Source organism: Kitasatospora aureofaciens (assembly GCF_019192735.1).
Lineage (GTDB): Bacteria > Actinomycetota > Actinomycetes > Streptomycetales > Streptomycetaceae > Kitasatospora > Kitasatospora aureofaciens_A.
Window position 1 is genome coordinate 1 of the sequence record NZ_JAHTKP010000013.1, and the last position, 112275, is coordinate 112275.

The following is a 112275-nucleotide window of genomic DNA, read 5'->3' on the forward strand; positions in this document are numbered from 1 at the left end:
GGCGGCTCCCGCGAGCTCGCGGGAGCCGCCGCTCCATGTGGGTCAGGCGGTGAAGTGGTCGAACTCGCCGGCCTTGGCGCCGCGGATCCAGGCGTGGAGCTTGGTGCGGGTGGTGGTGATGATGGTGGAGGGATCATCGGATTCGCGGATGTAGATGAGGTCGCCGTCTGTGGCGATCTCGACGCAGTTGGCGTTAGTGCCGCTGAAGCTCGACTTCTGCCAGGCGTACTGGCTCATGGCTACCTACCTTGGATCGTGTAGCGAACGTGCTGGATCAAGCCCGACGAGTCGCGAAATGCCGGCGACGGCGTGGGCTTGGTGGCGTCCAGCGGAGGTAGTGCCAGGTTCGTGAGCTGGTCGAACTTCCGCCGGAACACAGCCACTCCTTCAGGATCGCCCATGAAGAATGACCCGTGCGGGTGTTCTAGCAGCACGGTGTCCAGCCGGGGATGTTGACCTGCGACCAGCATGAACGGGGTATCGGTGTCCGCGTACACGGTGCAGTCGAATGGAAGGATCTGAAGCGTCACATGAGGCAGCTGCCCGACCTCGATGAGGTGGTTCAGCTGATCCCTCATCACTCTCGGCCCGCCGTAGTTCGTCCGCAGCGCTGCTTCGTGGATCACAACCCGGAGCGGTGGCGCGTTCTCAGGGTCCAGGACCTGCTGACGCTTGCGGCGGAACTCGACCTTCTTCTCGGCGTATTCGAGGATGATCTCGCTGTAGGCCTTGGTTTGGAGAAGACCTGGGATCAGGAAGGTCTCGTAGTTGTCCAGTGCCGTAGCGCTCGCCTCGGCCTCGGCAAGGTCGAGGGCAGTGGGCTTTACGAGGCCCCTGTAGCTCGTCCACCAGCCCTTTCCTGTGCTCTCGCTCATCGCGATCAGGGCGGCGCGGTAGTCCGGGTCGGTGACTCGGCAGGCGTTGAGCCAGATATGCAGGCGGTCAAGGTTGAGACTCAGTCGCCCGGCCTCGGTGTGGCTGACGGCAGGCCCCTTCATGCCCATCATCGCGCCGATCTCCGGTGCCGACACGCCTGCGGCATCGCGTAGACGGCGCAACTCCTCGCCGAAGCGGCGCTGTCGGTCGCTGACATCGGCCCTGAGTCCCACGTGCGTGCCTCCTTGCGAGGGCGGCTATATCTCTACTGGCAGTGTAGGTGAGATTACAGTTTGTGTTGCATCATTGGACCATCTCCGTTACGGTCGGATCACGCACCGTAGCTCCGGTGTGTCCCCTCCTCTACACCGCTGGGAGATTCCCCATGTGTAACCCCATGCTCAACTCCCCCTCCCTCACCGTGGCCCGCGAGGCGTTGCGCGAAACGATGGCGTGCGCCGGGTACGACTCCTCCGCCATCGGTGACGCCGAGCTCGCGCTCGTCGAGCTGATCGTGAACGCCTGGCGGCACGGTGCCACCGCCGCGCCCATGGTCCTCGTCGTCATTCTCGACGGCACGCTCCGCGTGACCGTCGCCGACCGCAGCTCCGCCCTCCCCGAACAGCGAAAGCCCAGCGGGCTCGCGGAGTTCGGGAGAGGGCTCCAGCTGGTCGAAGGCCTGACCGACCGCTGGGGCGCGGAGCCGCAGAAGCTCGGCAAGCGCGTCTGGTTCGAGTTGGACGGCGTCGCGTGAGCGCCCTCCACCCCATCCACCCCGCCGACCCGGCCATCCGCCACCTCGCCGGCCGGCAGATCACCGAGCTGATCGTCGAACTCCGGACCGAGGGCCGCGAGTTCGGCCTCCTCTGGCCCTCCGCCCAGCCCGGCGAGACCATCCTCAACGGCCGCGTCCTCGTCGCCATCGGCAACATCCCGGCCAGCACCGTGATCAACCTCCTCGCGCTCATCCGCGAGTACAAGCGCCACCGGAACCGACCGTGACGGGCATGCTGGTCCTCATCCTCCTCGCCGCCGCCGTCGGTGGTGTCTGCCAGGCCCGTTCCCGGCGGCTGCGGGACTGCCGCGACCGGGCATAGGTGCCAGACATGGCACGCGGGCCCCGGCCGATCGGCCGGGGCCCGCCCACGCAGTGATGAAGAGTCAGGCCTTGAAGAACTCCAGCAGGTCCGCGTTCAGCTCGTTCTTGTGGGTGATGAAGAGGCCGTGGCTCGCTGTCGGGTACTCCTTGTAGACGTTGTCGGGGATGAGCTGGGCCGTGCGGCGGGCGGTCACGTCGATGTTGGCCGAGGAGTCGGCGGCGCCGTGGATGATCAGGGTGGGGACGGTGATCTCGCGCAGGCCGGGACGGAAGTCGGTGCGGAACATCGACTGGAAGAGGTGCAGCGACGCCCACGGGGAGGCGGAGAGGCATTGGCCGATCATCCAGTCGATGGTGGCCGGCGAGACGTCGTTGCCGAGGTGGGTGGCGAACCAGACCTGGGCCTGGCGGGCGAACCACTGCGGACGGTCGCTGCGGAACGCGGCGGTGAACGCGTCCAGTGCTGCCTCCGGGGCGCCGCCCGGGTTGTCCTCGGTGCGTAGCAGGAAGGGGAGGGCGGCCGAGACGAAGGCGGCCCGGGAGACCCGCGACTCACCGTGGCGGGCCAGGTAGTGGGCGACCTCCGCGCCGCCCATGGAGTGGCCGACCAGGATGGCGTCGTGCAGGTCGAGGTGCTCGATCAGGGCGGCCAGGTCGTCGGCGGTGGTGTCCATGTCGTAGCCGGTGGACGGGCGGTCGGAGCGACCGTGGCCCCGGCGGTCGAGGGCTATGCAGCGGTAGCCCTGCTCGACGAAGAAGGGGATCTGGTACTCCCACATGTCCGCGTTGAGCGCCCAGCTGGCGACGAAGACGATGGGCCGGCCGGTGCCGTAGTCCTCGTAGGCGAGCCTGGCCCCGTCGTTGGTGTCGAAGAACGGCATGTCGTGGCTCCTGGTCGTGAGTGCTGGCGAGTGTTGACGGGCCGGGTGGTGCTCCCGTGGTCGGTGGTCACGAGTATGGGCCAGGAGCGGTGAGGTGCGAATCAGTCACCTATCAGTACTCTGAGGGGACTTGGCCGGTCGTTTCGGTCATGTCAATTCGTGCGAGTCGTTGTGCTATTCCATTGGGGCGTCAGTCGTTCCTACACTGAAGCCCCGCGCACGGGGGCTGCGGGAACCAGGTTGCCGACGGGCCCGGGGGAGGCGCGTGTGAACGACCGTGGCTGGGACGAGGACGACGCCCGGCCGTACTTCTTCCTCTCCTACGCCCACACGCCGAAGGCCGGCGCGCGGGGGGCGGGCGACCCGAACCACTGGGTGCGGCAGCTGTACCGCGACCTCTGCGAGGCCGTGCTGCAACTCACCACCGTGCGGGCCGGGATGCCGGTGGGGTTCATGGACGAGTCCATGCACCAGGGCGAGTTGTGGGCGGAGCGGCTGTCGGAGGAGCTGGCGACCTGCCGGGTGTTCGTCCCGCTGTACTCTCCGCGCTACTTCAACAGCGTGCCGTGCGGGCAGGAGTGGTACGCGTTCACCCGCCGGCCGGTGTACCCGGCGAACATCGATTCGGAGCGCACCAGCGGAATCGTGCCCGTCCTGTGGGCGCCGATGAGCCGCTACCGGCTGCCCGAGGTGGCCAGCGAACTGCAGTTCAACCACGCCGGGTTCGGGCCGGACTACGCCACCGAGGGCCTGTACGCGCTGATGAAGCTCACCTACTTCCGGTCCGCGTACGAGCTGGCCGTGCACCGGCTGGCGGCGCGGATCGTGCAGGTGGCGGAGGAGACGGTGATCCCGGTCGGGCGGCGGCTCGACTTCAACGGGCTGCCGAGCGCGTTCAACGTCACCGCGCCGACGAAGCAGCTGCGGATCTCCGTACTCTCCTACCATCAGGGCGAGTTGCCGGAGGACCGCAGCCCCGACTTCTACGGCGCCAAGCGTACCGACTGGCATCCGTACCGTCCGGCCGGCTCCCCGATCGCGCAGCACGCGGTGCGGCTGGCCCGGCAGTTGGGATTCCAGCCGACCGTGCACGAGTTCGACGACGAGGCCGAGGCGATCATCGGCGGCGAGGCCGCCGCACCCGGCCTGCTGCTCCTGGACCGGTGGGCGCTGCGCGACGAGCGGCGCCGCGAGCTGGTGCGGCGCTTCGACCGCGCGGACGCCACCTGGGTGAGCGTCCTGGAGCCGTGGAACCTGGACGACCCGGAGTGCGAGGACCAGGAGCGCGAACTCGGCGAGCTGAGCGACCGGACGCTGCGGATCACCCGCCGGGCGAGCCGGCCGAGCTTCCTCGGCGCGACCGGCGGATCGTCCGGACTGGCCACCCTGGACGAGTTCGACGACGCGCTGCCCCGGGCCGCGATGAAGGCCAAGTACGCCTTCGAGGGCCGGACCCGGGCCGAGCCGGAGGATCCGCCGCCACCGCGGCCCAGCCTGCGGGACGCGTTCCGGCGTGATTCGGGTTCGGATCCCTTCGACCGCGAGAACCACCTGGACCGCGAGAACCACCTGGACCGCGAGAACCACCTGGACCACGAGAACCACCTGGACCACGAGAACCACCTGGACCACGAGAACCGCCCCAACCACGAGAACCACCCAGACCGTGACGACCCCGACGACCCCGGCTACCGGATGGCGCCCGTGGGAGGACCCAGATGAGTGACAACACCACCAGGAACCTCCGCATCGGGGGCCTCACCGTCGCCGACCTGGCCGCCCAGCGCGAGGCCCGGCGCCAGGCGGAGGAGCAGGACCGCGAAGGCCGGATCATCACCTTCTACTCCTACAAGGGCGGCACCGGGCGCACCATGGCGCTCGCCAACACCGCCTGGATCCTGGCGGCCAACGGCTTTCGGGTGCTCACCGTGGACTGGGACCTGGAGGCGCCCGGCCTGGCCAAGTTCTTCCACCCCTTCCTGGACCCGGCCTCGCTCGCCGGCACCACCGGGATGATGGACCTGATCGCCGAGTACCGCGAGGAGGCGCTGCGCCCGGTCGAGCACGCGGAGGGCTGGCACCTCGACTTCGCCCGGGTGCACCCGCACGCGCTGTCGCTGTCCTGGCCGCTGTTCCCGCGCGGCGGCAGCCTGGACTTCCTGTCGGCCGGCCAGTTCAACCGGGACTACTCGGAGGCCGTCACCCACCTCGACTGGGACATCTTCTACGACCGGTTCGACGGCGGGCAGTTCTTCGACGCCCTCAAGGCCGACATGGCCAAGCGCTACGACTACGTGCTGATCGACTCCCGCACCGGCCTGTCCGACATCGCCGAGATCTGCACCGTCCAGATGCCCGACGACCTGGTGGTCTGCTTCACCCTGAGCGACCAGTCCATCGACGGCGCCTCCCGGATCGCCCAGCACATCCACGACCGCTACCGCGACCGCGGCATCCGCATCCTGCCCGTGCCGATGCGCATCGACGAGGGCGAGAAGGAGAAGGCCGACGCCGGCCGGGCGCTCGCCCGGGTCCGCTTCGACGGCCTGCCGGCCGGCCTCAACGGCGAGGAACTCGCCCAGTACTGGGGCTCGGTGGAGATCCCGTACCGGCCGTTCTACGCCTACGAGGAGATCCTCGCCACCTTCGGCGACCAGACCGGCACCCCCACCTCGATGCTCGCCGCCTGCGAGCGGCTGACCTCGGTGATCACCGAGGGCCGGATCACCGGGCTGCCGCCGGTCGACGAGGAGGTGCGGCTGCGCTACGTGGACGCGTTCACCCGCCGCCGCCCGTCCGTGCCCGCCGACCTCTACCTGTCCTACGTGCCCGAGGACCGGATGTGGGCGGACTGGATCGAGTCCGTGCTGACCCGGGCCGGCTTCCGGGTGCTGCCCCGGGACCTCAGCGCCGGCACCGACCCGCGCGAGGAGACCGAGCGCGGCATCGACGCCGCCTACCGGACGGTCGCCGTGCTCTCGCCCGCCTACCAGCGCTCGCCGCAGGCCCGGGCGCTGTGGGAGTCCGTGGTCAGCTCCGACCCGTCCGGCACCCGGCGCCAGCTCGTTCCGGTCCGGGTCGGCGACGTCCGGCTCACCGCGCCGTTCAGCAACCGCAACCCGGTCGACCTGGTCGGCCGCGACGAGGCGCAGTCCGTGCAGACCCTGCTGCGCGCGCTCGGCCGCGGCGACGTCGCGCTCGCCGAGCCCGCCAGCGGCGGGCCGCGCTTCCCCGGCAGCAAGCCGTCGGTGTGGGACGTGCCGCCGCGCAACCCCTCCTTCACCGGCCGCGCCGCCGTCCTGGAGCAGCTGCGCAACCAGCTGCGCGGCGGCATGGCGGCCGTGCTGCCCACCCCGCAGACGCTGTACGGGCTCGGCGGCGTCGGCAAGACCCAGGTCGCGCTGGAGTACGCGCACCGCTTCATGTCCGACTACGACCTGGTGTGGTGGATCGACGCCGAGCAGACCGAACTCGTCGCCCCGGCGCTCGCCGACCTCGCCCGGCGCCTCGGCCTGCGGGTCGGCGACTCCGTCACCGAGGCCGCCGAGGCCGCCCGCGAGGCGCTGCGCCGCGGTGTGCCCACCTCTCGCTGGCTGCTGATCTTCGACAACGCCGACGAGCCGGCCGAGATCCGTCGGTTCTTCCCCGGCGGCTCCGGCCACATCCTGGTCACCTCCCGCAACCAGGCCTGGAGCGGGCACGCCGAGGCGCTGGAGGTCGACGTCTTCACCCGCGGCGAGAGCGTCGAGCACCTGTGCCGGCGGGCCCGCGGACTGTCCCGCCCGGACGCCGACCGGGTCGCCGAGGCGGTCGGCGACCTGCCGCTCGCCGTCGAGGTCGCCGCCGCGTGGCTGGACACCACCGGCACCCCGGTCGAGACGTACGTCGCCCAGCTGCACGCCGAGGCCGCCCGCGCGCTGGCCGTCGCCCGCCCGGCCGACTACCCGACCCCGGTCGGCGCCACCTGGAACGTCTCGATCGGCCGGCTGCGCCAGCAGTCCCCGGCCGCCGTCCGGCTGCTCCAGCTGTGCGCGTTCTTCGCGCCCGAGCCGATCTCGATGAACCTGTTCTACAGCGACCAGATGATCCGGGCGCTGGTGAGGTACGACGCCGACCTCAGCGACAAGTTCATGCTGGGCAAGGTGATCCAGGCGATCGGCCGGTACGCGCTGGCCAAGGTGGACGCCGGCAGCAACAGCTTCCAGGTGCACCGGCTCGTCCAGGCGGTGATCCGGGCCGAGATGAGCGACGAGGAGCAGGAGGTCGCCGTCCACGAGGTGCACCGCATCCTCACCGGCGCCCGGCCCGTCCTCGGCGACACCGACGACCCGGCCAACTGGCCCGCCTTCGACGAGATCTGGCCGCACCTGTCGCCGTCCAAGGCGCACAACTGCGACGAGGCGGACACCCGGCAGCTGCTCATCGACCGCGTCCGCTACCTGTGGAAGCGCGGCGAACTCGACCGCGCCCGCGACCTCGGCCACGCGCTCGACACCGAGTGGACCCGCAAGCTCGGCGAGGGCGACCGGCAGACCCTGCTGCTGCGCTTCCAGCTCGCCAACGTCCTCCGCTCGCAGGGCAACTACGCCGAGGCACTGGCCCTGGACGAGGACACCCTGGAGCGTCAGCGGGAGCTGCTCGGCGAGCACCACGCGTACACCCTGATGACCGCAGGCTCGCTCGGCGCGGACCGCCGGGCGCTCGGCCGGTTCCAGGCGGCGCTCGAACTCGACCGCGAAATCCTGTCCCAGTTCCGCGAGTTGTTCGGCGATGACCACCCGCGCACGCTCGCCATGGCCAACAACCTGGCGATCGACTACCGGCTGGTCGGCGAGAGCGAACTCGCCCGCGAACTCGACCAGGAGACCCTCGACCGGCGCACCGCCGTGCTCGGCCCCAAGCACCCGTACACCCTCTCCACCAAGTCCAACCTCGCCCGCGACCTGCGCGAACTCGGCGACTACCAGGGCTCGGTGGAGCTCCTCCAGGAGGTCACCGCCGACCTCGGCGACGTGCTCGACCCCGACCTGCCGGAGAACCTGCGCAACGCCAAGTCGCTGGCCGTCTCGCTGCGCCGGATCGGCCAGCTCGCCGAGGCCCGCCGCATCACCAAGGAGACCTACGAGCGCTACCTGGAGCGCTACGGCGCCGACGCGCCCGACGCGCTCGCCTGTGCGCTCAACCTGGCCGCCGACCACAGCGCCTCGGGCGACAAGGAGACCGCCCGCGACCTGTGCGCCACCGTCTTCGAGGGCCACCGGCGGCTGTTCGGCGACGAGCACCCGTTCACCCTGGCCTGCGCCAACAACCTCGGCATCTACCTGCGCGGCAGCGGCGACGTCGAGGGCGCCATCGAACGCGGCCGGGCCACCGTCGACGGGCTGACCCGCTCGGTCGGTGCTGAGCACCCGTACACCCTCAACGCGGTGATCAACCTGGCCAACGCGTACGGGGAGGACGGCCAGATCCAGCGCGCCGAGGACCTGGGCCGCGCCGCCTACGCCGGCCTGTGCACCCGCTACACGCCCAGGCACCCCGACGCGGTCGCCTGCGAGGCCAACCTGGCGATCACCCTGCGGGCGGCCGGCCGGCACGCCCAGGCCGCCGAACTGCGGGCCCGGTCGATCGCCGAGCTGATCCGGCAGTTCGGCGAGGAGCACCCCAACACGATGTCGGCGCGCGGCTGGAAGCGGATCAACCGCGACCTCGAACCGCAGCCGGTCTAGCGGGCGGGGGCGGGTACGCTGCGGGCCTATGAGCGAGCAGCCCCCGCCCCCGGTCCTGGTCACCCGCCGTCTTGCGCCCGGGGTGATCGAACGGCTCACCGCACACCACGCCGTCACCTGCCACGACTCCGACCAGTCGATGCCCCGGCCGGAGCTGCTCGCCGCCGTGCGCGGCCGGCGGGCCGTCCTCACCACCCTGGGCGACCGGGTGGACGCCGAGTTCCTGGACGCGGCCGGCCCCGGGCTTCGGATCGTTGCCAACCACGCCGTCGGCCACCACAACATCGACCTCGCCGCCTGCGCCGAACGCGGTGTGCTGGTCAGCAACACCCCCGGCGTGCTCACCACCGCCACCGCCGACATGACCTGGGCGCTGCTGCTCGCCGCCACCCGCCGGCTCGGCGAGGGCGAGCGGCTGCTGCGCTCCGGGCGCCCGTGGGTGTGGGCGCCCAACCTCCTGCTCGGCCTGGAGTTGGCCGGCACCCCGCTCGGCATCCTCGGCATGGGCCGGATCGGGCAGGCGGTCGCCCGCCGGGCCCGGGCCTTCGACATGCCGGTCAGCTACCACAACCGCAGCGAGCTGCCGCCCGAGCAGGCCGACGGCGCCACCTGGAAGCCCCTGGACGAGCTGCTCGCCACCTCGACCGTGCTGGTCGTCACCTGCCCGCTCAGCGCCGCCACCCGGCACCTGCTGGACGCCCGGCGGCTGGCGCAGCTGCCGCGCGGGGCGGTGGTGGTCAGCATGACGGCGGGCGTGGTGGACGAGGAGGCGCTGGCGGCGGCGCTGGAGTCCGGCGCACTGTTCGCCGCGGCCGTCGACAACTTCGAGCACGAGCCGGCCGTCCCGTCCGCGCTGCTCGCCCAGGAGCGCGCCGTACTGGCTCCGCACCTCGGCAGCGCCACCGTCCGGACCCGGCAGGCGATGGGCGGCCTCGCGGTGGACAACATCCTGGCCGTGCTGGCGGGGAACGAGCCTGTGACGCCCGTGAAGCCTTAGCCGGCCGCCCACGCCAGGGCGGTGGTCAGCACCCGGAAGGCGCCGAAGTGCGCGGCGCCGGGCTGCAGGAAGAGCTCGGCGCCCGGGATGTGGTCGGCCAGCCAGCGGGAGTGGTCGACCGGGGAGAACTGGTCGTCCGCGCCGTGCCAGAGCCAGCTCGGCACCGCGATGTCCTCGACCTTGAAGCCCCAGTCGGCGGTGAACGCCAGCACGTCGTCGATCCAGCCGTCGGCGCCGTGCCGGAACGCCTCCCGGTAGTTGCTCTGCAGCATCCGCCGCAGCCCGCTGTCGGCCACCACCTCCCGGTCGGCGGGCGACAGTTCGGGCCGCAGCCCCTTCAGCAGCCGGACCGGGTCGCTCTTGATCTGCTGGGACCGGAACTCCATCGCGTCCGCGATCCGGTCGTGCCCGCGCTCGGCCTCCCGGTAGGCGCGGACGTTCGACGGGGTCATCCCGGCGTACCAGTCCAGGCCGGTCGCGTTCCGCGGCGCCAGACCGACGAGTACCGCCACCCGGGTGACCCGCTCCGGCAGCAGCGCCGCGCAGGCCAGCGCGTGCGGGCCGCCGCCCGAGCGGCCGAGCACCGCGAAGTCCCCCAGCCCGAGGTCGTCCGCGATGGTCCGCACGTCCGCCGCCGCCGCGCTCACCCGGCGCCCCGGCAGCCGGGTCGAATCGCCGTAGCCGGGCCGGTCGTACGAGATCAGCCGCACGCCCAGCCGGTACAGCACCGTGCTGCGCGGATGCGGGCCGACCCGGCTGCCGGGCATGCCGTGCAGCAGGAACACCGGACGGCCGCGCGGGTCGCCCAGGGACTCCACGGCGAGCGCGCGGCCGTCCGCCGACTTCACCATCCGTAACGACACGCGCGGCCTCCTCAGTGGTCCCGGATCAGTGCTCCCGGGTCAATGCTCCCGGTCGGTGGTGGTGCGGATCTCCCGGCGGGCCTGCCAGGTGGTGTGCTCGCGGGACACCGCGTCCTCGGCGTCCCGGGCCAGCCGGGCCCAGATCTCCTCGGCGTCGGCCGACTCCAGGTCCAGCGCGGTCAGTTGGTGCCGGATCAGCTCCAGCTCGTCGGCGGCCAGCCCGTACGCGGCGGCCAGCGGCGCGTACTGCCGCAGCTGCGCCCACGCGGTGACCGAGGCGGCCACCGCCGAGACCGTGCCGAGTGCGTCGTAGGTGAACGCGCCGAGCGCCCGCAGCACCGCCAGCACCAGCCCGAGTGCCGGGAGCACCACGCCCAGCACGCCCGTCCAGTGGCCGGCCCGGGCGCAGTAGCGGGACTTCGAGCGGTACCACTCCTGCTGCACCTGGATCCGCTCCCGCAGGTACACCTCGCGGCGCACGGCGAGCGGCTGCTCGCGCAGGCGGCGCATCGCCTCTGTGATCCCGGCGAGCTCCGTGCCTCTGCCCGGCCCGATCACCCGGCTGCCGCGGAATGCCCCCAGCACCCGGCCGAGCTGGAAGCGGTACAGGCCCTCGGCGTCCGGCAGGGTGCGCGGCGGCGGCCGGTAGGCGTCGGCCCGGACGGCGAACTTCCAGGCCAGCGTCTTGACGGACTCGGCGGCGGCCCGGCCCTCGTACCAGAGGCCCTGCGGGTTCTGCCGGCTGATCACCACGGCGAGGGCGATCGCGCCGAGGTAGGCGACGGCGGCCGGCCAGGCCCACGGCGCGCCGTCGGCGGATCCGGTCGCGGCGGCGACGGCGAGGAGGATCAGCTCCCAGGCGGAGAGGACGACCGAGCGGCGCTGGCCCTGCAGCGAGGCCGAATCGGCGGTCCAGAACAGCTCGGGCAGCAGATCGCGCTCCCGCACCCACCCGGTCCGCCCCGCACCCGACGCCATCTTCGGCCCCCACCCGTCGCTCCGGTCGCACCGCTCTCCTGCCCCGACGCGCTCCCGGGTACGCCTGCCGCCCGCCCGGGCCGCCCGCAATGGCCGGGAAGCCCCGGTGGTTGTCCGGCGGGCGGCCGGGCGGCGCTGACCGTCAGTACGTGTAGAAGATCCGCTCGGCGTTGTCGCTCATCTGCTTGATGTTCCACTCCGTCCCGCCCGGCACGTTGCCCGAGCGGAACAGCGGCGGGGCGTCGCCCGTGCCGGCCGCCGCCGCGTCGGCCAGGCGGCCGACCGCCGAGGCCACCACGGCCTGCATCAGCGCGCTGGTGACGATGGTGGAGACCGGGCCGAACGTGGTCTCGGCGGCCGGGTGGGTCAGCTCGCCGTCGCCGACCGCGATCTTGCTGTCCAGCACCACGTCGCAGTTGTCCTTCAGATACGTCCCGGACGGGTGCGCCGAGGGCACCTCGCCCGGGTAGGCGAGCGAGGTCACCCCGATCACCTTCAGGCCGCGGTCCCGGGCGTACCGGGCCAGCTCGACCGGCATGATCTGGCGGCCGGACAGCGAGATCACGAACAGCACGTCGCCCGCCGTCGCCGGGGTCAGGTCCAGGCTCGTGGTGGCCAGGCCGGAGACCCGCTCCAGCGCGCTGGCCAACGGCGCGGGCATCACCGTCACCCCGGCCATCCCGGGGACGTTCAGCAGGTTCACCGGGACCAGCCCGCCGGCCCGGTAGACCACGTCCTGGGCGGGCAGCGAGGAGTGCCCGGCGCCGAAGGCGAAGACCCGGCGGCCCTCGGCGATCGCCTCGGCGAGCAGCGCGGCGGCGGCCTCGATGGTGTCGGCCTCCTCCTCGCGGACCCGCTGGAGGTGGGCGATCGCGGCGTCGAAGTACCGGCCGACCAGGTCGTTCATCTGTTGCCTCCGCTCTCTGCCGGTGAGGGAGCCGGCCGGGTGGGACGGCCGGGGTGGTCCAGACCGCCAGTGGAGAAAGCTACGGCGAGCACCGTGGTACCTCGGCGGCACCGCTGTCAACAGGAACGAAAACCGGTATCGGAAGCACCTGCGCGGGCCCGGTTGTCGGCGCGGTACGTCAGAATTGGCGGTGAGGACACCGAGGAACGGAGCCAGCGGCGATGTCTGGGCTGATCGACACCACAGAGATGTACCTTCGCACCATCCTGGAGCTGGAGGAGGAGGGCATCACCCCGATGCGCGCCCGGATCGCCGAGCGCCTGGAGCAGAGCGGCCCCACGGTCAGCCAGACGGTCGGCCGGATGGAGCGCGACGGGCTGCTCCAGGTCGCCGGGGACCGTCACCTGGAGCTCACCGAGGAGGGCCGCCGGCTCGCGGTGCGCGTCATGCGCAAGCACCGCATCGCCGAGTGCCTGCTGGTCGACGTGATCGGCCTGGAGTGGGAGCAGGTGCACGAGGAGGCGTGCCGCTGGGAGCACGTGATGAGCGAGACGGTCGAGCGCAAGGTGCTCGCCATGCTCGGCCACCCGACCCAGTCCCCGTACGGCAACCCGATCCCGGGCCTGGACGAGCTGGGCGACGCCAAGGCCGAGGGCGAGGGCTTCGACGCCGCGCTCGTGCCGCTGGACTCGGTCAAGCCGGGCGAGGACGGCGCCAGCGTCATCGTCCGCCGGATCGGCGAGCCGATCCAGACCGACGAGGACCTGATGCGCACGCTGCGCCGGGCCGGGGTCCGGCCGGGCTCCACGGTCAAGGTGAGCACCGGCGTCGGCGGCGTCCTGGTGGGCACCGGCGAGAACGCGGCGGAGCTGGGCAAGGACATCGCGCAGCACGTCTTCGTCGCCCAGGCCTGAGCGGCAACCGAACGAAGAACAAGTGCGACGAGAAGGGCCCGCTGCTCCCCGTGCAGCGGGCCCTTTCGCCTCCCCGTCCCCTCCGGTTCCCCTCCGTCCCCCTCTTCCCTCCCGTCCCCTCCGCTCCCTCCCGGTTTCCCCTCCACCGCCCCGCCCGGCTTCCCCGTCCGAGCGTCCCTTCCGGCGTCCCCTCGCACCGCAATTCCTCCCCTCGGCCGATCTTGGTAATCCTTGAGCGCTGTCACTCGTACGAGGGGCTTTCACGGTTGAGCAGCGGGTATTTCCTGGCCTTATCCGCACATGCGTATGACGGGCCCTGTCTCCGGTGGGAGACAAGGCCCGTCACTCGTGCGCGTTGTGTCGCGCGGCGCGCGCCCTCACCCGATAGGCGTAGAGCGGCCGTTAGGGGGGGGCGGCGACTCCGCCTCAGCGCACAGCCGCCGCCGGCTGCGCGGGCTGGGGGTGGACCGCGGGAGCCTCGCGCCCGCACGCGTACGCCAGCGGGCTGATCAGCTCGGCGGCGTCCGGCAGCCAGCGGTTGAGCGCGGAGGGGGAGCGGGCCCACTGGGCGTACCCGGTGCTGCCGATCCGGGACGGCGGGGCGACCGTCCAGTCCCCCTCGCCGCGGGCGACCAGGTCGAGCCGGCCCGGCGGCCAGCCGAGCTTGCGGAGCATCTCCGGCAGCTTGGCCGCGACCCCGGGCAGGACCAGGAAGTGCAGCCGCCGGCCGACCCGTCCCGGCGAGGCGGGCAGGACCACGACCGGGCCGAGCTGCAGATCCATCCGCTCCATCCGGGCCAGCGCCAGGCACCCGGCCGTCTCCGGGACGTCCAGGACGTCGAAGGAACGGCCGGTGGGCAGCAGGATGGAGGCCTGCGGCCGCTCGGTCCACCAGCGCCGTACCGCCCCCGGCCCCGCGCTCGCCTTGCGGGCCCAGTCCGCGTCCAGCGGGTGGGCGCCGGGCAGCGGGCAGCGCGGGTCGCCGCAGGAGCAGCGGGCGGGGCCGTCGCCGTCGATCAGCCAGGCGCCCGGGGCGACCTCCCAGTGGCGGGATTCGGCGTAGCTGACGGCTTCGATGAGCAGCGGGGGCAGTCCGGCGTTCTTGCCCTGGTCGGGGGAGTCGGGGATGTCTTCCACGCGGTGCTCAACTACCGTGTGTGAGGCTGGTTACGGCCCGGCGGAAGCCGGTTGGGCGCATCATGGCAATGTCACCCGATCGGGTAGCTCAACCGAGTTGGAGCGGGCGGGGGCGGGCGCAGTGGGGGCGCACAGGAGCATTTCCCAGGGCGCGTGGGGGGTGCGGTTCGTCACCGTGGGTATCCCGCTGGCGTTGCTGATCGCTAACCTGGTGTCAGATTCCTTGGACGGTCGGACAGTCGGCAACAGATCAGCAGAATCGTCGCCCGCCGGCCGGGACCGGAGGGTGTGGGGAGGCGAAGCCCAATGGCCGCGAGACCACTCGTCGCACGACAGCCCAACGAGCGTCTGCAGCAACTGATCCAGGAGGCCAGCTGCTCCAACGCCGGCCTGGCCCGGAGAGTCAACCTCTGCGGCGCCGAGCACGGTCTGGACCTGCGCTACGACAAGACCTCCGTCGCCCGGTGGCTGCGCGGCCAGCAGCCGCGCGGCCAGGCGCCGGCCGTGATCGCCGAGGCCCTGGGGCGCAAGCTCGGCCGCGGCGTGTCGGTCGAGGAGATCGGCATGGCCGACGGCAAGAACCTCAGCTCCGGCATCGGGCTGCAGTTCGCGCCGACCCTGAACGGGGCGCTGGAGCAGGTCTGCGAGCTCTGGCGCAGCGACGTCGGCCGGCGGGACTTCCTGACCGGGGCGACGGTCGCCGCCTCCGCGCTGGTGGAGCCCAGCCGGGACTGGCTGATCACCCCGCCCGACCCGGTCGTGGCGCGCACCGGCGGCCCGCGGGTCGGCCCGACCGACGTGGCCGCGATCAAGGCGACCACGGCGATGCTGGTCGACCTGGACCACCGCTTCGGCAGCGGGCACGTCCGCCCGGTGGTCGTCCACTACCTCAACTCGGTGGTCTCCGGCCTGCTCGGCGGGGCGTACCGGGAGGAGACCGGGCGCCAACTCTTCGCCGCGGTGGCCCGGTTGACCGAACTGGCCGGCTACATGGCGGTGGACACCGGACAGCCCGGGCTGGCCCAGCGCTACTACATCCAGGCGCTCCGGCTGGCCCAGGCGGCGGACGACCGCGGCTACGGCGGCTACGTGCTGGCGGCCTCGATGAGCCACCTGGCGGCGACGCTCGGCAACCCGCGCGAGATCGCCCAACTCGCGCGCGCCGCCCAGGAGGGCGCCCGCACGGTGGCCACCCCGACGGCGATGGCGATGTTCTACGCCGCCGAGGCCCGCGGCCACGCCCTGCTCGGGGACGCCCGGTCCTGCGAGGCGGTGGCGGCCAAGGCGCTGCAGATGATGGAGAAGCGCCATCCGGAGGACGACCCGGACTGGATCGTCCACTTCGACGACGCCTACCTGGCGGACGAGCTGGCGCACTGCCACCGGGACCTCGAACAGGCCGGCCAGGCCGAGCACTACGCCCGCCGGGCGCTCGACCTGCACCCGCCGACCCGGGTCCGGCGGCGCGCCGTGGACCTCGTCCTGCTGGCCACGGCGCAGTTGCAGCAGCGCGACCTCGAGCGCGCCTGCGAGACGGGCGCGCAGGCGGTCCGGCTGCTGAGCGGGCTGCGGTCCAACCGGGGCGTCGAGTACCTGGACGAGTTCCGGCGCCGGCTGGAGCCGTTCCGGGAGCAGCGGGTGGTCCGCGAGTTCCACGCCCGGGCGGACGCGGAGGCCGCCTGATCACCGTCCGCATCACCTTCCGTCACGGCGCGTGTGGGGAGCGTGTGGGATGTCCCGCCCACGTGGTCACCGGGTTCGGCGAACCGGTAGCGTGGGCGCGACGTCCAAGGAACTGTGATGCTCCCAAGAACCGACGAGATGTGGTCCGCCGTCAGCGCGCGGTCGTGCACAGGTGAGGAATCGCGTTGAGCCAGCGCCGCTCGTACCCCAACTCGGGTGACTTCAACCTGGACGACCTGTTCCGCCCCGAGCCCGGCCAGCAGCAGGGCCAGCAGGCCCCGCAGGGCGGGCCGCAGGCCCACCCGGGCCAGCCGATGCCGCCGGTGGGGCAGCCGTCCGGGCAGCCGGAGTACCTCGGTGAGGGCGCGCACGCGCTGCCGACGCAGGCCATGCCCGCCCAGGGCGCCCCCTGGGGCACCGCCCCGCACCCGGGCGCGCCCCAGCCCGGTATGCCCCAGCCCGGTATGTCGCAGCCCGGCTATGGCGTCCCGCAGGCCGATCCGGCCCCGGAGACGCAGCACCTCCCGCCGTACCCGGCCGCCCAGCCCGGCTACCCGCAGCCCGGCCCTGCCTACCCGCCGCAGCCCGGCCCCGGCTACCAGGGCTACCCGCCGGCCGCGCAGCCGCAGCCGGTGGCCCCGGACTACTCCGGCCCCGAGTACCAGACCGCGGCCGTCCCGCTGCACGAGGGCCGCGGGAGCGGCCGCCCGTCCAACAAGCTGATCATCGGCGGGGTCGTGGCCGGCTGCGCGGCGGCCGGCATCCTGGTCGCCGTCCTGATGAGCAGCGACGACACCAAGAGCGGCAGCGACAAGAAGACCGCTCCGGTGGCCGCCACCAGCAGCGCCGCCCCCGGCCCGTCCAGCGCGAGCGGCTCGGCCTCCACCGTCGACCCGGAGGTCAAGGCGCAGGCCCAGCCGCTGTCGGACCTCCTCGGCACCGCGAGCGACAGCCGTTCGGCGGTGGTCGGCGCGGTCGGCTCGGTGCAGAAGTGCGACAAGCTGCCCGAGTCGCAGCAGGCGCTGACCGGGGCGGCCGGCAAGCGGCGCGAGCTGCAGACCAAGCTCGGCCAGCTGAAGACCGACAAGCTGCCCGGCGGCCCACAGCTGGTGGAGCAGCTCAACGCGGCCTGGACGGCCTCGGCGCAGGCGGACGACGAGTACGCGGCCTGGGCGTCGGACTCACAGGCCCCGGGCGCCTGTGGCAAGCAGGACAACCAGCACTACAAGAACGCCGTCGCGGCCAGCGGCACGGCGACCACCGCCAAGAAGCAGGCGGCCACCCTCTGGAACGCGATAGCCACCCAGGCCGGCCTGCCCTCCCGCAGCGACGGGGACCTGTAGCGATCCTGTGCAGAAGGGCGGGCCGGTCGCCGGCCCGCCCCTCCGCTTCACCCGTCAGGCGGGCGGCTTGCTCCCGGTGAGCACCCAGCGGACGTCCACGAACCCCGGTTGCTGCAGGGTCATCCGCCCGTCCTTCACCACCTGGTAGGTGACCCAGGTGTTCACCAGCCGCGGTGACTCGGTGCTGGGCAGCATGTTTGTGGTGCCCCAGTTCAACGGCGGCGTGAGGCCGACATCGATGCCCTCGCCGCTGTCCAGCAGCCCGGACACCGTCTTCGCGGTGACCTGCTTGCCGGCCGCGGTCAACTTGTCGGAGACCACGCGGAACACCTCGTACGAGACCCAGGTGGTCTGCACTCCGGGGTCGGAGACGTCGATGGTCCGGCCGCCGTCGGTGCGCACCACCGCGCGCAGCCCGTCCCAGGTCTTGGCCGACTCCGGTGGGTACCAGCTGGTGACGTACGCGCCGGCCAGCGGGCCGCCGTCGCCGCCGGTGGAGTCGACCACCGACTGCTGCACGCTGCCGATCACCGAGGCGATCTTCGTGTTCTTCGGCCCCAGCCGCCGGTAGGAGTCCAGCAGGTTGCCGGTCGGCTCGTTGCCGAGCGCGATGGTGAGGCAGTTGCCCGGGTCGTCCTTGCCGATCGCCTTGCGGACCACCCCGGAGTAGTCGCTGGACTTCTCGGGCGCCTTGACGTCGAGCATCTTGATCCCGGCCGGCTTGAGCGCGTTGGCCAGGTAGCCGAGCAGGTTGTCGCCGGCCGGGGTGTCCGGGCGGACCAGCGAGACGCTCTTGCAGCCGGCCTCGACCAGCTGGCGGCCGCTGCCGCCGATCAGCGCGGGCATGCCGCCGTCCACCGGGTAGGACAGCGGGCTGCTGAACTCCGGCTGGGAGATCCCGTAACCGCCGATCAGGGGGATGCCGGCGCGCTCCAGCACCGGCATGAAGTCGTCGCCGTACTGGCTGTACGATCCGATCACCGCGACGGCCTTGGCGTCCACCGCCTGCTGCGCGCAGGACTTGGCGCCCTCGGCGGTGTTGTGCTCGTTGCAGGTGAGCACCTTCAGCCGGCGTCCGTTCAACCCGCCCTTGAGGTTGACGTCCCGGCCGATCGCCTCGGCGAGCGCGGTCATGCCCGGCCGGTCGGCGGACCCGGTGCCGGCCGGGGCCCAGGTCATCACGGTGAGGTCGCCGGTGGTGGCGGAGGCGTCGGCCGGTCCGCCGCACGCGGAGGCCGAGAAGAGGGTGGGGAGCAGGGCCGCGGCGGTGGCGGCCGCGGCGATCGGGCGGCGGCGTCGGCGCGCGATCTGTTGCTGAGCCTGGTGCTGAGCCTGGAACGAGTCCCTTCGGCGGGTCATCGGTCTTCCCTCTCTGGGGCGCCCTTCGGCGCACCGGACCCAGCCAAGCCCGGGCGCCACAAGCCGAGAGGGCCGAAATGCGAATGGTCGGGAAACGGAAACCGAACTCCCGGTGAGTACGCGTGTAGATCGGGAGTGGAGCACGAACAGCCGGGGAACGTACGATCGTTCTTCATGTCCGCCAGCACAGATTCTTCGCACCGGTCTGCCCGAAACCCTTCTCGTCCGGGCCACCGCTCCAGCACCATGGGCGGCATGCCGCTCAATGACCTGCCCTGGTGGCGCTGGCGAGCCCGACTGCGCTCGGCGCTGCACATGCTGTCCGACCCCGGCTTCCAGCAGGAGACCTGGCTCACCGGCCGGGAGGGGTACGGCGACGTGACCGACGCCGTCTACCGGCTGGTCGAGGACACCTGGCTGGACCGCTGGTCGGCCGAGAAGTACGTGGGCACGATCTTCCGCGACCAGGCCGAGGCCGCCCTGGTGGACGTCGCCGTGCTGCGGGTGGTCAGCCTGCTGCACGAGGTCGGCGCGGACGCCCCGGCCTCCGCCTACCTCGGCCACTCCGGCTGGCCGGAGGCCGTCCGCGCCGCCCGCGAGGCGCACGTCGCGCTGGCGGTGAACGACGGGGACGACCCGGACGCCCCGCCCAAGTCGCTGGACGTCCTGCGCATCCTGACCTCGGTCTGAGCCGGGGGCCCGTCGCGGGGTCCGTCACCGGGTGAGCGCCGCCGTCCCGCAGTACGGGCACCGGGACGGCGGCTGTCCAGGATGTGACACGCTGGACCATCCAGGAACGCACGAGCACAGGACGGGACAACCCCACGTGGAACAGCAGTCGGCCAGCGCCCAGTACGTCCTCACGCTGTCCTGCCCCGACAAGCAGGGCATCGTCCACGCGGTCTCCAGCTACCTCTTCATGACCGGCTGCAACATCATCGACAGCCAGCAGTTCGGGGACGGGGAGAGCGGGCTGTTCTTCATGCGGGTGCACTTCTCCGCCGCCGAGCCGGTCAGCGCGGACAAGCTGCGGGCCAGCTTCGCCGCGATCGGCGCCTCGTTCGGGATGGAGTGGCAGATCCACCCGACCGAGGAGAAGATGCGGATCATCCTCATGGTCAGCAAGTTCGGGCACTGCCTGAACGACCTGCTGTTCCGCAGCCGGATCGGCGCGCTGCCGGTGGAGATCGCCGCGGTGGTCTCCAACCACACCGACTTCCGCGACCTCACCGAGGGCTTCGGCATCCCGTTCCACCACATCCCGGTGACCAAGGACACCAAGGCCGAGGCCGAGCAGCAGCTGCTGGACCTGGTGGCCGAGGAGAACGTCGAACTAGTCGTGCTGGCCCGCTACATGCAGGTGCTCTCGGACGACCTGTGCAAGGCGCTGTCCGGCCGGGTGATCAACATCCACCACTCCTTCCTGCCGAGCTTCAAGGGCGCCAAGCCGTACCACCAGGCGCACGCCCGGGGCGTGAAGCTGATCGGCGCCACCGCGCACTACGTCACGGCCGACCTCGACGAGGGCCCGATCATCGAGCAGGAGGTGGCCCGGGTGACCCACGACATCACCCCGGACCAGCTGGTCGCGCTCGGCCGGGACGTCGAGTGCCAGGCGCTGGCGCGCGCGGTGAAGTGGCACAGCGAGCACCGGGTGCTGCTCAACGGCAGCCGGACGGTCGTCTTCGCGTAACGGCCTTCGCGCGGCGGCTTTTCGCGCAGTGGCCGCGCTCGGCCTCTCAGGGCCGGGACAGCAGCGGCAGCGCGTGCAGCACCTCGCGGATCGCGGCCCGGTCGCCGTGCTCGCCGACCGGCAGCCGGTCCGGGTCGCGGTGCGCGGCGGCGAGCTGGCAGAACTCCAGCCCGTCCAGCACCATCGAGGCCACCGGCTCGCCGCCCGGCGGTCCGCTCTGCCGATCGTCCGGGGCGGTTCCGTCCAGGGGTATCAGCCACTCGCCGGCCGCCGGTCCGTCGATCACCAGCCGTAGCAGCCGGCCGCCTCGTCCGTCCCGTCCGTCTGCGGGCGGCGCGGCCGGTGCCCCGGCGTGCTCGGGCCGGGCGGCCCGCAGGCCGGCCAGGGCGTGCGGGAGCATCCGGACCGCCAGATCCACCATCTGCCGCAGGTGCTGCGGCGCGGGCGGGGCGTACGGGTAGGCGACCGCGCGGGCCACGTCCTCGCCGTGCACGTAGCACTCGAAGGCGCGATCCACGAAGGCGTCGCGCAGCGGGACGGTGGCGAAGCCGTAGTCGACCGGGGTGTTGCCCTGCGAGGCCAGTACGGCGGTGCGGACGAGTTCGTGGGTCTGCCGACGCCAGCGGGCGCGCACCGACTGCGGCGGGCGCCCGGCCTGGTCGGCGGCCAGCCGGGCGGAGCGCTCGGTGATCCCGGCGAACCGGCCGCCCTGCGGCGGCACCCGGGGCGCCGACGGCACGGCGGCGGGCTCTTGCGGCGGTACGCGGCGCTCGGCGGGCGCCACGGCGCCGCCAGGGCCGGCCGGCACCGGGTCGGGCAGGCCGAGGGCGAGCGCCAGATAGCCGTCCACGGCGGCGAGATGGCACAACACCTCGGCCGGGCGCAGGTACTCCGTGCCGCCGTGCCACGGGAGCTCGACGACCTCCTGCCACTCCTCCGGGCCGAGGTCGCGCAGCAGCGCGTCGAGCTTGGCGGTCTCCGCCGAGTACGGCAACCCCCAGGCGGGGACGGGCAGTTCGGCCGGACGGCGGGCCAGGCACCAGTCGAGCACCTGCTGGCGCAGCGAGCCGGGCTGGTCGAGCGGTTCGTCGACGGCGAGCCAGCCGGCCGCCTCGCGCAGCCGGGCGGCCTCCTCGGCGCACTCCGAGCAGGCGCGCAGGTGCAGTTCGAGTTCGGCGGCCTCGGGCCGCGGGCAGGCGCCGAGGGCCCAGGCGCCGAGCAGTGAGCGCAGGGCGTCGTGCTGCTCCTCGGTGGTGGTCACGTGCCGCCGTCCCCGTCCTCGCCGCCCGCGTGTGCCGCGCACTGGCGGGCGCGCTCCTCGGCCAGTTCGGTGGCCAGCAGTTCCAGGCCGAGCCGCATCCGCTGCTTGGCGGCCTGCTCGCTGATGCCGAGCCGGCGGGCCGTCTCCTGGTAGGTGCGGCCGTCGTAGTACGTCACCGCGATGGTCTCACGCAGGCTCTGGGGCAGGGAGTCGACCACGTACTGCATGCGCGCGGCGGTGGCGACCTCGCGGATCTCGTCCTCGGCCGGCCCATCCGGCGCGTGGAGTTCGGCGGCCCGGCGCAGGCGCAGCCGGTCGACGGCGCGGCGGTGGGTGAGCGCGCCGAGCCAGGAGCGCAGCGAGCCCTGGGCCGGGTCGAAGGCCTCGGGGTGCTCCCAGACGTGGACGAAGATCTCCCTCGTGAGCTGGGCGGCGGCGGCCTGGTCGGCGAGGATCCGCCCGGCGAGGCCGTGCACCATCGGCGCGAGCTGGTCGTAGAGTTCGCCGAGCGCGGTCTCCTCGCCGCGGGCGAGGCGCCGTTGGAGCTGCTCGTCCCAGCGCGGGGTGCTGCCGGGGGTGGCCATCGGGCCGGGGGCGGCCATCGGAAACCGCCCTCCTGGCCTGGGGTTCGCTGCCGTACTCCACGGTATCTTGCGGCCCGTCGGCGGCGGGAGGATTCCCGAAGAAGGGACCCGGAGTTTCGGATCGTCACATGGTGGGACGTTCCGCTCGTGGGACGGTCCGGCGAAGCCGCTGTTCGAAGGCTGTTGGACATATGTCGCACGGGTGGTTCGCGAGTGGCGGGCCGGGTGTCGGGGGTGTCCGGCGGTAGGTTCGCCACTGCCGGTCCGGGCGGGTCGGCCGCGGTCCGGACGAGTGCCGGTGCGAGGCTCGCCAGAGTGAGCGGGACAGTATGCACTGCCGTGTCCCCCGATCGCTGGAATATGCCCGAAGCGCTTGCTGCGGTCCTTCCGCCCACCCATCCTGAGGCGTATTCGTGTCGCGGCCAGCACCGGGTGGGACGTGCGAGGGTCCGCCGGCCGGCCGAACAGGCCCGATCGGGACGATGGCCGAACTGCGAGTGCAGGTGGTGGAGCGGTGCAGGTTCTTCAAGTGCAGCTGGCGGTGCAGGCGGATCCCGCCGAGGTCGGCCGGGCCCGCCGGTGGGTGCGCTCGCGGCTGCTGAACCACGGGGTGGACCCGGACGCGCCGATGGCCGAGACGGTGGTGCTGGTGGTCTCCGAGCTGGTGACCAACGCCGTGGTGCACACCGGCTGTCCGGCCGTGCTGCGGCTCTGCCTGCCGGTGGACGAGGCGTCGGCGGGCTCGGCGTCGGCGGGCTCGGCGCAGGCCTGCCCGCTGCGGGTCGAGGTCGCGGACGCCAGCCAGGTGGCGCCGGCCCCGCGGCACGCCGGCGCGGACGCGGACGCCACCAACGGGCGCGGCCTGGAGCTGGTCGAGCTGCTCTGCGACCGTTGGGGCTGGTACCCGGACGGCTCGGGCAAGCGGGTCTGGTGCGAGATCGGCGCGGACGCCCGGCCGGTGGACCCGCTGGCGAGCGTGGACTGGGCAGCGCTCGCGCAGTAGCGCCGGGGAGCCCGTCACCAGGAGCGCCCGGGGCCCGTCGCGATCACCGGCCCTTCACGATCACCGGCCCTTCACGATCATCGGGCCGAAACCTGACGCAACCATTCCGAATTTCCGACAACCCATTGACGTGACGTATCCGACTGATCACGCTTGGGAACAGCTCTCCGTCGCGAGGGGACGCCGAGGGACACCCGAACGCCGCTGCGGTGCTGCCGTCCAGGGGGATGAAGTCGGCAGGGGGGCCGTGGACTGCCGGTCGCGGGTCGCTCCTCGGCGAGTGCGGAGAGCGGGTGCGCGGGTTCAGGGCCCGTGCGTTGCGATTGGGTGGCGGCCCGCCGTGCCGTGCTCAGGGTGCGTACGGCCCGCCGCCATCCAATCCGCGGTGCGGTTCGCCGTTCCGTTCCGCGCCCCGGCTGCGTTCCGTCTGCGCCTCGTTGGCGTTCCGGAGGGTCGGTTTCCGGCCACCCGATCAGACTTCTCCCAGGAAGCCCTCAGGGAGTTGGCCCGGCCTCAGGAAACCGCCCGGAAGGTCCGCCGGTAGGCGCTCGGCGCCACGTCGAGCCGCCCACGCAGCTGGAGCCGGAGCGAGGCCGCCGTGCCGAAGCCGGACTCCCGGGCCACCTGGTCGATGGTCAGGTCGGTGCGCTCCAGCAACTGCCGGGCCCGCTCGGTGCGTTGGACGGTGAGCCACTGGCCCGGGCTGCTGCCGGTCTCCTCGCGGAAGCGCCGGGTGAAGGTCCGCACGCTCATCCCGGCCCGGTCGGCGAGCTGGCGCAAAGCGAGCGGTTCGTCCAGGTGCTCCAGCGCCCAGGCGCGTACCGCCGCGGTGCCGGCGCCGCCGGTCTCCGCCGGGCTCGGGGCCTCCACGTACTGCTTCTGACCGCCCTCGCGCCACGGCGGGACCAGGCAGTTGCGGGCCACCGCGTTGGCGACCGCGCTGCCGTGGTCGCGGCGGACCACGTGCAGGCACAGGTCCACCCCGGCGGCCACCCCGCCGGAGGTGAGGATGTCGCCGTCGTCGGTGTAGAGCACGTCCGGGTCGAGCCGGACCCGGGGGTACAGCTGGGCGAAGCGTTCGGTGTAGCGCCAGTGCGTGGTGGCCGGGCGGCCGTCCAGCAGGCCGGCGGCGGCCAGCAGGAACGAGCCGGTGCAGATCGACATGAGCCGGGTGCCGGGCCGGATCCGGGCCAGGGCGGCGGCCAGTTCGGGGGTGAACGCGGCGTCGACGTTGGCCGGGCTGGAGTCGGCGCAGGCCGGGATCACCACCGTGTCGGCCCGCTCCAGGAGTTCGGGGCCGTGGTCGACGGCGACCCTGAAGTCGGCGCTGGTGGCGACAGGCCGACCGTCCAGCGTGCACGTGGCGACCTCGTAGAGCGGCTCGTCGTCCGGGCCCCTGGCACCGCCGAAGATGCGGGCGGGGATGCCCAGTTCGAAGGCGATCGCCCCCTCCAGGGCCAGGACCGCGACCAGATGCGTCATGTGCGTTCTCCCCCTCGGGCGTGTGGACCGCAGCCAGGGTACGCCGGGCCGTGGCCCGATTCTTGCTAAAGCTGGCATTCAGGCCACTCGTCGCGGCCGCGCCGGATCGCGACACTCGACCGCGTGACCGAACACGACGTCCTCGCCCCCACCCCGACCCCCACCCCCGACGCACCCGCCCGCCCCGCCCGGTTCCGGGTGCACTACGCCTGGGTGGTAGCCGGCGTCTCGCTGCTGGTGCTGCTCGGCTCGGCCGGCTTCCGCTCCACGCCCAGCCTCATGATGGACGCCCTGCACAACGAGTTCGGCTGGTCGCTCGGGACCATCTCCATCGCCACCTCCGTCAACCTCACCCTCTACGGCCTCACCGCCCCCTTCGCCGCCGCCCTGATGGACCGCTTCGGCGTCCGCCTGGTCGTGGTCTGCGCGCTGCTCACCATCTCGGTCGGCTCCGGGCTCACCATGCTGATGCGCGAGCCGTGGCAACTGGTGCTCTGCTGGGGCGTGCTGGTCGGCCTCGGCAGCGGCTCGATGGCCGGCGCCTTCGCCACCACCATCACCGGCCGCTGGTTCCGGGCCCGCCAGGGCCTGGTCACCGGCGTGCTGACGGCCGCCGGGGCGGCGGGCAACCTGATCTTCCTGCCGGTCGGCGCCTGGCTGGTGGAACACCACGGCTGGCGCTCGGCGGTGGTCGTGGTCTCGCTCGCGGCCAGCGCGGTCGCCGTCCCGGTCCTGCTGCTGATGCGCGAACGGCCCGCCGACATCGGCCTGTTCCCGTACGGCGCGACCGAGGCGCCGCCGGCTCCCGCCGCCGACAACCGGGCGCTCGCCCGCTCGCTGCGGGTCCTCCGGGACGCCGCCCGCACCCGGGCGTTCTGGCTGCTGGCCGGTTCCTTCGCGATCTGCGGCGCCACCACGGCCGGCCTGGTCGGCACCCACTTCATCCCGGCCGCCCACGACCACGGCATGCCGGTCACCACGGCGGCGAGCCTGCTCGCCCTGATCGGCGTCTTCGACGTGGCCGGCACCATCGCCAGCGGCTGGTTCACCGACCGCGTCGACTCCCGGCTCCTGCTGGTCGTCTACTACGCGCTGCGCGGGCTCTCGCTGCTCCTGCTGCCGCAGCTGCTCGCCGGCTCGCTGCAGCCGCCGATCCTGGCCTTCGTCATCTTCTACGGCCTGGACTGGGTGGCCACCGTGCCGCCGACCGTCGCGCTGTGCCGCCGGCACTTCGGCGAGGACGCGCCGATCGTCTTCGGCTGGGTCCTGGCCAGCCACCAGATCGGCGCGGCGGTGGTGGCCGGACTGGCCGGCCTCGCCCGGGACGCGCTCGGCAACTACGACCTCACCTGGTACGGCGCGGGCGCGCTCTGCGTGATAGCCGTCGGCCTCTGCCTCGCACTGCGCACCAACCATGGTGACCGGCCGGCGCCCGCCCTGTCGTAACGGACGACTAGGCTCCGCACCCATGACGCTCACCTTCACGTTGGACCCGAAGCCCGATCCCGACCTGCGCAGCGCGGTCGTCCGTCTGTGGGCCGACGTCACCAACGCCGGCGGTGCCGTCGGCTTCGTGGCGCCGGTCACGGAGGACGAAGTCTGGGACACCGCCGACCGCCAGTTCGCCGGCATAGCGCCGGACGGCCCGGACCGGCTGCTGGTCGCCCACGAGACGGAGACCGGCCGGCTGGTCGGTGTGCTCTTCTTCGAGTCGATGCGCTTCGACCTCATGGAGCACTGGCGGATGCTCAAGCGGGTCATGGTGCACCCCGACACCCAGGGCCGCGGCTACGGCGTGCAGCTGATGGCCGAGGCCGAGCGGGTCGCCCGGGAGTGGGGGCTGGCGGGTCTGCGGTTGACGGCGCGCGGCGGGCAGGGCCTGGAGCGGTTCTACGACCGCTGCGGCTACCGCGAGGTCGGCCGGGTGCCGGGCGCGATCCGGGTCGCCCCCGGGGACGACCGGGACGACATCACCTTCTGGCTCGACCTGCGCTGATCCGGGCAGCGGCGCGGCCGTGGTGGGCGGGGGCGGGCCGTGGCTGGCGGGGACGGGGCGACCCGTTCCCCGCGCTGCCCGTCAGGCATGCTTCACTGGGAGACCGGCCCCCGCCTCCCGCACAGTGAAGGATGTGTTCCAGTGAGCAGCAACGGCACGGAGAAGTCGCACGCCACGCTCCGCTACACCTCGCTGCGGGTCAGCATCTTCCTCGGCTGCCTGCTGGTGGCCCTGCTGCTCGGCCACTTCGGGATCATCCCGGTCAGCGGCCAGGCCGGCGTGATCTTCCTCTTCCTGCTGGCCGCGATCGCCTCCGCGCCGCTCAGCTATGTGCTGCTGAGCAGGCAGCGCGACGCGATGTCCGCGCAGATCACCACCAAGGTCACCGGGATGCGCAGCCGCACCGCCGACCGGATCGCCGCGCAGAACGCCGAGGAGGACGCCGCGGACGAGGCCGCCCGCGCGGCCGCCGTGGCGCGGAACTGAGCCGGACGCCGGACGCACCCCACCGCAGCCGTCGTGCCCGCTCCCGCCGACATCCCGCCGAATCCCGACCGGCCTGCTGAGCGCCCCGCTGACCGGCCGGTGCCCGCCGACAGCGCTGCAGACAACGCCGCCGGCACCTGGCCGGCCCCGGCGCGCCGGCCCACCGGCCGGGACGTGGCCCGGCTCGCCGGCGTCTCGCAGGCCACCGTCTCCCTGGTCTTCTCCGGCTCCGAGGCCGGCTCCCGGGTCTCCGACGCCACCCGGGCACGGGTCCGGGAGGCCGCCCGCAGCCTCGACTACCGCCCGCAGGCGGCCGGCCGCCAGCTGCGCCTGGGCCGCAGCGGGATGATCCTGCTGGCCGTGCCGAACATCCTCGGCCCGTTCTTCGGCCGGGTGCTCGAGGGCGTCCACGAGGAGGCCGGACGGCACGGCCTGGCGGTCGTCGTCAGCTCCGGCTGGGGGAGCGCCACCCTCGCCGAGGCCGCCACCACCAGCCGCTTCGACGGCCTGCTGATCTGCTCGCCGGACGACAGCCAGCTCGGTGAACTGCCCGCCGACACCCCCGCCGTCTTCCTCGACGCCGACCCGGGCACCGACCGGGCCCGGCCGACCATCGAGCTCGACGTGGCGGGCGGGATGCGGGCCGCGGTCGAGCACCTGGCCGGGCTCGGCCACCGCCGGATCGGGCGGCTGCGCTCCACCCACTCCGCGTACACCTTCCGGGTGCGGCAGGCGGCCTTCGAGCGGGCCGTCGCCGAACTCGGCCTGGATGTGGTCGAGTTGGGCGTGAGCCTGAACGAGGGCCAGCCGGCCGCGCGGAGCGTCGCGCGACGGCTGCTGGAGCAGCCGGACGCGCCGCGCGCGGTGATCTGCGACGACGACGTGGTGGCCTCCGGGGTCTACCAGGCCGCCGCCGAGCTGGGGGTGCGAGTGCCGGACGAGCTGTCCGTCGTCGGCATGGACAACGTGCCGGTGGCGGCGCTGCTGGCCCCGCCGCTGACCACGGTCGACCTGCCCGGCGAGGAACTGGGCCGGGCGGGCGCCGCCGCCCTGGCGGGCCTGCTGCGCGGCGAGCGGGTGGCGCCTGTCTCCCCGCTGGCGACCTCGCTGGTGCTGCGCTCCTCGACCGCACCGGCCGGCTGACCCGTTTCGGCGTCTGACCCATTTCGGCGGCTGATTCGCGTCGGCCCCGCTTCGGCGCCGTAGAAGCGGGGACGCAAAAGACTGCGCCCGCCGGTCCAGACCTCCGGCGGGCGCAGTCGTTCTCGGGGGCCGGTCGGACCGGTCGGACCGGTCCGGCCGGTCAGCCCACCAGCACCGGCTGGGCCGTGACCGGTGCGAGCGGCGTTGCGCGGAACCAGCGGCGCGCGCCGAACAGCAGCACGCCGCCCAGCCCGATCCCGCCCGCCGCGCAGAGCGCCACCGACCGCAGCGAGCCCTCGGCGAGGTTGCCGGACACCGCGTAGCCGAGCGAGTTGCCGGTCGCGAACAGCGTCACCAGCCAGGCGAACGCCTCGGTCACCGTCCCGGTCGGCGCCAGCTCGGCGACCAGCACGAACGCCGCCGCCAGCAGCGGAGCCAGCACGATCCCCGACAGGAACGCCAGCGCGGCCATCGGATACGGCCCGGGCAGCACCACCAGCGGCAGGTAGGAACCGGCCATCACGAGCGCCATCACCCACGTCCGGGTGGCCGTGCTGCTGCGCCACTTCACCGCCCCGTACGCGAGCGCGCCCAGCAGCCCGCCGAGTGCGGCCAGCGCCAGCAGCGTGCCGGCGCCGCCCGGCAGGGCGCCCGTGTGGTGCTCGGCGTAGGCGATGAACAGCACGTTCTGCGCGCCGACCGCCCAGCCGGCCCCGGCCAGCCCGATCAGCAGAAGCACCAGGCCAGGGGAGCGGAGCGGGCCGAGCAGCCCGGCGGAGTGCTCGCGCGCCGGGGCCCGCCAGGCGCGGGCCGGTCCGGCGGTGGCCACGACCAGCGCGCCGGCCAGGCCCAGCCCGGCCGCCACCCAGAGCGCCGCGACCGGGCTGAAGAGGCCCGCGATCCCGGCGACGGCGAGCGGCCCGGCCACGTAGAGGATCTGCTGCGAGGCGGAGTCGAAGGCGTAGGCGGTGTCCAGCTCCTCCTCCTCGACCACGGCCGGCCAGAGCGAGCGCAGGCAGGGTTCGAGCGGGGGCATGGCGAGCCCGGCGATCGCGGCGCCGACGGGCGCGGCGAGCGCCGAGCCGGGCGCGAGGGCGAGCAGTGCGTACCCGCCGCCCGCGACGACGGCGGAGGCGAGCAGCACGCGCGGCTGCCCGGTGCGGTCGACGATCCGCCCGAGCACCGGCCCGCCGACGGCCGCGGAGATCGCGTAGGCGGCGGTGGCCAGTCCGATCCGGCCGTACGGCGCGCCGGCCTCGCGCAGGGCGAGGGCGATCACCAGGGCGGTCATGCCGGCCGGGAGGCGGCCGAGCAGGGTGCCGACGAGCAGGCGGCTGACGTGCGGGGCGCGGAGCAGGGCGAGATAGCCCATCGGCGGGTCTCCGGTGGGGGCAGGGGGGACGTTGGGAGGTGTTCGCAAAGTTATACGTATAACTACCCGGCGGTCAATCCGGGCGGCCGGGTTCGCCTGATGGCCCGTCAGGCTCGTTCGTGTCCGGATCTCGCCTTGACCTCAAACAACTACTTTGAACATCTCAAACCTTTACTGCTAACGTGTCGGCCGTGACCACCTCAGACGCACTCCGGACGCACGGCCTGGGCTCGCTGCCCGCGGCCGCCCGCGCGTGCCGTCTGCCGGGTGCTGTGGACAGCCCGCGCCGTTGTCGCGCCACGAGCTGTATCCCGGCGGCACGCCCCTGACCGGGGCCGAGCCCTCCCCGCCCGGCCCGCGCGCCGTGCCGCCGTCCCCGCCTCACCCCACCGTCAGCAACGCCCTCCCCCGGAGTCGCACCCCCATGTCCACAGCCCCCGAGGCGACCTCGTCGCCGTCCGTGCTCGCCCGAATCCGAAGGACCCCGTTCTGGGTGCAGATCGTCGCCGGCCTCGTGCTCGGCGTCGGCCTCGGCTACCTGGCCCGCGCCGCCGACATCTCCTGGCTGGCCACCACCCTGGAGACCATCGGCAAGACCTTCGTCCAGCTGCTCAAGCTGGCCGTTCCGCCGCTGGTGTTCACCGCGATCGTGGTGAGCGTCGCCAACCTGCGCAACGTCACCAACGCGGCCCGCCTCGCCGTCCGCACCCTGCTCTGGTTCCTGATCACCTCGCTGATCGCGGTCGCCATCGGCCTCGGCCTCGGTCTGCTGACCGACCCGGGCAGGGGCACCAACCTCAGCACCGACGGCCTCAAGGCCCCCAAGGGCGGCGGCACCTGGGTCGACTTCCTCACCGGGATCTTCCCGACCAACATCGTCACCGCGTTCACCGAGGTGAACGTGCTGCAGATCGTCTTCATGGCGGTCGTCGTCGGCGCCGCGATCATCAAGCTCGGCAGCAAGGCCGAGCCGGTCCTCAAGCTCAGCGAGTCGGTCCTGGAGCTGACCCAGACCGCCCTGTGGTGGGTCATCCGGCTCTCCCCGCTCGGCACCCTCGGCCTGATCGGCAAGTCCGTCGCCAAGTACGGCTGGGACCTGCTCAAGCCCTTCGCCACCCTGACCCTGGACATCTACGCCGGCTGCGCCCTGGTGCTGTTCGTCGTCTACTCGCTGCTGCTGCGGTTCGCCGGCGGCCTCAACCCGCTGAACTTCTACAAGGGCGCCTGGCCCGCCATCCAGCTGGCCTTCGTCTCGCGCTCCTCGGTCGGCACCCTGCCGGTCACCCGCCGCGTCACCGAGCGTCTCGGCGTCCCGGGCGAGTACGCGTCCTTCGCCGTCCCGTTCGGCGCCACCACGAAGATGGACGGCTGCGCCGCGATCTACCCGTCGATCGCCGCGATCTTCGTCGCCCAGGTCTACAACATCGACCTCGGCATCAAGGACTACGTGCTGATCGCCTTCGTCTCGGTCATCGGCTCGGCCGCCACCGCGGGCCTCACCGGCGCGATCGTCATGCTGACCCTGACCCTCTCCACCCTGGGCCTGCCCCTGGAGGGCGTCGGCCTGCTGCTCGCCATCGACCCGATCCTCGACATGATGCGCACCGCGACCAACGTCGCCGGTCAAGTTGTAACGCCGATCATCGTCGCTGCTCGCGAGGGCATCATCGATCGTGAGGCCTACGACAACCCGCAGGGTGACCTGCTGGACGAGCCGGTCACCGTCCCGGCACAGGCCTCCGCGAAGGCTGCCTCCGCGGCCTGATGAACGCAGCGAAAGGGCCCTCTCCCCGGTGTGGGAGAGGGCCCTTCTGCATTCCGGCGGAGGTACGGTTCAGGACCCGAGCCAGCCCGCTTTGGCGGCCAGTGCTCCGGCTTGGAAGCGGCTGCGGGCGTTGAGGCGTTCCATGAGGTCGGTGGCGATGCGGCGGGCGGTGCGGGGGGATACGCCGAGGCGTTTGGCGATGGCGTCGTCGGTGTGGCCGTCGGCGAGCAGGGAGAGGGTGGTCTGTTCCTGGGCGGTGAGCCCGTGTTCGTCGAGCTGGGCGGCTGCGCCGAGCGGGTGGGCACCGGCCCAGATGGTCTCGAACAGGGCGCACAGTGCGGTGAGCGTGCCGTGGCCGGTGAGGACGACGGCGCCGGCGGCGGTGTCGTCGCTGTGGACGGGGATGATGGCGGTGGTGCGGTCGACCACGATCATCCGGGTCGGCAGCGCGGGCACGGTGCGGACCTGCCCGCCGTGTTCGGAGAGCCAGTTGACGTAGTCGACGGTGTGTGGGCTGTTGCGGACGCTGTCCAGGTAGACGGTGCGCATGCGGATGCCGCGTCCCAGCAGGTCGAGGTCCAGCGGTTTGGCGGACTCGATGTTCTCGGGCTTCTGCCCGCCGTCGGGCGCGAAGGTCATGACCTCCTCGCGCACCTCCCGGGTGAGGGTGGTGAGCCGGTCCCGGATCCGGTCGAGGCCCACGAGTTGCTCGACGCCGGGGTGGTCGGCGGCCGGCCGTAGGTCGGCGTAGTCGGCTATGAGCTGGGCGGCGGCCGCCCGTGAGGCCTCGATGCGCAGCTGCTGTGCGATGAGCTCGGCCTGCTGGCGGGCCATCAGGATCTCCATCCCGATCTCGGGGGAGACGGCCCGCAGTTCGGCCTCGCGCTCTGCGGACGGGCGCAGCAGGGCCAGCGCGCTGAGGGTGTCCAGGGCCTGCCTGACCTGTTGGTCGGTCAGTGCGAGCCGAGCCCCGAGGGCGGCGACGCCCTCCTGCGGATGGGCGAGCATCGCCCGGTATACCGCTTCCGAGGCGTTGTCCAGACCCAATGCCGTGAGCAATTCCCACCCCCCATGGTGAACCCGTGTTCGATCCGCGCGCGATCATTTCACAGGCCACTCGGAGCGAGCCAGACTGCCCCGGGACGGTTCCGGCCAGGGCCGGTTTTGTCCATGCCCATCCTCTACACACCGATTGCCTGCGTCGGCACGCTCGATCCATGTACCTCGTTCATGCCGCGCTTCGCCCTCTTTCTCCCGGGCTGCAACTCCCGCTCGGCGCCCGTGATCTCCTGCTGGCCGCCGTGCGGCCTGATGACCGGATCGAGCACCTCGTCGTCCACTCTGACGCGACTCCCGGCCCGGCGCTGGGTGTCTATCTCCTCGCCGACTCCCTTGCCGAGGCCGAAGCCCGTACCGCCGCGTTCTGCGGCCGGGTACTGGCGGCGGTCCCTCAACTCGCGGGCTGGCGCACGGAGCGTGCCGCCGTACCTCTCGTCGCGCCGTTCTACGAGCGGCTGCTGTCCGCTTCCGGCGCCCCTGGCCGGAACGGTCCAGGGCCGCTTCCGTCCACCTGAGAACCCTTCCACCCCGCCTGACCAGCGGCGAAGCTAGTGATCGCCGGAAGGGAACACCGCCTGAACGGCAAGCCGGAGGAAGCGTCAACCGCGGGACGCGATCGCCGGACTTCCCATGCTCCGTCACATCCGAAGAGGACACCGCCATGTTCCGCACCGTCATCGCCAAGGCCGCCGCGGTCGCCGCCCTCGCCCTCGCCGCCCTGGTCCCCGCCGTCGCCGCCCAGGCCGCCCCCGCCCAGTCGGCCACCCTCGCCCAGGCCGACAACATGATCTGGGGCTGATCTCCCGCCCCGCCCACGGCATCCTGCCGACCGGCTGCTCCTGCAGGGCAGCCGTACGGCCCGCCGGGCCGGCGCCGTGAGGGTGCTGAACGCAGTACCCGCCATCGCTCTCTTCTTCGGTGGCACCCGCCGCCGCACTCGCGTCGCAGCGACGCGGAGTGCCATTCACCCAGCTTTGTAATGTCCATGACCATATAGGGGTTCACCGCCATGTCCCGTCGTGCCGTCTCGCGCAGTCTCGCCGTCGCCCTCGCCGCTGTCTCCGCCTCCGCCGTGCTCTCCGTCCTCCCGGCCCACGCCGACACGGTGGTAGCTGGCTGGCGGACCCCCACCACCACCGGCTCGATCGGCAACGGTGCCGCCCCCGGCGGACCGGTGACCCGCGACCAGGCCGTGGCCCGAGCTCGGGACTGGGTGAACAAGGCCGTCCCGTACAGCAGCAACGGCCTCAACCCCCCGTACAGCTGGTGGGCCGACGACGAGACCGGCGGCCGCTACCGCCAGGACTGCTCCGGCCTCGTGTCGATGGCCTGGGAGCTCACCGACAGCCTGAACACCGGCTCGCTGCCTAACGTCTCCACCCGCATCAACATCGACGACCTCCAGCCCGGCGACGCCCTGAACAACATCAGCACCCACACCGTGCTGTTCACCGGCTGGGCGGACAGCTCCCACTACACCGCCAACATCATCGAGGAGTACAGCCGCTCCGGCCCGACCCGCGCCCGGACCATGGACCGCGCCGAGATGGCCAGCCGCAATTTCCGTGCCTTCCGCTACGACCAGATCGTCGACAACGCGCCGGCTCCGGCGCCGGCCAGCAGCACCAAGGGCCAGTTCTTCCACGGCATCCGCAACGTCGACGGCACCTGGAGCGGCCTCGGCGCCCTCGGCGGCGTCGGCACCGCGACGCAGTTCAACGGCAGCGAGGAGGCCATCGCCGCCGCGCCGGACGGCTCCTCGCAGGTCGTCGGCATCGGCCAGGACGGCAACGTCTACCACACCGTCCGCTACAGCAACGGCAGTTGGCAGCCGTGGGGGGCCCTGACCGACGCCTCCGGCAACAAGATGGCCGCCAGCCAGGTCTCGATCTCGGTCGGCCCGGACAACAGCGCCCAGGTGCTCGCCGTCGGCGCCGACACCGTGCTGTACCACGCGATCCGCCACTCGGACGGCACCTGGACCCCCTTCCAGGCGCTCACCGTTGCCGACGGCTCCCCGATGAAGGCAGGCCGGGTGTCGATCGCGGTGGGCCCGGACGGCTCGGCCCAGGTCCTCGCGATCGGCGGCGATGGCGCCGTGTACCACACCGTCCGTGCCGCCGACGGCACCTGGAGCGGCTTCCAGCCGCTCACCACCAACGGGGGCGGCGCGATGCAGGCGCTCGACGTCTCCATCGCGGCCAACCGCGACGGCTCCGCCCAGATCCTGGTGGTCGGCGGAGACAGCAAGGTCTACCACGAGATCCGCCGCGCCGACGGCACCTGGACCGGTTTCACCGGGATCGACGGCGTCGGCACGCCCGACATGTCGGCCAGCCACGCCGCGATCACCATCACCCCCGACGGCTCCGCCCAGATCCTGGCCATCGGCAACGACGGCAACGTGTACCACCGCGCCCGCTACGCGGACGGCACCTGGACCCCGTTCAGCGCGATCGCCGGCGCGTACGGCGCCAGCACCTTCAACGCCCTGCGCGTGGGAATCGCCGGCATGCCGGACGGCTCCGCCCAGATCCTGGTCACCGGCGGCCGCTGACCCGCACCGACCGGCCCCGCACACCGAGAGCCCCCGCCCACTGGGCGGGGGCTCTCCCCCTCAAGGCCACCGCCGGCTGCCCTCTTCCGGCATCCCTGGCCGGAACGGTCCAGGGCCGCTTCCGTCCACCTGAGAACCCTTCCACCCCGCCTGACCAGCGGCGAAGCTAATGATCACCGGCAGGAAACACCGCCTGGACGGAAAACCAGAGGAAGCGTCAACCGCGGGACGCGACCCCCGGACTCCCATCACTTCGTCGTATCCGAAGAGGACATCGAAATGTTCCGCACCACCATCGCCCAGGCCACCGCGGTCGCCACCCTCGCCCTCGCCGCCCCGGCCGACAACATGATCTGGGGCTGACCCGCCGCCCCACCCGGTCCGCGGCACCCAACCCGGCTGCTCCTGCAGGGCAGCCGTCCCGGTCCGCACTGCCCCCAACCGTCCGGCTGGTCAAGCCGAGCTGCTGCCGCCCATGCAGCGCTTCTCTCATCCACCGATTCCCAGGAGCCCCATCATGCCCGCACGCGCTCTGAAGACCTCCGTTCTCCGCCGGACAGCCTCCGCCGCAGTGCTGATAGCACTCTCCGCACCACTGCTCGCTCCGGCAGAAGCCTCAGCCGCCTCCGTTGCCACCTGGGACAAGGTCGCGCAGTGCGAGAGCAGCGGCAACTGGAGCATCAACACCAACAACGGCTACTACGGTGGCCTCCAGATCAGCCTCTCCAACTGGCGCTACTACGGCGGCCTCGACTACGCCCCCCGCCCGGACCTGGCCACCAAGCAGCAGCAGATCCTCATCGCCGAGAAGCTCCTCGCCGACCAGGGCGCCGGCGCGTGGTCGTGCGCGCCGGGCACCGGCCTCGCCACCGACCACACCAACCCGTACCCCGCCCCGGCCCCGGCCCCGGCCAACCACGTGTATGACAACATCCGCTTCGCCAACGGCACCTGGCAGGGCGCCCAGCTCGCCGACGGCGGCGCCGACGTGTCCCAGGTCGCCACCGCATCGCTGCCCAACGGCGACACCCACGTCCTCACCCTCGTCGGGGGATCGGTGTACGACAACGTCCGCTTCGCCAACGGCACCTGGCAGGGCGCCCAGCTCGCCGACGGCGGCGGCCACATCAACCAGGTCGCGGCGGTCGGCCTGCCCAACGGCGACATGCACCTGATGACCCTCAACGGCGGCGTGGTCTACGACAACATCCGCTACGCCAACGGCTCCTGGCAGGGCGCCCAGGTCGCGGACGGCGGCGGCTCGGTCAGCGGCATCTCCGCTGCATCGCTGCCCAACGGCGACATGCACCTAATGACCCTCAACGGCGGCGTGGTCTACGACAACATCCGCTACGCCAACGGCTCCTGGCAGGGCGCCCAGGTCGCCGACGGCGGCGGCCACGTCTCGTCGGTCGTGGCGGTCGGCATGCCCAACGGCGACATGCACGTCGAAACCCTCAACGGCGGCATCGTGTACGACAACATCCGCTACGCCAACGGCAGCTGGCAGGGCGCGCAGGTCGCCGACGGCAGCGGCCACATCAACGCCATCTCCACCGCCGCGCTGCCCAACGGCGACATGCACCTGGTGACCCTGGCCGGTGGCAACGTCTTCGACAACGTCCGCTACGCGAACGGCTCCTGGCAGGGCGCGCAGGCAGCCGACAACAGCGGCTCGGTCAACGGGATCTCCGCCACAGGCGCGCCCAGCGGCGACATGCACCTGGAGACCCTCGCCAAGTAACTGGTGCCCGCGAGCCACCAACCCTATCGAGTCGACCTTCGCCACCGTCTGATTCCGGACAAAGGTCGCCAGGGGTACCGGTTCCCGCGCCGCCGGGCTCGCGCGGCTCCGTTGTCGCGGTCGGCTCGGCCTCGCGACCTTCGTTCTCGCGGACCTTTCCGCGAGGCCGACGTGGGACTCCCTGACCAGTACCAATGCGCCACCAGTTGCCAACGTCGCCGGGCAGGCGCTGGTGCCGATCGTGGTCGCGGCGCGGGAGAAGACCCTCGACCTCGCCGCCTACAACAACCCGACCGGCGACCTGCTGGACGGCCCGGTCGCGATCCCGGCCCAGGCCGCCGCCAAGGAGACGGCTCCGGCCACCGCCTGACACTTCGTGTCGGACGGGCCCTCTTCCGCCGGGAGAGGGCCCGTCCGCATATTTCCGGTGATCCGGAGAGGGCGACCAGTCTGCGGGGAAAAGGCAGGGGGCCCGCCGGATGGGCGGGCCCCCTTGGGTGTTGCTCTTGTGCTCATGGTGACGGCTGTCGGGAGCCGTCGGCGGACCCGTGGGGGTCCCGAGCGATCAGATCATCAGAGGATGGTCAGATAGCGGTGACGTTCTCCGCCTGCGGGCCCTTCGGGCCCTGGGTGACGTCAAAGCTGACCGCCTGGTTCTCCTCCAGCGAGCGGAAGCCGCTCGCGTTGATGGCGGAGTAGTGGACGAAGACGTCGGGGCCGCCGCCCTCCTGGGCGATGAAGCCGAAGCCCTTCTCAGCGTTGAACCACTTGACGGTTCCCGTGGCCATGCCGTTCTCCTTGCGAGGCGTGTCGGGGGCCACACCGTGTGGCACCCGGTCCGCTGCGCTGATCGCCCTGCCTCCGGACGAGTCCGAAGTTTTTCGATAGTGCTGAAAAACTACAAAAAGCCCGCGGTTACATGCTCCGCAGGCTTCAAGTACTGCAAGGGGAATCAAACTGCAACTGAGGGCAACGCTAGCATGCGGTCGCTGTGACGACCAGGGGTGAACTGCGGTGCGGACGGCGCGTGTCGGGTGGGTGGGTGCACACCCTTCGGTAGCCCGGGCATACGCTGCGGGGAGGTGCACGAACAGCAAGGGAGCAGCGCAGTGGCAGTACCGGACGCGGAAACGCGGGACCCCCGGCTGGACCCTCAGGAGAACACCCCGGTCAGGCCGCGGGTCGGACATATTCAGTTCCTGAACTGCGTTCCCCTCTACTGGGGTCTCGCCAGAACCGGCAATCTGCTCGATCTCGACCTCACCAAGGACACCCCCGAAAAGCTCAGCGACCAGCTGGTCGGCGGGGCGCTCGACATCGGGCCGATCACCTGCGTGGAGTACCTGCGGCACGCCGACGAGCTGCTCGTCCTGCCCGACATCGCGGTCGGCAGCGACGGCCCGGTGATGTCCTGCGTGATCGTCAGCAAGGTGCCGCTGGCCGAGCTCGACGGCCGCCGGGTCGCCCTCGGCTCCACCAGCCGCACCTCCGTCCGGCTCGCCCGCCTGCTCCTGGAGGAGCGCGAGGGCGTCCGCCCCGACTACTTCAGCTGCCCGCCCGACCTCCGCGCGATGCTCGCCGAGGCGGACGCCGCCGTCCTGATCGGCGACCCGGCGCTGCGCGCGTACCTCGGGCAGGCCGCCGACCTCGGGCTGACCGTCCACGACCTCGGCGAGATGTGGAAGGAGTGGACCGGCCTGCCGTTCGTCTTCGCCGTCTGGGCCGTCCGCCGCGACTTCGCCGAGCGCCGGCCCGCGTTGACCGCGGCCGTGCACCGGGCCTTCCTGGAGTCCCGCGACCTGTCGCTGGTCGAGGCCGCCAAGGTCGCCGAGCAGGCCGCCCGCTGGGAGTCCTTCGGCGCCGACGTGCTGGAGCGGTACTTCAGCGAGGCGCTCGACTTCTCGCTCGGCGAGCGGCAGCTGGCCGGCGTCGCCGAGTTCGCCCGCCGGGTCGCGCCCGACAGCGGCTTCGCGCCCGACGTCGCCGTGCGGCTGCTGGAACCTTTCGCCGGCGGAGTGCCCGCGGCAGAGCCTTCGGTGAGGCCTTCGGCGGAGGCTTCGGTGGCCCTGGAGCCCGCGCCGGTCGGCTGAGGCCGGTACGGTCTGCTCCCGGGCGCGCGTGGTGCGGGCGCCCGGGAACGGCTCGGCGACGGGCCGCGGGGTGGCGAGCGGCCGCGGGGCGCGGGTCGCGAGGGGAGCGTGCGGGGGATGCAGGCACTGGGGTCGGACGACCCGCGCCAGGTGGGCGCGTACCGGCTGCTGCGGCGGCTCGGCGCGGGCGGCATGGGCAGGGTCTACCTCGGCCGGACGGCCGGCGGCCGCACCGTCGCCGTCAAGGTGGTGCGCAGCGAGCTGGCCGACGACGCCGAGTTCCGCGCCCGGTTCCGGCAGGAGGTGGCCGCCGCCCGCCGGGTCGGCGGCACCTGGACGGCGCCCGTCCTGGACGCCGACACCGAGGGCGAACACCCCTGGGTGGCCACCGGTTACGTGGCCGGCCCCGCGCTCGGCACCGCCGTCCACGACTTCGGGCCACTGCCCGAGCCGGCCGTGCGCACCCTCGGCGTCGGGCTCGCCGAGGCCCTCGCCCACGTGCACGGGCTCGGGCTGGTGCACCGCGACGTCAAACCGTCCAACGTGCTGCTCACCCTGGACGGGCCGCGCCTCATCGACTTCGGCATCGCCCGCGCCCTCGACGCGACCAGCGGCCTCACCCAATCGGGTTACGTGGTCGGCTCACCCGGCTTCATGTCGCCCGAACAGGCGAACGGGCAGGCCGCCGGACCGGCCGGCGACGTCTTCTCGCTCGGCGCGGCGCTCGCCTTCGCGGCCACCGGGGTGCACCCGTTCGGGGAGGGCGTCAGCGCGGCCGTCCTGCTCTACCGGGTGCTGCACGAGGAGCCGGACGTCCTCGGGCTGAGCGGGCCGCTGCGCGCGATCGTCCTTGACTGCCTGGCCAAGGACCCGGCCGCCCGGCCCACCCCGCAGCAGCTCCGCACCCGGCTCGACCCGGACGGCGCGGCCACCGCCCGGCTGCGGCAGGGCGGGTGGCTGCCGCCCGCGCTGGCTGCGGCGGTGGGGCGCAGTGCGGTGGAACTGCTGGACCTGGAGGGGGAGTCGGCTGCGTCTTCGGTTCCTCCGGTGCTGCCGGTTCCTGTGGCGCCGCCGCCGGTGATGGTGGAGCGGACGCCGACCGTGGTGCCCCCGTCCTCGGCGGGCGGCTCCCGGCCGGGGCGGGCCTGGCTCGCGGCGGGGGTGGTGCTCGCGCTGCTGGTGCTCGGGGGTGGCGGGTACGGGACGTACCAGTGGCTGCACCGGCCGGATCCGGCGGTCACGGCCTCCGGCAGTAGCTCGCCGACGGTGCCCGGTGGTGGGAGTGGAAGCGCCGGGCCGCAGCCCGCCCCGACGTCCGGCGATCCGACGTCCTCGGGTTCCGAGTCGCCCGCCCCCGTGACGGTGACAAGTGCGCCGGGCGGTCAGAGCGTGGTGCCGCCCGCCTTCCTGGGGGCCTGGACCGGGGACATGGTCTCGGACAAGGGCCTGCCCGCCGGCACCACCACGCTCACCATCGGTCCGGCCGCGATCGGGCAGGAGAACACCACCAGCCACAACGCCTTCTCCGGCGTGATCTCGCTCAGCTGCGACGGCGTCTGGAAGCTCAGGTCGGCGTCCGGGACCAAGCTCGTGTTCGAGTCCCGGCTGGTCCGCTCCACCCTGCCCGGCTCCTGCTCCGGCGGGTCCTACACGGAGACCCTCACCCTGCAGGACGACGGCACGATCCGCTTCACCTCCGCCGACCCGGTGGCCGGCAACCCGGCCGGGACGATGCGAAAGACGGGAGGGGTGAAGACGGAAGGGGCGCAGGCCGGCGGGGCAGCGGGCTGACGCAGGGGGCGGAAAGGGCTGGCGTAGGCTGGTTCGGCCGTACCGGCGAGAACCAGCAGTACGGGAACCAGCAGTACCCGAAGCCGTACCCGAGCAGTACCCGAGAGAGAGAAGGCCGCCAGGTGTCCGAGCTCGCAGCGACCACCCTCGATGCGCCCAGCACCGACCTGCAGGCCGTGCTCGACCGGGCCGCCGGCGGGGGCCGGATCACCCCCGAGGAGGCGCTGGAGCTGTACCGCTCGGCGCCGCTGCACGCGCTCGGCTCGGCGGCCGACGCGGTGCGCCGCCGCCGCTACGCCGGCACCGAGCACATCGCGACGTACATCATCGAGCGCAACATCAACTACACCAACGTCTGCGTGACGGCGTGCAAGTTCTGCGCCTTCTACGTGCCGCCGAAGAGCGACAAGGGCTGGTCCCGCGAGCTCGACGAGATCCTGCGCCGCTGCGCGGAGACGGTCGAGCTGGGCGGCACCCAGATCATGTTCCAGGGCGGCCACCACCCGGACTACGGCGTCGAGTACTACGAGCGCGCGTTCTCGGCGATCAAGGCCGAGTTCCCGCAGCTGGTGATCCACTCGCTGGGCGCGTCCGAGGTCGAGCACATGTCCCGGATCTCGGGCGTGTCGATCGAGGAGGCCATCACCCGGATCCACAAGGCGGGCCTCGACTCGTTCGCCGGTGCCGGCGCCGAACTGCTGCCGGAGCGCCCGCGCAAGGCGATCGCCCCGCTGAAGGAGTCCGGCGAGCGCTGGCTGGAGATCATGGAGGCCGCCCACGGCCTCGGCGTGGAGTCCACCTCCACCATGCTGATGGGCACCGGCGAGACCAACGCCGAGCGGATCGAGCACCTGCGGATGATCCGCGACGTGCAGGACCGCACCGGCGGTTTCCGGGCCTTCATCCCGTACACCTACCAGCCGCAGAACAACCACCTGAAGGGGTCGACCCAGGCGACCGTCTTCGAGTACCTGCGGATGATCGCGATCGCCCGCCTCTTCCTCGACAACATCGCCCACATCCAGGGCTCCTGGCTCACCACCGGCAAGGAGGCCGGCCAGCTGTCGCTGCACTACGGCGCGGACGACCTCGGCTCGGTCATGCTGGAGGAGAACGTCGTCTCGGCGGCCGGCGCCAAGCACCGCTCCAACCTCACCGAGCTGATCCACCTCATCCGGGCCGCCGACCGCGTCCCGGCGCAGCGCTCGACCACGTACGAGCACCTGCGGGTGCTGGACGACCCGGCGAACGACCCGGTCGACCCGCGGGTCGCCTCGCACATCGCCTCCACCGCGATCGAGGGCGGCACCGCCCACCCCGAGCTGAAGATCCTGGACAACTGAGCCCGCCGTCGCCGTGCTGACCCTGCACCGGGCGGCCCTCGTGCTGCCCGACCCGGCCGATCCCACCGCCCCGTCGTTCGCCGACGGGGCGGTGCTGGTGCGCGGTGAACTCGTCGAGGCCGTGGGTCCGTTCGGCGACCTGGCGGCGGCGCACCCGGGCGCCCGGGTGCGGGACTGGGGTGCGGCCGTGCTCACGCCGGGGCTGCGCAACCCGTACGGGCACTGGCTGTTGGAGCGCGCCTACCACCCGGATCCGCGGGAGGAGATCGGCGTCGAGCCGGTGCCGGACGGGTTGACGGGGCCTTCGGGCCCGGCCGACGACGCGCGGTGCGGGGCGAGTGCGCGGCGGGGGCTGCAGCGGATGCTGGGGTTCGGGGTGACGGCGGTGGCCGGGCCGTTCGGGCGGGCCGCGGTGCGGACGGCGGTGGCGCGGTCGGGGCTTTCCGTGGTGGCTGTGGGGGAGAGATCGGGTTCGGGGGCGGGCGCGGGGCCGCTGGATCCGCTCGCCGTGCTGCCGCTCGCGGCGGCCGTGCACGGGCGGGTCGTGGTCGGGGGGCGGGCGGACTTCGCGGTGTTCGCGGTATTCACGGCTTCGGTGGCTGGTGGTGGGGGTGCTGGTGCGCGGCCGTTGCCCGGGGGCTGTCTGGCGACGGTGCTGGGCGGCCGGTTGGTGTACCGGCGGCGCTGAGGGCGCGTCCGGGTGGGGCTCCGGTACCGGCGAGTAGACGGACTTCCTTGCGGCGCATGGGACTTCCTTCGTGTGCTGCCGAACTCCACTGTCCGCATGGCCGGGTGATTCCCCCTTCGCCGTGACCTGAGGGCCCGCCAGCGGATACGATCCCGGACAGCTCACTCCGTACCCTCACCACACCACCGCCCGTCCCTCGCGGGCGGCGGGGCCACACGTCCCAGGCCCCGAAGGCAAGCCAGGACAGGAACCATGCGACCCGCGACCGTCCCCCCGCCGCGCACCCCGCGGTTGGGCCGTGGCTGGTACCTCGCCGCTGTGCTCAGCGCCGTACTGGCCGTCGGCATGTGCCTGCTCGGCTGGCGCCAGGCCGACCAGGCCGACCGGATCGAGGCCCACCCGGTGAGAGTGGAGGGCGTCGTCACCCAGCTCCCGACCGGCGGCGGCTCCTACAGTGCCGTCAGCTACCGGGCGGGCGGCCAGTCGCACACCGCCGCGGCGCTGCCGCTCGCGGACGGCGCCAAGGTCGGCGACGCGGTCTGCCTGGAGCACGCCGCCGACGACCCGGGCGCGGTCCGGATCTGCGGCGACACCTACCCGCAGCCGGTCGGCATCGGGCTGGCCCGGTTCAGCGTGCCGGTGGCGGTGGTGCTCTTCGTGGTCTGCGTGCTGCGGATCCGGCGGCACCGGCGGGCGGTCGCCGTCCGCAGCGGGCAGGGCCGGTTCGCCACCACCGTCGCGCTGGCGACCGGGGCGCTGGCCGAAGGGATGCCGGCGATAACGCACGGCAAGCGCGCGCGCCGGAGGCGGCGCGCGGGCGGGCGGCGCGCGGCGAACTGAAGCGGGGCGCGGGCTGTGGTGAGGTGGGGCGCGGGCTGTGGTGAGGTGGGGCGCGGGCTATGTCGGGGCGGGGCGCGCTGCGTCGGGATGGGGCGCACGCGCTGCGCCGGGGCGCGTTCGGCGCTCCCGCGCCGCCCCGTTGCCCCGGGCGCCCGGCGCAGGGTGAACAATAGGGGCGTGACCCGAGCCTCTCTGGACAAGCAGCCGCACGAAGTCGCCGCCATGTTCGACGACGTCGCGGCGAAGTACGACCGCACCAACGACGTGCTCTCCCTCGGCCAGGCCCGGGCCTGGCGCCGGGCGGTGGCCGAGGCGGTGGCCGCCGGACCGGGGGACCTCGTGCTCGACCTGGGGGCCGGCACCGGCACCTCCTCGCTGCCCTTCCTGGAGGCCGGCGCCAAGGTCGTCCCGTGCGACTTCTCGGTCGGCATGCTCGCCGAGGGCAAGAACCGCCACCCCGAGCTGCCGCTCACCGCAGGGGACGCCACCCGCCTGCCGTTCGCGGACGACTCCTTCGACTCCGTGACGATCTCCTTCGCGCTGCGCAACGTCCACGACACCGACGCGGCGCTGCGCGAGATGTACCGGGTCACCAAGCCCGGCGGCAAGCTGGTGCTCTGCGAGTTCTCCACCCCGACCTGGACGCCGTTCCGCACGGTCTACACCGAGTACCTGATGCGCGCCCTGCCGCCGGTCGCCACTGCGGTCAGCAGCAACCCGGACGCCTACGTCTACCTCGCCGAGTCCATCCGGGCGTGGCCGGACCAGCCCGCGATGGCCGCGAAGCTGCAGGGGGCCGGCTGGTCGAAGGTCGCCTGGCGGAACCTGACCGGCGGGATCGTCGCGCTGCACCGGGCGTACAAGGTCGCGTAGCGGCCCGTCGCAGTCTCGGCGTGATGCCGTCGTGGTCTCGGCGTGGTCTCGGCGTGGTCTCGTTACGGCCCCGTCGCGGCGCGGTCCGTGCTTCCGGGTGCGGGCTGCCGTCGGGTTCCCGCTCCGGGGGCGGGAACTAGACTGCCAGAGACAAAAGCCGCCGTCCCCCGCCGCAGCTCCAGGAGTGTGTCCACCGTGTCCGAGACCGCAGCCGATCTGACGAAGCCGGACAGCACCGTCGAGAGCACGGCCGACGTCATCGTGGTCGGCGCGGGCCCGGCCGGCTCCACCACCGCGTACTACCTCGCCCAGGCCGGGCTGGACGTGCTGCTGCTGGAGAAGACCTCGTTCCCCCGCGAGAAGGTGTGCGGCGACGGCCTCACCCCGCGTGCCACCAAGCAGCTGGTGGACATGGGCATCGACGTCTCCACCGCGAACGGCTGGCTGCACAACAAGGGCCTGCGCATCGTCGGCGGCGGCGTGCGGCTGGAGCTCGACTGGCCCGAGCTGTCCGCCTTCCCGGACTACGGCCTGGTCCGCAAGCGCGCCGACTTCGACGAGCTGCTGGCCCGTCAGGCCGAGAAGGCCGGCGCCCGGCTCTACGAGCGCTGCAACGTCAGCGGCCCGGTGCTGGACGATCGCACCGGCCGAATCGTCGGTGTCACCGCGAAGCTCGGCGACGAGAAGCGGCCGGTCACCTTCCGCGCCCCGCTCGTCGTCGCCGCCGACGGCAACTCCACCCGGCTCTCCCTCGCCATGGGCCTGCACCGGCGCGAGGACCGGCCGATGGGCGTCGCCTACCGGACGTACTTCACCTCCCCGCGCCACGACGACGACTACCTGGAGTCCTGGCTGGAGCTGTGGGACACCCGTGCCGGCCAGCGCAAGCTGCTGCCCGGCTACGGCTGGATCTTCGGCATGGGCGACGGCACCTCCAACGTCGGCCTCGGCATCCTCAACTCCTCGCCCGCGTTCGGCGAACTCGACTGGCGCGAGGTGCTCAAGGCCTGGTGCGCGAGCATGCCGGAGGAGTGGGGCTACACCCCCGAGAACATGACCGACCCGATCCGCGGCGCCGCGCTGCCGATGGCCTTCAACCGGCAGCCGCACTACACCCGCGGCCTGCTGCTCGTCGGCGACGCGGGCGGCATGGTCAACCCGTTCAACGGCGAGGGCATCGCCTACGCGATGGAATCCGGCCAAATCGCCGCCGGCGTCATCGTCCAGGCCCACGCCCGGGTCACTGAAGGCGGACGCGAGCGCGCCCTCCAGGCCTACCCGCGCATCCTCAAGGACGTCTACGGCGGCTACTACACGATGGGCCGCGCCTTCGTGAAGCTCATCGGAAACCCCTCGGTGATGCAGCTCGCCACCCAGCGCGGGCTCACCCACCCGATGCTGATGCGCTTCGTCCTCAAGCTGCTCGCCAACCTCACCGACCCGCAGGGCGGCGACGCGATGGACCGCATCATCAACGGCCTGGCCAAGGTCGCGCCGAACGCCTAGAACGCCTGGGCTCTGTTGGGCTCCTGGGCAGTGTCGGGCGCCTGAATCGTGTCGGTCGCCCGGGCCGTGTCGGGTGCTGCCTCCTGCTGCTTCTCGTGGCCGTCCGGGCGGCGGGAGGCGGCGGAGCGGCGTTCGACGTAGGCGAGGCGGTCGGCGAAGACCCGGGCCGCGTCCGGGGTGAGCGTCCGGAGGGCAACGAGGGCGGAGAAGACGACGTCGCAGAGCTCGTGCTGGACGTCCTCCCAGGTGTGGGTGACGCCCTTGCGCGGGTTCTGGCCGGTGGCGCCGATCACCGCCGCGCCGACCTCGCCGATCTCCTCGGAGAGCTTGAGGATCCGCAGCAGGCGCTCCTCCTGGGGCGACTGCGTGCTCGCCTCGTCGAGCCAGGCGACCAGGTGGTCGACGCTCTCCCAGATCCTGCTGTCCATGCGGCCCTGCTCCCGTGCGGTGTCGTTGCTGCTGCCACCGTACGGGAGCGGCGACGGCCCCGTGCGTGGTCGGTCAGCTGGTGCTGATCTTCACGTGGCGGATGTCCACCGGGAGGCTGGGGTAGCCGTCGCCCGGACCGTTCTGGTCGTCCTCGCCGCCCGCGGCGATCTTCTGCAGGACGTCCAGGCCCGCCGTGACCCGGCCGAACGGGGTGTAGGCGGGGGAGAGCTTGGTGTCCTTCCAGACGAAGAAGAACTGGCTGCCGTTGGTGTTGGGCCCGGCGTTGGCCATCGCCACGGTGCCGGCCGGGTAGGTGGCGCCGGTCAGGTTCTCGTCCGGGAAGGAATAACCGGGGCCGCCGCTGCCCGTCCCGGTCGGGTCGCCGCACTGGAGGACGTAGATCCGCTGGGTGGTGAGGCGGTGGCAGTGGGTGCGGTCGAAGTAGTCGTGTTCGGCGAGGAAGCGGAACGAGAAGGTGGTGCAGGGCGCCTTGTCGGTCAACGCTTCGAAGGTGATCCGGCCCTGACTGGTCCGCAGCGTCGCGCGGTAGGGCTCGGCGGCCTCCTCGGGGTCGAAGTCCGGGATGCCCTTGAAGTTGTCGGCCGGCACGGCCGGGGTGTAGCTGCAGGCGGTGCTCGGGGCGGACGCGGGTGCGGGGCTGTCCGCGACGGCGGTGCCGGTGCTCGCCGCGAGCGGGAGGACGGTGGCGGCGGCGACCAGCGCCCAATGCTTGCGCTTCACGTGACGGGCCTTCCGGGGGGTGGTGGACGGCTGGATTGTCATGTCGACATCATCCATGCCGGGGTGGGGATCCGGTAGGGGGCGGTGGGGTCGCAGTTTCGGTGGGGGTGGCGGTGAACCTCTGTGTGAGTGCGAGTCAGGAGGCCTCCGGGGTGCTGGGTTTCGGTGTGGAGCCTTCGGCGACGGAGGCTTCTGGGGTGGTGGCTTCCGGGGTGGAGGCCTCTGGGGCGGTGGTGGATGTGAACAGCCCGGCGCGGGCGGCCAGGGCGGCGGCGTCGGCGGCGCACTCGGCTGCGCGGGCGTCCAGCGGCTCGCCGGTGACGAACAGGCGGTAGTAGAGCGGGGCGGTGGCGGCCCGGATCACCTCGGCACCGTCCGTTCCCGCGGGCAACTCGCCGCGGGTGACGGCCCGTTCGGCCACCTCTGCGGCCTGGCGGTGGCGGGCCGCGAAGAACGCGTGCAGGGCGGCCGCGCCGGTGTCGGAGCGCTGAGCGGCGGTGATCAGTGCGGTGGGGGTCCGGCCCAGGTCGGGGTCGGTGAAGACGGTGAACACCTCATGGGTGATCCGGCGGAGGTCCTCGCCGAGGTCCCCGGTGTCGGGCAGCGGCCAGAGCCGGTCGGCGGAGGCCGTCAGGGCGTCCGCGACCAGACCGTCCACCCCGCCCCAGCGCCGGTAGAGGGTCGCCTTGTGGACGCCGGAGCGGGCCGCGACCGCGTCGACGGTGAGGCCGTCGTACCCCTTCTCGGTGACCTCGGCGAGCGTGGCGGCGACCACGTCCGCCCGGACCCGGGCGCTCCGCCCGCCGGGGCGGGGGGTCGGGGTGTGCGGGGGGTGAGTGTCCGGACGCTCGGTCAAAGTCGACTCCAGTCGCGTTAAGGCTTGCCGTGGTGGTGGGCCTGTGCCATGCTCATCGTAATGCGACTCCAGTCGCATTACGAGAGGAGCCCCCGTGACCGCCACCGCCATCCCCGACCCGACCGCCCTCCACCCGCTGGCCGGCCACGACCGGGTGGTCCTGCTGCGCCCCCTCGTCACGGACCCGCGGATCCAGGTCGGCGAGTACACCTACTTCGACGACCCGGACGGTGCCACCCTCTTCGAGGAGCGCAACGTCCTCTACGCCTACGGGCCCGAGCGGCTGGTGATCGGCAAGTACTGCGCGCTCGCCACCGGCACCCGGTTCCTGATGGCCGGTGCCGCCCACCCGACCATCGGCGTCTCCACCTTCCCGTTCACGATGTTCGGCGGCAGCTGGACCGAACAGACCCTCGACATCGTCACCGGCCTCCCCACCAGGGGCGACACCGTGGTCGGCAACGACGTCTGGTTCGGCTACGGCGCCACCGTCCTGCCGGGGGTGCGCATCGGCGACGGGGCCATCATCGCGGCCGGCGCCGTGGTCACCGCCGACGTCGAGCCCTACACCGTTGTCGGCGGCAACCCCGCCCGCCCGATCCGGCGCCGCTTCGACGACGCCGACATCGAGCGACTGCTGCGCGCGGCCTGGTGGGACTGGCCCGTCGAGCTCGTGACCGAGCACGTTCGCACCATCATGTCCGGGACCCCGGCCGACATCGAGGCGATCGCCGAGACCCACGGTCTGTTCGCTGTCTGATCCGCCGGATCCTGGACAGACCGTTGATCGCGAGTGGGCCGGTGCGCGAGGATGGCGCTTCGCTCCACGCCCTGCCTCGTCCATCGCTGCGCCGTCCGCCCAGCTTCGGGGGCCGTCCGACGCCGTACGGTACTCGCACCCGCCGGTTCCGTTCGCTCGGAGGGATCTGACCCATGCGTGCCTCCTTTCCCAAGTCCTCGTCCTCGTCGGTTCTTCGTGATCTGCCGGTGCTGCTCGTGGCGGTGGTGTGGGGGTCGAGCTTCCTGGCCGTCCAGCGGGTGGCCGAGCCGGGGACGGTCGTGGCGATGCTCGTGCTGCGGTTCGGGTTGGTCCTGCCACTCCTCGGGACGGTCGCCTGGCGGGCCCTGCGAGGGCTGAGCCGCACCGAGTGGCTGGGCGGGGCCGTGCTCGGAGTGGTGCTCAGCGGGATCTTCCTGCTGGAGACGTACGGCGCGGTGCACACCTCCGCCACCAACGCCGGACTGATCATCAGCCTCGCGATGGTGCTCACCCCGCTCGGCGAGAGCGCTCTCTGCCGAACGGCGCCCCCGCGCGCCTTCCTCGCCGCGGCCGGCCTGGCGGTGCTCGGTGTCGCGCTGCTTACCGGGGACGGCGGGCTCCGGCCACCCGCGCTCGGGGATCTGCTGGTGTTGTTCGCAGCCGTTGTCCGGTCCGCGTACGTGCTCACCATGGCCCGCGCCCGGGCCGTCCGGGACACCGACATGCTGGCCCTGACCTGGGTGCAACTCGCCACCGCGACAGCCGTGTTCGGCGTGGTCGCGCTGTCCGTCGGCCCGTCGCCGTGGACCGTCGCGGCCTCGTACGGGCCGGCCCAGTGGGCCTGGCTGCTGCATCTTTCCTTGTTCTGCACGCTGTTCGCCTTCTTCGTTCAGATGTGGGCCGTCCGGGCCACATCGCCGTCCCGGGTGAGCCTGCTGCTCGGCACCGAGCCGCTCTGGGCCGCCGTCTTCGGCATCACCCTCGCCGGCAACCGGATGGGGTTGCTCGCCCTGGTGGGCGGGGCCCTGGTGCTGGTCGCGACCGAATGGGGCCGCCGCACCGCCCCCGCTCCGCGCCGGGCGGAGGAGCCGGCGGCCGAGCCTGAGCGGACCGCGGACCCGGCCCCGGCGTGAGAGGCCGCGGCGGTCATATTCGCCGCAGGGTGCGGCGCGCGTAGTCCGCGGTGACCGCGCCGAGCAGCGGACCCCAGGCCACGAGGGGCAGGTAGGCGAGCGTCATCACCAGCGCGGCGAAGCCCTGCGGGGAGTCGGGATCGGCCATGTTCCTGGCCCAGCCGCCGAACAGGGCGAGCAGGCCGAAGGTGGTCAGGAGGGCCGAGCCCAGTGCGGCCGGGACGATCGCGACGAGCGGCCGGACCGCCCGGCCACCGATCAGCGGCATCCAGCGAGGCACCACCAGGCCCCAGGGGCGGACCAGCCCGACGGTGAGGAAGGCCAGCGTCTCGGCCAGCGCGCTCAGTGCCACCACGTATACGGTGCCCCACCCCGGGCAGTACCGACGGGCCTCCTCGGCCATCGCCCCGCTGAACCCGACCGGGATGCCGAGGCCGAGCGCGATCCGCCACACCCCCGAGGGCACGGTGGTCCACACGGCGGCCCTCGCCGCCAACTCGGCCCAGCGTGGAGCGGTCGGCACGGCCCGGGCGTTGATCGTGATCTCCGACATGGTGGTGAACTCCCTCCTGGTCGGCCCCGGCGGCCGATCCGATGGCTCAAGCCTGGCGGCCCGCCGGAGTCGGCGGCAGATGCTGATCGGGCTGTTCTCCCAGCTCAACGGGCCTGTGAAATATGCCGATCGGCACAGGTGCCCGCCCCTTGGCGCGTCGTAATGTGGCAGTCGAAGGGAGGCGTGATGCTGCGTCAGCTGTTTGCGGTGGTCGTTCCGGTCGTCCTGCCGTTCGGGTGGGCGGCCCGCACGCGCTACGGGGTGGCGGCCGTGGCCGCTGCGGCCGGAGCGGTGTCGGTGGCGGTCACGGCCGGCGTCTGGATCGCCGGCCGGTGGACGGAATCGGACCGGTGGCCGGGCCTGGTCGGCCTGTTCGAGCTGGCCGCCCTGCTGCTGCTCGTGGTGCTCGCCCTGCGGACCGAGGACGGCCGCCGGAGCGCGGTGGCGGTCTGGACCGTCGGCGGCGCGGTCGCGCTCTGGCCGTCCCGCTTCGGACTCGTGACCGGCCCCTGGGACGTGTTCACCCTCTTCGGCTTCGGCGCGGTCTTCGCACTGCCGGCCGTCCTGATCGGGCTCTACCTGCGCGGACTCGACGAGGGCCGGCGCCGGGCGGTGGCCGAGGCCCGACGTGCCCAGCGCCTGGAACTGGCCCACGACCTGCACGACTTCGTCGCGCACGACGTCAGCGGCATGGTCGCCCAGGCGCAGGCCGGCGCCTACCTGGCCGCGATCGACCCGGCCCGGGCGGTCGCCCTGTTCGAACGGATAGAGCAGGCCGGGCAGCGGGCCCTGGCGTCGCTGGACCGGACGGTTCAGCTGCTGCGCACGGAGGAGGGGACCGGGCGCGGCCCACAGCCGGGGCTGGCGGAACTCGCCGAGGTGGCCGAGCGGTTCGCCGCCTCGGGCGGGGCGGAGGTCAGATTGGAGCTGCCGGACCGGCCGGTCCCGAGGGAGGTGTCGGGGACGGTCCACCGGATCGTCGTCGAGGCGCTGACCAACGTCCGGCGGCACGCCCCGGGAGCCCGGCAGGTCGACGTCCGGGCGCGCTGCACCGGCGGGTGGCTGGAGTTGACCGTGACGAACGACGGCCGGACGCCGGGTTCGGGTGGGCGTCCCCGGCGCGGCGGCGGCAGTGGACTGCCGGGCCTGGCGGCCAGGGCGGAGGCACTGGGCGGCACGTTCGACGCGGGTGCGGACGAGCGGGATGCCTGGCGGGTGACGGCGCGGTTGCCGTTGGAGGGGCACGAGAAGCAGGACGGGTGGGACCGGCCGGAGATGCCGGCGAGGACGAGTGCAGGGGAGAGGTGCAGATGAGCAGCGGTTCGGGGCCGATCCGCATCCTGGTCGCGGACGACCAGGCGGATGTCCGCAGTGCGTTCCGGATGATCCTGGACGCCCAGCCGGACATGGTGGTGGTGGCGGAGGCGGCGGACGGCGCCGCGGCGGTGGCGGAGGCCCGGCGGCTTCGGCCGGACGTCGTGCTCGCGGACATCCGGATGCCGAAGCTCGACGGCCTGGAGGTCACGAGGCAATTGGCCGGGGAGTGCAAGGTGATCGTGGTGACCACCTTCGACCTGGACGAGTACGTGCACACGGCCTTGAGACATGGTGCGGCCGGGTTCCTGCTGAAGCGCTCGGGGCCGGTGCTGCTGATCGAGGCGGTGCGGGCGGCGATGGCCGGGGACGCGTTGATCAGCCCACAGGTCACCGTCCGGTTGCTGCGGCACATGGCGGCGCCGGCGGACGACCGTCGGGCCGATGCCGGCCCCGCGGCGACGGCGCCGCTGATAGCCGGCCCGATCGAGGAACTGACCGCGAGAGAAAGGGAGATCGCCGAACTGGTGGCAGACGGCGCGACGAACGCCGAGATCGGAGCGGGACTGTTCATTTCACCGGGGACGGTGAAGAACCACCTCGCCAACGTCCAGCGCAAGCTCGGCGCCCGTAACCGGGTGGGCATCGCGGCTTGGGTCTGGGAGCAGGCAGCCGGTATCCGGTAACCGGCCCCTTCGAACGGCGGGACGAGCCAGGACACGGGCGGAGGCCCGGTCCGGAAAGGAGGGTTGGGGCCCAGGGGCGAGAGGGCGCGAGGCCGCACGGGCGAGAACCCGAGCAGGCGGGCGAGGGACGACGGCGAGGGGCGACGAGGAGGGAGGAGAGGGAGAGGGCGCGAGGGCGCGGCGGCTCCCGGGTGCAGGGCACGAGGGCGGCAGGCGGCGGGTGGCGGGCAGCGGGCGGAGGGTCGGGGTGCCGCGCGCTGGGCCAGGCATGGCCCAGCGCGGGAGAGGGGCGGGCGGCGGGAGGGGGGAGGGGGGAGGGGGAGGCCCCCAATGCGAGTTCGCGCGCTTGTGAACGAAGGGTCAAGCGAACGTTCGCCCCCCGGCCACCCCTCCGGGTGAGCCGCTATAACACGTCAACATGACGCCCTGAAATTTGCTATCTCCGACGCATAGTTGATATAGAAGCGCGGCCCTGACCAGCCGCTTCACAAGTAAATGCGACTGGTTGTGACCATTTGACTTCTTTGCGTTGACAACTATGGGCGTGTTCGCATTCGGCACGATTCCAAGGGTGTCGTAGATCACAAAGATCCCGGCGAACTGCGTGTCGCAGATCACAAGCCGACGGGCATAGGATGCGCTCGTTCCAGGCTTTGTGAACTGCCTCACATGAGGTGGATCTCGGGAACTGGAACGCGGGTTCACCTCAGCGTGACCCGCCGGTTCCGATCTGCAGTCAAGGACGACTGGACGGAGGGAGCGGGGGCTATGAATGCCTACGCGCCGATCCTCGTACTCGGTGCCATCGCGGCGGCGTTCGCGGTCGGCTCCGTCGTGATGGCCTCACTCACCGGCCCCAAGCGCTACAACCGGGCCAAGTTGGAGGCGTACGAGTGCGGCATCGAGCCGACCCCGCAGCCCGTGGGCGGCGGTCGGTTCCCGATCAAGTACTACCTGACGGCGATGCTCTTCATCGTCTTCGACATCGAGATCGTCTTCCTCTACCCGTGGGCGGTGACCTTCGACGCTCTCGGGATCTTCGGGCTGGTCGAGATGCTCCTGTTCATCGCCACCGTCTTCGTCGCCTACGCGTACGTGTGGCGGCGTGGCGGCCTGGAGTGGGACTGAGCGCGGGGTGGCCGCCCACCCGCCGCCGGCGCCGCGCGACCCCTTGTGAACGAGTGGACAAGCCCGAACGGGCGGACCGGCCCGCACAAGTGGACCAGCCCGAACGAGCGGACAAGCCAGAACCGGCCGATGAACCACAGGACTTGAGGGCATTGAGAGGGATCTGATGGGAATCGAGGAGAAGCTGCCGAGCGGCTTTCTGCTCACGACCGTGGAGGCGGCCGCCGGCTGGGTGCGCAAGGCGTCACTCTTCCCGGCCACCTTCGGTCTGGCCTGCTGCGCGATCGAGATGATGACCACCGGCGCCGGCCGCTACGACCTGGCCCGGTTCGGCATGGAGGTCTTCCGGGGCTCCCCCAGGCAGGCCGATCTGATGATCGTGGCGGGCCGGGTGAGCCAGAAGATGGCCCCGGTGCTGCGCCAGGTGTACGACCAGATGGCCAACCCGAAGTGGGTCATCTCGATGGGCGTCTGCGCCTCCTCCGGCGGGATGTTCAACAACTACGCGATCGTGCAGGGCGTCGACCACATCGTCCCGGTGGACATCTACCTGCCCGGCTGTCCGCCCCGCCCGGAGATGCTGCTGGACGCCATCCTGAAGCTGCACGACAAGATCCAGCACGAGCCGCTGGGCGTGAACCGGCGCCGGGCCGAGGAACTCGGCGAGGCGCTCGCCCTGAAGGCCACCCCGATCAGCGAGATGCGGGGGCAGCTGCGATGAACGACCAGGTACCCGAGACCCGCCGCGAGCAGCCGGTCCGCGAGATCCCGGTCGAGGTGGTCGGCCGCCGCCAGGGCATGTTCGGCGCCCAGGACAGCGGCGACACCTCCGGGTTCGGCGGCCTGGCCGCGCCCATCGTGCTGCCCGGCCCGAGCGAACGCCCGTACGGCGGTTGGTTCGACGAGGTCGCCGACGAGCTGGAGGGCGCCCTGGAGGAGCAGGGTCTGGACCCGGCCGAGGTGATCGAGAAGACGGTCGTGGACCGCGGCGAGCTGACCTTCCACATCGACCGCGCCCATCTCCTCAGGACGGTCCGCACCCTGCGCGACGACCCGGCGCTCCGCTTCGAGCTGTGCCTCGGTGTGAGCGGCGTGCACTACCCCGGTGACAAGGGCCGCGAGCTGCACGCGGTCTACCACCTGCGCTCGATCACCCACGGCCGGCTGATCCGGCTGGAGGTCACCGCGCCGGACGCCGACCCGCACATCCCGTCCGTGGTGAGCGTCTATCCGACCAACGACTGGCACGAGCGCGAGGCCTACGACTTCTTCGGCCTGGTCTTCGACGGCCACCCGGCGCTCACCCGGATCATGATGCCGGACGACTGGCTGGGCCACCCGCAGCGCAAGGACTACCCGCTCGGCGGCATCCCCGTCGAGTACAAGGGCGCCCAGATCCCGGCACCCGACCAGCGGAGGTCGTACAGCTGATGAGCACTCAGCACCACGAAGAAGCGCCCCGGGCGGGCTCGGCGCCCCGGACGGACGAAGCGCCCCGGACGGAAGAGGCGCAGCCCCGGGAGACCACCGAGGGCCGGGTCTTCACCGTGACCGGCGGCGACTGGGGCGAGGTGGTCGAGGCGGTCGGCCGGGCCGACGACGAGCGCATCATCGTCAACATGGGCCCCCAGCACCCGTCCACGCACGGCGTGCTGCGGCTGATCCTGGAGATCGACGGCGAGACGGTGAAGGAGGCCCGCTGCGGCATCGGCTACCTCCACACCGGCATCGAGAAGAACATGGAGTTCCGCAACTGGGTCCAGGGCACCACCTTCGTGACCCGGATGGACTACCTGACCCCGCTGTTCAACGAGACCGCCTACTGCCTGGCGGTCGAGAAGCTGCTCGGCATCACCGGCGACATCCCGGCCCGGGCCGATGTCATCCGCGTGATGATGATGGAGCTCAACCGGATCGCCTCGCACCTGGTCTGCCTGGCCACCGGCGGCATGGAGATCGGTTCCACCACCCTGATGATCTACGGCTTCCGCGACCGCGAGCTGATCCTGGACGTCTTCGAGCTGGTCACCGGCCTGCGGATGAACCACGCGTACGTCCGCCCCGGCGGCCTCGCCCAGGACCTGCCGCCCGGCGCCGTCGACCAGATCCGCGAGGCCGTCAAGGTGCTGCGCTCCCGGATGCACGAGTACGACAAACTCGCCACCGGCAACCCGGTGTTCAAGGCCCGCCTGGTCGATGTCGGCTTCCTCGACCTGCCGGGCTGCCTGGCCCTCGGCGCGACCGGCCCGATCCTGCGGGCCACAGGCCTGCCGCACGACCTGCGCAAGACCGACCCGTACTGCGGCTACGAGACCTACGACTTCGAGGTCGCGATCGCGGACAGCGCCGACTCCTACGGCCGCTTCCTGATCCGCCTGGAGGAGATGCGGCAGTCGCTGCGGATCGTCGAGCAGTGCCTCGACCGGCTGCGCCCCGGCCCGGTGATGGTGGCCGACAAGAAGATCGCCTGGCCCGCCCAACTCGCCGTCGGCCCCGACGGGATGGGCAACTCGCTCGACCACATCCGCAAGATCATGGGCACCTCGATGGAGGCCCTGATCCACCACTTCAAGCTGGTCACCGAGGGCTTCCGGGTCCCGGTCGGCCAGGCGTACTCGGCGGTCGAGTCGCCCAAGGGCGAGCTGGGCGTGCACGTGGTCAGCGACGGCGGGACGCGCCCGTACCGGGTCCACTTCCGGGATCCGTCGTTCACCAATCTGCAGACGATGGCGGCGATGTGCGAGGGCGGCCAGGTCGCCGACGTGATCGTCGCGGTGGCCGGGATCGACCCGGTGATGGGAGGCGTGGACCGGTGACCAATGTCGAACTCGGACTGCCGGCGCTGCCGGCGAAGCCGTATCCCGAGGAGGTGCACGCCCGGCTGGCGGCCGACGCCGAGGAGCTGATCGGCCGCTACCCGGTGGCCCGTTCGGCGCTGCTGCCGCTGCTGCACCTGGTGCAGGCCGAGGAGGGCTTCGTCAGCCCGACCGGCATCCGGTTCTGCGCCGAGCAGCTGGACCTCACCACCGCCGAGGTCACCGCGGTCGCCACCTTCTACACCATGTACCGGCGGCGCCCGGCCGGGAAGTACCACGTCGGGGTGTGCACCAACACCCTGTGCGCGGTGCTCGGCGGCGACCAGATCTTCGAGGAGCTCCAGGAGCACCTGGGCATCCGCAACAACGAGACCACCGCGGACGGCGAGATCTCGATCGAGCACATCGAGTGCAACGCGGCCTGCGACTACGCGCCCGTGGTGATGGTCAACTGGGAGTTCTTCGACGACCAGACCCCGGAGAGCGCCAAGCGGTTGGTCGACGACCTGCGCGCGGGCCGCGAGGTGTGCCCGACCCGTGGCGCCCGGCTGTGCGAGTTCAAGGAGACCGCCCGAATCCTGGCCGGCTTCCCCGACGAGCGCCCGGGCGCCAACGACGAGTCCGGGGCCGGCGGCGCGCCTTCGCTGGCGGGCCTGCGCCTGGCCCGGGGTGAGACCCTGCCCGGCACCGGCGGCACCAAGGTGGTCTCCCCCCGCCACGAGGGAGCCGCCGAGCCCCGCCACGAGGGAACCGCCGAGCCCCGCCACGAAGGAGCCGCCGAGGCCCGCCACGAGGGAACCGCCGAGCCCCGCCACGAAGGAGCCGCCGAGCGGCCCGGCCAGGAAGGGACCGAAGCGTGATGACCTCCGCCGAGCCGGCCGAGAAGCTGCTCACCCCCGTCCTGTCCGCCTCCTGGGACGACAGCCGCCCCTGGACGCTCGCCACCTACCGCCGCCACCACGGCTACGAGGGCCTGAAGGCGGCCCTCGCCATGCCCCCGGACGACGTGATCGCCCTGGTCAAGGACGCCGGTCTGCGCGGCCGCGGCGGCGCCGGCTTCCCGACCGGCATGAAGTGGCAGTTCATCCCGCAGAACGACGGCAAGCCGCACTACCTGGTGGTCAACGCGGACGAGTCCGAGCCGGGCACCTGCAAGGACATCCCGCTGCTGTTCGCCAACCCGCACGTGCTGATCGAGGGCATGATCATCGCCTCGTACGCGATCCGCTGCGACCACGCGTTCATCTACCTGCGCGGCGAGGTCGTCCCGGTGCTGCGCCGCCTGCACGCGGCCGTGGCCGAGGCGTACGAGGCGGGGCTGCTCGGCCGGAACATCCTCGGCTCGGGCATCGACCTCGACATCACCGTGCACGCCGGCGCCGGCGCCTACATCTGCGGCGAGGAGACGGCGCTGCTGGACTCCTTGGAAGGCCGCCGCGGCCAGCCCCGGCTGCGGCCCCCGTTCCCGGCCATCGCGGGCCTGTACGCCTGCCCGACGGTGGTCAACAACGTCGAGTCGATCGCCTCGGTGCCGCCGATCCTGGCCCGGGGCAAGGAGTGGTTCAAGGGCCTGGGCACCGAGAAGTCCCCGGGCTTCACGCTCTACTCGCTCTCCGGCCACGTCACCAACCCCGGCCAGTACGAGGCCCCGCTGGGCATCACGCTGCGCCAGCTGCTGGACCTGAGCGGCGGCGTCCGGGCCGGGCACCGGTTGAAGTTCTGGACCCCGGGCGGCTCGTCCACCCCGATGTTCACCGACGAGCACCTGGACGTCCCGCTCGACTACGAGGGCGTCGGCGCGGCCGGCTCGATGCTGGGCACCAAGGCCCTGCAGGTCTTCGACGAGACGACCTGCGTGGTGCGGGCCGTCACCCGCTGGACCGAGTTCTACGCCCACGAGTCCTGCGGCAAGTGCACCCCGTGCCGCGAGGGCACGTACTGGCTGGTCCAGTTGCTCAAGCGGATCGAGGCCGGCGAGGGCGTCGACGGGGACCTGGAGAAGCTCCTCGACATCGCCGACAACATCAACGGCAAGTCCTTCTGCGCCCTCGGCGACGGCGCGGCCAGCCCGATCGTCTCCTCGCTCCAGCACTTCCGGGCCGAGTACGAGCAGCACCTGGCCGAGCGCCGCTGCCCGTTCGACCCGGCCGCCTCCACCGTCTGGGCCGACGGGCCCCGCCCCGGCCACCAGTCCGCCACCGAAAGGGAGGTGCACGCGTGACGATCACAGAGCCATCCACCTCCACGGGCGACAAGGCCGCGGTCGAGCTGGTCACGCTCACCATCGACGGCGTCGAAGTGCAGGTCCCCAAGGGGACGTTGGTGATCCGGGCCGCCGAGACGATCGGCACCCAGATCCCGCGCTTCTGCGACCACCCGCTGCTCGACCCGGCCGGCGCCTGCCGGCAGTGCATCGTCGAGATCGAGGGCCAGCGCAAGCCCGTCGCGTCCTGCACCATCCCGGTCGCCGAGGGCATGGTGGTCCGCACCCAGCTCAGCTCGCCGGTGGCCGAGAAGGCGCAGCGCGGCGTGATGGAGCTGCTGCTGATCAACCACCCGCTGGACTGTCCGGTCTGCGACAAGGGCGGCGAGTGTCCGTTGCAGAACCAGGCGATGTCCACGGGTGACGTCGACTCCCGGTTCGAGGGGATGAAGCGCACCTACGAGAAGCCGGTCGCGATCAGCAGCCAGGTGCTGCTGGACCGGGAGCGCTGCGTGCTGTGTGCGCGCTGCACCCGTTTCTCGCAGCAGATCGCCGGGGACCCGTTCATCGACCTGGTCGAGCGCGGCGCGCTCCAGCAGGTCGGTACCGGGCAGGGCGACGACTTCGAGTCGTACTTCTCCGGCAACACCATCCAGATCTGCCCGGTCGGCGCACTGACCTCGGCGGCTTATCGTTTCCGCTCCCGCCCGTTCGACCTGGTCTCCTCGCCGAGCGTCTGCGAGCACTGCTCGTCCGGCTGCGCCCAGCGCACGGACCACCGGCGCGGCAAGGTGTTGCGCCGGCTGGCCGGCGAGGATCCGGCGGTCAACGAGGAGTGGAACTGCGACAAGGGCCGGTTCGCGTTCCGCTACGCCCAGCAGCGGGACCGGATCACCACCCCGCTGGTCCGCGAGGACGGCGAACTCGTGCCCGCCTCCTGGCCGGAGGCGCTGGCCCGGGCCGCCGAGGGCCTGCGCGGCGCCCGTACCGGGGTGCTGACCGGCGGCCGGGTCACCGTCGAGGACGCCTACGCGTACGCGAAGTTCGCGCGCGTGGTGCTCGGCACCAACGACGTCGACTTCCGGGCGCGCCCGCACAGCGGCGAGGAGGCGGACTTCCTGGCCGCCGCCGTCGCCGGGCGCGGTGTGGACGTGGACGGCGAGGGCCCCACCTACGAGCTCCTGGAACAGGCGCCGGCCGTCCTGCTGGCGGGTTTCGAGCCCGAGGAGGAATCGCCGATCGTCTTCCTGCGGCTGCGCAAGGCCAACCGTAGTCGTGGACTCAAGGTGTACTCGGTGGCCGCGTTCGCCTCCCGGGGCCTGGCCAAGCTGCGCGGCTCGCTGCTGCCGGCCGCCCCCGGCACCGAGCCGGAGTGGTTCGCCGCCCTGACCGCCGACGAGCCGCTGAACGACGACGCCGGGCGCGCCGCCGAACTGCTGCGCAGCCCCGGCGCGGTGATCCTGGCGGGCGAGCGGCTGGCCGCGATCCCGGGCGCGCTGACCGCGGTGCTGCGCCTCGCGCACGCCACCGGCGCCCTGCTGGCCTGGGTGCCGCGCCGGGCCGGTGAGCGGGGCGCGGTGGAGGCGGGCGTGCTGCCCGGGCTGCTGCCCGGCGGCCGTCCGGTGGCCGCCCCGGCGGCGCGGGCCGAGGCCGCCGCCGCGTGGGGCGTCGCCGAGCTGCCGTCCCGGCTGGGCCGCGACACCGACCAGATCCTCGCGGCGGCCGCCCACGGCGATCTGGACGCGCTGCTGGTCGGCGGCGTCGACCCGGACGACCTGCCGGATCCGGCGCTGGCCGACGAGGCGCTGGCGGCGGTGCCGTTCGTGGTGTCGCTGGAGCTGCGGCCCTCGGCCGTCACCGCGCGCGCCGACGTGGTGCTGCCGGTGGCCGCGGTGGCCGAGAAGGCCGGCACCTTCCTGGACTGGGAGGGCCGGGTGCGGATGTTCGAGCCGGCGCTCAAGCCGGACCAGCAGATGGGCCGTCACCTCCACCCGGAGGTCCGGGTGCTGACCATGCTGGCGGACGCGATGGGCCACAAGCTGGGCCTGCCCGACGTCCGGGCCGCCCGGCTGGAGCTGGACCGGTTTGCGCCGTGGACCGGCGACCGGGCCGCCGACCCGGCCGCGCACCCCGGCCTGCTGCCCCGCCCGGCCACCGGGCAGGCGGTGCTGGCGGGTTGGCGCCAGCTGCTCGACAACGGCACGCTCCAGCAGGGCGATCCGCATCTGGCCGGCACCCGGCACCGGGCGGTCGCCCGGATCTCCCCGGCGACGGCGCAGGAGACCGGCGCGGCGCCGGGCGGCGCCCTGCGGCTGACCGGCCCGGCCGGCTCGCTGATCCTGCCGCTGGAGGTCACCGACTCGCTTCCGGACCGTACGGTCTGGATCCCGCTCAACTCCACGCCGGGCGGCGCCCACCGCACGCTCGGTACCACCGTCGGCCACCTGGTCACGATCGCCGCCGCCGAGCTGACGCCCGCCGTGGCCGCCGAGGCCGGAGGGGCCGAAGGGGTCACAGGGGCCGCAGGGGCCGCAGGGGCCACTCAAGTCGCCGGGGCCACCGGGTCCGCAATGGCCGCCGGGGCCGCTCGGGCCGCCGAAGGGGAGGACCGATGAACCCGCAGTCGTACGAGATGCTCAAGTTCTTCGGCCACGATCCCTGGTGGCTGGTCCTGCTGAAGGCCGTCTTCTGTTTCGCCTTCCTGGTCCTGACGGTGCTGATCGCCATCGTGTGGGAGCGCAAGGTGGTGGCCTGGATGCAGCTGCGCATCGGGCCCAACCGGCACGGCCCCTGGGGCATGCTGCAGTCCCTCGCGGACGGCGTGAAGCTGGCGCTCAAGGAAGACCTGGTGGTCAAGGGCTCGGACAAGGTGGTCTACATCCTGGCCCCGATCGTCTGCGCCGTCCCGGCCTTCATGGCCTTCGCCGTGATCCCGTTCGGCCCGGCCGGGGACGAGGTGTCGGTCTTCGGTACCCGGACCGCGATGCAGCTGACCGACTTCCCGGTCGCGCTGCTCTACATCCTGGCCACGGCCTCGATCGGCATCTACGGCATCGTGCTGGCCGGCTGGTCCTCCGGGTCGACGTATCCGCTGCTGGGCGGCCTGCGGTCGGCCGCGCAGATGATCAGCTACGAGATCGCGATGGGCCTGTCCTTCGCGGCGGTGTTCATCTACTCGGGCTCGATGTCCACCTCGGAGATCGTGGCGCACCAGCAGTCGACCTGGTTCGCGGCGCTGCTGCCGGTGTCGTTCATCGTCTACATCATCTCGATGGTCGGCGAGACGAACCGCGCGCCGTTCGACCTCCCGGAGGCCGAGGGCGAGCTGGTCGGCGGCTTCAACACCGAGTACTCCTCGCTGAAGTTCGCGATGTTCATGCTGGCCGAGTACGTCAACATGGTGACCGTCTCGGCCGTCGCCTCCACCCTGTTCCTGGGCGGCTGGCGCGCCCCGTGGCCGGTGTCCACCTTCTGGGAGGGCGCCAACCACGGCTGGTGGCCGATGCTCTGGATCATGCTGAAGATCCAGCTGCTGCTGTTCTTCTTCATCTGGCTGCGCGGCACCCTGCCCCGGTTCCGCTACGACCAGTTCATGAAGCTCGGCTGGAAGGTGCTGATCCCGGTCTCGCTGGTGTGGCTGGTGCTGATCGCCAGCGTCCGGGCGCTGCGCAACGAGGGCTACGGCTTCGGCGAGGTGGTGCTGTACGTCGGGGCTCCGGTCGGCGTGATCCTGCTGCTCGCCCTGCTGCGGGACTTCCTGCGGAAGGAGCCCGAGCCCGCTGTGACATCTGAAAACGGGCCGCATCCGGAGGGCGAGTTCGACCCGATGGCCGGCGGCTACCCGGTGCCCCCGCTGCCGGGCCAGGTGCTGCCGCCCGTCCCGCGCCGGCGCAGCCGCGCCCCGAAGCAACTCCAGGACGCCCTCAACGGGGCCGACCACTCAGAGGGGAGCTGAACCGCGATGTCGTCCGACCGAACGGACAGTCCCGACCGGCCCGAGCGCACCGACCGGCCGTCGGTGCTGGGCCCGGCAGCCGGCTTCGGCGTGACCTTCAAGGCCATGTTCAAGAAGCGGCTGACCGAGCAGTACCCGGAGCAGAAGAAGCCCACCGCCCCCCGCTTCCACGGCCGCCACCAGCTGAACCGGCACCCGGACGGCCTGGAGAAGTGCATCGGCTGCGAGCTGTGCGCCTGGGCCTGCCCGGCCGACGCGATCTACGTCGAGGGCGCGGACAACCGGGACGAGGAGCGCTACTCGCCCGGTGAGCGCTACGGCGCGGTGTACCAGATCAACTACGCCCGCTGCATCCTGTGCGGGCTGTGCATCGAGGCCTGTCCGACCCGGGCGCTGACCATGACGAACGAGTACGAGCTGGCCGACTCCTCGCGCAAGGACCTGATCTTCACCAAGGAGCAGCTGCTGGTCGGCCTCTCCGAGGGCATGGTCGACACCCCGCACGCGATCTTCCCGGGCGCCGACGAGGGCGCGTACTACCGGGGCGAGATCACGGCGGCGGCGCCCGGGACGGTTCAGCAGGAGCGCACCGACCGGGAGAAGGAGGCGCAGCAGTGATCACGAATCTCGCCGCCGTCACCGGGACGACCTCCACCGGCGAGGCCGTCCAGTTCTGGGTGCTCGCGGTGGTCGCGGTCGGCGGCGCGCTCGGCATGCTGCTGATGAGGAAGGCCGTGCACAGCGCGCTCTGCCTGGCGGCCACGATGCTGGCGCTGGCGGTCTGTTACATGGCCCAGGGCGCGGTGTTCCTGGGCGTGGTGCAGATCGTCGTCTACACCGGCGCGATCATGATGCTGTTCCTGTTCGTGGTGATGCTGGTCGGCGTCACCAGCGAGGACTCGTTGAAGGAGCAGCTGAAGGGCCAGCGGTTCGCCGCGGTGCTCTGCGGTCTCGGCTTCGGCGTGCTGCTGATCGCCGGGATCGCGAACGCGAAGCTGGATCACTTCACCGGCCTGCACGAGGCGAACGCCGAGGGCAACGTGCCCGGGCTGGCCCGGCTGATCTTCACCCGGTACGTCTGGGCGTTCGAGGTCACCGGCGCGCTGCTGATCACGGCGGCGATCGGTGCGATGGTGCTGACGCACCGGGAGCACGTGAAGGCCCCGAAGACGCAGCGCGAGCTGGCCGCCCAGCGGGTGAAGGACAACCTGCAGCTGCCGCCGCTGCCGGCGCCCGGCGTGTACGCGCGGCACAACGCGGTGGACATCCCGGCGCTGCTGCCGGACGGCACGATCGCCGAGGATTCGGTCATGGAGACGCTGCGTCAGCGCGGCCAGATCCGGGACGTCAGCCAGGCGATGCTGCAGCGGATGGCCGAGCTGGAGAACACGACCGCGGACTGGCTGGGCCGGCCGTCGTCCGAGCGGCCGCCGGTCGCCGGGCCGCGCAAGTCCCTGGAGCCGGTGCCCGCCAACAACGTGAACAACGTGAACAACGCGAACAACGCGGGCGTGCCGAAGGCCGACGAGGAGGGCGCGGAGTGAATCCGGTCAACTACCTGTATCTCTCTGCCCTGTTGTTCACCATCGGCGCGTCCGGCGTGCTGATCCGGCGGAACGCGATCGTGCTGTTCATGTGCGTCGAGCTGATGCTGAACGCCTCGAACCTGGCCCTGGTCACCTTCTCCCGGCTGCACGGCACCCTGGACGGCCAGATCATCGCGTTCTTCACGATGGTGGTCGCGGCGGCCGAGGTCGTGGTCGGCCTCGCCATCATCGTCTCCATCTTCCGGACCAGGCACTCCGCTTCGGTCGACGACAGCAACCTGATGAAGCTGTAGGCGGAGGGCCTTCGGTGAACTCTCTCATTCCGCTGCTCGTGGCGGCTCCGCTGGCCGGTGCCGCCCTGCTGCTGCTCGGCGGCCCGGCACTGGACCGGTTCGGCCACTGGCTGGCCACCGCACTCGCGGCGCTCTCGTTCGGCTTCGGCCTGGCGCTGTTCTCGGACATGCTCGGCCGTGGCGCCGAGCACCGGGCGGTCGGCCAGCACCTGTTCAGCTGGATCCCGGTGAACGGATTCCAGGCCGACGTCTCGTTCCGGCTCGACCAGCTGTCGATGACGTTCGTCCTGCTGATCACCGGCGTCGGCACGCTGATCCACCTCTACTCGGTCGGCTACATGGCGCACGACGAGCGCCGCCGCCGCTTCTTCGCGTACCTGAACCTGTTCCTGGCCGCCATGCTGCTGCTGGTGGTCGCGGACAACTACCTCCTGCTGTACGTCGGTTGGGAGGGCGTCGGCCTCGCCTCGTACCTGCTGATCGGGTTCTGGCAGCACAAGCCGAGCGCGGCGACGGCCGCGAAGAAGGCGTTCATCGTCAACCGCGTCGGCGACATGGGCCTGTCCATCGCGATCATGCTGATGTTCGTCGAGTTCGGCTCCTTCGCCTTCGACCCGGTCTTCGGCGGGGCGAGCCGGGCGAGCGAGGGCAGGCTGACGGCGATCGGCCTGATGCTGCTGCTGGCGGCCTGCGGCAAGTCGGCGCAGGTGCCGCTGCAGTCCTGGCTCGGGGACGCGATGGAGGGCCCGACCCCGGTCTCGGCCCTGATCCACGCGGCCACCATGGTGACCGCCGGCGTCTACCTGATCACCCGCTCCGCCGCGATCTTCAACCTGGCGCCGGACGCGCAGACCGCCGTCGTGGTGGTCGGCGCGGTCACGCTGCTGTTCGGTGCGATCGTCGGGTGCGCGAAGGACGACATCAAGAAGGCGCTGGCCGGCTCGACCATGTCGCAGATCGGCTACATGATCCTGGTGGCGGGCCTCGGCCCGATCGGCTACGCGTTCGCGATCATGCACCTGGTGACGCACGGCTTCTTCAAGGCCGGGCTGTTCCTCGGCGCCGGATCGGTCATGCACGGCATGAACGACGAGGTGAGCATGCGTCACTACGGCGGCCTGCGGAAGTACATGCCGGTCACCTTCGTCACCTTCGGCCTCGGCTACCTGGCCATCATCGGCTTCCCGGGCCTGTCCGGCTTCTTCTCCAAGGACAAGATCATCGAGGCGGCGTTCGCCAAGGGCGGCACCGAGGGCTGGATCCTCGGCCTGTGCGCCCTCGTCGGCACGACCGTCACCGCGTTCTACATGACGCGCGTGATGCTGCTGACCTTCTTCGGCGAGAAGCGCTGGCAGCCGGACGCCGAGGGCAACGCCCCGCACCCGCACGAGTCGCCGAAGACCATGACCATCCCGATGATCCTGCTGGCCATCGGCTCGGTGTTCGCGGGCGGGCTGTTCGCGCTCAACGACTCGTTCCTGACCTGGCTGGAGCCGGTCACCGGCCACGCCGAGGGCAACTCGCCGCTCGCCCCGCTGACCGTCACCCTGCTCACCACGGCCTGCATGCTGGCCGGTGTCGGCCTCTCGTACGTGATGTACGGGCGCTCCGCCGTCCCCGTGGTGCCGCCGGTCGGCTCCCCGCTCACCAGGGCCGCCCGCCGCGACCTGCTCCAGGACGAGTTCAACCACGCCGCCCTGGTCCGCCCCGGCTCGGCGCTCACCGCGACGCTGGTCTACTTCGACAGCCGCGGCCTGGACGGCTTCGTCAACGGCCTGGCCGCCACCATCGGCGGCGTCTCCAGCCGGCTGCGGCGGGTCCAGAACGGCTTCGTCCGCTCGTACGCGCTCTCCATGTTCGGCGGCACGCTGCTGCTGGTCGCCACGACTCTCCTGATGAGGTCCTTCTGATGGATAGGGAATTCCACACTTGTCGGGGAGGTAAGGCATGAGCGAGCGCAGCGAGCTCATCATCGAAAGGTGCGCGTGGGCGAATGCCCCTGCCGAGCGAAGCGAGGTGGGAGCATGAGTGCCCTGCTGACCGCCACCTGTGCCGTCCCGGCGGCCGGCGCGGTGCTGACCGCCGCCCTGCCCGCCGGGTCCACCGAGGCCCGGCGGTCGACCACCAAGGCCGTCGCGCTGGGCGTCTCGGCCGTCACCCTGGCCCTGGCCGCCGCCGTGGCCGCGCAGTTCGACCCGCACGGCGACCGCTACCAGCTGACCGAGTCGTACAGCTGGATCCGCTCCTTCGGCATCACCTTCTCGCTCGGCGTGGACGGCATCGGCGCCGTGCTGGCCCTGCTCACCGCCGTGCTGGTGCCGATCGTCATGCTGGCCTCCTGGCACGACGCCGACCCGGGCCCCGCCGCACCCGCCGCACCCGCCACGCCCGACGCCCCCGACGGCACGTTCGAGAACAGGCGCCGCACCCAGGGCTTCTTCGCCCTGATCCTGGCGGTGGAGGCGATGGTGGTCGTCGCCTTCTACGCCACCGACATCTTCGTGTTCTACGTGTTCTTCGAAGCCATGCTGATCCCGATGTACTTCCTGATCGGCGGCTTCGGCGACCGGGCCGGCGGCCCCGAGTCGGCGCGCCAGCGCTCCTACGCGGCCGTCAAGTTCCTGCTGTACAACCTGCTCGGCGGCCTGGTCATGCTGGCCGCCGTGATCGGCCTGTACGTGATCGCGCAGGACCAGGGCTTCGCCACCTTCGACCTGCCGACGCTCAGCTCGGCGATCGCGGACGGCAAGCTGCAGTTCAGCGGCACCGCCTCGAAGGCGCTGTTCCTGGGCTTCTTCTTCGCCTTCGCGGTGAAGGCCCCGCTGTGGCCGCTGCACACCTGGCTGCCGAACGCGATGGGCGAGGCCACGGCCGGCACCGCCGTCCTGATCACCGCCGTGGTGGACAAGGTCGGCACCTTCGCGATGCTGCGCTTCTGCCTCGGGCTGTTCCCGGACGCGTCGAAGACCTTCGCCCCGGCGATCCTGGTGCTGTCGGTGATCGGGATCATCTACGGCGCGCTGCTGGCGGTCGGCCAGAAGGACATCAAGCGGCTGGTCGCGTACGCCTCGATCTCGCACTTCGGTTTCATCATCATGGGCATCTTCGCGCTGACCAGCCAGGGCCAGAGCGGCGCGACCCTCTACATGGTGAACCACGGCATCTCCACCGCCGCGTGGATGCTGGTGGCCGGCTTCCTGATCTCGCGCCGCGGCTCGCGGCTGATCGCCGACTACGGCGGCGTGCAGAAGGTCGCCCCGGTGCTCGCCGGGACGTTCCTGGTCGGCAGCCTGGCCACCCTGTCGCTGCCGGGGCTCGCCCCGTTCGTCAGCGAGTTCCTGGTGCTGGTGGGCACGTTCACCCGCTACCCGGCGATCGGCATCGTCGCGACCTTCGGCATCGTGCTGGCCGCGCTGTACGCGCTGCTGCTGTACCAGCGCACGATGACCGGCCCGGTGAAGGCCGAGGTGACCGGCATGCCGGACCTGAAGGTCCGCGAACTGGCCGTCGTCGCCCCGCTGGTGGCGCTGACCATCCTGCTGGGCGTCTACCCGAAGCCGATCACCGACATCGTCAACCCGGCGGTGAACGCGACGCTCTCGCAGGTTCACCGGACCGACCCGGCGCCGGCCCACCCGGTCGCCGCCACCTCAGGAGGTGAGCAGAAGTGAGCACCACCGGCATGCTCGCCGCCGCCGGCGGCAGCACCCCCAGCATCCCGGCGCCGCACATCGAGTACGGCCAACTCTCCCCGATGCTGGTGGTGTTCGGCGCCGCCGTGGCCGGCGTCCTGGTGGAGGCCTTCGTGCCCCGCCGGTTCCGGTACTGGTCGCAGGTGACGCTGGCCCTGATCGGGCTGGCCGGCGCGTTCGTCGCCGTGGTGGTCCTCGCCGCGCAGGGCCGCGGGACCACCCGCATGGACCTGCTCGCCATGGAGTCGGTGGCGATGGACGGCCCGGCGCTGTTCCTGCAGGGCGTGATCCTGCTGGCCGCCGTGGTGGCCGTGCTGACGTACGCCGAGCGGCGCCTGGAGCCGAAGGCGAGCAGCCTGCCGGCCGACGCGTTCGCCGCGCAGGCCTCCGCCACCCCGGGCGGCGAGCAGGAGCGCGCCGCGGTGCGGGCGGGCTTCGGCACCACCGAGGTCTTCCCGCTGACGATGTTCGCGGTCGGCGGCATGCTGCTCTTCCCGGCGGCCAACGACCTGCTGACGATGTTCGTGGCGCTGGAGGTCTTCTCGCTGCCGCTGTACCTGCTGTGCGCGCTGGCCCGGCGCCGCCGGCTGCTCTCTCAGGAGGCGGCGGTCAAATACTTCCTGCTCGGCGCCTTCTCCTCGGCGTTCTTCCTGTTCGGCACGGCGCTGCTGTACGGGTACGCGGGCAGCGTGAAGCTCGGCGACATCGCGGACGTCATCTCCGGCAAGGCGATGATGACCCCGGCGCTGCTGAGCACCACCCGGACGGATGCGCTGCTCCTGACGGGCCTGGCGATGCTGGCCGTGGGCCTGCTCTTCAAGGTCGGCGCGGTGCCGTTCCACGCCTGGATCCCGGACGTCTACCAGGGCGCGCCGACCCCGGTGACCGGGTTCATGGCGGCGGCGACGAAGGTCGCGGCGTTCGGGGCGTTCCTGCGGCTGTTCTACGTCGCGTTCCCGGGCCTGCGGCTGGACTGGCGGCCGGTCATGTGGGGCGTCGCGATCCTCACCATGGTGGTCGGCGCGGTGCTGGCGGTGACGCAGCAGGACGTGAAGCGGCTGCTCGCCTACTCCTCGATCGCGCACGCCGGGTTCATCCTCACCGGCGTGATCGCCGTCAACAAGCAGGGCCTCGGCTCGGTGCTGTTCTACCTGCTGGCGTACTCCTTCGTGACGCTCGGCGCGTTCGCCGTGGTGACGCTGGTGCGCGACTCCAAGGGCGAGGCGACGCACCTGTCCAGCTGGGCCGGGCTGGGCCGGCGCTCGCCGCTGGTGGCGGCGGTGTTCGCGCTGTTCCTGCTGGCCTTCGCGGGCATCCCGCTGACCTCCGGGTTCACCGGGAAGTTCGCGGTGTTCCAGGCGGCGGCGGCCGGCGGCGCGATCCCGCTGGTGATCGTCGGTGTGCTGAGCTCGGCGGTGGCCGCGTTCTTCTACATCCGGGTCATCGTGCTGATGTTCTTCTCGGACCCGAAGCCGGGCGGCCCGACGGTCGCGATCCCGAGCGCCTTCACGGCGACGGCGATCGGGGCCGGCGTGCTGGTCACGCTGGTTCTCGGGCTGCTGCCGCAGTACTTCCTGGACCTGGCGTCGAAGGCCGCGCTCTTCGTCCGCTGACTCCGGGTGAGCCCTGCTCCGTCCGGGCCGCGCCTGCCGGGCGCGGCCCGGACGCGCATTTCCCGGCCGGTTCCGGCCTTTATTTCCAGCCGAATTCGAACCCGCCGCCACAGTGCTCCCACAACCGCTCTGACCTGGGGCTCCGGCCCGATCATGACAGGATCCGCACGCCCGTGCAGTGATCCACTCGTGACCGGATACCCTGCCTGTATGGCCAGCGGCGGCACTCAGGGACCAGGCCGCTAGAACGACCAGGGACAGAGGAGTGGTCTTCGTGACCGTCGTGGGACCCTTCGGGCTCAGCGTGCAGGACCGCGACCTGACCCGTGACGTCCAGGCCGGACTGGACGCGGTGGAGGCGGCGCTCTCCGAAGCCGTCAAGAGCGACGTCCCCTTCATCACCGTCACCGCCCGTCACCTCATCGAGGCCGGCGGCAAGCGCTTCCGCCCGCTGCTCCTCCTGCTCGCCGCCCAGTTCGGCGACTCCGGCGCGCCCGGCGTGGTGCCGTCCGCGGTGGTCGTCGAGCTGACCCACCTGGCCACCCTGTACCACGACGACGTCATGGACGAGGCCCCGGTGCGCCGCGGCGCCCCCAGCGCCAACTCGCGCTGGGACAACTCGGTGGCCATCCTCACCGGCGACTTCCTCTTCTCCCGCGCCTCCCAGGTGCTCGCCGACCTCGGCCCGGAGGCCGTCCGGCTGCAGGCCGACGCCTTCGAGCGGCTGGTCACCGGCCAGATCCTGGAGACCCAGGGCCCCGGCCCGGACGGCGACCCGCTGCACCACTACCTCGACGTGCTGGCCGGCAAGACCGGATCGCTGATCGCCGCCTCCTGCAAGATAGGAGCACTGATGGCCGGCGCCGAGCCGCGGATGGTGGACACCCTCAGCGAGTTCGGCGAGCGGATCGGCATCGCCTTCCAGCTGGCCGACGACGTGCTCGACATCGCCAGCGACGGCGACGAGTCCGGCAAGACCCCCGGTACCGACCTGCGCGAGGGCGTGCCCACCCTGCCGACCCTGCTGCTCCAGCAGATGCCGGCCGACCCGGCCGACCCGGAGGACACCCGGCTGCGCGAGCTGCTCACCCTGGACCTCGCCGACGACGAGCTGCACGCCGAGGCGCTGCGGCTGCTGCGCCGCCACCCGGCGCTGGAGCGGGCCCGCCGGGAGACCCTGCGGCAGGCCGAGGACGCCCGCGCGCTGCTCGCGCCGCTGCCGGACTGCCCGGCCAAGGAGGCCCTGCAGGCGCTCTGCGACTCGGTGGCGATCCGCACCATGTGACCCGGCCGGCGGCCGGGCGGGAGTTCGAAGGCGAAACCCTTGCCCGGTCCGCCCGGCACGCCACTGCCCGGATAGGGAAGACTGGCCCCGTCAGCTCACCCCTGCCGGGAAGGTCGCCATGCGCCGCGTCGTCATCGCCGAGGACTCCGTACTGCTGCGGGAGGGTCTGACCCGGCTGCTCACCGACCGCGGCCTGGAGGTCGTGGCGGGGGTCGGGGACGGCGACGCGCTGCTGAAGGCCGTCCACGACCTGGCCGACGCCGGCGAGCTGCCGGATGTCGTGGTGTCCGACGTCCGGATGCCCCCCTCGCACACCGACGAGGGGCTGCGCGCCTGCGTCGAGCTGCGCGGCCGCTACCCGGGACTGGGCGTGCTGGTGCTGTCGCAGTTCGTGGAGGAACGCTACGCCTCCGAACTCCTGGCCGGTTCCACCCGGGGCGTCGGCTACCTGCTGAAGGACCGGGTCGCCGAGGTGCGCGAGTTCGCCGACGCGGTGATCCGGGTCGCCGAGGGCGGCACCGCGCTGGACCCGGAGGTGGTGCAGCAGTTGCTCAGCCGCAGCCGCAAGGGTGACGTGCTGGCCAACCTGACCCCGCGCGAGCGCGAGGTGCTGGGGCTGATGGCGGAGGGCCGGACCAACGCCGCGATCGCCAAGCAGCTGGTGGTGTCGGACGGCGCGGTGGAGAAGCACGTGAGCAACATCTTCCTCAAGCTCGGCCTGGCCCAGAGCCCGGAGGACCACCGCCGGGTGTTGGCGGTGCTCACCTACATCAACTCGTAGGGCTCGGCTGCGTCAACTCGTAGGGCCCGAACGGGCTCCTGTGGAATGATCTCCGGCCTCCGGGCGTTGAAGATCGTGTGCGGAGCGGGCAATGGGTTCGTGGTGTCCCGCCACGTGGGATTTCCGTCCCGGGCCGGTTAAGCGCGCATAGGATGCCAGAGGTGCACCAGGCGGACGGGGCACACGGCCACGCCCGCGGCTGGCGTGCCCACGAGGAGGTCCGCGGCAGTGACCAGTCAGGTCGATCAGTCAGAGGCAGTGGACGGCTCGGACGGCGACGAGGGTCGTTCCGGGCCCGGTGAAGGCCGCTCCGGTCCGACCGCGCCGGCCGGTCCCACCGGTCCCGACGCTCCGCAGCCCGGGCGCGTCAAGCCGATCCGCCGCCTGGACCGGGTGATCATCCGGTTCGCCGGCGACTCCGGTGACGGGATGCAGCTCACCGGTGACCGCTTCACGTCCGAGACGGCGTCCTTCGGCAACGACCTGTCCACCCTGCCGAACTTCCCGGCCGAGATCCGGGCCCCCGCCGGCACCCTGCCGGGCGTCTCGTCCTTCCAGCTGCACTTCGCCGACCACGACATCCTGACCCCCGGCGACGCCCCGAACGTCCTGGTCGCGATGAACCCGGCCGCCCTCAAGGCGAACGTGCCGGACCTGCCGCGCGGCGCCGAGATCATCGTCAACACCGACGAGTTCACCAAGCGCGCCCTCGCCAAGGTCGGCTACGCCGCCGACCCGCTCGCCGACGGCTCGCTGGAGGCCTACCACCTGCACAAGGTGCCGCTGACCACGCTGACCCTGGAGGCGCTGAAGGACAGCGGCCTGGCCCGCAAGGACGCCGAGCGGGCGAAGAACATGTTCGCCCTGGGCCTGCTGTCCTGGATGTACCACCGGCCCACCCACGGCACCGAGACCTTCCTGCGCGGCAAGTTCGCGAAGAAGCCGCAGATCGCCGAGGCCAACATCATCGCCTTCCGGGCGGGCTGGAACTTCGGCGAGACCACCGAGTCCTTCGCCGTCTCCTACGAGGTGGCCCCGGCGAAGCTCCCGGCCGGGCGCTACCGCAACATCTCCGGCAACCTGGCGCTCTCCTACGGCCTGATCGCCGCCTCCAGGCGCTCCGGGCTGCCGCTCTACCTCGGCTCGTACCCGATCACCCCCGCCTCGGACATCCTGCACGAGCTGAGCAAGCACAAGAACTTCGGCGTGCGCACCTTCCAGGCCGAGGACGAGATCGCCGGCATCGGCGCCGCCCTGGGCGCGGCCTTCGGCGGCGCGCTGGGCGTGACGACCACCTCCGGCCCGGGCATCGCGCTCAAGAGCGAGACCATCGGCCTGGCCGTCTCGCTCGAACTCCCGCTGCTGATCGTGGACATCCAGCGCGGCGGCCCGTCCACCGGCCTGCCGACCAAGACCGAGCAGGCCGACCTGCTGCAGGCGATGTTCGGCCGCAACGGCGAGGCCCCGGTGCCGATCGTCGCCCCCGCCACGCCCGCCGAGTGCTTCGACGCGGCGCTGGAGGCGGCCCGGATCGCGGTCACCTACCGCACCCCGGTGTTCCTGCTCTCGGACGGCTACCTGGCCAACGGCTCGGAGCCGTGGCGGATCCCCGAGGTCGGTGAACTCCCGGCCATCGACCCGGACTTCGCGGCCGGCCCGAACCGCGAGGACGGCGCCTTCTGGCCCTACCAGCGCGACCCGCAGACCCTCGCCCGCCCCTGGGCGCTGCCCGGCACCCCCGGCCTGGAGCACCGGATCGGCGGGATCGAGAAGCAGGACGGCACGGGCAACATCTCCTACGACCCGGCCAACCACGACTTCATGGTCCGCACCCGGCAGGCCAAGGTGGACGGCATCACCGTCCCGCCGGTCGAGGTGGACGACCCGAGCGGGGAGGCCCGCGTGCTGGTGCTCGGCTGGGGCTCGACGTACGGTCCGATCACCGCGGCCGTGCGGCGGGTCCGGGCGGACGGCGGCGAGATCGCCCAGGCCCACCTGCGCCACCTGAACCCGTTCCCGGCCAACCTGGGCACGGTGCTGAGGAGTTACGACAAGGTCATCGTCCCCGAGATGAACCTCGGCCAGCTGGCGCTGCTGGTGCGCGCCAAGTACCTGGTGGACGCGGAGTCCTACAACCAGGTGCGCGGGCTGCCGTTCAAGGCGGCGCAGCTGGCGGACGTGTTGTGGGCGGCGATCGGCACCCTGGACGAGGAGGACCACCGATGAATGAGCAGTTCCCCTCGCTGAGCCTGGTGCCGAAGGCGGACGCGCCGCAGAGCGCCAAGGAGTTCAAGACGGACCAGGAGGTGCGCTGGTGCCCCGGGTGCGGGGACTACGCGATCCTGGCGGCGGTGCAGTCGTTCATGCCGGAGCTGGGGATCAAGCGGGAGAACACCGTCTTCGTCTCCGGGATCGGCTGTTCCTCGCGCTTCCCGTACTACATGAACACCTATGGCGTGCACTCGATCCACGGCCGGGCGCCGGCGATCGCGACCGGGCTGGCGTCCTCGCGGCAGGACCTGAGCGTGTGGGTGGTGACGGGTGACGGCGACGCGCTGTCGATCGGCGGCAATCATCTGATCCACGCGCTGCGCCGGAACGTCAATCTGAAGATCCTGCTGTTCAACAACCGGATCTACGGCCTCACCAAGGGCCAGTACTCGCCGACCAGTGAGCTCGGCAAGATCACCAAGTCCACGCCGATGGGCTCGCTGGACGCTCCGTTCAACCCGCTCTCGCTGGCGATCGGCGCGGAGGCCTCCTTCGTCGCCCGGACCATCGACTCCGACCGGCAGCACCTGCAGTCGGTGCTGCGGGCGGCGGCGCAGCACGAGGGCACGGCGCTGGTGGAGATCTACCAGAACTGCAACATCTTCAACGACGGCGCCTTCGAGGTGCTGAAGGAGCCCGGCACCCGGGACGAGGCGCTGATCCGGCTGGAGCACGGGCAGCCGGTGCGCTTCGGCGCGGACGGCGGCAACGGCGTCTTCCGCGGCCCGGACGGCGAGCTGTTCACGGCGGCGGTGACGCCGGAGAACGAGGCCGCGCTGCTGGTCCACGACGCCCACGCGGCGAGCCCGGCGACGGCGTTCGCGCTCTCCCGGATCGCCGACGCCGACACCCTGCACCACACCCCGATCGGCGTGCTGCGGGACGTGAAGCGGCCGGTGTACGACGAGTTGATGGCAAGTCAGCTGGCCACCGCGGCGGCCCACCGGGGCCCGGGCGACCTGGCGACGCTGCTGGCGGGCAACGACACCTGGACGGTCGACTGACCGTCCCGGTGCAGGCGGCGCCCCCTCGGTCTCACGGCCGCCGAGGGGGCGCCCTTGTTCCGCCCTACTGCTTGGCCCACTCGACCAGTTCGATCACGACCCCGTTCGGGTCGGTGACCTGGAACAGCTTCTCGCCCCACGGCTCCTCGCGCAGCGGCATGGTGATCTCCACGCCCTCGCCGCGCAGCCGCTTCTCCTCGCCGGCCAGGTCGTCGACGACGAACACCAGGATGACCCCGGCCGCGGTGTCGTGGCGGTAGCTCTCGGGCAGCACCTCGATGCCGCGCCGCAGGTAGACGACGTCGACCCCGCCGCCGTCGTGCTTGAGCGAGACGAAGCCGTCGGCGGACATCTCCTCGGCGTACCCGAAGTGCCGCCGGAGGAAGGCGGCGGACGTGGTGACGTCCTCGACGGTCAGCGCGAGGGTGGAAGCGGTGATCTGCATGGCGGCAGTCCTCTCGTCGGCAAGCGCGCACGGTTATCCCGTACGCAGTACACTATACATAGTACGGAGAAATGCGCGAGGGCGTGGAAAAGCCGCAGGGAGGTTCCCGGAGCGGGAACCTCCCTGCGGCTCAGGAGGGTGGGGCGGGCGTCAGTGTCAGTAGACGCAGGGGATGCCGCCGTCGGACGTGGCGTCGACCCCGGGGCCCTGCATGGGGACGTTGGCGGCCGGGTCGGACGCGGCCGGGGCGGGGGCCGGGGCGCCGGCCTTGTCGCCGGCCGGGGCGGTGAAGCCGGTGCCGAGGGTGACGGTGACGTGGTCGGCCGTCGAGGAGGCGGACTCGGTGGCGGTCACGCCGTAGCGGGCGGCGATCTGGTCGGCGGCCTCCTTGGCCCCCTTGCCGTAGACCACGGTGGTGGTCTTCGGCTTGGTGGCCGCGGGGCCGGTCTTGCCCTCCTTGAAGCCCATCGCCACGAGCGCCTTGGCCTCGGAGGCGCCGGCGCCCTTGACGGAGGAGGCGTCGTAGACGTTCACCGTGGCGGGGGCGGCGGCCTTGGCCGGGGTGGTCGGCGCCTCGGCGGGCGTCGGCTGGGCGGGGGCCGGCGTGTCGGTGGCCGCGTCGGCCGGGGCCGGTGCCGCGGCGGCGTCGGCGTAGCCGAACACCTGCTTGACGATCTTCTGGACCTTCGACGGGGTGACGAGGTTGACGTCCTGGCCGTTCTTCTTGCCGAAGCCGTCGAAGGTCAGGGTGTTGAACTCGACGTTGCCGCCGGTCAGGGCCGGGGCCTGCTGGGCGAAGTCGAGGACCTTCCACTGGTTGTCGATGACGAGGTCCTTCTGCACCACGCCCATCAGGCCCCGCATCTTGCCGATGTCGCTCATGATGCCGTCCTGCTTGAGCTTGTGGACGACGGAGGAGATGAAGGCCTGCTGGCGGTGGGTGCGGGCGAAGTCGCCGGTGTTCCCGTCGGGGCCGTCCAGGTTGTGGCGCTGGCGGACGAAGGAGAGCGCCTGGGAGGCGTTGAGCTTGTTGATGCCCTTGTGGAAGTCGGCACCGGAGCCCTGGCCCTCCATGGCCGGGTCCTTGGTGTCGTGGGTGAGGCAGACCTCGATCGGCTCGACCTGCTTGGCGATGTCGTAGAAGCCCATCAGGTTGACCTCGGCGATGTGGTCGATCGGCTGGTCCACGAAGGTCTGTACGGTCCGGATGGTCGCCGCGCGCCCGGCGTCGCGGCCGGCCTTCTCCAGGTCCGCGCCCTTCAGCCCCTTGGCCTGGAGGCCCGGCGTCACCTTCTCCTTGGCGATGCCGTAGGCCTCCTTGATCTTGTGCTCGCCCTGCTTGGAGCCGTCCCCGTTGTACGTCATGACGTAGTCGTCACGGGGTATGGAGATGGCCTGCACCTTGCCGCCGTTGGCGGGGATGTGCAGCAGGATCAGGCTGTTGGTGTTGTAGCCGCCGACGTCGGAGCTGTGGCCGGCGTGCAGCTCGTCCTGGACGAAGGCCGGGTCGAGGTCGCTGCCGTCCATGTTCTTGCGGCTGTCGAGGCCGATCAGCAGCAGGTTGACCGAGTTGTCCAGGTGCTTCGGCGCGTCCTTCTTCGTCTCCGCGATGGCGTTGGACGTCGTCATCCCGTCGGTGAGGGACGTGTACTCGTACCAGACCACCCCGCTGGAGACGAACACCGCCAGCGCCAGCGAGCACGCGATCGTCCGGCCTGCGATGAGCAGTGGGGAGCGACGGCGGGCCGGGGCCGGCGCGGACGCGGACTGGCCGCCGTTGCCGGCGCGACGGGCGGCGGCGCGGCCGCCTTCCTGGTTCTCAGCCATGGTGCTTCCTCCCGTCCAGGATCACCCGGACCACGATCACCAGCACGGCCGCCCCTGCAGCTGCAGCCATGACGGGAAAGCCGTGGACGACCCACTTCGCGGAGCCGGTCGCCAGGGCCTTCCCCTTGTACATGTCACCGTTGGCCAGCAGCTCTGCGCCGGCCGTCACCCCGAGGACGAGCAGCGGCGAGGCGCAGAGCACCCACCACCAGCCCCTGCGGGTGCTGAGCATGGCTGCCAGGCCCGTCCCGAGGACGGCGCCGGCCGCGAACGCGAATCCCATGCCCGGGCCGGAGAGCTCGTCGATCCCCGCGCCCACCGCGGGCAGCCCGATCGCGAGGACAGCGGGCAGGACGGGGCCGCCGGGAAGGCTTCGCGCGGGGGCCGGGGTTCTCCGGGCCGCCTGCTGCTCCGTCTCCTGGTTGGAGGACGTCCGTCCTCGTCGTCCTGCCACGCACTTCACCCCTCTCCGACGTCCGTGCGCCGCGGCGGCGCCTTCGTCCGCTCCCTTGCGGGACGGCGCCGTGGTCGCTGCCGAGGTGGACGTCGGCGTTCGGCCGGCCGGTTCCCGCTGTCGGTCGGGGGCAGGCTCGCATCCAGGTTGCTCTACATGGGTGTAGAGATCGTGCGCAGCATATAGCACCAATGTTCGGCGTCGGCTGCGGGATCTTGGGCCCGTTCGTCGCCATGGCGGGCCGCTCTGCCCCAGGCCGGATGCACGATATGTGCCCGGCCGATTGTGGCGGATGAGAAGGCAGTGCGGCCGATTGTTGCGCATGAGAAGGCTGTGAGAAAGCGGTTCCCGGGAAAACTGCTCTGACCTGCACGGACGTCGCACCCCGGGAAGCGCGGGCGGGCCGGGCGGGATGGGGCCGGACCGTGGCCTCGCCCGGGCCGCCGGACGGCCGGGGCGCCGGCCGTGCTGCCGGACGGGGGCGCGCGGTGGACGCCGGGGTTCCCGGCGTACGTGGAGGCGGCGAGGGTGCTCGGGATACACTACACCGGCTAGTTTCATGCGTGCGCAATGGGTGGATGAGGAGCGTGGCCGTGGCGGCGACGAGCGGAGCAGGTCGGCCGGAGAAGCGGAAGGCGATCACGCGCGCCGCGACGGCGGTGTTCGGGCGCGAGGGGTACGTCCGCGCGAGCATGGACGCGATCGCGGCGGAGGCGGGCGTCTCGAAGCGCACGGTGTACAACCACTTCGCCGACAAGGAGACGCTGTTCCTGTCGGTGGCACTGGAGAGCTCCGGCGAACTGACCGAGAAGATCCGGGACTTGGTCGACCGCCACCTCGGCAAGATCGTCGACCTGCGGCAGGACCTGACCGACTTCGCCGTCGACCGGGCGCGCGCCGTCCTGTCGGCGGGCGACCACGGCGCGCTGGGCCGGGCCATCCGTGCCGAGGTGGCCAACATTCCGGCGGACGTCCTGGAGGCCTGGCTGGAGGCCGGCCCGGTCGCCTCGCTGCGGGATCTCGCCGAGCGCTTCGAGGCGCTGGCCGGCCGCGGCCTGCTGGTGGTCGACGATCCCGCGCTGGCCGCCGAGCAGTTCACGCTGCTGACCTTCCACGGCGTGGCCGAGCGCTCCTTCTGGGGCGCGGTGCCGGTGCCGGACGAGGAGGTCGGGCGGATCGCGGCTCTCGGGGTCGACGCGTTCCTGAAGATCTACGGGGCGCCCGCGGCCGGCTGAGCAGCGGACACCCCGGTGGCACCCGAACTACGGCCGGGTCACTTCCAGTTGACGCCCTTGCCGAGGGTGTAGGGCTCGCCCCAGTACTCGGCCCCGGCGACCTTCGTGGCCGACGAGGCGAGCGCCACCGCGCAGGAGGTGGCGGACCGGCCGTTGGTGAAGCCCGAGGGCAGGGAGTTGTTCGGGCACTTGGCGAAGGTGCCGATGACCGACAGCTCCTGGGCCTCGGTGCCGTCCGGCAGCAGCCCCTTGACCGCGGTCAGGCTGGTGAACGACAGGTCGGTGGTGCCGATGTTGGTGATCTTGTAGTGGATGTAGTACGGCACCAGGCCCTTGACCTTGTCGCCGAGCTTGAAGTCGGCCAGGTCGGCCGGGTCGCCCTGCTCGATCGAGGTGACCGCCAGCGTGACGGTGCCCTTGGTGCTGCCGGAGCTGAACGGGATCTGGACGGCGTCGCCGATCTTGGCGGTCGTCCCGGGTGCGGCGTCCTTGCCGGTGCCGCCGCCGTTGCCGGCGGGCGCGGGGGCCGCGGTCGTCGGCGCGGCGGGCGGGGCGGTCTTCGCGGTGTCGGACGACGTGTCGTCGTTGCAGGCGGTCAGCGTCAGCACGCCGACCACCGCCAGCCCGGCGAGTGCGCGCATGCTCGTTCTGGTGGCGAAGGTGTTCACGTGACGTTCCCCCGTGTCTGCGGACCGTCAGGCGGCGTTCCTCCTAGTGACGTTGATAGCGCACGCCGGGTGCTGAACACCACGCGTTTGACGGCGTTTTGACCGGGTCGTGACGAGTCGGGTACGCGGTTGGGACAGCGGGTGCGGGGCGGACTCGGTCACCCTGCACCCGCTGTCGGGCCGTTACGGCAGGGCGGCGTGCTCGGCCCGGCTGGCGGCGAGGCGCTGCGACGCGAGCGCGCGGGTCTGCTCGGGGTCGTCCCCGGAGACCCGGGCGAGGATCGCCGCGAGCGGCCTGATGCGCCCGCCGCTGCCCCAGTGGCCCTCGGGGATCTCGGTGGGGAACACCCAGACCCGGCCGGGGTCGCGCGGCCAGGTGCCGTCCTCGGCGTCCAGGATCGCCTCGGTGACCTCGGCGACGACGCCCGCGCGGGTCTTCTCGCCGAACTGGCCCTCGGGCACGGACGGGACGACCCGGTAGCGCGGCGCGTCCGCGGGCGCGCCGCCGACGTAAACGGCGGCGGGCCGGTGCAGGAACACCCAGGACACGGACCGGATGGCCGGGTCGGCGGGGTCGAAGCCCTCGTGGCGGATCAGGATCTCGGTGATCCGGTTGATCAGCGCCGCCTCGGCCTCGGGCTGGAGCGCGCCGTCGGGGATGTACACGTCGAGCATGGGCATGGCCGGTCCCTCCTGGATTTAGTTTTTCAACTCAGGGTGGGAGTGAGCCTGGCCGGGGCTGAGTACGGATTATCAACCCAGGCGGTTATGCTCGATGCATGGCAGAGCAGGAGAAGCCTCGGATCGACCCGGTGAACTGTTCGGTGGCGCGCTCCCTGGCGGTGGTCGGCGAGCGCTGGTCGCTGCTGATCGTGCGCGAGGCCCTCGACGGCGCGAGCCGGTTCGGGGACTTCCGGACGCGGCTGGGGATCGCCAGCAACCTGCTGTCCACCCGGCTCGACAGCCTCGTTGCGGCGGGGGTCCTGCGGCGCGTCCCCTACCAGGAGCCCGGCGACCGGCAGCGCTTCGAGTACCGGCTCACCGAGAAGGGCCTGGACCTGCGGCCCACGCTGATGGCCCTGCTGGAGTGGGGCGACAAGTACCTCGCTGACGAGCAGGGGCCGCCGATCATCGTCCGGCACGGGCCCGACGACGACTCCGGCGACCTCTGCGACGAGCCGGTCACGATGGTCCTCGAATGCGCCGCCGGCCACACCCACCTGCCGCCGGACGCCGTCTACCGCGCCCCCGGCCCGGGCGCCCGCTTCCTGCCCACCTGAGCGGCCGGTTACCGGGCGCTGAGCGGCAGGTTCTTACCGTCCATCCCCTGGCGGGAAGTTAGAGCTGGAGCTGCCTGCGGCCGGACCACCAGACCGAGCCGAACAGGAGCACGCCGGGGGCGATTCCGGCGACGGCTGAGATGACGGCCGTGGGGGCACCGAAGGCGGCGAGGGCCATGCCGATGGCGCCACAGGCTGCCATCGAGGCGCCGAGGACGCGGAGGGCGGGCCTGCGCCAGGCGGTGGCAAGGCCGAAGAAGTGGACGCCGACGACGAAGGCGATCCAGCCGACGGTGGCGGTGGGGGTGTGGAGGACCTTGTTGATCACCATGAGGCCGACGGCTATGGCGAACACTTCGGCTGCCACGACGAACCAGTAGCGCCGGCCGAAGCTGGCGCGCGGGGCGGTGTCGGTCTCCGGCGCGGCGGGGCGGCGGTTGAAGAGGCCCAGGACGAGGAACGCGGCGACGGCGAGTACGCGGAGCGGGATGGCGACGGCCGCCGGGAGAGCACCCGCGTTCGCCTGGATGAAGACGAGCCCGAAGCTCGAACCGATGATTCTGCCTGCGCGATCCCTGTTCATGATCGGAAGATCTACACCATGCCGACCGGAGGAGAAAGCCCGGCTGTCAGCGCAGTCCGGCGCCGACAGCCGGTAGAAGGGGCGAGGTCAGATGAGGTGGTCGAACTCGCCGGCCTTGGCTCCGAGGATGAACGCCCGGAGCTTGACGGTCGTGGTGGTGACGATGGTGTTGGGTTCGTCGGACTCGCGAACGTGTCGCACGTCGCCGTTTCCGGCAGCTAGTTCAAGGCAGGTGCTGCCACCGTCTGCGTTGCTGAAGGATGACTTTTGCCAGGCTAGGTGGGACATCGGGGCGCCTTTCAGGTTTGGAGCAGGTAGATGAGGTGTTGAAGAAGCCCCCAGGAATCACGGAACGGTGAGTCGCGTCGAGACTTGGCGCTGTCAACAGCTGGCAGCGCGAGGTCGCTGGCTTCTTGGAATTTCTGGTGGTAGGCCACTACGTCTACCGGATCGCCAAGATGAATCGCGCGTTTGGGGCCGTCGAGGATGATGGTCGACAGATCGGTGCATCCTGGGTTGCAGATTAGGAAAGCACCCGAGTAAGGAACCCTCCCGGGAGCATCGAATGGCATGATCTGGATGGTGACGTTCGGAAGCTCGGCCATCTCGATGAGATGCAGCAGCTGGTCCCTCATGACCGAGGTGCCTGCGAACCTCATTCGGAGTGCTGCCTCATGGATGACGAAATGGAACCGCCGCCGCTTGTCATCAGTCAGGATGCGCTGCCGGTCCATGCGGAACTGGACGGCAGTTGCCTCATCCCAACGGCCATCTTGGTAGGCATCCTTATAGATAGCCTCGGTATAGCCGGGCAGTTGCAGGCTTCCGGGAACGTAGAGAGTGTCGAAGACTGAGAAGCTGTCCGCCCTGTCCTCTGCTTCGGCGAGGTCGAGGGCCAATGCCGGAACCCTCCCCTCGAATTCGCTCCACCAGCCTTTGCCGGTGCTCTGCCCCATCTCGGCAAGAACCTTGCGGTAGCTCGGATCCGTGCAGCCGTAGGCGTCGAGCCAGACTTCGAGGCGTTCGGGGTTGAGAGTGATCCGGCCAGCCTCGGTGTGACTCACTGCCGGAACCTTCATGCCGACCAGCGCGCCGGCCTCGGCGGACGAGAGCCCGGCAGCCGTGCGTAGACGCTGAAGCTCCTCGCCGAATCGCCGCTGTCGCTGGCTGATTGGTCCCTTGTATCCCACGATCGTCCTTCCCTTCGGCGCAGTCTCGCGCACAACCCATGCAGGACGCCACCAACGAGTGATTGCGAGCATGAGGGCTTGCAAGTTTGCCAGATAGGCCCCTACTCTCAGTGTTGCACCGATCACATGGCGGAGCGTCAGTAACGCCTGTTCCCGCACCGCAGAGCAGCCTCCGCCCGGCCTGGCTCACGGTGACGTATCCGCCGATCACCCCTCCTCATCCCATTCAGGGGTCTCCCATGCGTGCCTTCAACCCTCCCGACTGGACCGCCGCCCGGCTCGAACTCCGCGACATCCTCACCGACTTCGGGTGGCCGGACTCCACCATCTCCGACGCCGAACTCGCCCTGCACGAACTGATCGTCAACGCCTGGATGCACGCGGGAAACCCCGCGCCCCTCGTCGTCCTCGCCCTCCGTCCCGGCCGCCTCCGCGTCTCCGTCTCCGACGACAACCCGGCCCTCCTCCCCGATCAGACCCCCTGCACCCTCCTCTCCGAGTCCGGCCGGGGCCTCCACCTCGTCCGCGCCCTCACCCACCGCTTCGGTACCGACCTGTGCAAACAGGGCAAATCGGTCTGGTTCGAACTGGACTCCGCCGCATGATCCACCGTCACCCCATGAAGCCGACCGACCCCCGCGTCCGCTTCTACACCGAGGCCCAGATCAAGACCCTCATCGCCGAAGTGCACGAGCGCGGCAAGAAGTTCGGCCTCATCTGGCCCTCCGCCACCACCGACACCACCCTCGACGGCCGCGTCCTCGTCCGCTTCAACACCGCCCCCGTGACCACTCTCCTCAACCTCCTCAACCTCCTCCTCGACGCCGAGCGAGACAGCGACGACGACTCGTGCGTTTCCTGATCGCCACCGCCTTCGCAGTCCTCCTCGCCCTCGCGATCGCCACAGTCGCCCTCGGCGTCATCACCGCTCTCAACGTTGCAAAGCCCGACGAAGAGGAGTCCCAGGATGTCTGACCCCCTCGCCAACCCCCTCGCCAACCCCCTCGCCAACCCCCTCGCCAACGCCCTCGCCGCGACCAACTACGCCGTCGCCGCCGCGTTCAACGCCCTCGGCCCCACCGCCGTCACCCCGGCCACCCCTGACGACTTCGACTGGCCCGAACTCGAAGCCTTCATCCACCAGCTCGGCTTCGACGCCGACCACTCCGACGCCGCTCTCAACCTCTACCGCCTCCTCACCGCCGTCCAGCGCATCGCCTACCGCGAGGGCGCCGGCCGCAACCCCACCTGGTCCCCGGCCCGCCTCAACCCCAGGCCGACCAGCTAACAGCCCGCAACGCAGGAAGTCGGCCCACCCGACTTCCTGCTCCTCCCCAACGCCCGCCCAGGGCCCGAAAACCCGATGCCGGGACCACGCCCGCCGCCCTACACTCCGGCCATCATGAAGCGCCGTGTCGAGTTCACCGAGCGAGCAGGCCGCCTCCGCGACTACCTCCCGCCGGACGACCGCCGGGCACTGATGCACCTCGTCGACAGGGTCGCCGAGGACCCCTACGGCCCCGGCACCCACCTCGCCTACACGAACGACGACCTCACGCGCTCAAGCTGGCTGAACTCCGCGATGGTCCACTTCATCGTGATCCCGAATGTCGTCTACATCGTGGATGCCGACATCAACGACGCCGCCCGGGGTTTCAACAGCATCTGAACTTCGCGCCGCACGTGGACCACGCGCACACGATCCCCGAACGGAGTCCGTTGCCCGACACCCTCGTGGCCGGCCTCGTCAGCCTGCTCCTCACCGTCCTCGAAGTCCTCGCGCCGCTGGTGGGAGCCGTCGTGGCCGCCACGTACATCCGCCGGCGGGGGCGCAACGCCCGCCTGGCGTTCGTCGGCTGCCTGGTCATGACGCCGGGGCCGATCATCACCACGCTCGTCATGGCGTTCGGCCTGGAGCCCCTGATCCGAGCCGTCGGGACGCTCGCGGCGACCAGCGTGCTCTCCGCGATACCCCTGCCCTTCCACCTGGTCGGACTCGGGCTGATCGTCGCCGGGGCACTGACCGCGCCCACGCCGCAGCCCACGCCCGAGCTGCAGCCCACGCCCAAGCCGCAGCAGGACGCGGACGCCGCCGCGACGGCCTGACCCCGGTGCCACCTCAGCCGGAGCCCCCACACCGGCTGAGGTGGTTGCCCTGCATCAACTACACCGCGCGCACCAGCAGATGCCCTCGCCGGAACCGCTCCCCCTCGCGAGGCTCCCGCAGCATCCGGCCGACCTCGGCGAACCCGGCCTTGCCCGCCAGCTGGGCAATCTCGTCGATCGGCCACCGGTAGGCCGTCGTCACCTTGTGGTCGAAGGGCGTCACGGGCCCGCCCTCGGCCTCGAAGAAGGCGAGGAGGACGTGGCCGCCCGGGGCCAGGACCCGGCGGAACTCGGCGAGGTACGAGGGCAGCTCGGCCGGCGGGGTGTGGATGACCGAGTACCAGGAGACGATGCCGCCCAACTCGCCGTCGGCCAGGTCCAGCGCATCCATCGAACCCACGTCGAACCGTAGGCCCGGATACGTCGTGCGGGCGATCTCGATCAGGGACGGCGACAGATCGATGCCGAAGACGTCCCGCCCCTGGTCCCGCAGGTATGCCGCCACATACCCCGGGCCGCATCCGAGATCCGCGACCGGACCGGCCCCGGACGCCCGCACGCACTCGGCGAACGCGGCAACGAACGAGCGGTCCAACGGCAGGCCGGCCAGCCCGTCCCGGACGAGGTCGGCGTAGCGGACGGCCACGGCATCGTACGCGGCAGCTGTTGTCGTCAGATGTGATGAGAGCTCAGGCATGGGGAGCGACCTTACCGGGGGAGGGAAGCGCTGTGCGACGAGCCCCGGGTGGTCGGCGGCGACCGGCGTGGCGCCGTGCATTCCTCGCGTCCGCCACCCTCCGTGTCTGGTTGGCTACTCGCGTGCGGGGCGATCGGCGCCTCGGGACAGAAGGAACACCGTGATGGCGACATCAGAGGAAGAGCGCACCAACCCCGCTGCCCGGCTCGGCTTCGAGCCCGGGCAGGTCGTCCAGGAGATCGGCTTCGACGACGACGTCGACCAGGACCTCCGCGAGGGCATCGAGTCGTTGATCGGCCAGGACCTCGTCGACGAGGACTACGACGACGTGGCCGACGTCGTCCTCCTCTGGCTCCGCGACGAGGACGGCGACGTCACCGATGCTCTGGTGGACGCCATCGGCCTCCTGGAGGACGGTGGGACGATCTGGCTGCTCACCCCCAAGTCCGGCCGCAACGGCTACATCGAACCCAGCGACATCCAGGACGCCGCCCAGACCGCGGGCCTGTCCCCGATGAAGAGCATCAGTGTCGGCAAGGACTGGAGCGGTATCCGCCTCGCCAACGGAAAGCGGTAGTGCCAGGGCGCAGGAAGTCGGCCCGGCCGACTTCCTGCGCCCTCACGCGCCAGCCCGCGCCAGGTGCCGTCGCCGGCAGCTCTTCCGTGTAGCTGATGATCCTCTCGTCATATGCGCGGGATAGCCTCGTCCGCGCACATCGGAGACACCTCGACGGGGGACCGGACATGGAACACACGGGCGACGGAGACGAACGGCTGGCGGCCGAGGGAGAGGTGGCGGTCGCCCGGCTGGCGATCGACTCCGGCGACCTCCCGCACGCCGCCGACCACCTGGCCGACGCCGTGCTCAGCGACCCGCAGCTGCCCGAGCTGCACGAGGCGCTGGCCGAACTCTGCGCCGCCGCCGGCGGACCGGCCGCGGCCCGCGAGCTGTTCCCGCTCGAAGGCCAGGTCTACCTGGGCACCGTCGTCTGCCGCGCCCACGTCGAGGCGGCAGCCGGCGACTGGGACACCGCAATCGGCCTGCTCGCCTCCGCGATCCAGTACGAGCCCGGCAGACCCTGGGCGCACACTGCCTGGCTCGCCCGCGAGGACCTGCCCGGCCTCGTCGATCCCGACGCCGTCGCCCAGGCCGTCGCCCGCGCCGCCGGCACCCTGCCCGACCCGCTGCCCGCCGAACTCACGCCCGCCGTCCAGCCGTTCGAGGACTTCGTGCAGGCCGTCGTGGCCCGCCACCCCGACCACGCGCTGCTCCTCGCGATGGCCTCCGGCCTCACCCGCCGCCTCGGCAGCACCGCCCGCGCCGTCGAACTCGCCGAGCACGCCCACCGGCTGGCCCCCGGACACATGCCGTCCGTCATGCTCGGCAACGCCCTGCGCGCCCACGGCCGGCCGGAACGGGCCCTCGCCGTCTGGGAGGCCGAACTCGGCCGCGCCGAACCGGTCCTGGACGACTCCAGCAGCTACCTCGCCGTCGACGTCGCCGAACTGTACGGCGCCCTCGGCCGCCCCGCCGACGGCCTGCCCTGGCTGGACCGCGTCCTCGCCGCCGAACCCGACCACCCGAAGGCCGCCCCCGCGCGCCACGGCCTGCGGCACGCCGCCGACGGCAGCACCGCCCACCTGCTCGCCCTCGCCGACCACCACCGCGCCCACCCCGACCACGACTACGCCCAGGACCTCCTCGAACGGCTCAGCCACCGGGAGCCCTGGCTCGGCATGGTGCCCGGCGCCACCGAGGCCACCGTCAACGTGCTCCACCAGGTCCTCGCCGATCCCGACACCACCCGGGACAACGAGATCGACTGCAGCGTCTCCGCCCTCGAACCGCCCAGCTCGCTGCTGGCCGTCCAGCTCGCGCTGCCGCGCGTCACCGTCAGCTACCAGGCCGTGCTCGAACCGGACCCGCGCTGCCCGCTGCGCGAACCCGCCACCCGCGTCTGGATGTGGGACGGCACCGACCCGCGCCCCGCCGTCGCCCCGCCCGCCCCGGAGAGCGCCGAACTCGTCCGCGCCACCGCCGAGATCGTCTGGCCGACCGTCCCCGCCGCGTACGACCACGCCGTCCGGCTCGCCGGGGTGCCGCTCGACGACCTCGTCGGCGTCCTCGCCCACCCGCCCGCACCGCGCGAGGACGACCTCGGCCGGGCCCTGCTGGCCCACCAGCCCGAGCTGTGGGTGCGCGCCGTCCAGACCTTCGCCTGCCTCGGCATCGCCCACCACCGCACCGACCAGCCGTGGCCGGACTCGGACCGCCGCCGGGTGCTGCTCGACCTGCTGCTCGGGCCGGAGGACTGGGTCGTCGAGGCGGCCGGCTTCGCGCTGGTCGCGATCGGCTGGACACACCCCGAGACGCGCGCCGACATCGCCGCGCAACTCCAACTACGCCTGCAGTACTGCGACGAGGCGCGCCGGACGCGGCTCGTGACCATGCTGCGGTCGGTGGGCGCGCTGATGCTCGCCGCGCCCTGGCTGCCCCCGGCCGACCTCGACCTCGCGCGGCAGCTGGTCCAGGCCGACAAGGCCGACAAGGCGGGCAAGGCCGACAGGGCGGGCAACGCGGAGGAGGCTTCTGCCGAGTCTGCTCCCGCTCCTGCGCCTGAACCCCAGACCGAGGCCCGCCCCGGCGGCTTCTTCCGGCGCCTCCTCGGCCGCGGGTGACGTCGGCTCAGGTGCGCGGGCGCTCCAGACAGACGTGCGCGTCGGGGCCGTCGAACCGCCAGTAGTCGCCGGAGCCGCACAACTCCGCCGTACTGGGCGAGGGTTGGGCGCCCTGCGCGACCTGGGCGTCGACGGGCGTCACCTTGGCGATCACCAGCTCCCGGCCGGCGGCCCCACCGCACGGGTGGGGCTGCCACATGTCCTCGGAGCGCACCGGCCCCGGGGTCGGCGCGACGTCCGTCGGGACGCACTCGCCGACCCGGAACTGCCGCCTGACGCACAGGAAGAGCCGGTCGGCCGTCCGCTCGCTGCCGTTCGACCAGGTCTCCTCGCCCGCGCCGGAGTCGCAGACGTTCTCGTCCGTGGTGCGGTTCCGGACGATCAGGTAGGCGTCGTCCGCGCCGCAGTCCACCTGCCGCGGGACGGCCGGGCTGAACCCGTCCGGCCCGAACACCGAGTCGACGCAGTCACCCTTTCCGAGCTGCTGGAACGCGGCGTCGACGGCCGGATCGGCAGGCAGCGGGACGTGGACGGTGCTCGACGGGACGGCGAGGATGCCGGCCGCCGCGACGACGAGGGCCGCGAGCAGGGCGCGCGGGCGTGTGCGGCGGGGATGCCGGCCGGAACCTTCCGGGGGAGGAGCGGCGAGTCGGGCCGTCTCCAGCTCCGAGCCTGCCGGCAGGACCCGGGTCTTCGTCGGCCAGGCCGGCCGCAGGCGCGTCGGCCGCTCCGCGGCCGGCACCGCGGGCTCATGGACGCGCTCCTGGTACTCCCGGATCAACGCCGTCCAGGGCTCCGGCAGTTGGACGCCCCCGGGCTCGTCCGCCGTCGACCGGAAGTCCGCGAGCAGCTCGGCCGGGGTCGGCCGGTCCGCCGGGTCGAGGGCCAGGCAGGCGCGGACCAGCCCGTCCAGCTCGGACGGCAGCCCGGCCAGGTCCAGCTCGCCGCGCTGCACCTGCCCGAGCAGCCGCAGCGTGTCGGAGGTGTCGGCGTACGGCGGGCGGCCGACCGCGAGGTGGAAGAGCGTCGCGCCCGTCGAGTAGACGTCGGACGCGCTCACGGAGGCCTCGCCGCGGGCCTGTTCGGGGGAGGTGTAGGCGATCGTGCCCAGGGTGAGGGAGGTCCGGGTCAGGTCCGTGGCGTGCGAGATGCCGAAGTCGATCAGCCGCGGACCGGTCGTCGGCAGCAGCACGTTGGCGGGCTTCACATCCCGGTGCACCACACCCGACCGGTGCAGGTCGGCCAGCGCCTCCGCCATCCCGGCGGCGACCCGGCGCACCGCGGCCGGCGGGTGCAACGGGCCCGCCCGCTTGACGAGTTCGGCGAGCGAGGGGGCGGGGACGTACTCCGTGGCCATCCACGGCACCGGCGCCTCGGCGTCCGCGTCCACCACCGCGACGGTGTACAGGCCGGTCACCCGGCGCGCCAGCGCCACCTCCCGGGCGAAGCGCCGCCGGTCCTCGTCGGTGGCCATGCCTTCGGCGAGCAGCGTCTTGACCGCAACCAGCCGCCCGCTGACCGTCCGCCCGAGATACACCCGCCCCATCCCGCCGGACCCGATCCGTCCCACCAGCCGATACGCGCCCACCTGCCGCGGATCCCCGTCCCGCAGCTCCCGCACCCTGCCCACCCCCTGCCGTCCCGGCCCCTGCCACTGTCGCCCCGACCGTACGCGATCCCGGTCGCGCCCAAGTGAACGGGTTGGCCGGCCGACCGCCGGCTAGCCGATACCCGGGAGGGGGTCCTGGTCGACGTCGAAGCGGGGGACGCGTTCGGCCGGGTCGCGGCACTCGGGGCCGAGCCGGAGGATGCGGGACTCCGGGTCGTGCAGCGGGCGGTGGCAGCGGCGGCAGGTGACGCGGGGGCGGACGGCCTCCGGGGTGCCGGTGCCGGGCAGCTGATCGTCGGTGCTGGTCATGAGGAGACGGTAGTCGGGCGGGGCCGTGAAAGGATCGTCCTATGGCCACGGACCGCAGCAGCGCAGGAGACCCGGCGCGCACCCTCGCCCTGCTCTGGGGGCTGACCACCGAGGAGAAGCCCGGCCGGCGCGGCCCCAGGCAGGCCCGTTCGACCGGCGAGATCGCCGCGGCGGCCATCGCGCTCGCCGACGCGGAGGGCGTGGACGCGGTCACCATGCGGCGGATGGCGCAGGAGCTCGGGCTGTCCCCGATGGCGCTGTACACGTACGTGCCCGGCAAGGCGGAGCTGCTCGACCTGATGCTGGACACCGTCTACGCGACGATGCCCCGCACGGCCCCTGCCGACGACGGCTGGCGCGCCCGGGTGACCGCCGTCGCCGACGACAACCGGGCGCTCTACCGCGCCCACCCGTGGGTGGCGGCCGTCTCCACCAGCCGGCCGCCGCTGGGCCCGGGCCTGATGGCCAAGTACGAGTACGAGCTGCGCGCCTTCGAGGGCACCGGCCTGCCGGACGTGGACCTGGACGCCGCGCTGACGCACCTGCTCGGCTTCGTCCAGACCTGCGCCCGGATGGCCGCCGACGAGCGGGCCGCCCAGCAGGACAGCGCGATGACGGACGAGCAGTGGTGGGCCGCCAACGCCGACCTGCTGGCCCGGGTCTTCGACGCCGAGCGCTACCCGGTGGCGGCCCGGGTCGGCGCTGCGGCCGGCGAGGCGCACGGCGGCGCCTACGACCCGGACCACGCCTACGCGTTCGGGCTGGCCCGCGTCCTGGACGGGCTCGCCGCGCTGATCAGCTTGTCGCGCTGATCAAGCGGGAGCCGATCCAGCAGGAGCCGATCAAGCACGGGCCGATCCAGCAGGAGCCGATGCAGTTGTAGTGCCGGCGTCTCAAGCTCGGCAGCGCCGGCACCCCGGGCGACCTGGCCCGCCTGATCGGCCGCCCGACCGTCCCGCTCGCCGAGTCCGTCCGCGCCGTGCTGAAGGCGTAACCGTCCCAGCCCTTGAGCAGTGTCATGACCAAACTCCGGAAACGGAGATGACATCCTGCCCTCCCGCCCGCTACCGTCGCCTCGACATACGCGCGCGCGGAGGGCAGGCGGCTCATGCCGGACACAACCAAGCAGGAGAGCGGCCGAGGCCTCTGGTACGGGGCCGCGGCCTACGGCATCTGGGGGCTCTTCCCGCTGTTCTGGCCGCTGCTGGAGCCCGGCGCTGCCGACGACATCCTGGCCAACCGGATGGTCTGGTCCCTGGTCGCGGTGATGCTGCTGCTGGTCGCCCAGCGGCACTGGGGCTGGATACGCCCGCTGCTGCGCCAGCCCCGCCGGCTCGCGATGCTGGCCGCGGCCGCGGCCGTGATCTCGGTCAACTGGGGCGTCTACATCTGGGCGGTCAACGCCGGGCACGTCGTCGAGACCAGCCTCGGCTACTTCATCAACCCGCTGGTGACCATCGGCTTCGGCGTCCTGGTGCTCAAGGAGCGCCTGCGCGTCGCGCAGTGGACGGCGGTCGGCATCGGCGCGGCGGCGGTCGCGGTGCTGACGGTCGCGTACGGGCAGCTGCCGTGGATCGCCCTCACCCTCGCGCTCTCCTTCGCCACCTACGGCCTGCTGAAGAAGACGGTCGGCCTGAGCGGCGTGGAGAGCCTGGCGGCGGAGAGCGCCTTCATGTTCCCGTTCGCCCTGGCCTACCTGGTGTACCTGGAGGTCAGCGGGCACGGCACCTTCGGGCACACGGTGGCCGGCTCGTACGGCTGGGGCCACTCGGGGCTGCTGATGCTCAGCGGGGTGATCACCGCGATCCCGCTGCTGTGCTTCGGCGCGGCGGCCGTCCGGGTGCCGCTGACCGTGCTCGGGCTGCTGCAGTACCTGGCGCCGGTGTTCCAGTTCCTGATCGGCGTGACGGTGTTCCACGAGTCGATGCCCACCGCCCGCTGGGCCGGCTTCGCCCTGGTCTGGGTGGCGCTCGCGCTGCTCACCTGGGACGCGCTGCGCCGGGTGCGGGCCGACCGCGCGGAGCGGGCCGCGGCAGCCGTGCCGCAGCCCGTCCCCGCCCCGGCGGCCACCCGCTGAGCAGGCCACCCGCTCAGCAGGTCGCCCGCTCAGCAGCCCACCCGCTGAGCAGCCCACCAACAGGGCTCAGGCGCTGATGTCCCGGCTGGAGAACCGCGCCCAGGCCGCCGAGCCGAACACGGCGATGTAGGCGGCCTGCAGGCCGAGGTTCTTCAGCATGCCGTCCCAGTACATCGGCGCGCGCAGCAGGTCCGCGAAGCTGAGCCAGTAGTGGGTGAAGAGGAACGGCCGGATCGCGTCCAGCTGCGGGAAGCTGTCCAGGATCTGCACGGTGATCACCAGCACCACGGTGGTGGCCATCGCCGCGATGCCGCTGCCGGTGAGCGTCGAGACGAACAGCCCGATCGCCACCAGCCCGGCCAGCGAGAGGGCCACCATGGCGGCCACCAACAGCGCGCGCGGCAGCGCCTCGCCGAGGCCGATGGTGTCGCCGGAGAGCAGCGTGACCTTGCCGAGCGGGAACAGCGCGGCGCCGGTGGCGAGGGCCGTCACCGCGACGGCCGCGGTGGCCGCCAGGCAGAACGCCAGCCCGGCGGTGAACTTGGCGGCCAGCAGCCTGGTCCGCCCGGCCGGTGCGACCAGCAGGTAGCGCAGCGTCCCGGTGGCCGCCTCGCCCGCCACCGAGTCCCCGGCGACCACGCCGACCGTCATCGGCAGGAAGACCGGCAGCGCCACGGCGAGCGCGGTGAACACCAGGAACAGGCCGTTCTGGGTGGTCTGCGCGATGAAGCTCGGCGCGCCGCCGCCTCCGCCGCGCGGGCTGTCCGTGTTGACCTTGATGATCACGCCGATCAGGATCGGCAGCGCCGCCAGGATCCCCAGCAGCACCAGGGTCCGCATCCGGCGGAACGTCAGGTGCAGCTCGTTGCGGAACAGCGCCAGGAACCCGGCGGCCGTCTGCGGCCTGCGCCCCGACGTGACCGCCCCCGACAGAACCGGCAGTGCCTCGGCCCGCGACATCGAATCAGCCTGCGACATCGAAGCCCTCCCCGGTCAGCGCCACGAAGGCGTCCTCCAACGTGCCCCGCTCCAGCCCGAATCCGTGCACCCGCACGCCGGCCTCGACCAGCGCCGCGCACAGCTTCGGCAGCGCGGCGTCCCCGGGAGCGCCCAGCTCCCCGTCCACCCGGTCCTCGCCCCGCACCACGTCCGCGACCTGGTGCGCCGCCAGCACCTCGGCGGCCTGCGCGACGTCGGGCGTACGGACCACCAGCCGGCCCTGTGCCCGGGCGGCCAGCTCGGCGACGGTGCCCTGCACCACGAGCCGGCCGCGGGACATCACCGCCGCGTGGGTGCAGACGTGCTCGATCTCGTCGAGCAGGTGCGAGGAGAGGAACACCGTGGTGCCCTCCGCCGCGACCTCCCGCACCAGCGCCCGGATCTCGCGCATGCCCTGCGGGTCCAGGCCGTTGGTCGGCTCGTCCAGGACGAGCAGTTCGCGCGGCTGGAGCAATGCCGAGGCCAGGCCGAGCCGCTGCTTCATGCCCAGCGAGTACGCGCGGGCCTTCTTGCCCGCCGCCGCGGTGAGCCCGACCCGCTCCAGCGCCTCCTCGACCCGGCGGCGCCGGGTGCGCGGGTCGGCGGTGGAGTCGGCGGCGTCGAACCGGGCGAGGTTGTCGCGGCCGGAGAGGAAGCCGTACAGCGCCGGGCCCTCGATCAGTGCGCCGACCCGGGGCAGCACGGAGGCGACGGACTGCGGCATCGACTCGCCGAGGACGGTCGCCACGCCCGAGGTGGGGGCGATCAGGCCCATCAGCATCCGGATGGTGGTGGTCTTGCCGGAGCCGTTGGGGCCGAGGAAGCCGAAGACCGAGCCGCGCGGGACGGCGAGGTCCAGCCCGTCGACGGCGAGCTGTCCGCCGCGGAAGCGCTTGGTCAGGCCCTGGGTCCGGATCACGTCGTCCCCGGGGAGAGGCGCGGGGTGCGAGGGGGCGGGAACGGGGGCCGGGCGCGCCTCGGCGCCCCGGCCCCCGGCCGACTCCGTAACGTCCCCCGTTACGGGAGTCTCGGTCATCCGTTACTTCACCCCGGCCGCGCTCTGCAGGACCGACGGGGTCACCGCGCCGGCGAAGACCCGGCCGTCGTCCGTGATCAGGACGTTCAGCACCTTGGTGCTGATCAGGGTGCCGCCGTTGACCGGCTTGCCGAGCGACTTGACCAGCGCCTGCGGGTTCTGGAACCCGCCGTTGCCGTGGTGCTTGCCGTTCTTCGCGCCGTCCTCCGGCGCGCCGACCGGCCCGCTGGGCAGGTGCCCGGTGACCACCGAGGTCCAGCCCTCGCCGATCACGTTGACGTCACCGGCGGTCCGGGCGGCCTCCTTCTTGCCGTCCTGGCCGCGCGCCTCGTCCGCCTTGTGCTCCGTCACCTTGGCGCCCTTGGGCACGGTGAAGTCGAAGGTCTTGGCGGCCGGCTTGGCGAACGAGACGTCGGTGAAGTGGACGTCCAGCACCGTGCTGCCGTCGGTGCCCAAGACCTCGACCGAGAGCGGCACGCCGTTGTCGGCGGCCACCGCGATCCGGACCTCCTGGATGGTCGAGCCGGACTGGGTGGGCTTGACGCTGAGCTGGTAGGCGTTCTGCCCGGCCACCTTGGCGGTGCCGGCCACGGTGACCGAGGTGGTGCCCGCGCTCTCGGTCAGGAACTGCTTGGCGGCCTCCTGCGGGGTGGTCGGCACCCCGGTCAGCGGCGCCTTGGGGTGCTCGGCGCCGGTGTGCCGGGCGGCCTGGCCGGTCTCGTGCACAGCCTGGTTGGTCGAGCTGTCCCAGGCCCAGGACTGGTCGCCGTTGTGGACCAGGGTGTAGCCGGCCATGTTCTCCAGCAGGTCGACCCGCTGGTGGTCCGGGCCGTCCACGGCGACCCGCAGGGTCTGGTCGCCGCCGAGCAGCCCGAGCAGCTTGGTCTGCGGATCCGCGGACGAACCCTGGTCCTGCCCGCCGCCCCGCCCGGCCGCCGCGCCCAGCCCGCCGGCCGCCGCGCCGAGCAGCTGGGTCGGCACCCCGAGGTCGGTCGAGACCGAGACCGTCCCGGAGAGCGCCTGCGCGTCCGAGCCGAGCACCTTGGCCACCACCTGCTCCGCCGTCAGCGACGGCAGGTCCGGCGGGGAGTCGGCGGCCAGCGCGGGTACCAGCCCGACACCCGTGGCGATCACCGCGGCCACCGCCAGCGGCACTCCCGCCCGCATCAGCGTGCGTCGTCGCGAGCGGTACGGCACGCCGCCGTCCACGTTCTCCCCCGCCGCCGTGTCATTGGTCATGGCGTCCTCAACTCCTCTGCGAACACAACCGATTGCCCGTGCCCCTCCATTAGAGGCTCGCACAGCGCCCGAGTCATCGCCCTGCAGGGCCACTTCGGGGTAAACCTCCCGGGTACACCGACCCTGAGAAGACCTCAGGGTTGGCTCCTCCCGGGGTACGACTCCTGGCGTAGGGTCGCGCCATGGACGCAACCGCCAAGGACGGCACCCACCTTCCGACTGCGCAGCCCCCGACCGCGAACGCGATGCGGCGCGCCCTGCGCCGGGCCCGGGACGGCGTCGCGCTCGACGCCACCGAGGCGGCGGTGCTGCTGCAGGCCAGAGGCGAGGACCTGCGCGACCTGTGTGCGAGCGCCGCCCGGGTGCGCGACGCCGGACTCGAAGCGGCCGGCCGGCCCGGCGTCATCACCTACTCCAAGAGCGTCTTCATCCCGCTCACCCGGCTCTGCCGCGACAAGTGCCACTACTGCACCTTCGCCACCGTCCCCGGCAAGCTGCGCCGCGCCGGCCACGGGATGTACATGTCCCCGGACGAGGTCCTGGCGGTCGCCCGGCGCGGCGCCGAACTCGGCTGCAAGGAAGCCCTGATCACGCTCGGCGACAAGCCCGAGGACCGCTGGCCCGAGGCCCGCGAGTGGCTGGACGCGCACGGCTACGACGACACCATCGCCTACGTGCGGGCGATGTCGATCCGCATCCTGGAGGAGACCGGCCTGCTCCCGCACCTCAACCCCGGGGTGCTGAGCTGGACGGACTTCCAGCGGCTCAAGCCCGTCTCGGCGTCGATGGGCATGATGCTGGAGACCACCGCCACCCGCCTGTGGAGCGAGCCCGGCGGCCCGCACCACGGCTCGCCGGACAAGGAACCCGCCGTCCGGCTGCGGGTGTTGGAGGACGCCGGGCGCAGCTCCGTCCCCTTCACCAGCGGCCTGCTGATCGGCATCGGCGAGACGTACGAGGAGCGCGCCGAGTCGCTGTTCGCGCTGCGCCGCGTCTCCCGGGCCTACCACGGCATCCAGGAGCTGATCCTGCAGAACTTCCGCGCCAAGCCGGACACGGCGATGCGCGGCATGCCGGACGCCGAACTGGACGAGCTGGTGGCCACGGTGGCGGTGGCCCGGCACCTCATGGGCCCGGCCGCCTGCCTCCAGGCGCCGCCGAACCTGGTGGACGGCGAGTACGAGCGGCTGATCGAGGCCGGCATCGACGACTGGGGCGGGGTCTCCCCGCTCACCCCCGACCACGTCAACCCCGAGCGCCCGTGGCCGCAGATCGACCGGCTGGCCGAGCGTTCGGCGGCGGCCGGCTTCGAGCTGCGCGAGCGCCTGGCCGTCTACCCCGAGTACGTGCTGCGCGGCGAGCCGTGGCTGGACCCGCGGGTGCTGCCGCACGTGCGCGCGCTGGCCGACCCGGAGACCGGCCTGGCCCGCCCGGACGCGGTGGTCCAGGGCCGGCCGTGGCAGGAGCCGGAGGACCTGCCCGCCTCGTACGGGCGCACCGACCTGCACACCACCATCGACACCGAGGGCCGCACCGGCGACCGCCGGGCCGACTTCGAGGACGTCTACGGCGACTGGGAGGTGCTGCGCGAGCAGGTGCTCGCCGAGGGCGCGCCGGAGCGGCTGGCGGGGGACCTGCGCGAGGCGCTGGCGGTGGCCGCCGACGACCCGGCCGGGCTGACCGACGACCAGGCGCTGGCCCTGTTCCACGCGGACGGCCCGGCCCTGGACGCGCTCTGCCGGATCGCCGACGACGTCCGCCGCGACGCGGTCGGCGACGACGTCACCTACTGCGTCACCCGGAACATCAACTTCACCAACGTCTGCTACACCGGCTGCCGGTTCTGCGCCTTCGCCCAGCGCCGCACCGACGCGGACGCCTACACGCTGTCGCTGCAGCAGGTCGCCGACCGGGCCGCGCAGGCCTGGGAGGTGGGCGCCACCGAGGTGTGCATGCAGGGCGGCATCCACCCGGACCTGCCCGGTACCGCGTACTTCGACATCGCCCGCGCGGTGAAGGAGCGGGTGCCCGGCATCCACGTGCACGCGTTCTCGCCGATGGAGGTGGTCAACGGCGCGACCAGGACCGGGCTCTCGATCCGCGACTGGCTCCAGCAGGCGAAGGAGGCCGGCCTGGACACCATCCCGGGCACGGCCGCCGAGATCCTGGACGACGAGGTCCGCTGGGTGCTCACCAAGGGCAAGCTGCCGGCCGCCACCTGGGTCGAGGTGGTCACCACCGCGCACGAACTGGGCATCCGTTCCTCGTCGACGATGATGTACGGGCACGTGGACACCCCGCGGCACTGGCTCGGGCACCTGCGGTTGCTCGCGGAGATCCAGCAGCGCTCGCTTGAACACAACGGCACCGGTGGTTTCACCGAGTTCGTGACCCTGCCGTTCATCCACACCAACGCGCCGGTCTACCTGGCCGGCATCGCCCGGCCCGGCCCGACCGCCCGGGACAACCGCGCGGTGGTCGCGATGGCCCGGCTGCTGCTGCACCCGCACATCCCCAACATCCAGACCAGCTGGGTGAAGCTGGGGGCCGAGGGCGCGGCCGAGATGCTGCGCTCGGGCGCCAACGACCTCGGCGGCACGCTGATGGAGGAGACCATCTCGCGGATGGCCGGTTCGGCGTACGGGAGCTACAAGTCCGTCCGCGATCTCCAGGCGATCGCCGAGGCGGCGGGCCGTCCGCACCGCCAGCGCACCACGACGTACGGCGAGGTGCCGGCCGAGCGCCGGGCGGCCGCGCTGGCCTCGGACGGGCACCTGCCGGAGCTGCTGCCGGTCCTGGACTGAGGCGGGCCCGGGGCGGTGCCCGTCCTCGACCGAGGCGGGCACCCGGGACGGCGCTGGTGTGCGATGGACCCCACCCATTCGTTCAGGTCTTCGCATACAGTGCCTGGGCGTGCGACCGGCCGAGCGTCGCGCGCCCCGTTTCCCGCCGGTCCCGGACGAAAGGCGCCCCGTCGTGATGCCACTGTGGTCACGCGCACAGCAGCAGGACTTCCGCAGCCGGGTGCGGGGCTGTCTGCTCGGCGGCGCGATCGGGGACGCGCTCGGCGCGGGCGTCGAGTTCGAGGCGCTGGACAAGATCCGGGCGCAGCACGGCCCGCAGGGCGTCACCGACTACGTCCCCGCGTACGGGCGGCTCGGCGCGATCACCGACGACACCCAGCTGACGCTGTTCACCGTCGACGGCCTGATCCGCGCCCACATCCGCCGGGACACCGGCAGCTGGCACCCGCCCACCGACCTCCACCTCGCCTACCTGCGCTGGGCCGCCACCCAGCGCGACTGGGGCCCGGACGAGCGCCGCCCCGACCTCGGCTGGCTCGGCCGCGAGGAGTGGCTGTACGCCCAGCGCGCCCCCGGCCAGGGCTGTCTGTCCGGCCTCGCCGGGCCGGACGGCGAGCGGCTCGGGACCCTGGAGCACCCCAAGAACCCGCACTCCAAGGGCTGCGGCACGGTGGTGCGGGCGGCGCCGTTCGGGCTGCTCACCACGTGGGAGCCGGGCCTGGTCTTCCAGCTCGCGGTGGAGTGCTCGGTACTCACCCACGGCCACCCGACCGGCTACCTCGCGGCGGGCGCGTACGCGGTGATCGTCCAGAGCATCGCCCGCGGCGGCACCCTGGAGGAGGGCGTCCACCTGGCCCTGGCGCTGCTCTCCGAGCGGCACGGGCACGAGGAGACCACCGCCGCGCTGCGGGCGGCGCTGGACGCGGTGCGGGCCGGCGAGCCGTCCGCAGACCGGGTGGAGGCGCTGGGGGAGGGCTGGGTCGCCGAGGAGGCGCTGGCGATCGCGGTGTACTGCGCGCTGGTCGCGCACGACGTGCGCTCGGGCCTGCTGTTGGCCGTCAACCACTCCGGGGACAGCGACTCCACCGGAGCGATCTGCGGGAGCCTGCTCGGGGTGCTGCACGGCGACACCGCGCTGCCGCCCGGGCTGGTGGCCGGGCTGGAGGGCCGCGGCGCGATCCTCGAACTCGCCGACGACTTCGTGCTGGAGCTGATGCACGGCACCGAACTGCACGGCGGGGACACCCCGGAGGGCGCCACCTGGGCCATTCGGTACCCGGTGGTGCGCTGAAGAACGGGCCGGTGCGCTGAAGAACAGGCTTGTGCGCTGAGGAACATGCCCCAGCAGCACAGTTGCCCGTAGCTGCGACCGTCGCCGACGGGGCGACGGACACCGCTACGGGCAACTGGGCCGAGAACGGGGTCGGTTCAGAGCTCGCCGAAGGTGCCTGCATCGAAGCCGCCTGCTGCGAAGGCGCCGGCTCCGGTGGCGGTGGCGAACGCGTTCCAGGCCTCGGCGGAGAAGTGCAGTTGCGGGCCCTGAGGGTCCTTGGAGTCCCGGACCGCGACGGCCCCCGCGGCCGGCGTGGCGATCTCCACACAGGCCCCGTTGCCGCCGCTGTGACTGCTCTTCCGCCAGACCGTGCCGCTCTCGAAGGTGGTGCTCATGTGTGGAATCCCTCTTCAATCTCTGCTATCAGTGACCGGCTCTCCGCCACACCGAGCGCCGCCGCCCTCAGGTAGTCGTAGAGACTGGTATAGCGGCGCACATCGGCCTCCTTCTCCAGCCAAAGATCACTCGTCACCCCTTCGAAGTAGACAACCGTCGAATCGGCTGACTCGGGGAACTCCAGCAGGGAGAATGTCCCGGTCATACCGGGGTGTGCGCCGTGCGAGAACGGGATCACCTGGATCGTGATGTTCGGGCGCTGGCTCAACTCCAGCATGTGCTTCAGCTGGTGGGCCATCACCTCGCGGCTGCCCACCTCGCGGCGCAGGACCGCCTCGTCTATGACGGTCCAGAGACTGCCCAGCTGGTTCTCCCCGTGGACGCGGTCCTGCCGCTTCATCCGCACCTGCACCCGGCGCTGCACGGAGAGTGCGTCGGTGTCCGGCTGGGTGCCCTCGACGACGGCCTGCGCGTACTGCTCGGTCTGCAGGAGGCCGGGCACGAAGGAGGATTCGTAGGCGCGGATCGAGGAGGCCTCGGCCTCCAGGCCGATGTAGACGCTGTACGGGGTCGGCATGTCGTTGAAGTCGTGCCACCAGCCGCGCTGGCGGGACTCCTTGGCCATCTCCATGAGGCTGGCGCGCATCTGCTCGTCGGCCACGTTGTACACGTCGCAGAGGTCGCGGACGTCCCGCTGGCTGATGCTGCGGCGGCCGTTCTCCAGTCGGCTGATCTTCGACTGGGAGACCATCAGCCGGCCGGCCACCTCCTCCGCGGTCATCCCGAGGCCCTCGCGGAGCTTGCGCAGCTCCGAGCCGAGGCGTCGGCGGCGCACGGTGGGATTGATGTTCGCGGACACGTCGACCTCCGGCCGGACCTCTGGTGAACGTTGGAACGGCAGTCCTCGGAACACTGCGGAAATTGGGACCAACCCCCCTGACTCGGAGCAGCATGTCACCTTGGGCCAGGTCGGCGCCGGGGAATCACAGGAGCGCAGTAGAACAGATCATCGGAAAAGCGCTTCTGTGAGACGGCGGATGCTCCCAGGTGGTAGTGCGGCTCAACGGCTCGGACCGGTACTGCTTCGGGCGAGCTCCCCGGCGGCGCATGTGCTGGTGGCACATGCTGCGGCAGGCTCCGCCGGGCGTCCCCGAGCACCCTGGCGGGGCCTCGGGGACGGCTGAGGGGCGGTCGCCGGGCGACTTCCGTCGCGGGCGACCGCCCCTCCTCGCTCCTGGTACTGCTGGCGGTGCGTCTGGTCGCTCAGCGACCACGGGCGGCGCGAGCGAGTCGGTGTGCGCCGTCGGGCTTGTCGCCGGGCGTGTTGTCCTCCGGTGCCGGGACGTCCTGGACGTTCCGGACGTCCCAGGCGCCTTGGACCTCCGTCAGCGGACGCCGACCCGGGAGGCGGCCGCCCGGCCGCCGGAACCCCGGCCCGCCGCGCGGGCGCCCGACCGTCCGGTGACCGTCCCGGAACTCTGCGGCGAACGGTTCTGCGGTGCCGGCAGGCCGTTCTGCACGTCCATCACGGCGTGCGCGACCATCCCGCCCAGCGGGTCGTACCGGATCAGGTCGCGCAGCCGCGACCGTGAGGACCGCCCCTCGTTGCCCGGGTACAGGTGCTTGCCCAGGCCCACCGAGTGGGCCAGCGCGGCGAGCGCGGCCGTCCGCGGGTCCGGCGGCACGCCGGTGCGGATCGCGGTGTCCAGCCGCTGCTTGATCGCGGCGTTGGTGCAGTCGTCGGACGCCTGGTAGCGCGTCGTCGGCAGCACCCCGCACACCTGGCCGGCCACGGCGGTCACCATGCCGCAGCGCTCCAGGTGCGCCAGATACGTCTGCCGAAGCCCCAGTCGGGGCCCGCCGATCCAGTGCACCGCACGGACCGGACTGCCGCGTCGGCGCAGCAGTTCCAGTGCGTGGTCCAGAGTCGGGTCGCCGGTCGGCCGTGCGAGCACCACGGCGATCCGGTCTCCCTCCGGTACGATCCGTCCGGCCAGGGACAGCTCGACGAGCTGTGCCCCGGCAAGTCCGAGGTCGAGGGTCTGCGGCTGCGCCGTGGTACCCGTGGTCGGGTCCAAAGCGAGCAGCAAGAGTTCCTCGGGAACAGTTCTGCGGCTCTTGCCCATCCAAGCCTCCCCGCGTGGATGAGAGACAGGGTGACGCCTCTCACACGGGCTTGTCGAGTACGCCTCCGAATCGTGACCTTGCGGTGAAGGCCGGGAACCGGGGGGCGCAGGCCCTGCGTCTGACCGGTGAACGGACCGCGATACGGCCGGGTGATGGCAATAAGGGCCGGTCGGGCGGGGTGTGCGCGGCCGGATCGGCCGGCGGTGGCGGAGACTGTACAGGTACATGGGGCGGGGCGTCGGCTTCCCGAAATCGGGTCTGCCGGTGCCCCGCCGGGCGTTGAGGAGGCTGGGTTACGTGGGCGAGTCCCCCGACAGGGTGCTGCGGGACGGCGAGGGGAAGCGGGACCGCGAACGCGAACGGACCGGGGCGACCGCCCGCGCCGGCACGGCCGCTGACGGGGCCTCCGATCTCTCCGCCGATGTCGCCTCCGACGTCTCCGCCGACGCGTCCGGCGAGGGGTCCGGCGACGCGCCGAAGGCGGGGGCCAAGGGTGGCTCGACCGTGCAGCTCCGTGTCCGGGATGTGGACAGCAGGACCACGATGCTGCGGCTGCCGGTGGACAACGCGACCACCGCGCTGCGGCTGCCCGAGGAGCTGGCGAAGCCGTCCGGCAGCGGGAGTTCCGAAGGTGAGGCGGACGAGCCGTCGGCCGAGGCTCCGGTGGAGGGGGAGAAGCCGGCGGCCGAGCGGAAGGCGGGCGCCGACCCGCGTCTCGCCATGCGGACGGGTGCGGCGAAGGCGGAGGACGAGGACGCGGAGGACGCGGAGGACGCCGAGGATGCGGCTTCCGAAGGCGACACGCCCGGGGACGACGCGCCCGAGGACGACGCGCCCAAGGACGATACGTCGAAGGACGACACGTCGAAGGACGACGAGCCCGCCGCGCCCGTGAAGCTGACCAAGACTGAGCCCGCCGAGACCAAGGCCGAGAACGCGGAGAGCGCCGAGACGGCGGCAAAGGCCGAGAACGCGGATAGCACCGAGACGGCGACAAAGGCCGAGAACGCCGAGAACGCTGAGAGCCCGTCGAAGGCTGAGAAGCTGGAGAAGCCCAAGCCGCTCAGCACTCCCCTCGCCCCCGCCGCCGGCACCGTCCCCGAGCCGCCGGCCCCCGCCCCGCTGCCCGAGCCCGCCCCCGTCCCGGAGCCGGTGCCCGAGCCGCACCCGGCGCCGAAGCCCGTCCCCGAACCGGAGCCGCAGCCCGGCCCGGAGCCGCTGCCGAAGCCGGCCCCCGTGCCCGAGCCCGGCCCCACCCCGGCCCCCGAACCGCTGCCCACCCCGGACCCGCGGCCGATCCCGCCGGTCCCGCCGCTGCCGAAGCCGGAGCCGCTGCCCGTCCCCGAGCCGCTGCCGTCGCCGGAGAACACCGCCGAGGCGATGGAGGTCCTGGCGGCCCTCAACTCCCGCCCGGTCTCCCCGCTGCGCCGCGCGCTCAAGCGGGTCACCATCTGGACGCTCTTCCTCGCCGTGGTGCTCGGCGCCGCGGTCGTGGCCCAGCTGCTGCGCCCGCTGCCGGACGCGAAGGTGAAGATGACCGCCGCGAGCGGCTACAGCTTCCCGGGCGACCAGCTCGACCTGGCCTGGCCGGCCAAGGGCCAGTCCGCCGCCGAGGTGGTCGGCGTCGGCAGCCTCGGCAGCTCCGGTCCGGAGACCCCGGCCTCGATCGCCAGCGTCACCAAGGTGATGAACGCGTACCTGATCCTGCAGAAGTTCCCGCTGAAGAAGGGGGAGAGCGGACCGAAGATCACCGTCGACAAGCAGGCCGCGCAGGAGTCCGGCAACGTCGACGAGTCGAAGGTCACGCTCACCGAGAACCAGGTGCTGACCGAGTACCAGGCCCTGGAGCTGCTGATGCTGCCGTCGGCCAACAACGTGGCCCGGCTGCTCGCCCGCTACCACTCCGGCTCCGAGGCGGAGTTCGTCAAGCAGATGAACGACACCGCGGCCAAGTTCGGCATGACCAACACCGCCTACGCCGACCCGGCGGGCTACAACGCGGACACGAAGAGCACCGCCAAGGACCAGCTGAAGCTGGCCGAGCAGGTCATGCAGGACGAGATCTTCCGGCAGATCGTGTCCACCCCGGACACCACCTTCAACAACCAGAAGATCCCCAACACCAACAACCTGATCAACCCGAAGACCGGGGTCATCGGCGTCAAGACCGGCTCCAGCACCCCGGCCGGCGGCTGCCTGATGTGGGCCGCCTACAAGGAGATCGGCGGCGTGAAGCGGCTGATCCTCGGCGTCACCCTCGGCCAGCAGGCCACCTCGCCCAACCCCGGCGACGGGATCCTGCCGACCGTGCTGAAGGTCAGCGGCAAGCAGATCCAAGCCGCGCAGAACGGCGTGACCGGCCAGACCCTCGCCAAGAAGGGCGACGTTGTCGGCTCCGTGGACAACGGGCTCGGCGGCACGGTCCCGGTCGTCGCGACCAAGGACCTCGTCGTGGCCGGCTTCCCCGGCATCACCGGCACCCTCGCCCTGGACGCTACGAAGGTCGGCCACAAGGCGACTGCCGGCACCGAGGTCGGCACGCTGCGCGTGGGTTCGGGCGACAACAAGACGGAGGTCCCGGTGGCCCTCCAGTCGGACCTGAACCCGCCGTCCATCCAGTCCCGCCTGACCCGGACGCTCTGACGCCCTGAGAAGTACGGAAAGGGGAGGGGGAGCCGGCCGGACCGGCTCCCCCTCCGCCGTTTCTTCAGCGCGCGCCACCCCAACTGCCCGGCTCGGTACGGGTGCCCAGCCACCGGGCCAGCGGCGCCTCCTCCGGGGCCACCCTCGGCGGGCGGGCGGGCGGGCGGGCCGGTCGGCCGGTCGGTCACGGGTGCCCTCCTCGGCCGCGGACGGGCGTCCGGGCGCCCTGATCACGAGGCTCCATGGCCACCCGGCGCCTGGGTGGCCGCATCCGGGAGCGATCGATGCTCCCGGTGGCCTCAGCCCGTCCGGTCGAGCAGCGCGAGGGTGACCCCGCCGAGCGGCGTCACCCGGTCGGGGGCGCCGTACCGCGCCCGGAATACCTGCGCCTGCTCCGGGGGGATGGCCGACAGCGGGTCCGTGGTATCCCCGAGGACCAGCAGCCAGATCCGCGGCCCCTGTCCCAGGCAGGCGGCCGGCTGCGCGCAGAGCGTCGGCGACAGATCCTCCGCCTCGGCCGCGCTCTCCGCCACGAACACCGGATACGGACGGACGTCCGACGGCAGGTAGTAGCTGACGCCCGGCCCGACCATCGCCCAGCTCTGCTCCCCGAGCGGCACGGCCACCCCGTCCCCCGGCCGGTACCCGGCGGCGATCAGGTCGGCGGCGGCCCGGAACGGCTCCTCGGAATCCGAGTGCGAACTCACGTGGCGGATCGCAGACTGCTTCGGCAGTGCCGCCACCACGGGTACCGCGAGCAGCCCCAGCGCCAGCAGCGCCCCGACCGTCCGGGCCTGCCGCGGCGTCCGGCCGCGCCGGGCCAGGCCCGTCACCGCCTTGTACACCGCCGCCAGACCGCCCCCGGCCAGCACCGCCCAGGCGGGCAGCGTGAACAGCAGGTACCGGTCGATGAAGTACGACGTGCCGCCCCGCGACACCACCCACACACTCACCACCGGCAGCTCCGCCAGCAGCAGCGCCTGCCACGCCTGCACCCGCCGCCCCGGCAGCACCAGCGCCGGCAGCGCCAGCAGGGCGAGGGCCTGGAACACGTGCGGCGCGCCGGCCAGGTGCTCACCGAACCGCACCAGCAGCCGGAACGACGGCGTCTCGATCCAGCCCAGCTGCCGGTCCGACTGTCGGCTGCCCATGAAGACCACCGGCAGCACCGGCAGCGCCGAGACCGCCACCGCCGCCGGGAACTGCCACAGCAGCCGCCGCTGCACCGCCCCGCGCGTCTGCCACAGGTGCAGCAACACCACCGCCACCTGCCCGGCCACCGTGCTGAACGAGATCAGATGCCCCGCACCCGCCAACGCCATCGCCACGCAGTACGGCGTCCACCGCCGCCACCCCGGCCGCTCCAGCGCCCGCAGCAGGAACCAGGTGGCCGCCGCGATCGCGCACGTCACCAGCGCGTACACCCGCGCCTCCTGCGCGTACCGCGACACCTGCGGCACTGCGGCGAACAGCAGCCCCGCACCCACCGCCGCGACCCGCCCGCCGAACAGCCGCTCGGCGGACAGCGCCACGAATGCCGCCGCCCCGGCCATCGCCAGCACCGACGGCAGCCGCAGCGCCACGACGGAGTCCCCGAACACCACCGTCCAGCCGTGCATCAGCAGGTAGTACGCGCCGTTGCTCGCGTCTATGTGTTGCAGCAGCCGCAGCAGATCCGTCAGCGACCGGGTGGCCACCGTCCACGTCGCCACCTCGTCCCGCCACAGCTCCGGCGTCCCCAGCCGGTACAGGCCGACCCCGAGCATGACCACCGCCGGCCACAGCCACACCTGCCCCAGCAGTCGGCCGACCGGGTGCGCAGCAGGTCTCATCGGTTCCTTCGATCGGCGGACGAGGTTCGAACACTCTCTCGGCAGGCTACTTGACCCGTCCTGACGCCCCGTCGGCACCCGTACCATCGGCCGCCACCCCCCACCCCACCCCGATCCGGTACGCTGTGAACGGCCCTGTCACCACACGGCCCCCGCCTCAGTAGCTCAGGGGATAGAGCACGGCTCTCCTAAAGCCGGTGTCGCAGGTTCGAATCCTGCCTGGGGCACAGATCGCAGAGGCCCTCCGCCCGCCCGGGTGGGGGCCTCTCGGCGTTCCGTGCCTGGTCAGGGCGGGGACGGGCCGAGCTGCGAGGGCAGCTGCGGTAGCTCGTCCTGAGCGGGGCCGCGATCTCGCGCTGGGGTGACGTTCCTGATCGCCTCGGTCAGCGGGAGCGGGGCGCCGGTGGACTCCTTCAGCCAGACCGCTTCCGCTGCGCCGGCAGCTGCTGAAGGACGGGCGGTGGCCGGGTGCGCCCGGTGAGGTGTTGCTCGACGCCGACACCGCGCGCCGGATCGACGCTGCCCCCGGGGCCGACGTGCGGCTCGCCCGCGCGGACGGCTCCACCACCACCGCCCTCCCGGTCCTGGCCGCCCTGTCCCTGACCACCCTGACCGGCCTGACCGGCATCCTCCCCGCCCGCCGCGTCGTCCGGCTGACAGCCGTAGCAGCGATGCAAACAACCTGAGCCACAGTCACTCCCCGAGCTGGGCGCGCGACCCGGGCGGTGGTGCGCTCAGGCCAGGGTGACGTGGGTGCGGGGGCCGGGTGGGAGGTGGGTGGGCAGGTCGGCGAGGAGGGTTTCGGTTTCTCGGGTGGTGCGCAGGACGGTGGGGTCGAGGGTGGCGAGGAGGACTTCGCGGCGGTCCTCGCCTGCCTCGGCGAGGAGGCGGCCGTCCGGGGTCCAGACTGCGCTGCCGCCGCAGGTGTGCCAGCCGCCGGTGGTGCCGATGTGGTTGGCGAGCACCGTGTACAGGGTGTTGTCGAGTGCGCGGGCGGGGAACCAGGTGCGGGACTCGTGGTGGCCGTGGCCCACGCTGAACAGGGCGCCGACGAGGTAGGCGTGGCAGCCGTCCAGGGCGGCGGCGCGGGCGTGCTCGGGGAAGCCGGAGTCGTAGCAGACGCCGAGGCCGAGCCGCCAGCCGTCGAGCTCCAGGGTGCAACCGTCCGTTCCGGGGCGGTAGTAGTCGCGTTCGGCCTTGAACAGGTGCTGCTTGTCGTAGCGGGTGACGAAGGCGCCGTCCGGGCCGAACACGAGGGCGGAGACGCGCAGATCGGGGCCGTCCTGCACGGCGGCGCCGACCACGGCGGCCGTGCCCGTGGTGCGGCAGGCCTCGGCGATCGGCGCGAGGCGCGGATCGCCGGGCTGCACGGCGTACTTGAGCGGATCGCTGCTGATCAGCTCGGGCTCGTAGCCGGAGAGGAACTTCTCGGCGAAGAGCACCAGCCGGGCGCCGGAGGCGGCGGCCTCGCGGATCAGTTCGGCGGCGGTGGCCGCGTTGGCGGGGATGTCGCCGGCCACGGCCTGGGCCTGGACGGTGGCGATCGTCAACGGCCGTTCGGGGTAACGAGCGTGGGGCGCGACAGCGGGTTCCTGGGTACGGGACATGCCTACCACGCTAGACGGCCCTCAGCGGACGGCCCCGTCGGGGTGGTCGGCGCTCTCGTCGCGGGAGCCGCCGCCACGGGCCGGGCGGATCGACTGGGCGACGACACGCTGAACCCGGGGCCTGGTCCGCCAGTTGACCCGACGGACGTCCCGGGCCAGGGCGCCGGGGCACCAGAGTTCGGTCACGGCGGTGACGGCGCCCAGCACCATGCCGGCGGCCAGCCAGCCGCCGAGCACGTCGCTCGGCCAGTGCACGCCCAGGGCGACCCGGGTCCAGCCGATGGTCAGCACGGTCACCACGGCCACCGTGCAGGCGGTGATCCGGGCGCGGCGCCCGGCCCGCGGCCAGACCAGGGCGACCAGCACGGCGCAGGTGATCGCCGAGGCCATGGCGTGCCCGGAGGGGAAGGCCGGGCCGCCGGCGTGTGAGACCGGGTCGCTGAACGTCGGCCGCTGACGGCCGATGGCGAGCTTCAGCGTCCACTGGGCACCCCACCCGACCAAGGCCTGGGCGGCGACCCACGCGGCGAGCACCCGGGCGCCGATCAGCCAGAGCCAGCCGGCCGCGATGGCCAGCAGGGTACGCATCGTGAGCGTGCCGCCGATGTCGGAGAGGGTCTGCACCGAGGCGGTCCAGGCGCGGTGCTCCCTGGCGTAGGTGTGCAGTTCGCCGATCCAGTCCCGGTCGAGCCGGTCGAGCGGTGCCCAGTGTTGGGTCACCAGGGCGGCCAGCAGACCGAACAGCGCGGCACAGCCCACCGCGAGCGCCGCGTCCCGGAGGAGGCGACGGTGACGCGCAGTGATGGAGGACGAGCTGTTGGTCAGGTGCATGCCTGACACCTTCCCAGCGTCCCGCGCCGATCGGGCGCCGGAGTGATAGCGATTCGGCATCGTTTGTGGGGAGGATCTGAGTGCACCGGGGCGTGAGCGCGGGCGGGAACCGGGATGTACGGGAACGAGCGCAGCGGTTCGCGGGTTCTGCAAGTATCCGCTCCGAACCGGTCGTTCGGTGCGCACCCGAGGCGCCCGGCCGGTCACCCTGCGTCCAGAAGTTGCGTGAAAACCGGCAGGATACTGCATCGCTGGGAAGAATCTGAGCGACTTGGGAATGTTGTCCGGAATCTGTTCGTTGGATCGTTACGTGTGAGCCCCGCGGGGCCCGCATTTCTTGCCCGCTCGGGGCAGGCAGGCAGACCTCGGCAACACCAGCAAAGGGAGCAAGCATGGCCACCCGTGCCGTCGTTCGCGACAGGGCCGACCGGACTCGCGCGGCCCGCCCGACCAACCTTGAGGCCGACCGTGACCTGGTCGGCATGTACCTCGACGAGATCGCCAGGACGCCCCTGCTCGATGCTGCCGAGGAGGTCGAGCTCTCGCTGCGGATCGAGGCCGGCGTGTACGCCCAGCACCTGCTGGACGCGGGCGAGTTCCCCGACGGCGTCAAGCGCGAGGAACTGGAGGCGATAGCCGAGGACGCCGAGCGCGCCAAGGACGTCTTCATCCGCTCCAACCTCCGTCTTGTGGTTGCGGTCGCCCGCCGCTACCCGCGCAGCGGCCTCCCGCTGCTGGACCTCATCCAGGAGGGCAACGCGGGCCTGGTGCGGGCCGTCGAGAAGTTCGACTACGCCAAGGGATTCAAGTTCTCCACCTATGCCACCTGGTGGATCCGGCAGGCGATCACGCGGTCGATCGCCGACCAGTCCCGCACCATCCGGCTGCCCGTCCACCTGGTCGAGGAGCTGGGGCGGATCCGCCGCGTGCAGCGGGAGAAGTCCAAGGAGCTGGGCCGTGAGGCCGAGCCGGCCGAGATCGCGGCCGAGCTGGACACCACCGAGGCCCGGATCAAGGACGTGCTGGACTGGGCGCGCGACCCGGTCAGCCTGAACATGTCGGTCGACGACGAGGGCGAGACCCAGTTCGGCGACCTGGTCGAGGACACCGGGGCGACGTCCCCCGAGGACGCCGTGATGGTCATGCTCCGCCGCGAGGAGCTGGACGACCTGATCGGTCGGCTGGACGACCGTACGGCCTCGATCATCCGCTCCCGCTACGGTATGGAGGACGGCCGCGAGCGCACCCTCACCGAGGTGGGCAAGCAGCACGGCCTGACCCGTGAGCGGATCCGGCAGATCGAGAAGCACGCGCTGGCCGAGCTGAAGAAGATCGCCGACCACGCCGGCTTCGAGGCGGCCTGAGCGGCTGCCCGAATAGCCGACTGACAGGTGGGCCGTGACCTGGGCCCCGGTGGGGAGCGCTCCGCACCAGGGCCTGCGGCATGCCACGAGCCTCTTAGGCTGGAGGGACAGAACGATCGGGGTGAGCCACGTGGGTGAGCAGGAACAGGGACGGCAGCCGGAGCCGGCCGAATCGGACCCGGAGGCGGCGGCGAAGGCGAAGGCCAGGGCCAAGGCGCGTCTCGTCTTCGGCGACCCGCTGGACCGGCAGTCCAGGGACGACACCAACACCGGCTGGGGCGACCGCCCCGGGGCGGGGGACGGCGGTGGGCGAGGGCTGGACTGGTACCTGAGCCAGCGCCCGCCGCACCATGGGGACTGAGCGGGGCTAACGGGGACAGGCGTTAACGGGGACGGGCTTAAGGCGACGGGTCGAAACGGTGCTCAGCGCTGCTGCGTGACCAGCGCGTCGCGGATCTCGGTGAGCAGTTGGACATCCTTGGCCTCGGCCGCCGCCGACACCTCGGCGGGGCTCTTGCGCTTGGCGGCGAGCCTGTTCATGGGCACGATCAGGAAGAAGTAGACGACGGCCGCCGTGATCAGGAACTGCAGGGCTGCGCTGAGCAGCGAGCCCCACAGGATGAAGATGCCGCGCGTGACCTCACCGGTGGCGCTCACCTCGCAGGGCCCCTTGAGGCAGGAGCTGTAGGACGCCAGGTCCTTGGCCCCGAAAACGCCGACGATCGGATTGATCACGCCCTTGACGAAGGCGTTGACGATGTTGGTGAAGGCCGCGCCGATGACGACGGCGACGGCGAGTTCGACGACATTTCCACGCAGCAGGAATTCCTTGAAGCCTTTCATGCCGCCGTGAACGACGAAGTCGCTCCGAGGTCACGGGTGATCTTCCGATGCTTCGGATTGACAACCCGTCCGGCTCACCGCACCGCCCGGCGGCGGCAGCCCGGCCCGCGCCGGATCGACCGCGAGCGCCGCGGCCACCGCGAGCAGCACCAGCGCCGGCACCCCGGCCCGCCGCCGGACGGCGTGCCGCCAGCGGTGCCACCCGCCGGCCCCGCGCCGGATCGGCGGGAAGCGCGGCACCTCCCGCCGGGGCGGCACGGCGGGCGCCGGCAGGGGGACGGAGAAGCTGAGAGTCGTCATGGGGTCACCTCCGGGGAATCCGGCCCACCCGGGCCGGTCGGTCTCTGGTGACCCCTACGATGCGCGCCCGCCCGGAACACCGAAAGACGTTATCCGCAGCCTGTGGAAAACCGTGGGGGTGTGGACAACTTCGCCCACTCGCGCGCATGACTTCAGCCGGCCCGTGATGACGCCAGGGGCATCTGAACCGAGGCCACGCGAACCTAGAGCATGCGAACCCAGGGCATGCGAACCCAGGGCATGCGAACCCAGGGCATGCGAAAGGCCCGCCGACCCCGCCGAAACGCGGGGCCAACGGGCCTTTCGTGGGTCTGCTGAGGTCAGCTCGCGGCCGGAGCCGGGCTCGCCGAGGAGGTCGAGCTGCTCGACGAGCCGCCCGAGGACGACGCCGACGAGGACGACGCCGACGACGTCGAGGAGCCGGAGGACGAGCCGGAGCCCACCGAGCTGCTGGAGGACGAGCGGCTGTCGGTCCGGTAGAAACCGGAGCCCTTGAAGACCACGCCCACGGCCGAGAAGACCTTGCGCAGCTTTCCCTGGCAGTCGGGGCACGTGGTGAGCGCCTCGTCGGTGAACTTCTGCACCGCCTCCAGGCCGTTACCGCACTCGGTGCACTGGTACTGGTACGTGGGCACTTGACTTCCTCCTGGCACTCGCGCCTGATGAGTGCTAACGATGGTCAATGATGCGGTATTCCGCTGGATCAGTCCAGCGACTCCGGTGTGAGATGGGCCCGGTTCGGGC

Annotated in this window: 108 protein-coding genes, 1 tRNA gene and 1 pseudogene; 69 read left to right on the forward strand and 41 right to left on the reverse strand. The window is 72.1% G+C overall.

Features of this window, described 5'->3' with window-relative positions:
* Window positions 1–42 precede the first annotated feature (42 nt).
* Complete coding sequence (locus tag KV557_RS15745; RefSeq protein ID WP_218200618.1) at window positions 43–237, reverse strand: DUF397 domain-containing protein; 195 nt, start codon at window positions 235–237, stop codon at window positions 43–45.
* Window positions 238–239: 2 nt separating this feature from the next.
* A complete protein-coding gene (locus tag KV557_RS15750; RefSeq protein ID WP_218200620.1) occupies window positions 240–1109 on the reverse strand; it encodes a helix-turn-helix domain-containing protein in 870 nt (289 codons plus the stop codon).
* 152 nt (window positions 1110–1261) lie between these two features.
* On the opposite strand from KV557_RS15750, the gene KV557_RS15755 reads away from it, so the two are divergent.
* On the forward strand, window positions 1262–1630 hold the full coding sequence (locus tag KV557_RS15755; RefSeq protein ID WP_218200622.1) for an ATP-binding protein: 369 nt from the start codon (window positions 1262–1264) through the stop codon (window positions 1628–1630).
* Window positions 1627–1878, forward strand: a complete 252-nt coding sequence (locus KV557_RS15760) for a hypothetical protein (protein ID WP_218200624.1) — start codon at window positions 1627–1629, stop codon at window positions 1876–1878. Before KV557_RS15755 ends, KV557_RS15760 begins: the two co-directional genes overlap by 4 nt.
* A 159-nt stretch (window positions 1879–2037) precedes the next feature.
* Here KV557_RS15760 and KV557_RS15765 read toward each other — a convergent pair whose 3' ends face one another.
* The gene (locus tag KV557_RS15765) at window positions 2038–2856 is read right to left on the reverse strand and encodes an alpha/beta fold hydrolase (protein WP_218200626.1); all 819 of its coding nucleotides are present in this window, start codon (window positions 2854–2856) and stop codon (window positions 2038–2040) included.
* Window positions 2857–3123: 267 nt separating this feature from the next.
* On the opposite strand from KV557_RS15765, the gene KV557_RS15770 reads away from it, so the two are divergent.
* From KV557_RS15770 to KV557_RS15780, 3 genes are read left to right on the forward strand one after another with little or no spacing between them, the layout of a single operon-like run.
* Window positions 3124–4578, forward strand: coding sequence for a TIR-like protein FxsC (locus tag KV557_RS15770; RefSeq protein ID WP_218200627.1), 1455 nt, complete (start codon window positions 3124–3126; stop codon window positions 4576–4578).
* Window positions 4575–8582 carry an FxSxx-COOH system tetratricopeptide repeat protein gene (gene fxsT / locus KV557_RS15775; RefSeq protein ID WP_218200629.1) on the forward strand — a complete coding sequence of 1336 codons (4008 nt, stop codon included), beginning with the start codon at window positions 4575–4577 and terminating at the stop codon, window positions 8580–8582. The genes KV557_RS15770 and fxsT overlap by 4 nt, the downstream gene beginning before the upstream one ends.
* A gap of 28 nt (window positions 8583–8610) precedes the next feature.
* A complete protein-coding gene (locus KV557_RS15780; protein WP_218200631.1) occupies window positions 8611–9579 on the forward strand; it encodes a 2-hydroxyacid dehydrogenase in 969 nt (322 codons plus the stop codon).
* Here the strand turns inward: KV557_RS15780 and KV557_RS15785 are convergent.
* From KV557_RS15785 to KV557_RS15795, 3 genes are all read right to left on the reverse strand, one after another.
* Window positions 9576–10430, reverse strand: a complete 855-nt coding sequence (locus KV557_RS15785; RefSeq protein WP_218200913.1) for an alpha/beta fold hydrolase — start codon at window positions 10428–10430, stop codon at window positions 9576–9578. The genes KV557_RS15780 and KV557_RS15785 overlap by 4 nt on opposite strands.
* 51 nt (window positions 10431–10481) lie before the next feature.
* Window positions 10482–11390, reverse strand: a complete 909-nt coding sequence (locus KV557_RS15790; RefSeq protein WP_218200632.1) for a DUF4231 domain-containing protein — start codon at window positions 11388–11390, stop codon at window positions 10482–10484.
* A gap of 172 nt (window positions 11391–11562) precedes the next feature.
* Window positions 11563–12327: an SIS domain-containing protein gene (locus KV557_RS15795; protein WP_218200635.1), complete on the reverse strand. Its 765-nt coding sequence runs from the start codon at window positions 12325–12327 to the stop codon at window positions 11563–11565.
* Window positions 12328–12548: 221 nt separating this feature from the next.
* On the opposite strand from KV557_RS15795, the gene KV557_RS15800 reads away from it, so the two are divergent.
* Window positions 12549–13241, forward strand: a complete 693-nt coding sequence (locus KV557_RS15800) for a metal-dependent transcriptional regulator (RefSeq protein ID WP_218200637.1) — start codon at window positions 12549–12551, stop codon at window positions 13239–13241.
* Between the two features lie 426 nt (window positions 13242–13667).
* Here KV557_RS15800 and KV557_RS15805 read toward each other — a convergent pair whose 3' ends face one another.
* The gene (locus tag KV557_RS15805; protein WP_308129930.1) at window positions 13668–14369 is read right to left on the reverse strand and encodes a bifunctional DNA primase/polymerase; all 702 of its coding nucleotides are present in this window, start codon (window positions 14367–14369) and stop codon (window positions 13668–13670) included.
* A 315-nt stretch (window positions 14370–14684) separates the two neighbouring features.
* Between KV557_RS15805 and KV557_RS15810 the strand changes: the two genes are divergently transcribed.
* The gene (locus tag KV557_RS15810; RefSeq protein ID WP_218200641.1) at window positions 14685–16061 is read left to right on the forward strand and encodes a transcriptional regulator; all 1377 of its coding nucleotides are present in this window, start codon (window positions 14685–14687) and stop codon (window positions 16059–16061) included.
* A 185-nt stretch (window positions 16062–16246) separates the two neighbouring features.
* Window positions 16247–17404, forward strand: coding sequence for a hypothetical protein (locus tag KV557_RS15815; RefSeq protein ID WP_218200643.1), 1158 nt, complete (start codon window positions 16247–16249; stop codon window positions 17402–17404).
* Between the two features lie 54 nt (window positions 17405–17458).
* Here KV557_RS15815 and KV557_RS15820 read toward each other — a convergent pair whose 3' ends face one another.
* Window positions 17459–18763 (reverse strand): ABC transporter substrate-binding protein, encoded by a 1305-nt coding sequence (locus KV557_RS15820; protein WP_218200645.1) that lies wholly within the window; start codon window positions 18761–18763, stop codon window positions 17459–17461.
* Between the two features lie 255 nt (window positions 18764–19018).
* On the opposite strand from KV557_RS15820, the gene KV557_RS15825 reads away from it, so the two are divergent.
* Both KV557_RS15825 and purU read left to right on the forward strand, forming a co-directional pair.
* Entirely contained in the window at window positions 19019–19453 is a 435-nt protein-coding gene (locus KV557_RS15825; RefSeq protein ID WP_445156341.1) for an SCO4402 family protein, read from the forward strand.
* A gap of 136 nt (window positions 19454–19589) precedes the next feature.
* Complete coding sequence (gene purU / locus KV557_RS15830) at window positions 19590–20456, forward strand: formyltetrahydrofolate deformylase (RefSeq protein ID WP_218200650.1); 867 nt, start codon at window positions 19590–19592, stop codon at window positions 20454–20456.
* A 46-nt stretch (window positions 20457–20502) separates the two neighbouring features.
* Here the strand turns inward: purU and KV557_RS15835 are convergent, their stop codons facing one another.
* Window positions 20503–21717 (reverse strand): zf-HC2 domain-containing protein, encoded by a 1215-nt coding sequence (locus tag KV557_RS15835; RefSeq protein WP_308129920.1) that lies wholly within the window; start codon window positions 21715–21717, stop codon window positions 20503–20505.
* Window positions 21714–22319 carry a sigma-70 family RNA polymerase sigma factor gene (locus KV557_RS15840; RefSeq protein ID WP_256177473.1) on the reverse strand — a complete coding sequence of 202 codons (606 nt, stop codon included), beginning with the start codon at window positions 22317–22319 and terminating at the stop codon, window positions 21714–21716. The genes KV557_RS15835 and KV557_RS15840 overlap by 4 nt, the downstream gene beginning before the upstream one ends.
* 496 nt (window positions 22320–22815) lie before the next feature.
* Here KV557_RS15840 and KV557_RS15845 point away from each other — a divergent pair, with 496 nt between their 5' ends.
* Complete coding sequence (locus tag KV557_RS15845; RefSeq protein WP_218200652.1) at window positions 22816–23304, forward strand: ATP-binding protein; 489 nt, start codon at window positions 22816–22818, stop codon at window positions 23302–23304.
* Window positions 23305–23817: 513 nt separating this feature from the next.
* Here KV557_RS15845 and KV557_RS15850 read toward each other — a convergent pair.
* The gene (locus tag KV557_RS15850; protein WP_218200654.1) at window positions 23818–24786 is read right to left on the reverse strand and encodes a GlxA family transcriptional regulator; all 969 of its coding nucleotides are present in this window, start codon (window positions 24784–24786) and stop codon (window positions 23818–23820) included.
* A 123-nt stretch (window positions 24787–24909) separates the two neighbouring features.
* Between KV557_RS15850 and KV557_RS15855 the strand changes: the two genes are divergently transcribed.
* The 4 genes from KV557_RS15855 to KV557_RS15870 all read left to right on the forward strand — a co-directional run bounded on the left by KV557_RS15855 (window position 24910) and on the right by KV557_RS15870 (window position 28411).
* The gene (locus tag KV557_RS15855; RefSeq protein WP_218200656.1) at window positions 24910–26232 is read left to right on the forward strand and encodes an MFS transporter; all 1323 of its coding nucleotides are present in this window, start codon (window positions 24910–24912) and stop codon (window positions 26230–26232) included.
* Between the two features lie 22 nt (window positions 26233–26254).
* A complete protein-coding gene (locus KV557_RS15860; protein ID WP_218200658.1) occupies window positions 26255–26782 on the forward strand; it encodes a GNAT family N-acetyltransferase in 528 nt (175 codons plus the stop codon).
* 141 nt (window positions 26783–26923) lie between these two features.
* The gene (locus KV557_RS15865) at window positions 26924–27268 is read left to right on the forward strand and encodes a DUF4229 domain-containing protein (RefSeq protein WP_308129921.1); all 345 of its coding nucleotides are present in this window, start codon (window positions 26924–26926) and stop codon (window positions 27266–27268) included.
* A 33-nt stretch (window positions 27269–27301) separates the two neighbouring features.
* Entirely contained in the window at window positions 27302–28411 is a 1110-nt protein-coding gene (locus KV557_RS15870; protein ID WP_218200661.1) for a LacI family DNA-binding transcriptional regulator, read from the forward strand.
* 160 nt (window positions 28412–28571) lie between these two features.
* On the opposite strand, the gene KV557_RS15875 is transcribed toward KV557_RS15870, so the two are convergent.
* Entirely contained in the window at window positions 28572–29783 is a 1212-nt protein-coding gene (locus KV557_RS15875) for an MFS transporter (RefSeq protein ID WP_218200663.1), read from the reverse strand.
* A gap of 424 nt (window positions 29784–30207) precedes the next feature.
* On the opposite strand from KV557_RS15875, the gene KV557_RS15880 reads away from it, so the two are divergent.
* Window positions 30208–31548, forward strand: coding sequence for a dicarboxylate/amino acid:cation symporter (locus KV557_RS15880; RefSeq protein ID WP_218200665.1), 1341 nt, complete (start codon window positions 30208–30210; stop codon window positions 31546–31548).
* Window positions 31549–31617: 69 nt separating this feature from the next.
* On the opposite strand, the gene KV557_RS15885 is transcribed toward KV557_RS15880, so the two are convergent.
* Window positions 31618–32607, reverse strand: coding sequence for a helix-turn-helix domain-containing protein (locus KV557_RS15885; RefSeq protein ID WP_218200667.1), 990 nt, complete (start codon window positions 32605–32607; stop codon window positions 31618–31620).
* A gap of 158 nt (window positions 32608–32765) precedes the next feature.
* On the opposite strand from KV557_RS15885, the gene KV557_RS15890 reads away from it, so the two are divergent.
* The 5 genes from KV557_RS15890 to KV557_RS15910 all read left to right on the forward strand — a co-directional run bounded on the left by KV557_RS15890 (window position 32766) and on the right by KV557_RS15910 (window position 37278).
* Window positions 32766–33122 carry a hypothetical protein gene (locus KV557_RS15890; RefSeq protein WP_218200669.1) on the forward strand — a complete coding sequence of 119 codons (357 nt, stop codon included), beginning with the start codon at window positions 32766–32768 and terminating at the stop codon, window positions 33120–33122.
* Window positions 33123–33268: 146 nt separating this feature from the next.
* The gene (locus KV557_RS15895) at window positions 33269–33406 is read left to right on the forward strand and encodes a hypothetical protein (RefSeq protein ID WP_218200671.1); all 138 of its coding nucleotides are present in this window, start codon (window positions 33269–33271) and stop codon (window positions 33404–33406) included.
* 210 nt (window positions 33407–33616) lie between these two features.
* Window positions 33617–35164, forward strand: coding sequence for a hypothetical protein (locus KV557_RS15900; RefSeq protein WP_218200674.1), 1548 nt, complete (start codon window positions 33617–33619; stop codon window positions 35162–35164).
* 517 nt (window positions 35165–35681) lie between these two features.
* Window positions 35682–36908: a transglycosylase family protein gene (locus tag KV557_RS44065; protein ID WP_218200676.1), complete on the forward strand. Its 1227-nt coding sequence runs from the start codon at window positions 35682–35684 to the stop codon at window positions 36906–36908.
* Between the two features lie 232 nt (window positions 36909–37140).
* Entirely contained in the window at window positions 37141–37278 is a 138-nt protein-coding gene (locus KV557_RS15910; protein ID WP_256177474.1) for a hypothetical protein, read from the forward strand.
* Window positions 37279–37492: 214 nt separating this feature from the next.
* Here the strand turns inward: KV557_RS15910 and KV557_RS15915 are convergent, their stop codons facing one another.
* A complete protein-coding gene (locus tag KV557_RS15915) occupies window positions 37493–37696 on the reverse strand; it encodes a cold-shock protein (protein WP_030060085.1) in 204 nt (67 codons plus the stop codon).
* 357 nt (window positions 37697–38053) lie between these two features.
* Between KV557_RS15915 and KV557_RS15920 the strand changes: the two are divergent.
* The 7 genes and pseudogenes from KV557_RS15920 to KV557_RS15950 form a co-directional block, all read left to right on the forward strand.
* A pseudogene (locus KV557_RS15920) lies at window positions 38054–38911 on the forward strand (menaquinone biosynthetic enzyme MqnA/MqnD family protein); the annotation flags it as partial.
* A 204-nt stretch (window positions 38912–39115) separates the two neighbouring features.
* Window positions 39116–40789 carry a serine/threonine-protein kinase gene (locus KV557_RS15925; RefSeq protein WP_218200677.1) on the forward strand — a complete coding sequence of 558 codons (1674 nt, stop codon included), beginning with the start codon at window positions 39116–39118 and terminating at the stop codon, window positions 40787–40789.
* Window positions 40790–40911: 122 nt separating this feature from the next.
* Complete coding sequence (gene mqnC, locus KV557_RS15930) at window positions 40912–42132, forward strand: cyclic dehypoxanthinyl futalosine synthase (RefSeq protein ID WP_218200679.1); 1221 nt, start codon at window positions 40912–40914, stop codon at window positions 42130–42132.
* 13 nt (window positions 42133–42145) lie between these two features.
* Complete coding sequence (locus tag KV557_RS15935) at window positions 42146–42820, forward strand: amidohydrolase family protein (protein WP_218200681.1); 675 nt, start codon at window positions 42146–42148, stop codon at window positions 42818–42820.
* A 252-nt stretch (window positions 42821–43072) separates the two neighbouring features.
* Entirely contained in the window at window positions 43073–43660 is a 588-nt protein-coding gene (locus KV557_RS15940) for a hypothetical protein (RefSeq protein ID WP_218200683.1), read from the forward strand.
* Between the two features lie 177 nt (window positions 43661–43837).
* Entirely contained in the window at window positions 43838–44533 is a 696-nt protein-coding gene (locus KV557_RS15945) for a demethylmenaquinone methyltransferase (RefSeq protein WP_218200685.1), read from the forward strand.
* A gap of 87 nt (window positions 44534–44620) precedes the next feature.
* Window positions 44621–46039, forward strand: coding sequence for a geranylgeranyl reductase family protein (locus KV557_RS15950; RefSeq protein WP_218200921.1), 1419 nt, complete (start codon window positions 44621–44623; stop codon window positions 46037–46039).
* Here KV557_RS15950 and KV557_RS15955 read toward each other — a convergent pair.
* The 3 genes from KV557_RS15955 to KV557_RS15965 form a co-directional block, all read right to left on the reverse strand.
* Window positions 46036–46467, reverse strand: coding sequence for a MazG-like family protein (locus tag KV557_RS15955; protein WP_374106633.1), 432 nt, complete (start codon window positions 46465–46467; stop codon window positions 46036–46038). The genes KV557_RS15950 and KV557_RS15955 overlap by 4 nt on opposite strands.
* 73 nt (window positions 46468–46540) lie before the next feature.
* Window positions 46541–47251 carry a peptidylprolyl isomerase gene (locus KV557_RS15960; protein WP_218200687.1) on the reverse strand — a complete coding sequence of 237 codons (711 nt, stop codon included), beginning with the start codon at window positions 47249–47251 and terminating at the stop codon, window positions 46541–46543.
* Window positions 47252–47345: 94 nt separating this feature from the next.
* Entirely contained in the window at window positions 47346–48065 is a 720-nt protein-coding gene (locus KV557_RS15965; protein ID WP_256177476.1) for a TetR/AcrR family transcriptional regulator, read from the reverse strand.
* A gap of 94 nt (window positions 48066–48159) precedes the next feature.
* Here KV557_RS15965 and KV557_RS15970 point away from each other — a divergent pair, with 94 nt between their 5' ends.
* Together KV557_RS15970 and KV557_RS15975 are read left to right on the forward strand one after the other, a co-directional pair.
* The gene (locus tag KV557_RS15970) at window positions 48160–48825 is read left to right on the forward strand and encodes a CatB-related O-acetyltransferase (RefSeq protein ID WP_218200691.1); all 666 of its coding nucleotides are present in this window, start codon (window positions 48160–48162) and stop codon (window positions 48823–48825) included.
* A gap of 173 nt (window positions 48826–48998) precedes the next feature.
* Window positions 48999–49958: a DMT family transporter gene (locus tag KV557_RS15975; RefSeq protein ID WP_218200693.1), complete on the forward strand. Its 960-nt coding sequence runs from the start codon at window positions 48999–49001 to the stop codon at window positions 49956–49958.
* 13 nt (window positions 49959–49971) lie between these two features.
* Here KV557_RS15975 and KV557_RS15980 read toward each other — a convergent pair whose 3' ends face one another.
* Complete coding sequence (locus KV557_RS15980; RefSeq protein ID WP_218200695.1) at window positions 49972–50511, reverse strand: hypothetical protein; 540 nt, start codon at window positions 50509–50511, stop codon at window positions 49972–49974.
* Between the two features lie 186 nt (window positions 50512–50697).
* Here KV557_RS15980 and KV557_RS15985 point away from each other — a divergent pair, with 186 nt between their 5' ends.
* From KV557_RS15985 to KV557_RS16080, 20 genes are all read left to right on the forward strand, one after another.
* Entirely contained in the window at window positions 50698–51825 is a 1128-nt protein-coding gene (locus KV557_RS15985) for a sensor histidine kinase (RefSeq protein WP_218200696.1), read from the forward strand.
* Window positions 51822–52511 carry a response regulator gene (locus tag KV557_RS15990; RefSeq protein WP_218200699.1) on the forward strand — a complete coding sequence of 230 codons (690 nt, stop codon included), beginning with the start codon at window positions 51822–51824 and terminating at the stop codon, window positions 52509–52511. Before KV557_RS15985 ends, KV557_RS15990 begins: the two co-directional genes overlap by 4 nt.
* A 768-nt stretch (window positions 52512–53279) precedes the next feature.
* On the forward strand, window positions 53280–53639 hold the full coding sequence (locus KV557_RS15995) for an NADH-quinone oxidoreductase subunit A (protein ID WP_030060100.1): 360 nt from the start codon (window positions 53280–53282) through the stop codon (window positions 53637–53639).
* Between the two features lie 166 nt (window positions 53640–53805).
* Window positions 53806–54360, forward strand: a complete 555-nt coding sequence (locus tag KV557_RS16000) for a NuoB/complex I 20 kDa subunit family protein (protein ID WP_218200701.1) — start codon at window positions 53806–53808, stop codon at window positions 54358–54360.
* Complete coding sequence (locus KV557_RS16005; protein WP_218200703.1) at window positions 54357–55070, forward strand: NADH-quinone oxidoreductase subunit C; 714 nt, start codon at window positions 54357–54359, stop codon at window positions 55068–55070. The genes KV557_RS16000 and KV557_RS16005 overlap by 4 nt, the downstream gene beginning before the upstream one ends.
* A complete protein-coding gene (locus KV557_RS16010; RefSeq protein ID WP_256177477.1) occupies window positions 55070–56455 on the forward strand; it encodes an NADH-quinone oxidoreductase subunit D in 1386 nt (461 codons plus the stop codon). Before KV557_RS16005 ends, KV557_RS16010 begins: the two co-directional genes overlap by 1 nt.
* Window positions 56452–57315: an NADH-quinone oxidoreductase subunit NuoE gene (gene nuoE / locus KV557_RS16015; protein WP_218200705.1), complete on the forward strand. Its 864-nt coding sequence runs from the start codon at window positions 56452–56454 to the stop codon at window positions 57313–57315. The genes KV557_RS16010 and nuoE overlap by 4 nt, the downstream gene beginning before the upstream one ends.
* Window positions 57315–58676, forward strand: coding sequence for an NADH-quinone oxidoreductase subunit NuoF (gene nuoF, locus KV557_RS16020; RefSeq protein ID WP_218200707.1), 1362 nt, complete (start codon window positions 57315–57317; stop codon window positions 58674–58676). Before nuoE ends, nuoF begins: the two co-directional genes overlap by 1 nt.
* Window positions 58673–61273, forward strand: a complete 2601-nt coding sequence (locus tag KV557_RS16025) for an NADH-quinone oxidoreductase subunit G (protein WP_218200709.1) — start codon at window positions 58673–58675, stop codon at window positions 61271–61273. Before nuoF ends, KV557_RS16025 begins: the two co-directional genes overlap by 4 nt.
* The gene (nuoH, locus tag KV557_RS16030) at window positions 61270–62613 is read left to right on the forward strand and encodes an NADH-quinone oxidoreductase subunit NuoH (protein ID WP_218200711.1); all 1344 of its coding nucleotides are present in this window, start codon (window positions 61270–61272) and stop codon (window positions 62611–62613) included. Before KV557_RS16025 ends, nuoH begins: the two co-directional genes overlap by 4 nt.
* Before the next feature lie 6 nt (window positions 62614–62619).
* The gene (nuoI, locus tag KV557_RS16035; protein ID WP_218200713.1) at window positions 62620–63231 is read left to right on the forward strand and encodes an NADH-quinone oxidoreductase subunit NuoI; all 612 of its coding nucleotides are present in this window, start codon (window positions 62620–62622) and stop codon (window positions 63229–63231) included.
* Window positions 63231–64157 carry an NADH-quinone oxidoreductase subunit J gene (locus KV557_RS16040; RefSeq protein ID WP_218200926.1) on the forward strand — a complete coding sequence of 309 codons (927 nt, stop codon included), beginning with the start codon at window positions 63231–63233 and terminating at the stop codon, window positions 64155–64157. Before nuoI ends, KV557_RS16040 begins: the two co-directional genes overlap by 1 nt.
* Complete coding sequence (nuoK, locus tag KV557_RS16045) at window positions 64154–64453, forward strand: NADH-quinone oxidoreductase subunit NuoK (protein WP_188309222.1); 300 nt, start codon at window positions 64154–64156, stop codon at window positions 64451–64453. Before KV557_RS16040 ends, nuoK begins: the two co-directional genes overlap by 4 nt.
* A gap of 14 nt (window positions 64454–64467) precedes the next feature.
* Window positions 64468–66363: an NADH-quinone oxidoreductase subunit L gene (gene nuoL / locus KV557_RS16050; RefSeq protein WP_218200715.1), complete on the forward strand. Its 1896-nt coding sequence runs from the start codon at window positions 64468–64470 to the stop codon at window positions 66361–66363.
* 114 nt (window positions 66364–66477) lie between these two features.
* Window positions 66478–68124 carry an NADH-quinone oxidoreductase subunit M gene (locus tag KV557_RS16055; protein WP_218200717.1) on the forward strand — a complete coding sequence of 549 codons (1647 nt, stop codon included), beginning with the start codon at window positions 66478–66480 and terminating at the stop codon, window positions 68122–68124.
* Between the two features lie 11 nt (window positions 68125–68135).
* The gene (gene nuoN, locus KV557_RS16060) at window positions 68136–69758 is read left to right on the forward strand and encodes an NADH-quinone oxidoreductase subunit NuoN (protein WP_218200928.1); all 1623 of its coding nucleotides are present in this window, start codon (window positions 68136–68138) and stop codon (window positions 69756–69758) included.
* Window positions 69759–70032: 274 nt separating this feature from the next.
* Window positions 70033–71043 carry a polyprenyl synthetase family protein gene (locus KV557_RS16065; RefSeq protein WP_218200719.1) on the forward strand — a complete coding sequence of 337 codons (1011 nt, stop codon included), beginning with the start codon at window positions 70033–70035 and terminating at the stop codon, window positions 71041–71043.
* A 118-nt stretch (window positions 71044–71161) separates the two neighbouring features.
* Window positions 71162–71824: a response regulator transcription factor gene (locus tag KV557_RS16070; protein WP_218200721.1), complete on the forward strand. Its 663-nt coding sequence runs from the start codon at window positions 71162–71164 to the stop codon at window positions 71822–71824.
* A 228-nt stretch (window positions 71825–72052) separates the two neighbouring features.
* Window positions 72053–74050 (forward strand): 2-oxoacid:acceptor oxidoreductase subunit alpha, encoded by a 1998-nt coding sequence (locus KV557_RS16075; RefSeq protein ID WP_218200723.1) that lies wholly within the window; start codon window positions 72053–72055, stop codon window positions 74048–74050.
* On the forward strand, window positions 74047–75099 hold the full coding sequence (locus KV557_RS16080; protein ID WP_218200725.1) for a 2-oxoacid:ferredoxin oxidoreductase subunit beta: 1053 nt from the start codon (window positions 74047–74049) through the stop codon (window positions 75097–75099). The genes KV557_RS16075 and KV557_RS16080 overlap by 4 nt, the downstream gene beginning before the upstream one ends.
* A 64-nt stretch (window positions 75100–75163) precedes the next feature.
* On the opposite strand, the gene KV557_RS16085 is transcribed toward KV557_RS16080, so the two are convergent.
* From KV557_RS16085 to KV557_RS16095, 3 genes are all read right to left on the reverse strand, one after another.
* Complete coding sequence (locus KV557_RS16085; RefSeq protein WP_218200728.1) at window positions 75164–75544, reverse strand: VOC family protein; 381 nt, start codon at window positions 75542–75544, stop codon at window positions 75164–75166.
* A 156-nt stretch (window positions 75545–75700) separates the two neighbouring features.
* Window positions 75701–77371, reverse strand: coding sequence for an LCP family protein (locus tag KV557_RS16090; protein WP_218200730.1), 1671 nt, complete (start codon window positions 77369–77371; stop codon window positions 75701–75703).
* Window positions 77364–77825 carry a DUF6542 domain-containing protein gene (locus KV557_RS16095; RefSeq protein WP_218200732.1) on the reverse strand — a complete coding sequence of 154 codons (462 nt, stop codon included), beginning with the start codon at window positions 77823–77825 and terminating at the stop codon, window positions 77364–77366. The genes KV557_RS16090 and KV557_RS16095 overlap by 8 nt, the downstream gene beginning before the upstream one ends.
* Window positions 77826–78418: 593 nt before the next feature.
* Between KV557_RS16095 and KV557_RS16100 the strand changes: the two genes are divergently transcribed.
* Window positions 78419–79060 carry a TetR/AcrR family transcriptional regulator gene (locus tag KV557_RS16100; protein WP_308129922.1) on the forward strand — a complete coding sequence of 214 codons (642 nt, stop codon included), beginning with the start codon at window positions 78419–78421 and terminating at the stop codon, window positions 79058–79060.
* A gap of 38 nt (window positions 79061–79098) precedes the next feature.
* Here KV557_RS16100 and KV557_RS16105 read toward each other — a convergent pair whose 3' ends face one another.
* On the reverse strand, window positions 79099–79728 hold the full coding sequence (locus KV557_RS16105) for a hypothetical protein (protein WP_218200736.1): 630 nt from the start codon (window positions 79726–79728) through the stop codon (window positions 79099–79101).
* 183 nt (window positions 79729–79911) lie between these two features.
* A complete protein-coding gene (locus KV557_RS16110; protein ID WP_218200738.1) occupies window positions 79912–80409 on the reverse strand; it encodes a hypothetical protein in 498 nt (165 codons plus the stop codon).
* A 98-nt stretch (window positions 80410–80507) separates the two neighbouring features.
* On the opposite strand from KV557_RS16110, the gene KV557_RS16115 reads away from it, so the two are divergent.
* Window positions 80508–81008: a winged helix-turn-helix transcriptional regulator gene (locus tag KV557_RS16115; RefSeq protein WP_218200739.1), complete on the forward strand. Its 501-nt coding sequence runs from the start codon at window positions 80508–80510 to the stop codon at window positions 81006–81008.
* Between the two features lie 58 nt (window positions 81009–81066).
* Here the strand turns inward: KV557_RS16115 and KV557_RS16120 are convergent, their stop codons facing one another.
* The 3 genes from KV557_RS16120 to KV557_RS16130 all read right to left on the reverse strand — a co-directional run bounded on the left by KV557_RS16120 (window position 81067) and on the right by KV557_RS16130 (window position 82781).
* Window positions 81067–81591 carry a hypothetical protein gene (locus KV557_RS16120; RefSeq protein WP_218200741.1) on the reverse strand — a complete coding sequence of 175 codons (525 nt, stop codon included), beginning with the start codon at window positions 81589–81591 and terminating at the stop codon, window positions 81067–81069.
* 87 nt (window positions 81592–81678) lie between these two features.
* Window positions 81679–81879, reverse strand: a complete 201-nt coding sequence (locus tag KV557_RS16125) for a DUF397 domain-containing protein (RefSeq protein WP_218200742.1) — start codon at window positions 81877–81879, stop codon at window positions 81679–81681.
* Between the two features lie 11 nt (window positions 81880–81890).
* A complete protein-coding gene (locus KV557_RS16130) occupies window positions 81891–82781 on the reverse strand; it encodes a helix-turn-helix domain-containing protein (protein WP_218200744.1) in 891 nt (296 codons plus the stop codon).
* A gap of 239 nt (window positions 82782–83020) precedes the next feature.
* Between KV557_RS16130 and KV557_RS16135 the strand changes: the two genes are divergently transcribed.
* The 6 genes from KV557_RS16135 to KV557_RS16155 all read left to right on the forward strand — a co-directional run bounded on the left by KV557_RS16135 (window position 83021) and on the right by KV557_RS16155 (window position 84887).
* Window positions 83021–83386 (forward strand): ATP-binding protein, encoded by a 366-nt coding sequence (locus tag KV557_RS16135; RefSeq protein ID WP_218200746.1) that lies wholly within the window; start codon window positions 83021–83023, stop codon window positions 83384–83386.
* 14 nt (window positions 83387–83400) lie between these two features.
* On the forward strand, window positions 83401–83643 hold the full coding sequence (locus KV557_RS16140; RefSeq protein WP_218200748.1) for a hypothetical protein: 243 nt from the start codon (window positions 83401–83403) through the stop codon (window positions 83641–83643).
* Window positions 83631–83756 (forward strand): hypothetical protein, encoded by a 126-nt coding sequence (locus KV557_RS42635; protein WP_256177478.1) that lies wholly within the window; start codon window positions 83631–83633, stop codon window positions 83754–83756. The genes KV557_RS16140 and KV557_RS42635 overlap by 13 nt, the downstream gene beginning before the upstream one ends.
* Window positions 83749–84069: a hypothetical protein gene (locus KV557_RS16145; RefSeq protein ID WP_218200750.1), complete on the forward strand. Its 321-nt coding sequence runs from the start codon at window positions 83749–83751 to the stop codon at window positions 84067–84069. The genes KV557_RS42635 and KV557_RS16145 overlap by 8 nt, the downstream gene beginning before the upstream one ends.
* Before the next feature lie 114 nt (window positions 84070–84183).
* Window positions 84184–84450: a hypothetical protein gene (locus tag KV557_RS16150; protein ID WP_218200752.1), complete on the forward strand. Its 267-nt coding sequence runs from the start codon at window positions 84184–84186 to the stop codon at window positions 84448–84450.
* Between the two features lie 50 nt (window positions 84451–84500).
* On the forward strand, window positions 84501–84887 hold the full coding sequence (locus tag KV557_RS16155; RefSeq protein WP_218200754.1) for a hypothetical protein: 387 nt from the start codon (window positions 84501–84503) through the stop codon (window positions 84885–84887).
* 58 nt (window positions 84888–84945) lie between these two features.
* Here the strand turns inward: KV557_RS16155 and KV557_RS16160 are convergent, their stop codons facing one another.
* Window positions 84946–85584 (reverse strand): class I SAM-dependent DNA methyltransferase, encoded by a 639-nt coding sequence (locus KV557_RS16160; RefSeq protein ID WP_218200756.1) that lies wholly within the window; start codon window positions 85582–85584, stop codon window positions 84946–84948.
* A 163-nt stretch (window positions 85585–85747) separates the two neighbouring features.
* Here KV557_RS16160 and KV557_RS16165 point away from each other — a divergent pair, with 163 nt between their 5' ends.
* Window positions 85748–86161: a DUF3052 domain-containing protein gene (locus tag KV557_RS16165; protein ID WP_256177479.1), complete on the forward strand. Its 414-nt coding sequence runs from the start codon at window positions 85748–85750 to the stop codon at window positions 86159–86161.
* Window positions 86162–86328: 167 nt separating this feature from the next.
* Window positions 86329–88263 carry a tetratricopeptide repeat protein gene (locus KV557_RS16170; protein WP_218200760.1) on the forward strand — a complete coding sequence of 645 codons (1935 nt, stop codon included), beginning with the start codon at window positions 86329–86331 and terminating at the stop codon, window positions 88261–88263.
* Between the two features lie 7 nt (window positions 88264–88270).
* On the opposite strand, the gene KV557_RS42640 is transcribed toward KV557_RS16170, so the two are convergent.
* Both KV557_RS42640 and KV557_RS16185 read right to left on the reverse strand, forming a co-directional pair.
* Window positions 88271–89851: a serine/threonine-protein kinase gene (locus tag KV557_RS42640; protein ID WP_308129923.1), complete on the reverse strand. Its 1581-nt coding sequence runs from the start codon at window positions 89849–89851 to the stop codon at window positions 88271–88273.
* A 132-nt stretch (window positions 89852–89983) separates the two neighbouring features.
* Window positions 89984–90181, reverse strand: a complete 198-nt coding sequence (locus tag KV557_RS16185; protein ID WP_218200764.1) for a DUF6011 domain-containing protein — start codon at window positions 90179–90181, stop codon at window positions 89984–89986.
* A gap of 41 nt (window positions 90182–90222) precedes the next feature.
* Between KV557_RS16185 and KV557_RS16190 the strand changes: the two genes are divergently transcribed.
* Both KV557_RS16190 and rarD read left to right on the forward strand, forming a co-directional pair.
* On the forward strand, window positions 90223–90993 hold the full coding sequence (locus KV557_RS16190) for a TetR/AcrR family transcriptional regulator C-terminal domain-containing protein (protein WP_218200767.1): 771 nt from the start codon (window positions 90223–90225) through the stop codon (window positions 90991–90993).
* A gap of 296 nt (window positions 90994–91289) precedes the next feature.
* Window positions 91290–92258 (forward strand): EamA family transporter RarD, encoded by a 969-nt coding sequence (gene rarD, locus KV557_RS16195; protein WP_218200768.1) that lies wholly within the window; start codon window positions 91290–91292, stop codon window positions 92256–92258.
* A gap of 66 nt (window positions 92259–92324) precedes the next feature.
* On the opposite strand, the gene KV557_RS16200 is transcribed toward rarD, so the two are convergent.
* Genes KV557_RS16200 through KV557_RS16210 form a run of 3 tightly spaced genes read right to left on the reverse strand, consistent with a single transcriptional unit; the run spans window position 92325 to window position 95511 of the window.
* Window positions 92325–93218, reverse strand: coding sequence for an ABC transporter permease (locus tag KV557_RS16200; RefSeq protein ID WP_218200930.1), 894 nt, complete (start codon window positions 93216–93218; stop codon window positions 92325–92327).
* Window positions 93219–93222: 4 nt separating this feature from the next.
* Window positions 93223–94272, reverse strand: a complete 1050-nt coding sequence (locus KV557_RS16205) for an ABC transporter ATP-binding protein (RefSeq protein ID WP_218200769.1) — start codon at window positions 94270–94272, stop codon at window positions 93223–93225.
* Between the two features lie 3 nt (window positions 94273–94275).
* A complete protein-coding gene (locus KV557_RS16210; RefSeq protein WP_218200770.1) occupies window positions 94276–95511 on the reverse strand; it encodes a LolA family protein in 1236 nt (411 codons plus the stop codon).
* 182 nt (window positions 95512–95693) lie between these two features.
* Here KV557_RS16210 and KV557_RS16215 point away from each other — a divergent pair, with 182 nt between their 5' ends.
* The gene (locus KV557_RS16215) at window positions 95694–98315 is read left to right on the forward strand and encodes a bifunctional FO biosynthesis protein CofGH (RefSeq protein ID WP_218200773.1); all 2622 of its coding nucleotides are present in this window, start codon (window positions 95694–95696) and stop codon (window positions 98313–98315) included.
* Between the two features lie 175 nt (window positions 98316–98490).
* Window positions 98491–99606 (forward strand): ADP-ribosylglycohydrolase family protein, encoded by a 1116-nt coding sequence (locus KV557_RS16220; RefSeq protein ID WP_218200774.1) that lies wholly within the window; start codon window positions 98491–98493, stop codon window positions 99604–99606.
* 137 nt (window positions 99607–99743) lie between these two features.
* On the opposite strand, the gene KV557_RS16225 is transcribed toward KV557_RS16220, so the two are convergent.
* The 3 genes from KV557_RS16225 to KV557_RS16235 all read right to left on the reverse strand — a co-directional run bounded on the left by KV557_RS16225 (window position 99744) and on the right by KV557_RS16235 (window position 102110).
* Window positions 99744–99983, reverse strand: a complete 240-nt coding sequence (locus KV557_RS16225; protein ID WP_218200775.1) for a DUF397 domain-containing protein — start codon at window positions 99981–99983, stop codon at window positions 99744–99746.
* A complete protein-coding gene (locus KV557_RS16230; RefSeq protein ID WP_218200776.1) occupies window positions 99980–100843 on the reverse strand; it encodes a helix-turn-helix domain-containing protein in 864 nt (287 codons plus the stop codon). The genes KV557_RS16225 and KV557_RS16230 overlap by 4 nt, the downstream gene beginning before the upstream one ends.
* A 526-nt stretch (window positions 100844–101369) precedes the next feature.
* On the reverse strand, window positions 101370–102110 hold the full coding sequence (locus tag KV557_RS16235; RefSeq protein WP_218200777.1) for a GOLPH3/VPS74 family protein: 741 nt from the start codon (window positions 102108–102110) through the stop codon (window positions 101370–101372).
* A gap of 298 nt (window positions 102111–102408) precedes the next feature.
* Here KV557_RS16235 and KV557_RS44460 point away from each other — a divergent pair, with 298 nt between their 5' ends.
* On the forward strand, window positions 102409–104754 hold the full coding sequence (locus tag KV557_RS44460; protein ID WP_218200778.1) for a serine hydrolase: 2346 nt from the start codon (window positions 102409–102411) through the stop codon (window positions 104752–104754).
* A 299-nt stretch (window positions 104755–105053) separates the two neighbouring features.
* Here KV557_RS44460 and KV557_RS16245 read toward each other — a convergent pair whose 3' ends face one another.
* A complete protein-coding gene (locus KV557_RS16245) occupies window positions 105054–106586 on the reverse strand; it encodes a glycosyltransferase family 39 protein (protein WP_218200779.1) in 1533 nt (510 codons plus the stop codon).
* A 154-nt stretch (window positions 106587–106740) separates the two neighbouring features.
* Here KV557_RS16245 and KV557_RS16250 point away from each other — a divergent pair.
* Both KV557_RS16250 and KV557_RS16255 read left to right on the forward strand, forming a co-directional pair.
* Window positions 106741–106813, forward strand: a tRNA-Arg gene (locus KV557_RS16250).
* Window positions 106814–107068: 255 nt separating this feature from the next.
* Window positions 107069–107272, forward strand: a complete 204-nt coding sequence (locus KV557_RS16255; protein WP_218200781.1) for a hypothetical protein — start codon at window positions 107069–107071, stop codon at window positions 107270–107272.
* A gap of 48 nt (window positions 107273–107320) precedes the next feature.
* Here KV557_RS16255 and KV557_RS16260 read toward each other — a convergent pair whose 3' ends face one another.
* Together KV557_RS16260 and KV557_RS16265 are read right to left on the reverse strand one after the other, a co-directional pair.
* Window positions 107321–108193, reverse strand: a complete 873-nt coding sequence (locus KV557_RS16260; RefSeq protein ID WP_218200782.1) for a carbon-nitrogen hydrolase family protein — start codon at window positions 108191–108193, stop codon at window positions 107321–107323.
* Window positions 108194–108214: 21 nt separating this feature from the next.
* Window positions 108215–109024 carry a phosphatase PAP2 family protein gene (locus KV557_RS16265; protein WP_218200784.1) on the reverse strand — a complete coding sequence of 270 codons (810 nt, stop codon included), beginning with the start codon at window positions 109022–109024 and terminating at the stop codon, window positions 108215–108217.
* 392 nt (window positions 109025–109416) lie between these two features.
* On the opposite strand from KV557_RS16265, the gene KV557_RS16270 reads away from it, so the two are divergent.
* Both KV557_RS16270 and KV557_RS16275 read left to right on the forward strand, forming a co-directional pair.
* The gene (locus KV557_RS16270) at window positions 109417–110388 is read left to right on the forward strand and encodes a sigma-70 family RNA polymerase sigma factor (RefSeq protein ID WP_218200786.1); all 972 of its coding nucleotides are present in this window, start codon (window positions 109417–109419) and stop codon (window positions 110386–110388) included.
* Window positions 110389–110518: 130 nt separating this feature from the next.
* A complete protein-coding gene (locus KV557_RS16275; RefSeq protein ID WP_218200788.1) occupies window positions 110519–110749 on the forward strand; it encodes a hypothetical protein in 231 nt (76 codons plus the stop codon).
* Between the two features lie 62 nt (window positions 110750–110811).
* Here KV557_RS16275 and mscL read toward each other — a convergent pair whose 3' ends face one another.
* From mscL to KV557_RS16290, 3 genes are all read right to left on the reverse strand, one after another.
* Complete coding sequence (gene mscL / locus KV557_RS16280; protein WP_218200790.1) at window positions 110812–111231, reverse strand: large conductance mechanosensitive channel protein MscL; 420 nt, start codon at window positions 111229–111231, stop codon at window positions 110812–110814.
* A 30-nt stretch (window positions 111232–111261) separates the two neighbouring features.
* Window positions 111262–111531 (reverse strand): hypothetical protein, encoded by a 270-nt coding sequence (locus KV557_RS16285; RefSeq protein WP_218200792.1) that lies wholly within the window; start codon window positions 111529–111531, stop codon window positions 111262–111264.
* 320 nt (window positions 111532–111851) lie between these two features.
* Entirely contained in the window at window positions 111852–112166 is a 315-nt protein-coding gene (locus tag KV557_RS16290; RefSeq protein ID WP_218200795.1) for an FmdB family zinc ribbon protein, read from the reverse strand.
* Window positions 112167–112275 lie beyond the last annotated feature (109 nt).

Bases quoted from the DNA above. Each gene is read 5' to 3' on its own strand.
- KV557_RS15985 (WP_218200696.1), top strand. From the start codon at position 50,698: ATGCTGCGTCAGCTGTTTGCGGTGGTCGTTCCGGTCGTCCTGCCGTTC.
- KV557_RS16190 (WP_218200767.1), top strand. From the start codon at position 90,223: ATGGCCACGGACCGCAGCAGCGCAGGAGACCCGGCGCGCACCCTCGCC.
- KV557_RS16170 (WP_218200760.1), top strand. From the start codon at position 86,329: ATGGAACACACGGGCGACGGAGACGAACGGCTGGCGGCCGAGGGAGAG.
- rarD (WP_218200768.1), top strand. From the start codon at position 91,290: ATGCCGGACACAACCAAGCAGGAGAGCGGCCGAGGCCTCTGGTACGGG.
- KV557_RS15890 (WP_218200669.1), top strand. From the start codon at position 32,766: ATGTACCTCGTTCATGCCGCGCTTCGCCCTCTTTCTCCCGGGCTGCAA.
- KV557_RS16185 (WP_218200764.1), bottom strand. From the start codon at position 90,181: ATGACCAGCACCGACGATCAGCTGCCCGGCACCGGCACCCCGGAGGCC.
- KV557_RS15800 (WP_218200637.1), top strand. From the start codon at position 12,549: ATGTCTGGGCTGATCGACACCACAGAGATGTACCTTCGCACCATCCTG.
- KV557_RS15980 (WP_218200695.1), bottom strand. From the start codon at position 50,511: ATGTCGGAGATCACGATCAACGCCCGGGCCGTGCCGACCGCTCCACGC.
- KV557_RS16115 (WP_218200739.1), top strand. From the start codon at position 80,508: ATGGCAGAGCAGGAGAAGCCTCGGATCGACCCGGTGAACTGTTCGGTG.
- KV557_RS15900 (WP_218200674.1), top strand. From the start codon at position 33,617: ATGTCCCGTCGTGCCGTCTCGCGCAGTCTCGCCGTCGCCCTCGCCGCT.
- KV557_RS15795 (WP_218200635.1), bottom strand. From the start codon at position 12,327: ATGAACGACCTGGTCGGCCGGTACTTCGACGCCGCGATCGCCCACCTC.
- KV557_RS15810 (WP_218200641.1), top strand. From the start codon at position 14,685: ATGGCCGCGAGACCACTCGTCGCACGACAGCCCAACGAGCGTCTGCAG.
- KV557_RS16200 (WP_218200930.1), bottom strand. From the start codon at position 93,218: ATGTCGCGGGCCGAGGCACTGCCGGTTCTGTCGGGGGCGGTCACGTCG.
- KV557_RS15840 (WP_256177473.1), bottom strand. From the start codon at position 22,319: ATGGCCGCCCCCGGCCCGATGGCCACCCCCGGCAGCACCCCGCGCTGG.
- KV557_RS16110 (WP_218200738.1), bottom strand. From the start codon at position 80,409: ATGCCCATGCTCGACGTGTACATCCCCGACGGCGCGCTCCAGCCCGAG.
- KV557_RS15780 (WP_218200631.1), top strand. From the start codon at position 8,611: ATGAGCGAGCAGCCCCCGCCCCCGGTCCTGGTCACCCGCCGTCTTGCG.
- nuoN (WP_218200928.1), top strand. From the start codon at position 68,136: ATGCTCGCCGCCGCCGGCGGCAGCACCCCCAGCATCCCGGCGCCGCAC.
- KV557_RS15820 (WP_218200645.1), bottom strand. From the start codon at position 18,763: ATGACCCGCCGAAGGGACTCGTTCCAGGCTCAGCACCAGGCTCAGCAA.
- KV557_RS16070 (WP_218200721.1), top strand. From the start codon at position 71,162: ATGCGCCGCGTCGTCATCGCCGAGGACTCCGTACTGCTGCGGGAGGGT.
- KV557_RS16135 (WP_218200746.1), top strand. From the start codon at position 83,021: ATGCGTGCCTTCAACCCTCCCGACTGGACCGCCGCCCGGCTCGAACTC.
- KV557_RS15915 (WP_030060085.1), bottom strand. From the start codon at position 37,696: ATGGCCACGGGAACCGTCAAGTGGTTCAACGCTGAGAAGGGCTTCGGC.
- KV557_RS15995 (WP_030060100.1), top strand. From the start codon at position 53,280: ATGAATGCCTACGCGCCGATCCTCGTACTCGGTGCCATCGCGGCGGCG.
- KV557_RS16225 (WP_218200775.1), bottom strand. From the start codon at position 99,983: ATGAGCACCACCTTCGAGAGCGGCACGGTCTGGCGGAAGAGCAGTCAC.
- KV557_RS15940 (WP_218200683.1), top strand. From the start codon at position 43,073: ATGCGACCCGCGACCGTCCCCCCGCCGCGCACCCCGCGGTTGGGCCGT.
- KV557_RS16165 (WP_256177479.1), top strand. From the start codon at position 85,748: ATGGCGACATCAGAGGAAGAGCGCACCAACCCCGCTGCCCGGCTCGGC.
- KV557_RS16000 (WP_218200701.1), top strand. From the start codon at position 53,806: ATGGGAATCGAGGAGAAGCTGCCGAGCGGCTTTCTGCTCACGACCGTG.
- KV557_RS16235 (WP_218200777.1), bottom strand. From the start codon at position 102,110: ATGGGCAAGAGCCGCAGAACTGTTCCCGAGGAACTCTTGCTGCTCGCT.
- KV557_RS16140 (WP_218200748.1), top strand. From the start codon at position 83,401: ATGAAGCCGACCGACCCCCGCGTCCGCTTCTACACCGAGGCCCAGATC.
- nuoI (WP_218200713.1), top strand. From the start codon at position 62,620: ATGTCGTCCGACCGAACGGACAGTCCCGACCGGCCCGAGCGCACCGAC.
- KV557_RS16005 (WP_218200703.1), top strand. From the start codon at position 54,357: ATGAACGACCAGGTACCCGAGACCCGCCGCGAGCAGCCGGTCCGCGAG.
- KV557_RS16270 (WP_218200786.1), top strand. From the start codon at position 109,417: ATGGCCACCCGTGCCGTCGTTCGCGACAGGGCCGACCGGACTCGCGCG.
- fxsT (WP_218200629.1), top strand. From the start codon at position 4,575: ATGAGTGACAACACCACCAGGAACCTCCGCATCGGGGGCCTCACCGTC.
- KV557_RS15955 (WP_374106633.1), bottom strand. From the start codon at position 46,467: ATGGACAGCAGGATCTGGGAGAGCGTCGACCACCTGGTCGCCTGGCTC.
- KV557_RS15990 (WP_218200699.1), top strand. From the start codon at position 51,822: ATGAGCAGCGGTTCGGGGCCGATCCGCATCCTGGTCGCGGACGACCAG.
- KV557_RS16210 (WP_218200770.1), bottom strand. From the start codon at position 95,511: ATGACCAATGACACGGCGGCGGGGGAGAACGTGGACGGCGGCGTGCCG.
- KV557_RS16055 (WP_218200717.1), top strand. From the start codon at position 66,478: ATGAGTGCCCTGCTGACCGCCACCTGTGCCGTCCCGGCGGCCGGCGCG.
- KV557_RS16205 (WP_218200769.1), bottom strand. From the start codon at position 94,272: ATGACCGAGACTCCCGTAACGGGGGACGTTACGGAGTCGGCCGGGGGC.
- KV557_RS15925 (WP_218200677.1), top strand. From the start codon at position 39,116: ATGCAGGCACTGGGGTCGGACGACCCGCGCCAGGTGGGCGCGTACCGG.
- KV557_RS16260 (WP_218200782.1), bottom strand. From the start codon at position 108,193: ATGTCCCGTACCCAGGAACCCGCTGTCGCGCCCCACGCTCGTTACCCC.
- KV557_RS15860 (WP_218200658.1), top strand. From the start codon at position 26,255: ATGACGCTCACCTTCACGTTGGACCCGAAGCCCGATCCCGACCTGCGC.
- KV557_RS16285 (WP_218200792.1), bottom strand. From the start codon at position 111,531: ATGACGACTCTCAGCTTCTCCGTCCCCCTGCCGGCGCCCGCCGTGCCG.
- KV557_RS15880 (WP_218200665.1), top strand. From the start codon at position 30,208: ATGTCCACAGCCCCCGAGGCGACCTCGTCGCCGTCCGTGCTCGCCCGA.
- KV557_RS16145 (WP_218200750.1), top strand. From the start codon at position 83,749: ATGTCTGACCCCCTCGCCAACCCCCTCGCCAACCCCCTCGCCAACCCC.
- nuoF (WP_218200707.1), top strand. From the start codon at position 57,315: ATGACCTCCGCCGAGCCGGCCGAGAAGCTGCTCACCCCCGTCCTGTCC.
- mscL (WP_218200790.1), bottom strand. From the start codon at position 111,231: ATGAAAGGCTTCAAGGAATTCCTGCTGCGTGGAAATGTCGTCGAACTC.
- KV557_RS15850 (WP_218200654.1), bottom strand. From the start codon at position 24,786: ATGACGCATCTGGTCGCGGTCCTGGCCCTGGAGGGGGCGATCGCCTTC.
- KV557_RS16150 (WP_218200752.1), top strand. From the start codon at position 84,184: ATGAAGCGCCGTGTCGAGTTCACCGAGCGAGCAGGCCGCCTCCGCGAC.
- KV557_RS15875 (WP_218200663.1), bottom strand. From the start codon at position 29,783: ATGGGCTATCTCGCCCTGCTCCGCGCCCCGCACGTCAGCCGCCTGCTC.
- KV557_RS16080 (WP_218200725.1), top strand. From the start codon at position 74,047: ATGAATGAGCAGTTCCCCTCGCTGAGCCTGGTGCCGAAGGCGGACGCG.
- KV557_RS15755 (WP_218200622.1), top strand. From the start codon at position 1,262: ATGTGTAACCCCATGCTCAACTCCCCCTCCCTCACCGTGGCCCGCGAG.
- KV557_RS15895 (WP_218200671.1), top strand. From the start codon at position 33,269: ATGTTCCGCACCGTCATCGCCAAGGCCGCCGCGGTCGCCGCCCTCGCC.
- nuoH (WP_218200711.1), top strand. From the start codon at position 61,270: ATGAACCCGCAGTCGTACGAGATGCTCAAGTTCTTCGGCCACGATCCC.
- KV557_RS15785 (WP_218200913.1), bottom strand. From the start codon at position 10,430: ATGGTGAAGTCGGCGGACGGCCGCGCGCTCGCCGTGGAGTCCCTGGGC.
- KV557_RS16090 (WP_218200730.1), bottom strand. From the start codon at position 77,371: ATGGCTGAGAACCAGGAAGGCGGCCGCGCCGCCGCCCGTCGCGCCGGC.
- KV557_RS15745 (WP_218200618.1), bottom strand. From the start codon at position 237: ATGAGCCAGTACGCCTGGCAGAAGTCGAGCTTCAGCGGCACTAACGCC.
- KV557_RS15825 (WP_445156341.1), top strand. From the start codon at position 19,019: ATGCCGCTCAATGACCTGCCCTGGTGGCGCTGGCGAGCCCGACTGCGC.
- KV557_RS15765 (WP_218200626.1), bottom strand. From the start codon at position 2,856: ATGCCGTTCTTCGACACCAACGACGGGGCCAGGCTCGCCTACGAGGAC.
- KV557_RS16220 (WP_218200774.1), top strand. From the start codon at position 98,491: ATGCCACTGTGGTCACGCGCACAGCAGCAGGACTTCCGCAGCCGGGTG.
- KV557_RS16245 (WP_218200779.1), bottom strand. From the start codon at position 106,586: ATGAGACCTGCTGCGCACCCGGTCGGCCGACTGCTGGGGCAGGTGTGG.
- KV557_RS15975 (WP_218200693.1), top strand. From the start codon at position 48,999: ATGCGTGCCTCCTTTCCCAAGTCCTCGTCCTCGTCGGTTCTTCGTGAT.
- KV557_RS16125 (WP_218200742.1), bottom strand. From the start codon at position 81,879: ATGTCCCACCTAGCCTGGCAAAAGTCATCCTTCAGCAACGCAGACGGT.
- KV557_RS44065 (WP_218200676.1), top strand. From the start codon at position 35,682: ATGCCCGCACGCGCTCTGAAGACCTCCGTTCTCCGCCGGACAGCCTCC.
- KV557_RS16010 (WP_256177477.1), top strand. From the start codon at position 55,070: ATGAGCACTCAGCACCACGAAGAAGCGCCCCGGGCGGGCTCGGCGCCC.
- KV557_RS15960 (WP_218200687.1), bottom strand. From the start codon at position 47,251: ATGACAATCCAGCCGTCCACCACCCCCCGGAAGGCCCGTCACGTGAAG.
- KV557_RS16215 (WP_218200773.1), top strand. From the start codon at position 95,694: ATGGACGCAACCGCCAAGGACGGCACCCACCTTCCGACTGCGCAGCCC.
- KV557_RS16265 (WP_218200784.1), bottom strand. From the start codon at position 109,024: ATGCACCTGACCAACAGCTCGTCCTCCATCACTGCGCGTCACCGTCGC.
- KV557_RS16120 (WP_218200741.1), bottom strand. From the start codon at position 81,591: ATGAACAGGGATCGCGCAGGCAGAATCATCGGTTCGAGCTTCGGGCTC.
- KV557_RS16085 (WP_218200728.1), bottom strand. From the start codon at position 75,544: ATGCAGATCACCGCTTCCACCCTCGCGCTGACCGTCGAGGACGTCACC.
- KV557_RS16160 (WP_218200756.1), bottom strand. From the start codon at position 85,584: ATGCCTGAGCTCTCATCACATCTGACGACAACAGCTGCCGCGTACGAT.